Source organism: Taishania pollutisoli, assembly GCF_014518315.1.
GTDB classification, from domain to species: domain Bacteria; phylum Bacteroidota; class Bacteroidia; order Flavobacteriales_D; family Crocinitomicaceae; genus Taishania; species Taishania pollutisoli.
On record NZ_JACVEL010000011.1, the window covers coordinates 1 to 114,111 of the forward strand.

The following is a 114,111-nucleotide window of genomic DNA, read 5'->3' on the forward strand; positions in this document are numbered from 1 at the left end:
CAGCTGGAATGGAGTGATTACTATCCGTATGGATCGTACCTACCAGGCAGACATGTGGAGAATGGTGAAGGGTATAGATATGGGTTTAATGGTTACGAAAGAGATAATGAAATCAAAGGTAGAGGGAATTCTTATACTACTGAGTTTAGACAGTATGACCCGCGTGTAGGAAGATGGCTAACATTTGATCCTGTTTTTAAGACACATGAGTCTCCTTATGCATCGAATGGAAATAATCCTATTTGGTTCATGGATCCAAATGGGGCTGATTCTGTCGAAGTTGGAGGAGCATGGTTTTGGGAAGTCAAACAAGGAGATACATATTGGAGTATTGGTAAAAGGACGGGAGTTGGTCACGAAGAACTACAGATGCTTAATTCCCAGGAGGCAACAAATTTACAAATTGGTTCTTTACTCCAATTACAAGTTCCTAAAGCCAATATAACTATTGATCAATTGCCTAAAGGCGAGAATATTACCGAATATTCACCTTTATTACCTGTATTTATGTTTCACTTAAGTGGAGGAGCCCGAACTGTAATGACTGGTATTAATGCTTTGATATCAAACGTGTCAGGTAACTATTTAAACACTGACCCAACAACACTGATGTATATGTCTGAATCTGAAAAGCAGATGTTTATGAAAAAAGGAGGGTGGGCTACTTTTAGTATCCTAATGATGGAATTAGTTACTGGAACAGGAGCTCAAAAAAGAAGATTTGATGAAAGTAATTCATTTACACAATATTTGATGAATGGTAATCAATTCAAAAGAGCTTATGCCCAATTTAAGAAAGATTATGAAGCTGGAACTCCACAAGAATCCTATTACGTTGGGTATAGTCCTGATATGAAAGGGGGAGGGTTAACAGCAATGATGAATGCAAATGGGGTTGAGCATATACTAGGAGGAATTACTCTATATTTTCATGTCAGAGGGGGAGTCGTTGATGTTACAGTTTATAATAAATTTAATATAGGGTCTGCAGATTTATTTATGAGAGCATTAAATATGATTAAAGGGCCTATTCCTAATTATGGGGCTTGGGCTGATCATCAAAGAGCATCTAATGGAATAACACCAATGGGTAGGACTGAGCAAATTTTTTATTGGACACAACCGTTTAAATAGAAAGAAAATGTGGAGAATTCTTGTATTATTATTGTTGATGAGTTGCTCAAACTCAAAATCATCTGACTTAATCTTGCATAAAGGTGTGTATATATCCAAATCGATCAATGAAAGTATTGTAATATTATCGGATACTTTAGCAATTCATTTGTATACCTATGATTCAATTCATTATAATGATACACTTCATATTAAATATTTTCCAGATAGTGGATTAGGAACTACTTCAATTACCATCTTTTCAGTATCAGATAAAAGTAAATTATCAAACCTAAATTATGGATTATTAACACCGTCATTAGATAAGCAATTGTTTTATACTTATTTAAATGGAGTTCCTTGTATAATGATTGATCCAGAAACGCATGAACCTTTATTTTTACATAAATAAAAATAGTATTAAAATAACTAATAATGAGAGAAAAAATTGAACTATAAATTTTATTTACTATCACACAAAACATGAGAAACACAACATACATCACAGCACTCCTAATCACAACAACATTCTCCTCCTTCTCCCAAAAAGAAACAACGAAAAAGTATTCAAAGCAGAGCGAGCCAACTGTTATTGAAGCACCAAAAGAAGAAGGATACCAAATGGGGGATCACGATCCTGTCCCACCTTCACCTCCAGTAGAATCAACTTCAAAACAGGAAGATACGTATATGATTGTTGATGAATCACCTTCGTTTGTGGGAGGAATGGTGCAAATGAACCAGTATTTTGCGAAAAACATGAAGTATCCGGAACGTGCAATCAAAGAAGAAATTCAAGGGAAGGTGTACATCAAATTTGTGGTCGAAGAAGACGGGACACCTACACAAGTAAAATTGATGAAGGGAATAACGGATTGCCCGGAATGCGATGTGGAAGCCGTGCGATTGATCAAACAAATGCCGAAATGGGAGCCGGGGAAGATAAATGGAAAAGCCGTTAAATGTTATTATACGATTCCCGTCACATTTAAACTGATGTAAATCAAATCGATGTAAATTTATCGCCTGCCATGAAACTACTCCTACCGACATTTCTGCTTTCAACAATGCAGTTGTCTGCACAGTTAAGCGGGTGTACGGATCCGTTAGCGACGAATTACAATTCTACAGCATTGGTGAATAATGGTAGTTGCACCTATACGAATGTAACACTTGTCCCCGATCCCGGAATCGTGTTGCCGGCAGTCATGAGTGAAACCTCCGGATTAGTGTTGTTCAATGATCAACTCCTGACACACAACGATGATTCCGATACGAACCTGTATTTAATTGATTATTCCGATCCGGTTGATTTTGTGACCTTGCCAATTACCGGTGCCAGTAACATTGATTGGGAAGACGTTGCAGAAGATGAACAGTACATTTACATTGGGGATTTTGGTAACAATGTCAGTGGAAACCGGACCAACCTACGGATTTTTCGCATCCTGAAATCTGAATTGATGAACAATCCTGTCGCTGATACCATTTCATTCAGCTATGAAGCGCAAACCGATTTTACACCTCAGTCATCCAACAGCACCGATTTTGATTGCGAAGCATTCATCGTTACCGCCGGAAAAATACACCTGTTCACCAAAGAATGGGGGACTAAGAAAACATCAGTATACGAACTGGAAAAAACGCCCGGAACGCACGTCGCACTTTATAAAGGGACCTTGAATGTGCAGGGATTGATTACAGGGGCAACACACCTGGAAGAGGAACAGTTGGTCGTTTTGTCCGGCTATTCAGTTATCCTGCAACCGTTTGTGTACCTGTTGTACGACTTTGAAAACGACGATTTTTTCAGTGGAAACAAACGAAAAATCATGCTCAATTTACCCTATCACCAGGTAGAAGGAATCACTTCGGAAGATGGATTGATGTATTACCTTTCCAACGAGGCATTTCCAACGGGAAATATTCAGGTGGATCCGAAAATTATGAAACTGGATTTGTCTTCCTACCTGTCCAATTACCTGGAAGGGAACCCACTGGCGATAAAAGAACCGGTTGCGAATACCTTTGTGCAGGTATTTCCAAATCCGGCAAAAGAAGCAATGGTGATTCAATTGAGCGAGGAACAGATAGGAATCATCACATCTGTTGAATTGATTGACGGGACAGGAAGAACTGTTTTACAACAAGAAATCAATGAACAGCAGACAATTATTTCCCTCAACGATGCTGGAACTGAAAATGAGGTAGTAATTGTTGTGTTCCGAAATGAACAATACGAAGTTGTTTCCACCACAAAATTAAGGTTGAAATAAGTTCATGCATACAAAATCTGAGAAATGGTATGAGATCAACGTTTTTTCTTCTTTATTCCTTTTTAATCGGTGCATCCGTGGTAAAAAGGATCATCCAACTTCTGAACATAACCTGGACCAATTAGGAACAAATTTATAAATCCGCTCTGATGGTTTTTAGGAACCATGGTGAAAACGATTCTTTACTTTTTAGAACAACATCACAAGTAATTTTTACCTCTTGATCCAGTGATTTTTGACTGGATTATTTACCAATAAATATTTTGCGGCAAAACCGTTTTTGCACTCGGAAAAAATAGCTACTTTTGCGCTTTCTTTTTCAGATACAATTCATGAGCGCAACAGTAAAGATCAAATCAGCATTGATTTCAGTTTTTGATAAATCCGGTTTAGAACCGATTGTCAAGCAATTACACAAAGACGGAGTGGTAATTTACTCCACGGGAGGAACACAGGAATTTGTAGAAAGTTTTGGTATTCCGGTAGAGCGGGTAGAAGACCTGACTTCTTATCCTTCTATTTTGGGGGGACGTGTGAAAACACTACATCCGAAAGTTTTTGGTGGAATTCTGAACCGTCGTTCATTGGCGGATGATCAAACACAGATTGCAGAGTATGAAATTCCTGAAATTGACCTGGTGATCGTGGATTTGTACCCGTTTGAGCAGACAGTTGCCTCAGGGGCGTCACACGAAGCGATCATTGAAAAAATTGACATCGGTGGTATCTCATTGATCCGTGCCGCTGCAAAAAATTACCAGGATGTAGTCATTATTCCTTCACAAGCACAATACGCTTCATTTCTGGAAATCATTACAGCATCGGGAAGTACTACAACGGTGAAAGAACGTAAGTCATTCGCTCGAGATGCATTCAACGTTTCTTCGAATTACGATACACACATTTTCAATTACTTCAACAACGGAGAATTGGATGTGTTCAAACAAAGCATTCAAACCTCACAAGTGTTGCGTTACGGAGAAAACCCGCATCAAAAAGGGGTGTTCTACGGAGACATGGATGCAATCTTTGACAAACTGCACGGAAAAGAATTGTCGTACAATAACTTACTGGATGTTGATGCAGCTGTCGCATTGATGGCAGAATTTAAAAACGATGATCCGACATTTGCGATCTTGAAGCACAACAACGCATGTGGTGTTGCTACACGTCCGACAATCAAAGAAGCATACGAAGCAGCATTGGCAGGAGATCCGGTGAGTGCGTTCGGCGGGATTCTGATTTCCAATAAAGTAATTGATCTTCCGACTGCTGAATTGGTCAATGAATTGTTCTGTGAAGTGATCATTGCGCCGGGATACGACGTGGAAGCATTGACGTTGTTGCAAAGCAAGAAAAACAGAATTATCCTGGTTCAGAAAGAGATTGAACTTCCGAAAAAACAATTCCGTACGATTCTTAACGGAGTACTGGAGCAAGACAAAGACCTGTTGACGGAAACAGCAGACGGGTTGGAACCGAAAACAACAGCTCAACCGACAACGGAAGAAATCACGGATCTATTGTTTGCCAACAAATTGGTTAAACATACGAAATCCAACACGATTGTGCTGGCAAAAAACAAAACATTACTGGCGAGCGGAACCGGGCAGACATCACGTGTTGATGCGCTTCAACAAGCCATTCACAAAGCGAAGACATTTAACTTTGATCTGACAGGTGCAGTGATGGCTTCTGATGCATTCTTCCCGTTTCCGGACTGTGTGGAAATTGCACACAATGCAGGGATTACGGCAGTGATCCAGCCGGGAGGATCGATCAAAGATGAGTTGTCAATCGATTACTGTAATGCAAACGGTTTGGCAATGGTTTTCACAGGAAACCGGCACTTTAAACATTAAAAAGTAGGTTTTTATCGAAAAAATGTAACTTTTTGTTCAATTTTTCGAAGAAACTGAGTAACATTATACCTTAAAAACAAAAGGGCGCCAAAAAAATGGGATTATTTAGCTTCTTAACGCAGGAAATTGCAATTGACCTCGGTACAGCCAATACACTGATCATTATGAATGACAAAGTGGTAGTGGATGAACCTTCGATCGTTGCCAAAGATATACAAACAGGAAAAATCGTTGCGATTGGTAAAAAAGCGCAACAGATGCACGGAAAAACACACAAACTCATTGAAACGGTACGCCCGTTACAGGATGGTGTAATTGCTGATTTCCAAAGTGCTGAGCAGATGATTCGCGGGATGATCAAAATGATTAACCCGGGAAAAAGTTTGTTTAATCCTTCCTTGAGAATGGTGATTTGTATCCCTTCGGGAATTACGGAAGTGGAAAAAAGAGCCGTTCGTGACTCCGCAGAACACGCCGGAGCAAAAGAAGTATACCTGATTCACGAACCGATGGCAGCCGCAATTGGTATTGGTATCGACGTGGAAGAACCAATGGGGAACATGATCATTGACATCGGTGGTGGTACTTCTGAAATTGCCGTGATTGCATTGGGAGGGATTGTGTGTGATAAATCAATTCGCGTAGCCGGAGACGACTTCACAGCAGACATTGAAGAATACATGCGCCGTCAACACAACATATTGGTGGGTGAACGTACGGCAGAACAAATTAAAATTGAAGTAGGGGCTGCATTGCCGGAATTAGACAATCCACCGGCAGACTTTGCTGTTCGCGGACGTGACCTGATGACGGGAATTCCGAAGGAAATCATTGTTACTTATTCTGAGATTGCTCACGCATTGGATAAAACAATTTCCAAGGTTGAAGAAGCGATTCTGAGTGCATTGGAAATGACACCGCCGGAACTTTCCGCTGATATCTACAAAACGGGAATTTACCTGGCAGGAGGAGGTTCCATGCTGCGAGGTTTGGACAAACGTATTTCAGCGCGGACAAAACTTCCTGTACACATTGCAGAAGACCCGTTGAGAGCAGTAGCAAGAGGTACGGCAATCGCATTGAAAAACATTGATCGTTACCAATTCCTGATCAGAGACTAATTTTTCCGGAAGTATGAAACAATTAATTCTCCCGGCACTCGTTGTTTTGCTGGCCGCTTGTTCTTCTGACAAGGATGAGCAGTTCTGTGACTGCCTCTCTGTGAGTGAAGAACTCAACGAGGAGGCCGCTAAATACGGTTCCATTGCCCTGGATAAGATTACAGATGAAGATGTTGCTAATTTGAAGCAGTTAACTGCTAAAAAAGACAGCATTTGCGCCCCGTATGAATTGCTCGGTGGTGAAGAATTGAAAAAAAAGAGAGAAGCCTGTAAATAAATTTTACAAAACGACACAACCTTCGATTTAGACATGCGTCTATAGAATAGGTTTTATATTCTTGCAGAGATTACCTGAGAAAGGATTGAAAGTGTAACAGCGGAAAATCGGTTCTCAGGTTTTTTTATGCACCATTTTTGAATTATCAATGGTTTAGTGATTAATTATCAAATGGTGTGATCGAATAATCGTGCATCTTTTGATGATTCAGTAATTTATAATTACTAATTCAATATTCAGAATTCAATACTTACTTAATAATCACACCCTTCGTTCCCAGCTGTGGGATTTCAATCATATTGTCTTCCGAAATAGAACCCGGAACGAACACAAATTTTTTGTCGTACATCACATCTTCTACCCAAAAACTGACCCAGTATTCATTGGCGATGTGAAACACTTCTTCCATGATCGGCTCAATCTTAGCCGCTTCATTTGGCAGCATCACTTCAAGGCAGTGACGCAGTGTCGATGTTTTTATTTTTTCTCCTGTATCCGGGTGTTCACCATATCCTTTGCTGGTGATAATAATCCCTTCCATGATGTCGTCACGTAAATTCAGCAGGTAGACATTGTAAATTGCTTCCTTGTCCTCTCCATCCTCTTTTGCTACTACAATTGCAACGTTTTCTACCTTTGGGCCTAATAAATCTTCTCTCATTTCTTTTCCGCTTCCTTTCTGATTTGTTCGGCAAAATTAATATACTTCAGGAAATCGGATGAATGTCCCACTTTTTTTAATTGCTCGTCAGACTCATCTTTCCCATCCAGTTGGATGCTTTTTGTCCGTTTTTCACCCAGTCGCACAATCACCAGGTCTTCTTCCGGAATGGAAATAATGTATTGTCCCAGGATACCGCGGCAGTAATAAACAGGAGAAGAATAACCCTGGTAGGTCCAGATGTGCAGACCGTATTGATAATTTTTAATCGATTCTTCCGTCGTCATGTAGTCAGGAATGCTCACCATTTCTTCAAAGTACCAGGCAGGAATCAACTGTTCATTACCCCACTTTCCTTTATGGGCAATCAACTTCCCTAATTTTCCGAAATCACGGGCAGTTGCATACAAACAGCAAAATGCTTTTTCATCTCCGTTTTCTTTATCCAGGCTCCAGTAAGCATCCGACTCCATTCCCATTTTCGACCACAATTTGAGCGAGCAGTACTCCGATACATTGTATCCCGTAGCCTTTTTGATGATAAAGCCGAGTAACTGACTGTTTCCGCTTTGGTAGATAAATGTTTTTCCCGGTTCACTGATCCGTTTTTGATGAGTAACCAATCCATACAGATCCGTTCCATAATACGATTCGGCATTGTCTGACAACGGATTTTTACCGCTTTCCGTCCAATCGAGCCCCGAAGCCATCAGTAACAAATCCCGGATGGTAATTACCGAAAGATCCGTCTGCTTAAATTCCGGGATGTAATTTCCGACAGACTCATCCAGGCTTTTAATTTTTCCTTCTTCTACCGCAATCCCGATGAGCAGTGCAACGACTGTTTTCGCCGCTGAAAATGAATTGGACACCGTTGTTGCGTTATGGTGTCCCCAATATTGTTCATACAGGATGGAATCCCCCTGAAAAATCAGGAACGCCGTGGTTTTTAAATTTTTATTGTAAGCTGCAAACCCGTCGACGGAAGTACGGGATAAAAAGTGTGCAGAACGTTCCCATTTAATAGGGGTATTTCCTTTTGCAACCGTTCTTTTCGGGAACTTGTCCAGATCATAAATGGTAGGACCCGATTCCCCGGAAAGATACGTAAGCATAATCCCTCGGTACAGGTATGTTCTCCCCGAGAGCAGAATAAATGCATTGGCAATAATGAATAAAGCCAGTATCGTATACAGGAGGCCGCGAAAGAGTTTTCCGATTTTCGAAACAACGCCGTTTTTTTTCGTATTCATGGGAAGTTCATTAATGCATTTGAGAGGTAAATTACTGTTTTTTGATGAATTATTCAATACATCATGGGAAATATATTTTAAAGGAAGCTACAAAAATTAACGAATGAGTCAGAATCCTTGGAGCGTAGGATGTGGTAGTCTTCTTTTCAACCACACAGGAATACCGGAAACGGAATGTTGATTGATAAACACAACAATCACATTTTTAAACAAAAGATAGTCATCAATCCAGCTAACGCAGTTGGCTGCTATGTGTCCCTATGTCTACTTTACACATAATTCTATGCCCCTATGTTGCCTATGTGGTTAATCCTTTATTGAACCATATAGGAACATAGAAAAAGATACTAATTGATAGATACAACCATCACATTTTAAATAAAATAAAGTAATTCCCAGGCTAACGCAGTTGGCTGCTATGTGTCCCTATGTTTACTTTACATATAACTCTATGTTCTTATGTTGCCTATGTGGTTAATCCTTTTTGAACAATATTGGAAAGAATCTGAACTTCAGAAATAAATGTATCTTTGCTCAGATTGATGCGATGAGAAAAAACACAACCATATTCTTCTATTTTCTGAGTATCTACGTGATTGCGCAGTTCGTTTGGTGGGGCTTTCACATCCTGGATCTTACGGAAGAACTGGTAGGAGACACCCCAAGAGGAAACCGGAGAATGATTATGATCATCGGGGAAGGTATCGTATTCCTGGCGATTCTGATTTTCGGGATTATCCGCATCCGTAAAAGCATCAAACGGGAACTGGAATTTTCACGCAACCAAAACAATTTCCTGTTGTCGGTAACCCATGAATTGAAGACACCTATTGCCAGTACAAAACTGTACCTGCAGACACTCCAGCGAAGAAACATTGATGAAGACAAACGACAAGATATCCTGACCAAAACACTGCAGCAAAATGAGCAACTGGAGCGCCTGATCGACAATATTCTTAACGCAACACGACTGGAAAACAAGAAACTCATTTTACACAAAGAGGAAACCAATGTTTCAGCCTTCCTGAATAGCATTTACGACCGGTATTCCCGGCAATATCCCGGAATTGTATTTCGCAACGAGATTCAACCCGATCTGATGGAGCAAATCGACCCGTTTATTTTTGAGACAATCGTCAATAACCTGCTTGAGAATGCGATTAAATATGCAGGAAACGAAGGGAAAATCACAGTCGTGCTCAGTAAAACCGATCGGATGACCGTACAGGTAAAAGACAACGGACCCGGGATTCCGCTGGCAGATCAGAAAGAAGTATTCAAAAAATTTTACCGTGTAGGAAATGAAGAAACCCGCACGCAAAAAGGTTCCGGGTTGGGATTGTTCATTGCCCGTGAATTAACTCGTCTGCACAAGGGGCAAATCAGATATTACGATAATCAGCCGAAAGGAGCTGTTTTTGAATTCGTTTTGAATGGCTGAGAAGTGTCGGAAAGAAACCGGATCAGGGAAAAAATAATCCTGCAGATCGTTAACAATTCATTCCATACAAACTAAATTCCTATTAAATTTGCACCATGAAAAGTCACTTCGGATTAATTATTTTGGACGGCTGGGGAATCGGTGATCACTCTCAGTCTGACGCCGTTTTCAATGCGAAAACACCCTATATGGACTACCTGACAAAGATGTATCCGAATGCAACGCTGCTGACAAGTGGTGAAAATGTGGGGTTACCTGACGGACAGATGGGAAATTCCGAAGTGGGACATTTGAACATTGGCGCGGGAAGAATTGTGTACCAGGAATTGACACGAATTAACAAATCCATTCGCGAAGGAGAATTGTTTCAAAATCAAACCTTGCTGGATGCATTCAATTATGCAAAACAGCACAATAAAAAAGTACATTTCATCGGTCTGGTATCAAAAGGAGGTGTACACAGTTCACAGGAACACCTGTACGCCTTGTGTGCGATGGCATCTTCCAATGGGTTGAAGGATGTATTCATCCACGCGTTTACAGATGGTCGTGACTGTGATCCGAAAAGCGGACTTCAGTTCGTGATGGAACTGGAAAATAACCTGAAAGATACCGTCGGGCAGGTTGCTTCTGTCATCGGGCGCTATTATGCGATGGACAGAGACAAACGTTGGGAACGTGTCAAAAAAGCATACGATTTACTGGTAAAAGGAGCAGGGACACCGTATGCGCATGTACAGGATGCGATTGCTCAATCCTATGAAAATGGTGTAACGGATGAATTTATCGAACCATCTGTCATGGTTACCAAAGAAGGAAAACCGGTAGCAGTGATCGAAGATGGAGATGTTGTCATCAATTTTAATTTTCGTACAGACCGGCCACGCGAAATATCAATGGTGCTGACCCAGCAGGATTTTCCGGAGCTGGATATGCATCAACTGAAGTTGTACTATGTTACAATGACCAATTACGACGCAACATTTAAAGATGTACACGTCGTATTCGAAAAAGACAACCTGAAAAATACATTGGGCGAGGTACTTTCAAAAATGGACAAGACACAGGTGCGCATCGCCGAAACGGAAAAATACCCGCACGTAACTTTCTTCTTTAACGGTGGAAGAGAAGAGGTGTTTCCCCTGGAAAGCAGAATTCTTGTCAACTCTCCGAAAGTAGCAACCTACGATTTACAGCCGGAGATGAGTGCGATTGAAGTAAAAAATAAAATTTGCAATGCGATTGAACACGATCAGCCGAATTTTATTTGTTTGAATTTTGCGAACCCTGACATGGTCGGACACACCGGAGTATACAGTGCCATTGTTAAAGCAGTGGAAACTGTTGATGCCTGTCTGAAAGAAGTGGTTGAAACAGGATTGAAATACGGGTATGAATTTCTGATCATTGCCGATCATGGAAATGCGGACTATGCACTCAACCCGGACGGATCTCCGAATACGGCACATTCACTGAACCCTGTTCCCGTTGTTTTGGTAACGACTGATGAAGAAGTTGAAATCCGTAATGGAATCCTGGCAGATGTCGCACCTACAATTCTACGGCGAATGAACATTGCTGCCCCGATTGAAATGACCGGTGAGTCGTTGGTGTGATTGGAGTTTTGAAGGATAAATTCCCTTTTCATCGCCGATTCAGCCATCCCCTCTTCCTGAAATAAAAGAGCAAAGCGATTGTAATGGCGATCATCACGCCCCAGGTAATAAAATAACCGTATTTCATCCGCAACTCCGGCATATTGTCGAAATTCATTCCGTAGATTCCGGCCAGAAATGTCAAGGGAATGAAGATGGTACTTACAATCGTAAGGACTTTCATGATTTCATTCATCCGTTGCCCCTGTACGGCATAGTATAAGTTCGTCAAACCTTCCAACGCGTTTTTATTGGACTCAATTTCTTCAATGATACTGATGCAATTCTGTTTCAGATCGGTAAAATAATGCTTGGTACTGCGTTTAAAAAGGGGACTTTCAGAATTTTCCAGGGCAATGGTAATTTCTTTTAACGGCATCACAATTCTTCGCAATTCCATTAGCTTTCGTTTTTGAAACTCGATGCTGGTCAACATCTTGGGATCGGTTGTTTTAGTGATTTTTGCATCGAGTTCTTCAATCGTAGAAGAATTGGCATCCATTACTTCAAAATAGTTATCGATCACAGCATCCAGTAACCTGTAGAGCAGGAAATCCGCTCCTTTGTCCCGGATAATCCCTTTTTTATTCTCCAGCCGGTCGCGTACGGAACTGAAGTAATCAGAAGGTTTGGATTGAAAAGAAATCAGGAAATTTTTTCCCAGGATAAAACTCAATTGTTCCTGATGAATGCGCAGGATACTTCCCCCTGAAGAAGGCATGGCAGTGCGAACGCTGAAAAACAAATAATGCTCATAGTCTTCAAATTGCGGACGGTTGTCCTTTTCACGAATGTTATGAAATACCAATGCATCGTAATTTTCCTTTTTACAAAAGGTTTCAACAGAAGCCAGATCGTCGAGAACATAAAAATTGACCCAGGTTGTCTGATCCTGTGGAAGATTTTGAAATGAAAACTCATTAATGAATGTTTCGGTGTTGAACTTTTCTTTTGTCAGTTCGGTGCCGTTGTATTGATATATTTGTCCGTGCGATGGAATCATACTGTCTCTCACTAAATAACAGTAAAGTTATTGATTTTTTGATAATTTTATCGTGCGAATGAGAATTGCCGAAAAATACCCGAAGGTCATACTGACAGGACTTATCCTGTTTTTTACCTTCTTTTTCTATGGTACCGTCCTGTGGTCTCCTGATTCTTACCTCTTCAGTGTGAGTGGAGACGGGATGAAAAATTACTTTACATACGCAGATCAGATAAAAGCATCTTCCTATACGGTGTCAACAGCGATGAATTATCCGTACGGGGAAAGTTTTTTATACCTGGATTGCCAGCCGGCATTAACCGTTGTATTAAAGTGGTTGCCCTTTTTACAAAATTATAGTGTCGGGATTGTGAATTTACTGTTGATCGCTTCCTTTGGGATAACAGCCTGGTTACTTTACCTGATTCTCGTGCGGTTTTCTGTTCGTCCGTTTCTTGCCGTTATCGCAGCATTTTCTATTGCCGTTCTTTCCCCGCAAATTTTTCGGATGACAGGTCACCTGGCACTTGGTTACAGCTTTTTTATCCCGCTTTCCTGGTACATCTACCTTCGTTTTTGTGACAGTGAGAAAAAATGGAAATGGTCACTTGGGATGTGTTGTAATACCTTGTTTTGGTTTTTTGTTCATGCATATCTCGGGATGATAATTGTGACATTCATTGCTACCATGTTTGCGGTGGATACAATAATTCGCTTTTTCAAAAAACAACTCAATTGGCAGTTTATTGGTCAGGCCTGTGTTCAGACACTTATACCTTTAGTGCTTTTTTGGGGATATGCTACTTTATCTGATACACATACAGGACGAACAAAAAATCCGTATGGTTACATGGAAAGTACATCCAACTTTGATTCTGTTTTTCTTCCCAATACTCAACCATTGAAACCATTGTTGGAGTCATTGATGAAAATAGAGCAGACATGGGAAGGATTGGCATACATCGGAGCAGGTTCAGTTGTCGGTATACTGCTATTGCTTGGTTTCTGGCTATATCGTCTTGTCAGATATCGCCGATTTTCCTTAACAGAAAACGGACATTCGAACGAACTTATAGTCGCTGTGCTTGCATCCGTTCTTATTTTGTTACTCGCTTTCGGATACCCGTTCGAATGGAAGCCAGACCTTCTGGATCGATTTTCCATTATCAAGAATTTCAGAGGTATCGGCCGGTTTGCATGGGTGTTTTATTTTGTGGCGACTACAGGAGTTATTGTTGTCGTATCAAAACGTTTTTCTAAACCGGGAAAACCATTCTTTTCACTCGTTATCACCACACTCATTGCCTGCTCATTTGTGTTGGAAGGAGTAACGTATCACAAAATGATCGCGGAGCAAGTCGATAAAACACCGAATTATTTTGATCGTGAACAATTAGACAATGATTGGAAAAAAATGCTGAGCACAGTCGATTTTTCAAACTACCAGGCCATTATTCCATTACCTTTTTATCACATCGGATCGGAGAATTTCGGGAAAGAGGGAACGGATAAAATCTACCGTATCTCCATGTTGTTGGGGTATCATTCAAACCTTCCGCTGGTATCGAACTATTCTACCCGTACAAGTATTTGGGAATCAAAGAATGTCATGCAGGTGATTTCTCCGGTCTTTTACAAGAAAGCAATTGAAAAAGACATCAAAGACACCCGTCCTTTTATCATTGTCTTTAGTAATGAAGAATTGCTGGAATGTGAGGGAGATGTATTATCCCGTGGAAAGGAAATCTACAAAAACAAGGATTTTACATTGTTGGAAATTTCAAAAAATGAATTGTTTTCCACCAATACAACCCGCTGGTTTGAAGCATTCAGTGAGAAAGAAGTACAGATGACAGCTAAAGGAGATTTCCTGCTCAGCACAATGGATACTTCAAGCTATCTTTATTTTACAAGTTATGACAGCATCCCGAATCCAATTGCATTTAGTGGAAAAGGGGCGCTTTCCACACGGAAAAAAGACTTCACACCTCTGAAAAAGTTCGGAGAGGGAGAACTTAAAAACAATACGGACTACATTGCTTCATTCTGGCTTTACAACAACGGACCAAATTACGGGCAGGATATTCCCAACGGACTGTTTGTTTACCAGGTAAACTACGAAGACGGGAGCCTGGAATGGGTAAAAGTAGAAAACATTTCTGCAGGATTGAATGTCAACGGTGACTGGTCATTGATTGAGCTCCGGTTTACGGTGACCGATGCCGCAAAGACCTCGGAGCTGTTCCTGAAGGGAGACGACAAATCAAAAATTACCTGGAACATAGACGATTTCTTTATTCGGGAAGCAACAGTTGATGTGTACCGTGTCTTATCTCAGCAGAACGGTCAACCGACGAAGCTGTTTATGAACAATCACCGGATCATTAAAAATTAATCCGGACCGGCATTTCCCGTATAAGCTCCTCTAAAATGTGTAACTTTGCGGCATGAAAATATTAATGGTTTGTCTGGGAAATATCTGCCGCTCTCCGATGGCAGACGGCCTGCTTCGGAAAAAAGTAAAGGTGGAAGGACTTGCAGTGGAGGTTGATTCAGCCGGAACATCGGATTATCACATCGGAGAAGCTCCCGATCACCGGATGAGGGCGACAGCACGTCAGTTAGGTTGTCCCATTGATGAATTGCGTGCACGCCAGTTTTCCGTGCAGGATTTTGATCAGTTTGACCTCATTTATGCAATGGATGTCAGTAATTACAACAATATTCTTGCATTGAGCAGAAATGAAAATGATACAGCAAAAGTACACCTGATACTGAACGAATTATACCCGGGAGAAAACCGGGCCGTTCCGGATCCGTATTTCGGAGGCGAACAAGGGTTTATTGACGTATTTAATATGTTGGATGAGGTAACGGATGTGGTGATAAATAAATTGAAAAATGGCAGGTAAAGTATATATGATTCCCACAACACTGGGAGGTGAGCAAATAAATGATGTAATTCCGGAAAGCGTACAGCGATTGATTGTCGGATTGCGCCACTTTATTGTCGAAGATATTAAAAGCGCGCGCAGGTACCTGCGTCGCATCGACCGGGATTTCCCGATTGACGATTCCACATTTTTTGAGTTGAATAAACGAACCGATGTGAAAGACCTGAGCCGATTCCTGAAACCGGCAACAGAAGGATTTTCAATTGGTGTTATTTCGGAAGCTGGTTGCCCCGGTGTAGCCGATCCGGGAGCGGAAATTGTCGCAATTGCCCACGAAAAAGGAATCCGTGTCGCTCCGTTGGTAGGGCCGTCTTCTATTTTACTCGCGTTGATGGGAAGCGGATTCTCCGGCCAGGAGTTTACCTTTCACGGGTACTTGCCGAAGGATAGAAAAGAACGGGTAAAACGATTGAAAGATTTTGAAGCCGATACACGCCGTTCAGGACACACACACCTATTTATGGATACACCCTTCAGAAACATGAACGTACTGGATGATTTGCTGAATGAACTGGCAGATACGACTCAATTGTGCATCGCTTCCAATATCACTTTGCCGGATGAATCAGTCTGGACAATGAGTGTTGAAAAGTGGAGGGAAAAAGCGTATGACCTCAGTAAAAAACCAGCAATGTTTTTAATCGGAAAGTAGAAACGGAACGGGTTTTCAATACCTGCGACAACATACAATGAGCAGTTCTCCTTTCAAAACAGAAATTCACCGGCAATTTGGTTTCGACTTCACGAAAGATCAATCCCGGTGTGTAGACCGGTTGGAATTGTTTTTGAAAGACAAAACACCGTATGCAACATTCCTGCTGAGCGGATATGCAGGAACGGGAAAAACGAGCTTGCTCGGGGCGTTCATCCGGACATTGGCTCATTACAAAATTCCGGCAACATTACTTGCACCGACAGGAAAGGCGGCCAAAGTATTGAGTTCCAAAAGCGGAAAAAGGGCATTTACCATTCACAAAATGATCTACCGCAGGAAAAGTAAAACCGACGATTTCAACACGTTGCAACTGGCACCGAATTTACAGAAAAATACTGTTTTCATTGTCGATGAAGCATCCATGATCGGGGATTATACCATGACAGATGGAAATGTCAATCAACGCAACCTGCTCGAAGATTTGCTGGAATATGTCTTCGGCGGCGTCAATTGTAAATTGATCCTGTTGGGAGATGTAGGACAGTTGCCCCCCGTTGGAGCCACCTTTTCTCCTGCACTGAACCAGGAGTACCTGGAAAATTATTTTCCCCGGTTAACTATTTATGCGGCAAAACTCAGCGAGGTACTGCGTCAGCAGGAAGATTCCGATATCCTGGTCAATGCGACGGGGTTGCGCAAGAAAAAAAATAAACTGCCCCGCTTGAAACTGCAAAAAGGCGGAGATGTGGAAATCGTAAACGGCAGCGAACTGCAGGATGTACTGGAATCTTCTTTTTCCAATTACGGCACAGAAGAAACCATTGTTATCACCCGTTCCAACAAACGTTGTAACGAATATAACAGGCAGATTCGCGCACGGGTGTTTTGGTACGAAGAACAACTGTGCAACGGAGATCTGTTGATGGTTGTGAAAAACAATTATCACTGGCTGAAAGATGAGCCGGAGATGGGATTTATTGCCAACGGAGAAACAATGATTGTAAAACGGGTGATGAAGTACGAACACGTCTACGGATTCGAATTTGCCCGTTTGTCAGTTCTTTTCCCGGATTATGAACAACTGGGTGAACAGGAAGTGCTGGTGCATGTGGAATCCCTGACAACAGAAGGTCCTTCGTTGTCACGTGAACGAATGAAAGCGCTGTTTTTTGAAGTGGAAAAAGATTATTCATACGAACTGAACAAAAAGAAACGGTACGAACTGATTCTGGCCAATCCCTATTTTAACGCATTGCAAATCAAATACGGATATGCTGTTACGTGCCACAAATCCCAGGGAGGACAGTGGGAACACATTTTCATTGATGTCGGTTACCTTCCCGAAGACCTCGATCCTGAAGAATACAATCGCTGGCTGTATACTGCTCTTACACGGGCCAAATCGAAAGTATACCTGATCAATTTTCCGGAGGAACAACTGGCAAAATAACGGGCTGCACAGCTGCTTAATTACGCGAATTAACAGTATTTTAAGTGTTCCGTTCCTCAAAAAAACGTAATTTTGTCCGGTAATCCATAAAAATCAACAACGTGAAAAAATTACTATTTCCCCTTTTAGCAGGTATCGTTTTGGTTTCCTGTTCACAACAACAACCGGAAGCAACAGAAGAAAAAATAGCGTTAGGAGAATCGTATGGTCCTGCGAAAGTAGACGTAGAGAAAGCAATTAGTGTACAAGAGTTTTTTACTGATTTTGAGAAAAAAGACGGGCCGGAAGAGTATACCATTGAAGGAAAAATCGTTGAGGTTTGCCAGAAAGCAGGATGCTGGGTAGGAATCGACGACGGAAATAACGATTATTTCATGGTGCGTTTCAAAGATCACTTTACAATTCCATTGGATACAAAGACCGATACGTACGCATACATGCACGGAGTGGCTACCTGGGATTCAATTCCTGTAGCACAATTGAAAGAGGATGCCGCTGCGGAAGGAAAAACAAAAGAAGAAATCGACCGGATCACACAGCCGAAATATACGTTTGCATACGTGGCTGACGGGATTGTCATGAAAAAATAACATTCAACGTGGGACAGAGAACCATACGGGTAACAATCATTCTGGGGGTTTTCTCCCTGTTGAGTATCATGATTACGCAGTTCGTCTGGGTGAAAAAATCCATTTCTGTCCAGGAACGTAACATCGCCATCCAGGAAAAGAAAGACAGCTTAAATCTCATTCAATTTTCCGAACAGGTGCACATCGCGTTGCGCAATACCCTGGAGCAGATTGCCACCGATATTTCAGATAGTTCGGACTTGTACGGTGCGGTCAAACAGATCAGTACCAATTACTATTCCGTAGACATCAATGAGGATCTACATCCGTATTACCTGGAAACACTGCTGAAACGGGAGTTTTATACGCAAAACCTCAAACGCAATTTTCAATACGGAATTTACGATTGTTTTACAGATTCCATTGTCTTCGGAAACCTCATAACCTTCTCAGAAGATTCTTTGTACAATCCGGCAGATGAACAAATGATCGGACGAACATCCGAAACCCTGAAATGGAAGAAAAATGACGGACATTACTTTACCGTCTATTTTCCTACCGTGGGAGCCGATTATTACAAGATTGAAAGTGAAGGGCTTTCGTCGTGGTGGTACCTGCTGTTCGTTGGAATTTTCCCGTTGCTGTTTTTTGCCTATTCCATCAATACCATTCTCAAACAAAAACGGTTGTCGGATATCAAAAATGATTTCATCAACAACATGACACACGAGCTGAAAACACCGATTTCCACGATCGGACTTTCGAGTGAAATGCTCATGAAAGGAACAGTCTCGGATAAAGACGATATTCAGCGGTATGCAGGTGTTATTTTTAAAGAAAATAAACGGTTGCAGAACCAGGTCGAACGGGTACTCAATATTGCCAAACTGGATAAAGAAAAAGTAGAACTGAAGCGTGAACAGGTCAACCTGCACGAATTGCTGGAAGAAGCAAAAGACATGTTTGAATTTAACCAGATGACGCACGGAGGGACAATCAGCCTACAGCTAAATGCGGAGAATGATCAAATCCAGGCGGATTCCGTCCACGTTGAAAACGTTGTCTACAATTTATTGGACAATGCAGTGAAGTACTGCAAAGACCAACCTTCCATTTCCCTGGTGACCTGGAACGATAAAAAGGGAATCTATCTGGAAGTGACCGACAACGGAATTGGAATCAAACGGGAAGATCTGAAAATGATCTTTGATAAGTTTTACCGCGTTTCAACAGGGAATGTACACGATGTAAAAGGATTCGGATTGGGACTTTACTACGTAAAGCTTGTCGTAGAAGCACATCATGGAACCATTGATGTGAAAAGTAACTTCGGAAAAGGAACCTGCTTTAAAATCTGGTTTCCGTTTAACCAGTGATTAGTTGGTTTTACAGTCTTCAGTCGCGCCAGCAGAGGAGGTGCAGCACACCATTTCCACGTGTGATTTTTGAGCCGTTCCTGCTGCTTCAATCACATTTATTTCAGGACTAATATACGGAATGCCCAGGTTCAGCCCGCGCAAAATGACCAGTAAACCTACAACGGTCATGATGTAGGGAACAGCTTTGGAGAATTGAAACCGCCGATGTCCCGATAATTTGGAGGTAAAAAAGACAACGGATAACATCACAGGGAGTGTTCCCAATCCAAAAAATGCCATTGCGAGTGCACCTGCGCCGGGAGATCCCTGAATCAATGCATTGGTCAGACCGATAAACACCATTCCGCATGGAAGCAGACCGTTTAAAGCACCCAAACCAATCAATTTAAACGGATTGTGTGAGCGAATTACACGCCCGATTCCCCGGCTTATTTGTTGGGTTAATTTTCCTTCCAGTTTTGATCGTCCCGAAGAAAAGAGTTTATGCCATGCGAGGAAAATCATCAGCAAGCCGGCAGCAATACTCAGCCACTGCAGCCATTGCAGGAGAGAAAAACTCAAACCAATGCTTCCGATCACAAACCCCAGTATGGAATAAGCTGCGATGCGACCGAAGTTGTATTGTAAGGCACCCGCAAGAATACTGAAATTAGATGACCGGTTGACAGGAACGGCCATCGCGATCGGACCACACATTCCAAGGCAATGAAATGCAGAACTAAGGCCGATGATGAATCCGATTAACATGACATGAATACCATTTAATAACACAACAAAAGTAGATGAACAATTCACCGTAAACTATGACGTAGGTCATGAATCCGGAAAAGTGATCCGATTGATCTAAAAAAACTGTTAAATGATGGTTTCTAACATAAATCTATGTAATTTTGCAACTTCGGTCATGATTCAATACAAAAAAGTAGCTTTTTATACATTGGGATGTAAACTGAATTTTTCAGAAACATCTACCATTTCCCGTCTGTTTGAAGATGCGGGATTTGCAAAGGTGAACTTTGAAGAAACACCGGATATTTATGTCATCAATACCTGTTCCGTTACCGAAAATGCAGATAAAAAATGCAAGCAGCTGGTCAAACGTGCTTTGAAAATTAACCCGGATGCTTTCGTTGCAATCATTGGGTGTTTCGCACAGTTGAAACCACAGGAAATCAGTGAAATTCCCGGAGTTGACCTGGTATTGGGAGCCAATGAGAAATTCAACCTGCTGGATTACATCGATGGAACACTGGCAAAGAAAGAAACGGCAGCAGTGGCTTTTGATAACATTAAACAGGCAAAAGAATTTGTTCCCGCATTTTCATTTGGTGACAGAACGCGTTCGTTCCTGAAAGTACAGGACGGATGTGATTACTTTTGTACATTTTGTACCATTCCGCTGGCGCGCGGAAAAAGCCGGAATGCAACGATTGCAAAAACAGTAAAAGAAGCTTATAAAATTGCTGAAACAGCTATTAAGGAAGTTGTACTGACAGGGGTCAATATCGGTGATTTCGGACAAGGAGGTGAAGAAAATTTCTTTGGATTGATCAAAGAACTGGATAAAATTCAGGGGATTGACCGGTACCGCATCTCATCGATCGAACCCAATCTGCTGACCAATGAAATCATTCATTTCAGTTTGGAGGAATCACAGCACTTTGTTCCCCATTTTCATATTCCGCTCCAATCAGGTTCCAATAAATTGCTACAGAAAATGCGCCGCAAATACCTGCGTGAACTGTATGCCGAACGCGTTGCTTACATCAAAGAGTTGCGCCCTGATTGCTGCATCGGAGTAGATGTCATTGTCGGATTTCCGGGAGAAACGGATGAAGATTTTATGGATACCGTGAATTTCCTGAAAGACCTGGATATCTCTTACCTGCACGTATTCACTTATTCCGAGCGGGCAAACACAACTGCTGTTAAATTGGGAGAGCCTGTTCCGATGAATGTCAGAAGAGAGCGTAGCAACCAGTTACACATCCTTTCCGATAAGAAAAAACGTAAATTCTACGAAGAAAACATAGGAACAGTGAGAACTGTTTTATTTGAACAGGAAGAAGACATGGGAGTCATGTTCGGATTTACGGAAAACTACGTAAAAGTAAAATTTCCATACGATGCGTCCATGACCAATACGTTTCAAACCATTCGTCTGACTGAAATCGACCGGGATGGAATTTTTAAGTGTGAACTCCTTTATGAAGTAGTGAATGAATAAATCCGTTCAGACCAGTTACTACTTCATTTTCCTTTTTGTATTTACTTATGTGATCATCCGGGCAGCCGTACTGGGAATTACTCACGATGAAGCGCTTACATACCAAATTATCAATGGCGATGAAGCTTATCGTGCGACCGCCAATAATCATTGGTTAAATACGCAATTGAGTACTGTTGTAACCTCGCTGTTCGGAGCGAAAGAATTCTTTTTAAGATTGCCGAACGTATTGTTCTTTGTTGTATTCTGGTGGTTTTTATACCGGATTGCAAAGCAATTTGTGAGTTCTTCCTACATGCAACTGACACTGCTCTTCTTCCTGTGCTGTAACCCCTTTTTGTTGGATTTCTTCTCCTTGTGCAGAGGATATGGAATTTCGGTCGCATGTAGTGTAGCATCGGTATACTACCTTTTGAAAATCGTCAACTTGCAGGAGCGCGCAACAGGTCGTGATTACTTGCTGACTTCCTTGTTCTCTGTTTTTGCGTTAAGTGCAAACCTGAATACACTCAACTATTTTCTGATTGCGCAAGGTGTATTGTTGGTGTTTTTTATCCGGTGGCAACTTCAAAACCGGCTGAAGTGGATCCTGATTCTGAGTGTTATCTGTGTCGCATCACTTTACATTTCGTTGGAACAACTCTTTTTCCTGAAAAATAAAAATGAATTGTATTTCGGAACAAATCGATTCATCTCGACAATTGATAATGTGCTGTATTCCGGATTTTATACATTGAATCCTTTTCGCGGAATAGAATTCATGAGGTATGCCTTGTTTTCAGTACTGTTGATTGCTTGTTTTGCAGCGATCAGAAACAGGAAATTATACAGCGTTGGAACGGTTTTGCTGATTGTTGTTTTTCTTATTGTTTCCGGACTGATATTGGAGCATTACCTCTTTGATGCGCTGTATCCTACCAACCGGACCTCTCTGTACATGTATCCGATTCTCGTCCTTGCAATTGTACTGAATCTGGATGCCATCAGAAGTAAAATAACGAACCTGTTGCTATTGACTTGTTCCGTTGCTTATGTGTTTATAAACCTTTCTGCGATCAATTTTTCTAAAACGGTTACCTGGGCAGAGGATCAACATGTGAAACAGGCGGTTCTCCGGGTAAAGAAAGACATACAAGACAGGGAGCAGCATACGCTGAGCGCATCATGGATTTATAAGCCGATCATTAACTATTACAGGAGAGAATACGGGATTCCGGTAACTCCCGTCGTTGCAGATGGTGTGACCAATGAATCGGAATACATAATTACACAACAATTTGTTCCTCTTGGAGAAGGAATCACGATAGATGGCACCCACATTCTACTTGATCACCGTCAGGAATGTGGATTGGCATTGAGAAAAAGAAAAAATAAATAAACAGAAACCGATTGCATCAACATCCAACCATCCCTTTGCGCCTTCGCATCTTTGCGAGCCATCAAGTAACATTCTCAAAACGTTCTCCTCACAATCTTTTCCCAACCAATACTTCTTACCGTTACACCCTCTACTTCTAATTTTGTACTCATCCCTTTGCGTCTTCGCGTCTTTGCGAGCCATCAAGTAACATTCCCAAAACGTTCTCCTCACAATCTTTTCCCAACCAATACTTCTTACCGGTATACCTTTTACTTCTATTTTGTACTCATCTCCATGCGCCTTTGCGAGCTAATTTCCCATGCACCTTAGTGAGAAATACAATAATACTCCCAAATTTTACACCCAAAATGCATCCTTCCCGATCTGATACCCCTTCAACTCAATAAACGTACGTATTTCATCCAGTTTTTCAGGATAGCGCGCAATCAACACAATCGAATCATTGATTGTGTCAGGAGACAAGACCGTTTGCCCAAACAGAGGAGTCGTATACTTTTCAAAATGTAAATCATATAGATTAAACGGACGACCAGTATCCATCAACAATTCCGCACACAACTTTCCCTTGATTCCCATCCCTACGATCCCGATCGAAGAAACGTCCGGATACGTTCGGATCAGCCAATGTATCTTCAGATGAAAAAAAGCACGTTGCTGATAATTCTCTGAATTTCGGGATGTACGTAACGGATGCTCACGCCACAAAAGTGTCACTTCATCCAACCCGGAAATTTGAAACCCGTGTTGCATCCATTTAAAACATAAATCGTAATCTTCTGGATAAGATAAATTTTCGAGTAACCCGTATTCTCTGAATTCCTCCGTTCTTCCCATCCAGTTCGGAGAAGCAACAATACATTCCCGGTAAATATGATCATAAAAATCAGTACGAACCACCCGTTCATTCAGCCAGTTCTCATATTTTTGATACCCTTCTGAAACAAATTCTGCTGAAAAATAACGGACTTTTCCGGTTACAATTGCTTTCTCAGGAAGTAAGTCAAGAGCAGCCACCATCCGCTGTAACCGGTATTCGGGCATGATATCATCTGCATCCATTCGCGTGAGATACATTCCCCTTACCTCGCTAAAAGCCAGTTGCAATGCAGGAATAATTCCCTGCCCGTGATTGCGAAAAAGACGAATCCTTGCGTCTGATAAAGCGATGTGCGCAACAAGCGAATGAGAATCATCTTCTGAATGATCATCTACAATGACTAATTCCCATTCTTCCAGCGTTTGTTTTTGAACACTCTCAATCGTTTCAGCAACCCATTCCGAAGCATTTTTCATCGGGAGAATAATCGAAACAACCGGATTCATATTGAATGAGATAAAGAATAAAAACAGTGTGACCGATTAATCAACGACCGTCAGATTGGCGAAACGCAGTAAAATATTTTTAGCCCCGTGATGCGGGAAGAAAATAGTTGCTTTCTTATCTGGCCCTTGTCCTTCTATTTTCGTTACCTTTCCTTTTCCGAAACGGTCGTGTAGCACATTGTAACCGACTTTCAGATCGGAGGTGTCTGCTTTTCCTCCCGTTGCCTGAGAAACAGGTTTCATGTTTTGTACTTCAGCAGCCGGACGTTGAGAAACGCTTCCCAATGAACGGTTTAAACCGCCTCCCGTCGTTCCGAATCCACCCCCCAGAGGGCGACCTGTATTCAGCGAACGTCCCGGACCGCGCTGAGGTGTTTCGAAGTGAAGAAATTTCGGGTTGATCTCATCAATGAACCGGCTCGGTTCGGAAGTTGTCAGCGAACCCCATTGAAAGCGGGAAGCAGCATACGTAAGTGTACAACTTTTCATGGCACGTGTTACCGCAACGTAAAACAAACGCCGTTCTTCTTCCGTTTCTGTCCGTGATTGTAGTGCCATCTGAGAAGGGAACAGGTTCTCCTCCAGGCCGACCAGGAATACATGCGTAAATTCCAATCCTTTACTGGAGTGAATGGTCATCATCGTCACATGATTGCGATCATCTCCTTTGTCTTCGTCTGCGTCGGTGAGCAATGCCACGTCGATCATAAATTCCGCGAGACTTGCGGATTCTCCTTCTTCCTTGGAAACCGTAAATTCTTTTAACCCGGCCAGTAATTCTTCAATGTTCTGGTAGCGTTCCACTTCTTCCGGTCCTTTCTCTTTTTCAGCATACAGGTCCTTTAGAATACCACTCGATTTGGCAATGTGCTGTCCCAGATCGTATGCATTTAATTTTTCCAATTGTGCGGAAAAACTACGAATCATTGTAGCAAATTCTTCAATTTTATGACGGGTCGAACCGTTCATCTGCACAGGATACTGATCCATATTTGTAATCACATCCCAGATCGGTAATCCGTAGGTAGTGGATGCGATCACAATGTTTTCAATCGTTGTTTTCCCGATTCCGCGCTTCGGATAATTGATCACCCGTTTGAATGCCTCTTCATCCCGGTGATTGGTTGTCAGTCGAAAATAGGCGAGTAAATCCTTGATTTCTTTCCGCTGGTAAAAGGACAAACCACCATAAATCTTATAGGGAATATTCAATTTGCGCAAGGCTTCCTCAAAAGAACGCGACTGGCGATTGGTGCGGTACAAAATGGCAAAATCATTGAAGGAACAACCCTCCTGTGATTTGATGTCAAACAAGCGATTGGCTACCAGTTTCCCTTCCTCATTATCCGTTAGTGTGCGAACAACATTCAGCAATTGTCCTTCGTCGTTATCCGTCCACACATCTTTTTTGATTTGATCAATGTTGCGGGAAATCACACTGTTGGCAGCATCTACAATATTTTTAGTGCTACGGTAATTTTGTTCCAGTTTGAACAGTTTAAAATCCGGATAATCTTTTTTGAAATTCAGGATGTTTTGAATATTTGCACCGCGGAAAGAATAGATACTTTGGGCATCGTCACCAACTACACAAAGATTTTCATACGCTGCAGCCAGCATTTTTACAATCATGTATTGTGCATAATTCGTATCCTGGTACTCATCTACCAGAATGTATTTGAATTTTTGCTGATAGTAACCCAGAACGTCCGGAAAATCGCGTAGCAAAACATAGGTTTGGTATAACAAATCATCAAAATCCATTGCCCCGGATTTAAAACAACGGGTGGAATAGGCTTTGTAAATACGTCCCAGTTCCGGTCGGCGTGCCATCCTGTCTTCGGTCATGATTTCTTCGTTTTGCAGGTATTCATCTGCTGAAACCAAGTTGTTTTTTGCCGTTGAAATCCGTCCCAGAACCGTACTTGGTTTGTATGTTTTATCATCCAGCTTCAACTCCTTGATCACATCTTTAATCAGACTTTTAGAATCTTGTGTATCGTAGATGGTGAAATTGACAGGATACCCGATACGATCTGCATTGAACCGCAATATACGTGAAAAAACAGAGTGAAACGTTCCCATTGTCAGGTGTTTCGCTTCACTGGCACCATAATGCCCCATCGCTCCGGACGAACTGATCTTTGCAATCCGTTCCTGCATTTCTTTGGCTGCTTTATTGGTAAAGGTCAGGGCAAGGATATTGAACGGGTCAACACCTTGTTCCATCATGTAGGCAATCCGAAAGGTAAGAACACGGGTTTTCCCGGAACCGGCTCCGGCAATAACCATGGTAGGTCCGTAAATATTTTCTACAGCTGCACGCTGACTGGGGTTCAATCCGTCTAAATAACTCATTTGTTGTTGAAAATTTGACTGTAACGATGTGCAAATCGAAGTTGTACAAAGATACGTAAAAAATAGAATCGTCTTACGGTTGAAAATCAAGGTGGTTGGGACAGGATAATTACACGTGTGAAAAATGTAAAAAAAATACGTGTAAAATTAATTTTGCATCTTTACAGGTAAAATAATTAGGAGTATGAATACGAAATTGACATTAACGATCGAGCAATCTGTTATTGAAAAGGCAAAAAAATACGCCCGCGAAAAAGAAAGAAGCCTGTCTGACTTAATTGAAAATTACATGAAGGCATTGATTGAGGAAGAACCTAAAGGGGCAAATAAGAAAGAAACACCAATTGTCAAATTGTTGAGAGGTTCTTTTAAAATGCCGAAAAATTTTGATGCTAAAAAGGAATTAACAGATCGTTTGTCTGAAAAATATTTGTGATGGATAAGGTATTACTTGATACGGATGTAATGCTCGATTTCTTTTTTGACCGAAAACCTTTTTCGGAAGAAACGTCACGCATTCTGAGTTTATGTGAAAAGGAGGAACTGAAAGGTTTTGTCACTTCTGTTGCATTGAGTAACATGTATTATTTGCTCAGAAAAACAGCCAAACATGAGAAAGTGATGGCAAGTTTAAAAATGCTCTTGGAAATTGTTGATGTTGTAACTACAGACAAGGCAACCATTTTAGAAGCGTTAAATTCCGGCTTTAAAGATTTTGAAGACGCACTGCAAAATTTTTCTACTCAAAACAATCAGGGTATTCATATCGTTATAACACGAAATATCAAAGATTATAAAACAAGTAAACTGTCAGTAATGACGCCGGAAATGTATTTGAAATCAATTAAATATCAGTAGAAAATGGATCATCAAACTAGTATCAAAAATTTTCTCGACACAAAAATAAAAACCAATAAAATGGTTTAAATAAATAGTTAAAAATAAATATGTTTTTGTGAGATAATTGTTCTGCCGAGCAACAAATTGTTTTACTGGATTTGCTCCAATCAAACTATCCGTTCTAATCCTTATATTTGCATTCAAATTAGAATTATGACATACGATATTGCGATCATCGGAGGAGGAATAGTAGGAGCAGCAACATTTTACAAATTGCAGCAACGCCACCCGGATTTATCCATTGTTTTACTCGAAAAAGAAAATAAACTGGCCGATCATCAAACGGGTCATAATTCGGGAGTGATCCACTCGGGATTGTACTACAAACCGGGATCACTCAAAGCAAAAAACTGTATTCAGGGGCGTCACGAACTGGTGGCATTTGCCAAAGAACATGGTATCAAACACGATGTATGTGGTAAGGTGGTCGTGGCAACCGATGCGAAAGAATTGCCCTACATGGATAAAATCTTCAATACCGGACTGGAAAATAAAATTGAAGGAATTGAAAAAATTACGGCGGAACAAGTCAAGGAAATTGAGCCGTATGTAGAATCCATTGGTGGAATTTGGGTGCCCTGCACCGGGATCATTGATTTTCGCGGAGCAACTGAAAAAATGGTAGAACTCGCACTGGCTAAAAATTCCAACAGCGCACTGAAAATGGGACACGAAGTTCAGGCAATTGTGCGCAATGGAGAAACGTCAGTTGTGAAAACAAATAAAGGTGATTTTACAGCAAAACACCTGATTTTCTGTGCCGGTTTGCAAGCAGATCGACTCGCAAGAAAAGACGGTGTGAAACTGAAAGAACAAGTTGTCGGATTTCGTGGAGACTATTACGAATTGACAGAAGAAGCAAAGCACAAGGTGAAAAATTTGATTTATCCGGTGCCGAATCCTGATTTCCCGTTCCTGGGGGTGCATTTTACCCGCATGACCGACGGAGAAACAGAATGCGGACCAAATGCCGTGTTTACATTCAAGCGGGAAGGATACGGAAAAACTGATTTCTCTTTCAGAGACACAACGGATGCACTGGGATATGGAGGGACATGGAAATTATTCTTCAACAACATGAGCTTTGGAATCAACGAATACCGCAGAGCATTCTCGAAAAAATTGTTCCTGAAAACATTGCAACGCATGATTCCTTCTCTTACAATGGAAGACCTCAAACCCGGTCGTTCAGGTGTGCGCGCCTTACTGTTGAGCAAAGACGGAGATACCCGCGATGATTTCCGAATCGAATACCACGGAAATTCCATCCACGTACTGAATGCGCCGTCTCCGGCAGCAACCGCATCTCTTTCAATCGGAGGGTACATTGCGGACGAGGCAGAAAAACACTTTGGAATAAAGTAAGAGGGGATACTGAATTTTAAATATTGAATGATTATTCAAAATTCAAAATTTTACACCCTAAACGGTTTAGTAAAAATAAAGTTCATTCTTTGGCACAAGTTTTGTATTTCTCCCCGAAGAAATAAACTAAAACCCCGTCCTATGAAAAAAACAATACTTATTAGCTTTTTACTGGGATCAGTCATTTCCTTTGCGCAGGATAACAATTATCAGCGAGTAAAGGCAGAATTGGTCGAGTGGGATGCCGTTCGTGGAGAATGGCTCGCCGAAAGTTTTAATGCAATGGCTAATGATCAGCCGATCCCGGACAGAACATTCCCGGAAGATTTAACCCCTGCTGAAATGTATGCCTTGGTTCCGACTGATCGCCAGGAACGTATCCGAACCATTGTTCAACAGCCATCCACCACTCAAAACCGGACTCCGGAAACCACTCAATCCGGAACAACCCGCGTTCCCGTCGGAACAACTCCATCAACAGGAAGAACACCGGATAATGGAAACAGGTACATAACCTATGTTTCCCGCCCGGGATGCCCGTTGACAATGGGACGCACTTACGGAGATCCGCACATCCGTACATTTGACGGAAAATCGTATTCGTTTCAAACGGCCGGAGAGTACGTCTTGTCAAGCTCTCCTGACAGAATGTTTGAAGTACAGGCGCGTCAGCGGCCACAAACCAATGAAGTGTCTCTCAACACGGCGGTGGCAATGAATGTCTATGGAGACAGAGTGGGAATTTATGCCAGTGAAGGACCGGACGGACAGGCCGGAACACCGGTGCGTGTCAATGGAAGAGCAGTCTATGTAAACAATGAAACGTTTTACCTGCCACGTGGCGGAACAATCCAGAATACAGGAAATGAATACGTGGTAACCTGGCCGACCGGAGAAAAAGTACAGGCAAAATTATCAAGTACGTCAGGTATGCGATTCATGAATATCTCCGTTTATGTCTACGAATGCAATGGCAATTACTTTGGATTGATGGGAAATGCCAATGGAAGAAGCGACGATGATTTTTCAGGTGCAGGAAGCCGGGCGAACCTGGCTAGTTCAACTATTTTCGATCCATTCGGATCACGTGATTTCGGACGTTCAACATCCGCAATGGAACGCGAACACCTGGCATTTTTAGCACGTGATTTTGGAAACCAGTTTCTGGTGAACGATCAAACTTCTTTGTTTGACTATGGTTTCGGACAAAGTAGCTGGACGTTCTACGACCCCTCTTTTCCGAGAACACACCTTACGTTGGGAGACCTTACGCAGGCAGACCGCGATAGAGCAAGAAGGGAATGCGAGCGTCAGGGAATTTTGGCGGATGATATGTCAGGTTGTGTGATGGACCTGGCGCATGCGAATATTCAACCGAATCCGAGACCGTCAACACCGAACAGAACTACGGGCCGGGATCTGAACCCGGTGTCAGACAGAAAGCCGAATGTGAACAGAACAGATGTGTATGAACGAGCACCTTCTTCAGGTATAACGGGAGAAAGAACACCTTCAACAACTGGCTCGGGAGGACGTGTAACAGGTGGTGAGCAAGGATCAACACTGGATCATGAGGCGAAACCTGTTGAAGGAAAGAAGCCGGTAACAACAGACGAAGAACGTACATTTGAACATGTGCCTTCCGGGGAAAGAACAGGATCAGAACCAGTGAATCCTGTAAGAGGCGAAAGTACTTCTTCAGAAAGAGAAAAACCAATAGTTACGGATAGAGAAACAGTGCGTAAGCCTGTAGGAGGAAGCACTGTGACGGCAGAAGAAAAACAACCGGTTATTTCTACACCTACACCTGTAAACAGACCAACACCTGTAACTCCGGCGACAGCTAAACCTGAAAGAAGCAGCGGGACAACTACCACGCGCCCTTCGGGTAGCAGTACAGGATCGACAACAACGCGTCCGACTACGACAACTCCTGTGGAAAGAAAGCCGACTCCTGCACCTGCAACAACAACTCCCTCAAAAACCACAACGGTAACACCCGGTAGCATCAAAACAACCGGTACAACGAAGTCGGGTGGTGGGGGAACAGTGACAACTCCCAGTCCGGGAAGACGATAGAATTTGAATAACACAACAATAATGGAAAAGTCTGCCCGAAAGAGCAGACTTTTTTTATGTGCTTTACAAGGATACGGGTTATCCTTTTTTAATCAACAGGTTTTTTAATTCACTGACTTCTTGTTGTAATTCCATAATGGAGCGGGAAACACCTTCTTTATCCATTTGCACATCCGGCAATTCAGGAGAAATGTAGTTGACGAATTTCCAGATCTCAATAATATCATTGACATGAACCAGGTATGGTTGATAGAAGGTATTGGTGGAACACAATTGAAACGATTGATCAGTATCTAACCGGTTGTTCAAGACTTTAAATACAATTCCTTCGTCTTTTGTTACAACGATGCAGGGAGTTCCGTTTCTGACAGACAGCCAGTTCTGTACAAATTCAGCAACAACGTATGAACCTTCCACAACAGGAGGCATGGAATCCCCTTTGATGGGAAACGACCTGTATTTTTTGTCTTTGGAAAGAAACGGAAGAGTGAATGTCGGAAGCACTTTTAAATAGTCGGGATCTGCATACCCGGAAGTATAACCTGCAGAAGCTTTCAGCGGAACCAACTCAATCAACTCTTCATTGTCTTCATTGACAAGAGCCGTCAGCACCCGGAGTTTCATTCCTTTTACATCCGTATACATCCCCTGGTCAATTCGTTGCCAGTCTGCTTCCGAAAAGTGCTCAAAATCCTTTTTGACCAATTCATCGATCGGGATGGAATGGTATTCTGATAGCGAAATCAGGTTGTCAATATTTGGTTGGGCAACTCCGTTTTCATAACCACTGTATGTAGAGCGTGTCAAACCCAGTGTCGCGGAGATTTCTTCCTGTGACAACTTTTTGCGCTTCCTCAACAGCTTTAAATTATTTCCGACACTCATCATGTATTTTTTATGAATACGTAAAAGTAATAAATAAAATTAAATAATAATCAAAAAATGATTATTTTGTAATCATTTTATATTGTTTAATGAAGTGTTAATACCGGCTTATACTATTCTTATTTTGAAATAAATTGATTAATTTAGTCAGGTGAAATTGAACATGAAACGTTTCCTTATTTTTTCTCTCCTGCTGTTGACCTCCTGCCAACAGCAACTTATCGGCCTTTTTCAGAAAGGAGAATACATGCGGCATAACGAAGTGATTGAAGTCCCTTTTACGGTTGAAAACGGGCTGATGATTATTCCTGTTGATATAGAAGGTGAAATGTATCGTTTTTTATTTGATACCGGTGCTCCGAATGTTGTTTCAACAGAATTATCCGAGCGGCTGAAGCTCAAAAAAAGCAGAAGTATTAAAACGGTGGATTCACAAGGAAATGAATCCTTACTGGATTATGTGAGAGTTCAAAAGATCAATATCAGCGGTGCTGCTTTCGTCAATACAACAGCTGCTGTTGCGGATTTAAAACAGGCAGAAGCAATTGCGTGTTTGAACATCGACGGACTGATCGGGGCCAACCTGATGAGGAAAGCGTTCTGGCAAATCGACAGCCAGAAAAATGTAATTCGGATTGCTTCCGATTTTGACCAGTTGACACGGCCTGTGAACGGGTATGTTGTTCCGTTTACTACAGAAGTGACGGGAACACCACTCATTCATCTGAGAATGGGGCATGTGGATGTGAAAAAGTTGAAAATGGATACGGGATCGGTTGGATTTCTATCAACAGATAGTGAATCATATAACGGATTGAAGTCTGAAAACCAGATTTTGGCAGAACGTTCTTCTTATGGTGCCAGCTCAGTTGGATTGTTCGGAACATCTGAAAATGATACCATTCGTCAGGTGTTGGTTAAAGAGTTATCAATGGGAAATCTATCTGTTACCGGCCAGGTAATTGACATGAAGCGCTCCAAATCTTCCTTGCTGGGAATGTCCTTTTTGAGAAATTACCTGGTTACAATTGATTGGAAAAATAACCTGGTATACTTGTATCCTCAGGGAGAATTTCAAAATGCATACGCGGAATCGTTTGGAATCTCTTTGTTTAAAGAAGGTGACAAAATGGTTGTTTCATTGATCGCTGATGGAAGTTCTGCTCAACAACAGGGTATTAAAGTCGGGGACGTTGTGCTACGCGTAAATGATGTGGATGTAGCACATACAACCTTAGAAGAATATTGTAAGATCATTAAGTTGGTTCGTGTAAAGGAAGTAGAAACACTGCAAATTGTATTGGATCGGAACGGAGGGAAAGACGAATACTTTTTAACAAAAATGCCCCCTTTATCAGGATCAAAATGAAAATCTATTGTTTCAGCGGATTAGGTGCGGATGAACGGGCGTTCAAATACCTGGACTTGCATCCATATGAATTGGTACATGTAAAATGGCTGGACCCGTTAGAACGCGAAACGTTGGAAAGTTATGCAAAGCGGATGGGAGCAACCATCAATCAAAATGAACCGTTTATCTTAATGGGATTGTCGTTCGGCGGAATGCTGGTGCAGGAACTCTCCATGTACATGCACCCCCGTAAAACAATTTTGATTTCTACCATTTCGGGAAAACACGAACAACCCTTCCGGATGAAAATTTCAAAGTTGTTCAACTTGTATAACCTCATTCCTTCTAAGTATTTCAACCGCCCTTCTTCCATTGCCTTCCGGTTGTTTGGAGCCAAATCAGAAGGGGAGCGAGAGTTGCTTTCCGAAATACTGCAAGACAGTGATCCGAAGTACATCCGGTGGGCACTCAATGCAATTGCCGGATGGAACAATACACAAACGGTTGAAGCGTTTAGAATCCACGGAAGTGACGACCAATTGTTTCCGTTGAGTAGCGTTAAACCGGATTATGTAGTTGCAGGCGGAGGACACCTGATGGTAGTTAGTCATGCAAAGGAAATTGAACAACAACTATTAAACGTAATTGATCCGGTAAACTGAAATGTTCATTTGGCTCAATATTTGACTATTTTTAAAACATGAAAAAAATTGTATTTTCTTTATTTTTATTCACTGCCACACTTTCTTACTCACAGGCAGTGATTCCGTTTGTTGACTTTAACCGGTGGTTCCGTACAGTAGAGGACGGGACGTTCAAATTCATCGAGATGCAGGAAATCAAAGGATACAAGGCAGGGGACAATGTAGTTGCTTACCTGGATATTCGTGGAAATCTTCGTGTATATGACGGAAAGGAGCGGCAGGATATTTCCAATATGAACCTTGAATACCAGATTTCCGATAACATGGTCGGATGGAACATCGGAACAACACTTGGTATGTGGCGGGGAGGAAAGACGAAAACGTTGTCTTTCTTCGGCGGTCAGTACATTGTCAAAGATGACATCATTGTGTTCATGGATACCCGTTACAACTCGATGTTGGTTCATTGGAATGGAATAGAATATCCCTTGCAGACAAGTACAACAGATTTGTCTTTAACGAACTCCGGTAAGATTGGCGAAAACATCATGGCATTTGCCGATAACGGAGGATTGTACAAGATTTTCTACAAGGGAAACATTACCGAAGTAGGTGTGTGGAACGGCGATATTAATTTTAAAAGCGGAACCGACATTGTTGCATTTAACGATCCGACCACCAGAACGTTCGCTGTGTTTGATAAAGGGAATTTTGTAGATGTGGAAGATCAATGGGTGAAAAATTACAAAGCAGGAAGAGGATTTGTTGTGTATGAAGATGTCGGAGGGAACCTGATGGTGTACCGCAATGGTCAAAAATCGCAATTGTCTTCCTTTCCCGGAAAATGGGACGTGGTAGATGATATTGTTGTGTATGAAGACAACGGATTTACATACTGCGATGTGAACGGAACGAGGGTGCAGGCTGCGAATTTTAAGTTGACAGAATACAAAATCAAAAATGCTACATTGGTATACCGTAACATGATTGGTGGTGTATCCGCAGTGATTGACGGGCAAGTCATCGAACTGACAAACCTCCAGAATGCGGAATTTGAAATCTATGGAAACTCTGTTTTGGTAAAATTGCCAAATAATGCATTCCTGATATATCAGAAAGGGAAAATTCTGAGGGTCTGATCACACAACAGAAGAAAACAGTTGCGTTTCGGGGCATCGTTCAAGCATACGCTTGTCAAATGCCATGGCTATATTGCGAATGAAAGCTCTTCCGTTTTCAGTAACTGTCAGCCCGTCTTCTGACAATTCAATCAACCCGTCTTGTTGTAATTCATGTAATTGATCCCGTATTGTCTCAAATAAACGGGCGTCTTCCCGGTTCCAGGAAGTTTCCAGTCGGCACATGATGTTGAGAATTTGCTGCCGGACAATCAGGTCTTCCCCGGTCAGTAGATGTCCTCTGAATACGGGTAATTCACCTTGTTCAACTCGGAATTGATAATCTTCAACACTTTTTTCGTTTTGAGCAAAAGCATACCAGCTATCAGAAATAGCCGACATCCCCAACCCAATCATCAGCTGTGTTTTTCCGGAGGTATATCCCATGAAATTCCGGTGCAACCTGTTTTCCTGCATGGACAGGTAAAGATCGTCGTGCTTCAGGGCGAAGTGGTCCATCCCGATTTCAAAATATCCCAATTCTTCCAGCAATAATTTCCCGTTTTCATACAACGTTCGTTTTTCTGCACCTTTTGGTAAGTCTGATTCCGAAAAGCCACGTTGCCCGACGCCTTTAATCCATGGAACGTGTGCGTACGAATAGAATGCGAGTCGGTCGGGTTGCAATGCCAACGTTTTCCGGATGGTTTGCTCCATCTTTTCCCAGGTATGAAACGGAAGTCCGAATACCAGATCGTGACTGACGCTTTTGTAACCGATCTCCCGCGCCTGGTTTGTTACACGTTCTACCTGCTCAAACGGTTGAATCCGGTTGATGGCTTGCTGAATCACCGGATCGTAGTCCTGTACACCAAAACTGACGCGTGTGAATCCCAGGTCGAATAATGTTTGAAGGTGTTCGTAAGTTGTATTGTTCGGATGTCCTTCAAAACTGAACTCAGGATGTTCAGAAATGGTGACGGTTGAAAACAACTCTTCCAATAAAAAGCGGAGGTTATCAGGAGAAAAAAAGGTGGGAGTTCCTCCCCCGAGATGCAGCTCTTTGAGTAATGGTTTTTGGTTGTTTTCCCGGAATAATTCCAGGTATAATTGCCATTCTTTTAAAACCGTTTCAATGTATGGACGCTCAAAGCGGTGTTGCTTTGTAATGCGTTTGTGGCAGGCACAGAAGGTGCACAATTGTTCACAAAAGGGGAGGTGAATGTACAGGCTGATCCCCTCTTTTTCATTGCTTTCACCAATTGACCGGGCAACGGTTTCTTGCCATTGCCTGTCTGAAAATAATGATTCTTCCCAGTAAGGAACAGTCGGGTAAGAGGTGTATCTTGGACCCTGAACATTGTATTTAGAGATGAGTAACCGGTTCATATTGCAAAATTACAACGATTGACCCGGGATAAAAATGACATGCGTCATAGTTTGAGAAAGGCAAAACAAAAAAAGCATCCCGTAAAGAATGCTTTAATGAGCGGGAGACGAGATTCGAACTCGCGACCCTCAGCTTGGAAGGCTGACGCTCTACCAACTGAGCTACTCCCGCTTAAAAATGGAGCCGATAGAGGGACTCGAACCCACGACCTGCTGATTACAAATCAGCTGCTCTAGCCAGCTGAGCTACATCGGCGTATTATTGTTGGTATTATTTCTTATCTGAAAGAACGTTCAAAATGAATGAATCACTTTGGGAGTGCAAATATATACAAGAATTTTATTCTTGCCACATTCAGATGAAAAAAAATGTAATTTTTTGTTGCAATTATGTGCGGCAATTCAGATTGTTTACCAGTTAGCTTTTGGAAAACAGATAGTTTTGGTATAAAGTACTTACTGCTCGTCGGCTGAAGCATCTGAAGCAGGGACAGTCTTCTTTTCTGTTTGCGACGCTTGTTGTTTGTTCCAATAGTAATAAAAAGGCAATCCGGATAAAATGAGACACAGGCCAATGAACGATTTTAAAGGAGATTCATAGAATGAAATAACCATCAGCACAATGCAAAAAAGAACAAAGACAACAGGAACAAAAGGATAAAGCGGTACTTTATACGGGCGTGGAGTATCTTTCAGTTTGATGCGCAACCGTATGACTCCAAAGACAATCAGTCCGTTGAAAATGAATGCTGAAATGATGACCAGATCAGTCAACGTTTCAAACGATCCTGAAAACACCAATAAACACGCCCAGATACACTGGTAGATCAACGCGTAATGCGGTGTGCGGTTCACTGTATGTGTTTGTGCGGCTTTTTTGAAAAACAGTCCCTTTTTTGCCATTGCATAATAAATGCGGGAAGATACAAGAATGGTCGCATTGGTACACCCGAACGTAGATACAAGAATCATGGCGCTGATAATGTAAGCACCTCCTGTTCCCAGTAATTTATCAACAACCAGTACCGCTGCAATTGTGTTTTCATCCTGCCGGATGTCGGCAAGCATCTCATCGACGGGGAGTACATACAAATAAGCCGTGTTAATCAGCAGATAAACCAAAATGACAATGGATATCCCGATCACCAGTGCACGCGGCAGATTCTTGTGCGGATGTTGGATCTCCTCCCCGATAAACCCCAGTGCAAGCCAACCTTCATATCCCCAGAATGCGGAGCGGATGGCCAGTACCATGGCGCTGATAAAAGCAAAAAAAGTAAATCCTCCGGCAGGATAACCGGAAGCGTAATTCTCAAAAGTTGCGATGCTTCCGGTATCGCTCCCAAATGCACCCACAATAACGATGAGAATGGAAATAAGAATCAGAAAAGTAAACAACAGGCTGAGGTGTCCTCCCTTTTTTGTGCCTTTGATATTGACAAGCGTCAAGGTGATGATCGACAGGCATGCGACCATTTTTGCCCCGAAATTGGCAAACGGATACAGCCCGAAAACAGATAGAGTTTCATACTGTTCCGGAAGCCGCGGGAGGGGGATAAACGTGTTTAATGCGCCTGCAAATACAAAGGCGATGGATGAAATCGCTGCTGTCTGAACGACGGTAAAGCAAGCCCAGCCATAGAGGAAAGAGATTAGTTTGCCGTATATTTTTTCCAACCAGTTGAAGGGACCTCCCGAATGCGGGAACAAAGCGCTTAATTCCGCAATGCAAAAGACTCCGAATAAAATGAAGATTCCTGCTACCAGCCATGCGAGGATAACCAACCAGGGGGCGTGCAGTAATTCTGCCATTGGTGCTACTTTCTTGAACACTCCCGAACCGATAATGGCACTGATGACAATCACAATGGCCATCTTTAATCCGAATGTCCGGGATAATTCGTTGTGGGAAGTGTCTTTACTCATAAGTATGTGAAAAAGACACTAAATATAAGCATTTTTCAGGAGACGGACAGCATTAAAAACGTCACAATCAACCTGATTTCACCTCAGAAAGGATAAATATACAATGGGATAAATAGATCAGACAAGTGCTGAAAATCTGTTAGTGTTAATCCTTTTTGCTGTTTTCGGTCCCTTCGGAAGCAGGAGGATTGATCTCTGTTGCATCGTCAGCTCCCTTCAGATATGTCGGGAGATTTAATCCGGCCATGTTAAACAAATCATTCAACGGTGGTACAGTTTTCATCATTCCCGATACGAAGTTGGCAGTTGAATTGGCGCCGTTTTCCGAATTATTACCGGAATCCCACACCGTAATTTTATCAATTTTAATGTTTTTAACCGCCTCTACCTGTGTTTTTACCAATTCAGGAAGTTTTTCAATCAATAACAACTGGAATGCTTTTGTCGGATCTCCACCTGCGGCAGCAACAACATCGCGGTATCCTTCCGCCTGTTTGGTCAGAATTTCATACAATCCTTTTGCTTCAGCTTCCATTTTTGCATAAATCGCATCTGCCTCTCCTTTTGCCTGCTCTCTCAATCGCTCTGCTTCTGCTTGTGCTTCAATGATTGCCCGTTGCTTGGCAATTTCCGCCGGTACGACGATATTCGCAATCTGTGTTGAGCGTTCTCGCTCTGAACGGGCAGTTTCTGCTTTTTGTTCCGCTAAGTAAGCTTCTTCAAGGGCTTTCGCCTGTTGTACTTTTTCAGCAGAAATCGCAATACGCAATGCCTCTGCTTCCTTCTCTCTACGAGCAGCTTCTGAATTAGCAATGTCAATTTTTGCTTCGTTTTCTCCTTTCACGGCAATGGCATTTGCCTCGGAAGTTGCCACACGTGTGTCCCGCTCTGCTTCCGCTTTACCAATGGATTCATCTCTGTATGCCGATGCAATACTAACTTCTCTGTCTTTATTGGTAATGGCAATTTTTACATCCCGGTCTCTGTGTGTTTCTGCAATTTGCACATCGCGTTCTCTATCGGCAATTGCCTTTCCTGTTTCCCCGATTTTTTCCTGCTCGGCAACGGAAATTTTTGCTTCGTTGATCGCTTTTGCAGCAGCTTCTTTCCCCAATGCTTCAATGTAACCGGATTCATCTTTGATGTCCGTCACGTTGACGTTGATCAGTTTCAAACCGATTTTTTTCAATTCGGTATCCACGTTTTTTGAAATATTGTCAAGGAATTTATCTCTGTCAGAGTTGATTTCTTCAATGGTCATTGTTGCAATCACCAGACGCAACTGACCGAAGAGAATGTCTTTTGCCAATTCCTGAATATCTCCGGGAGCCAATCCCAATAAACGTTCCGCAGCATTATTCATACTGTCTGTTTCTGTTGAAATGGCAATTGTAAAGCGGCATGGTACATCCACACGAATGTTTTGTCGTGACAGTGCGTTTGTCAGATTTGCTTCAATGGAAATCGGTTTCAGATCGAGGTAGGCATAATCCTGAATTACCGGCCAGATGAAAGCCCCTCCTCCATGAATACATTTTGCTGAACTTCCACCGGTTTTCCCGTATACAACCAAAATTTTATCAGAGGGACAACGTTTGTACCGGGATATAAGAGCTAAAAAGATAACAAATCCAACGACAACCGCTATTACGATCAATAATAATCCTTCCATACTGTTTCTGTGTTTATAGTTTTTCTACAATTAATAATTTTCCTGATTCAATCCCGGTGATTTTCACCATATTTCCCGAAGGAATGCGCTCTCCGGATGTGATGGCGTCCAATTCATGTGTTGTACCATTGACCGATACCTGTACTTTCCCGCTTCCTGAACGTTCCTCCGGAATAGAAAGGTAAACCGATCCGACTTTGCCGACGGTATTTGCTAATTTGAATGTATTGTCTTCACTCAATTTCATGATTTGACGGATCAACAGAAAAAAGAGAAATAAAAATGCGGCACCAACCGCAGTCGCCAGTAAGACCAGGATGGTTTTGTTTTCCAGCTTAGTGTAAAACAGGACACCCGTCCAGCTAAACCCGATCAAAAAATTGATGAGGTTACGCAGGGAAAATAATTGAAACGGTGCGTCTCCTCCGTCCAGGTCTCCGTCAAAATCAGCTTCGATCCCGTCTGCTCCGTCAGCACCGATAAATGTCAGTATGGTTTGGATGATAAAAATAACACTGACAGGAATAGCGATGTACCAGAATGTCTGGTGTAGTGAGTCAAGGTTTTGTAAGAATCCGAACATAGTATAAATAAGGTTATCAACGGTTTCCAAAAATAATCAAATATTCGGAATAATTGACAGGGGAGAGTGAAGAATGAGCGTATTTGTGCAGATAACAGGTACTACTTATTCTTTTCATTCATTAATTCTTCGTATTCCCTGTAAATGGCATCATTCGGTTCTTGTTTGAAGAACTCTTTCAGTTGCTCGTAATTGTATCTGTAAATCCATGAAATGCCCCATTTTTTATAATAATGATCCGCTGATTGATACACAGGATCTGCTAATGCTTTATCGAACGAGATGGTTTCATACCCTTCTTTTCGCAATGCCCGGATAATTTGCGGAAGATAATGTTCATTGATCAGGTTGTCGTGACACAAATAAATCTGTCTGACATCCCTGTTGTATTGAAATTGACATATTTTTTCCAGGTAATGAAACATTGCCAGTGTCTGCGTTACATACCGATGTCCGGTGGCGGATGCATTGATCGTATCACCTTTTGACAAGTAGTGCTCATAAACAGTATTGTACGCCCAATCTTCACTTTCAACACTAAACGGTGCAATGGTCATTCCCTTCTTCGCAAAATAATCCCGCATTTGATGGTGTTGCAAGCTATCTTTTCCCAGGCAATTAAACGGAAACCGGAAGCTGCGAATCGTTTTCCCGTATTTATGCGCGATTGGTGCGGAAACGGCCAGCCCCCGTTCAATGTCCCGCGTATAAAAGCTGAATGTTGTATCACTGTAATACAAGTGACTATATGTGTGACTTCCTACATGGATCAACGGATTGGAAACCCAACGTTCAATGTTGTAGAATCGTTTGACACTGTCATCTGCAAATAGACGTCCTTCGGAAATAAAAATCATAACAGGCAGATCCAATGCAATAATGGTGTCGAGCATCGTTGCTTTGAAATCTTCAGGAAGGTATGCATTGCGTTGTTCAATGTCATCCATTGTGATGGCAACCTGTTTTTGTGAGAAACCGGGAAGGCTGCTGAAAAAAAGAAGGAGTACTGATAGTATGCGCGTTCTGAAAGAATGGATGACGACAATTGTCATAGTACGTTAATTTATAAGGGGACAGGTTCAAAAATAGTGAATTTATATGTAGGACGACAGACTCCATCTGTGCTATTTTTATACCTTTATGCCAAATCGAAGTTTACAGAAGCATGTCATTAAAAAATAAAACTGCAGTCGTGTGTGGAAGCACACAGGGAATCGGATGGGAAACCGCAAAATTATTAGCAGATAAAGGAGCCACACTTGTTCTGGTTGCCAGAAACGAAGGAGCCTTAAAAGAGAGAGTGAATGAGCTTTCTGCTTCCGAAGGGCAAAAACATAGCTATTTAGCAGCTGATTTCAGTAAACCTGAAGAGTTGAAAACAATCGTGGAAAATTGGGTTGCTGCGGGCAATCATGCAAATATCCTGGTCAATAACACTGGAGGACCAAAAGGCGGACCGATTATCGATGCGGCAATTGAAGAATTCACTTCGACATTTAATCAACACCTGATTTGTAATCACATCCTTGTTCAGGCTTTGTACAAAGGAATGGTCGAATCTGGTTACGGACGAATTATCAATGTGATTTCAACAAGTGTGAAGCAGCCATTGAGCAATCTGGGAGTTTCCAATACCATTCGCGGAGCGGTTGCCAACTGGAGCAAAACCTTGGCAAATGAACTCGGACAATACGGAATTACGGTAAATAATGTACTTCCGGGAGCAACCAATACCGGACGTTTGCAAAGCATTGCCGAAGCAAAATCATCCAAGACAGGAGAAACAACCACCGAAATCTTTGACGAAATGGCAAAAGAATCACCAATGAAACGAATAGCCGAACCGATCGAAGTTGCGAATGCAATTGTATTCCTGGCATCCCCGGAAGCTTCTTATATTAATGGAATCAATGTTCCGGTTGACGGCGGAAGGACGAAATCACTATAAGATTCAACAGTTAGTGTTGATGGAGATCCCCGGGCATGTGTCCGGGGATTTTTTATGTTGCTTCCTCCTCCCTCCAAAGGGGAAATGTACCGACGCTTAACGGAATTTTCATGAATAACACCAAATTTCTTCTCTTTGATTTTGAGTATCTTTTTAAGAATAGAATAGATTTTGTCTCCCGTTTTGGAGGGGGATAAAGGGGGAGGATAAAATGAAGGGATAAAAAAATAATCGCAACCTTGTTGCGTTAATTAAATCTTTCTATTTATTATTGCAACAAAATTGCATTAATAATTTAATTATATGATACCTCAGACATTCGAACAGTGGAAGCAATGTATTGTCAATGATTGCCGCATTGATCTGACAACAGAATTTGCAGAGCGACGATTAACCGTTTACCAGGATGAAACAAATCCGGAAACACGCCGATTTGCAGAACTGTACGGTGAACAACATTTGCAGAACATCATTCGTTGGTTGAAACAGGTATGAAAGCGATGAGAAAACTTCCGGTGACCGTTTTGAGCGGATTTCTCGGAGCAGGAAAAACAACCTTGCTCAACCACATTTTGCACAATAAAGAAGGGTTAAAAGTAGCTGTGATCGTCAATGACATGAGTGAAGTCAATGTAGATGCGCGATTGGTTGAAAACGAACATACATTGTCACGGACGGAAGAAAAACTGGTTGAAATGAGCAATGGCTGTATTTGTTGCACTCTGCGGGAAGACCTGATGATTGAAGTGGAGCGTTTGGCAGGTGAAGGACGATTTGATTACCTGTTAATTGAGAGCACGGGGATCAGTGAACCTGTTCCGGTGGCGCAAACATTCTCATTTGTAGATGAACAAAATGGGATTGATCTGTCTAAATTCAGCTATGTTGATACAATGGTAACGGTGGTGGATTGCTTTAACTTCTTTCGTGATTTTAGTACCAATGAATTATTGAAAGACCGTGAATTGACGGACATGAAAGAAGATGATCGTACCATTGTGAACTTACTGACCGATCAGATCGAATTTGCAAATGTAATTGTGCTGAATAAGACAGATTTGGTCGATATTGAAACGGTTGGAGTGTTAAAAGCGGCCATTAAAAAACTGAATCCGGGTGCAAAAATCATTGCAGCTACGTTTGGAGGTGTCAACCCGAAAGAGCTACTCCATACCGGGTTGTTCGATTTTGAAGAAGCCCGGAATGCACCTGGTTGGCAAAAGGAATTAGAGGTAGAACAGCACGTGCCCGAAACAGAAGAATATGGCATTAGTTCGTTTGTGTTCCGAAACAATAAACCATTTCATCCGGAGCGTTTATGGAAGTATCTGAACGAAGAATACCCGGCGGGTGTCATCCGTGCAAAAGGATTGTTCTGGCTGTTATCCCGACCGGATGATGCGCTGAATTTTTCACAGGCGGGTGGCTCTTCCCGACTGGAACAGGCAGGGGTGTGGTGGTGCAGTATGCCATTTGAAGAGCGAATGCGTTACCCTTCGTTTGCCCATAACCGGGAGATCATTGAAAACCGCTGGGATAAACAATGGGGAGACCGGATAAATGAACTGGTGTTTATCGGGCAAAATATGAACAAACAACAAATGATTGCAGATTTGGAAAATTGCCTGATTACAAAAAGTGAAGAGGAATTGTTTGGAAAAAATACCAACTTTAAGGACCCGTTCCCTGTAAATCTGTAATTACTTTAATACAAACAACGATCATGGAATTTTGGGAAGCCAGCTTTATTGACAAACAGGAGATGTGGGGATTTGAACCTGCGATATCTGCTGTATTGACCAATAACTTTTTTATAGAAAAAGGAATTCAAAACGTACTGATTCCGGGAATCGGGTATGGTAGAAATGCACAGATTTTCCGGGAAAACGGGATGAAGGTTACCGGAATTGAAATCTCAAAAACAGCCATCGAATTGGCGCGAAAGCATTACGGAACAGAACTGACCATCCACCATGGTTCTGTCAATGAGATGCCATTTGATGCAACAAAATACGAAGGCATTTTTTGCCACGCGCTGATCCATTTGCTGGATCAGGAAGAACGGGCACAACTGATCAGGAATTGTTATGAACAATTGTCTGAAGACGGATACATGGTGTTTTCAGTCATTTCAAAAGAAGCAGCTACCTATGGACAGGGGAAATCTATTGGTAAAGATCGGTTTGAATTGTTTGGTGGTGCAACATTGTTTTTCTATGACCGTGAAACGATCCGGGAAGAATTTGAAAAATCAGGATTGATAGAAGTCACAGAAGTCAATGATAATTATCCTTTTTATCTGATTAAATGTAAAAAATGACAGAAGGGATTATATGAATAAAATAATACGAAGAACGTTGATCAAAACAGGAGGTTTAGCTGCGTTGACAGTCGTAGTGCCTGTTCCTTTGACAACGTTCGTTAAACGGAATAAAATGGAAGAGAGTAAACACGTTGAAGTAATCATTATCGGTGGGAGTTATGCAGGTTTATCTGCTGCAATGGCGTTGGGGCGTTCAATGCGAACAACGTTGATCATCGATGGGGGAGATCCGTGTAACAAGCAGACACCGAATTCACACAATTTTATTACCCAGGACGGAGAAACACCAGCTGCAATCGCTAAAAAAGCAAAGGATCAGGTCTTGCATTACCCGACAGTCACATTTCTTCAGGATATTGCAGTGCATGGGTATAAAAAACAAGACGGATTTGAAATTGTCACACAATCAGGCGTTCGTGTGACCGCTAAAAAGCTCATTTTTGCTACCGGAATCAAAGACAAACTACCGGAAATAAAGGGATTTTCCGAATGTTGGGGTATTTCAGTCATTCATTGTCCGTATTGTCACGGGTATGAATACCGTGGAAAACGCACGGCAATCATGGCAAACGGAGAGCGGGCGTTTCATGTGGCTTCATTGGTCAATAACCTTACGGAACATCTTACGGTTCTTACAGCAGGGAAAGCCGATTTTGATGCTGAACAGCGTTCAAAATTCCAGCGCCACCACATCGGGATAATAGAAATGCCTGTTGCCGAAATACAGCATGAAAACGGAATGGTACAAAATGTTGTGTTCAGTGATGGGAAGCAATTGGGATTCAACGCTGTTTATGCAGCAGTGTCTTTTGAGCAGCACTCAACAATTCCGGAAGAATTGGGATGCGAACTTACCGAGCAGGGCTATCTGAAAACGGATGCGTTTTACAAAACAACAGTGCCGGGGATTTATGCTTGTGGAGATAATACATCCATGATGCGATCCGTTGCAGGTGCTGTCGCCTCAGGGAACATGGCAGGTGCAATGGTCAATATGGAATTAACGAGAGAAGTGTTTTAAAAGAAATTAACGACAATTCGGACAAATTCCGGATAAGGTGAAGTTCATTTCGTGAACCTGGTAATTTTTCGGAACCTTAAAACTTGGTTCAATGTCTTCCATACACGTCACTTCTTTGCATTTTTCACAGCTAAAATGGGCATGATTGTGTGTGTGAATATGCTTTTCCTCTGAAGAGCAGGAATGGCAGGAAGCATATTTTACGACACCTTCCAGGTTGACAACCTTGTGTACTTCATCTTCCGTAATCAGACGTTCCAGAACACGGTAAATCGTTACACGGTCGCACAGACCATTCAGTGCCGATTGAATTTCAGCATGAGATAACGCCACAGGAGAATGGTTGATCAATTTTAAGATCTCTGTCTTAGCAGCTGTGTTCCGGGTTTGTTTCATCTTTTTTCAAAAAAATAACGCAACATTGTTGCAAATACAAAAATAGTAATTATTTTCGCAACAGAATTGCATGAATAGTCCCACAGGATTATTTTTTAGTGTTTATGATAAAACAATTGCTGACATACACATTGCTTTTTGCTTTTGCGGTCATTTTTTCTCCGCGAAGTAGCTGGCATAGTCACGATGAGGTTAAAAAATCATGTGCGCACGATAATGATCACGATCATTCTGATACAGATGAAGATTGTTATGTCTGCGATTTTACCCTGCAACCGGCACTCACTCCTGTTGCATTCCAATTTCAATTTCCTGTTCCGGACAATTACATTGCCGCAGCAATCACGCTGGCATTAGTTGATGTTTCGGATATTTCAGTTCACACCCTCAGAGGTCCTCCTGTTGGTACAATCGTGTGTTAATACACCGCAGCCTGAGCGCTGCAATACGTTTGTATTCGTTTTATAACCAACAGGTATCATGATTAAATATATAGTGTGCACTGTACTCCTGTTGTTGGGAGGTCAGACACTTGCTCAGTCCATTCAGGGAGAAGTAGTGGACGAAGAAACAAAGGATGGGATTCCGTTTGCCCAGGTCACATTGGTGGATTTCCATATGACCGTTCAATGTAATGAAAACGGAAAATTTGTTATTCGGGGGAAATTTCCGGAAACAGTACAGATAAGAATTAATGCGACAGGATATGAGACGCAGACACTCACTGCCGTATTCGACAATGAAGAACGTTTTGTATCCATTAAAATGGAAGTACTTCACCTGGAAATTGATGAGGTGACAGTAACGGCATCCGGAAATGAGCTGAAGAGTAACAGTGTCAGTTATGTAGAACTGAAATCAATAAAAGAACTCAACGAGTTGCCAAAAGCCTCATTGGGGCAGATGTTGGAAAGCATCCCCGGAGTATATAATTTATCTACTGGTCCGGGAATCTCAAAACCGGTGATCCGCGGATTGCAGGGAACCCGTGTATTGACATTGCTAAACGGTGTCCGTATGGAAGGCCAACAGTGGGGAGGAGATCACGGAATGGGGATCAGCGAATTGGGAATCGGAACAATAGAAGTCCTAAAAGGACCTGCTTCGTTACAATACGGAGCGGATGCGTTGGGAGGCGTATTCTATTTATCCAACGAACAATATGAGAATCAGGGTAGTCATTCTATTACAGCTTCCTCTTTGTTTGAAAGTAACACCATGGGATCCGCCAGTTCATTGTTGTACAAAGGCACGACAAAAAACCTGAAAATTCTTGCCGGAGGACGTTTTGCGTCACATGCAGATTATCAGATTCCGGACGGGCGTTATGTGAAAAATTCCCGTTTTCAGGATGTCAATGCAAAATTGGGAGTGGGATGGCACAAAGGAAAATGGGTTGGAAATATTCGCTATGATTGGTCCACATCTACATTAGGAATTCCCGGACATACCCATGATTCTATTCCCGAAACAGCCGATTTTCTTTCCGCAGCACAGCAACGTAAAAAAACATTGCCTGTACAGTACCTGAGCAATCACATTGCTTCCTGGGAGAATAAATTTATCTTATCAAAGCACACCATTCAGTTGCTGACAGCTTTTACCATGAATCAGTTGATTGAACACGATGAAAAGGTAACCATTCCTGAATTGTTGATCAATACCTACAACATACCGTATAAGCTCAATGTTGAATCAAAATTGAAGAATAACATTGTACTCACATATGGTTTACAGGGAATGTACCTGATTCAGGAGAACAGTTCAAAGGCGGAAGATCGTCTTGTCCCGGATGCCCGGCAAAATGATAACGGGCTGTATTTTCTGACAGCCTGGACAAAGAATAAGTGGAAATTGAAAGGAGGGGTTCGTGCTGATTTGCGTTCCATTGCCGCCACCGCCGATAATAAATTTACGGAATCGTTTTCCAAAACATATGCAGGATATAACTTCTCACTTGGAGCAAACTACTCCGTTTCTAAAAAGCATATTTTACGACTAAATGCCACAACGGGTTTCCGGATTCCTCATTTGTCCGAATTGCTTTCCGAAGGAGTACATCACGGAACATTCCGCTACGAAATCGGAGATGTGAACCTGACAACGGAAAAAGCATTGCAACTCGATTTATCGTACGAGTATGCAGGAGAACACCTTTCGGTTGTCGTCAATCCGTTTGTCAATGGTATCCGTGATTATATTTTTGTACAACCTCAGGATTCGTTTATCAGTGGTGTTCAGGTATTCAATTACCGACAGACAAATTCCATTGTTTTGCAGACTGGTGCAGACCTTGGATTGCATTGGCATCCGCATTTTGCCCACTTTTTACATGTTGAAAGTACCTTTTCTTACCTGACAATGCTGTCGCCGGATACGGATGCATATTCGCTCATTCCGCAACCGCGCTGGACCAATTCCATCAGCGCCCGTTTTGAAATGAAAAGCAAGTTCCGAATTGATAATGTGGTGCTGCAACATGCCTATTATCTCCCGCAACAAACCGTTTCTCCGTTTGAAACAGCATCTGTTGACTATAGTTTACTTGATTTTGGCGTGCAATGTTCCTTTGATAGCAATGTGCCGGTACAGTTACAGTTTGGTGTCCGCAACCTGACCAATACCAGTTACATTAATCACCTTTCCCGTTTGAAGACCCTCGGGTTGGAAAACATGGGAAGATCCTACTATGTCAAATTAGTAATCAATTTAAATTTTAAATAATATGAAAATCAATTCAGTTGGAGCGTTGGTTGCCGTAGCGGTAATCACGTTAGCACTTGCGTCATGCAAAAAAGAAGAATGCCACGAATGTCATTACGAGTACAACGGACAAGAAGTTGAGCTGGGTGAACGGTGCGGAGACGACCTGAAGAACCTGGAAGCAAGTGGTTATGCGGTAGACGGAACCGTTTACGAGGTACATTGCCACGAACATTAAATAGTTACATTCATCAATCGTTTGTTGGGCGGAGTGGATTTGAACTTTGCTCAACAAAGATTGATCAGTAGTGGTCGTTTCAACACCAATCAACTGCTCCCGAAAAGGGGAATTATTCTTCTGCTATATGTTCTTCGATGACTATTTTCCTGTTGCCGATTACAAAATGATGAATCAATACCAGTAGGAAAAGAACCAGGAGAGAAAGTTTGTCAAACAATGTCGTGTCTTCCACAAAATAGGTAGCTCCCAGCAGAAACGTCATGATGGAGCTGTACAGAAGAATGCCGCCAATAATAATGTAGGCGGACCACTTTTGCTTCCTCCAGAGAAAAATGAATCCAATCAACACGCAGAGCCAAAGCACGATTCCCATCAGGTGAAATCGTTCCAGATAATTGTAAAAATCAGTTCCTTCAAATCCTAATTCACGACCCCGCAGTGAAATGATGGCTTCGACATCTACCTGCTTGTGACGTTTTAAGAACAGCGGTTGCTTTAGGATGATATAGGAAATAGTATTCCAGATACCGAAGATAGAAGTAATCAATAACCCTGTAAAAAAAACAATTTGCGTATACAGCCCCGGGCGTTCGTCTCCCAAAACGAAATTTCTGGCCCGCTTGAGGTGCGGACGAAAGAGTTGTTCGTCATTCTTTTCTATATTTGTCACTTCCTGATCGGACATCGGATTACACGTTTTGTCACAAAAATAGGTGAAAGCACACCACAATGGAAAACTTTTTAAGAGAAACAGCATATTTAAATTATTCACATCCTGCGTTTGATGAATTTCTGAAGGAGACATCATTGCACGGAAACGGAACCGAACAAGCACTACAGCTCTATTACCTGGTGCGGGATTCTTTTTTGTATGATCCGTTTCACCTGGATTTACGACCGCAGTCATTAATTGCATCCGGGATTCTCACAAGAAAACGAGCATGGTGCGTTGAAAAAGCGATTGTATTGGCTGCTTGTGCACGAAAACAAGGAATTCCGTCCAGTCTGGGATATGCGATTGTTGTCAATCACATAGGAACGGATAAGCTGGAAAAATACCTGCGGAAGAAAGAAATCGTATTTCACGGGTATGTATCACTGTTTCTGGATGGAAAATGGGTAAAGTGTACACCTGCATTTGATCAGAAAGTATGCCGGATCAACAAAGTGTCTACTTTGAACTGGGATGGAAAAACAGACTCCATGTTCCAGGAATTTGAAGGTAATCAGCAATTCATGGAATACGTTCATTTTTATGGTGAATTTGATGATGTTCCCGTTGAATTGATGAACAGTGAGATGAAGAAACACTATCCCCATCTGTTCGAAGAAGTGTACGACTCAAAAGAATTTTCCTTTTTCCACATGTGAATGCAGTATGGTTACGTATTTTTCTCGCAAAGTTGCGGTTAGCTAATGCATTGAATCTCCCCATGGAATTATGATACAATAATACAAGTCCGATCATTCCATCCGATTTTCCTTTTTGAATACTCCCTTTGCGTCTTCGTGCCTTTGCGAGCCATTGATTCATCCAACATTGCTCTGCAACTACGATAGAACAATTGTATTTTTCTCGCAAAGTCGCAAAGTCGCCAAGCTGTGGTTAGCAAATCCCGCAACATCATTCTGAGATTATGACCCAACGCCATCTATTTAATCATCCTATTCATGTTGCCTGTTCTTCAACAATTCCTTTGCGTCTTCGCGCCTTATCGAGCCATTAATTCATCCAACATTGCTCTGCAACTGCGATAGAACAATTGTATTTTTCTCGCAAAGTCGCAAAGTCGCCAAGCTGTGGTTAGCAAATCCCGCAACATCATTCTGAGATTATGACCCAACGCCATCTATTTAATCATCCTATTCATGTTACCTGTTCTTCAACAATTCCTTTGCATCTTCGCGCCTTCGCGAGCTATTAATTCATCCAACATTGCTCTGCAACTACGATAGAACAATTGTATTTTTCTCGCAAAGTCGCAAAGTCGCCAAGCTGTGGTTAGCAAATCCCGCAACATCATTCTGAGATTATGACCCAACGCCATCTATTTAATCATCCTATTCATGTTACCTGTTCTTCAACAATTCCTTTGCGTCTTCGCGCCTTCGCGAGCTATTAATTCATCCAACATTGCTCTGCAACTGCGATAGAACGATTGTATTTTTCTTGCGAAGTCGCCAAGCTGTGGTTAGTTCCTGTGTCTGATATCTCCATGAAATTATGATACAACGATACATGTTCGATCATTCCATCATGTTACCTGTTCTTCAACAGCTCCTTTGCGTCTTCGCGCCTTCGCGAGCGATTACTTCACTCAATATCACTTTGCAACTGCGATAGAGCGATTGTATTTTTCTCGCAAAGCCGCAAAGTCGCCAAGCTGTGGTTAGTTCATGTGTCTGATATCTCCATGAAATTATGATACAACGATACATGTTCGATCATTCCATCATGTTACCTGTTCTTCAACAATTCCTCTGCGTCTTCGCGCCTTAGCGAGCCATTAATTCATCCAACATTGCTCTGCAACTACGATAGAACGATTATATTTTTTTCTCGCCAAGTCGCCAAGTTGCGATTAGCAAATCCTGCAACATCATTCTGAGATTATGACCCAACGCCATCTATTTAATCATCCTATTCATGTTACCTGTTCTTCAACAATGCCTTTGCGTCTTCGCGCCTTAGCGAGCAAGTACTACCACATTTCTTCCGAAACGATTAATTTCTTCACATCCTCAATAGCTTAATCATTTCCTTCTTGCCCTAAACACAACACCTCCTTTGCGTCTTCGCGAGAAATTAGTACCATATCATATACCCCCCTCATTCCAAAGTAACACTGTAAATTCCCGATGTAAAACCAGACGTTTTTTACCAGTTCCCTCTTTTCATTCACATCCGAAGAATAATGTTTATTTAACCAAAAAATAATGGAAAGTCGTTAAAATACACTATTTTTGCCCTCTAATTTTAAAATTTATCGAAAAGAAAAATGAGTAACGTAGCACTTGGTAATCATATTCTCGTAGAGTTTATGAACTGTGATCCACACATTATGAATGATGTGGCAACAATTGAGCGTGACATGGTTGATGCAGCAAGAAAAGCTGGAGCAACGGTTATTAACTCAACATTTCACCATTTTTCTCCCTATGGAGTTTCTGGTGTAGTGGTTATCCAAGAAAGCCATTTAGCCATACATACATGGCCGGAATACGGATATGCTGCTGTTGACTTGTTTACATGCGGAGAAATGGATGCATGGATTTCATTTGACTACCTCAAAGAGTGTTTCAAATCAAAATCCTATTCAGCACTGGAAATGAAGAGAGGTTCTGTAAACTTGTTGACACGCAATGATTTTGACATGACAACAATGCGTGAAAAAGCTGCGGAATGGAGAAACCCGGATTTTTACACACGAAATGTATGGTTCACGGATAAAGACGAGGACCAGGCACTTTCATTGCGTTTTACAGGTGAAGTATTCTTCGATGTTCAGTCACCTTTTCAGCGCGTTCGTATTCTTGAATCGACAAAATACGGGAAAATGCTGGCATTGGACGACATGGTCATGACAACAATCAATGATGAATTCCATTACCACGAAATGATTTCACATCCTGCTATGTTTACACATGGAAATGCAAAAAACATCCTGGTAATCGGTGGGGGAGACGGAGGAACTGTAAGGGAAATCCTGCGCCATGAAGGTGTCGAAAAAGTAACAATGGTAGAAATTGACGGAGAGGTAATCAAAGCGTGTAAAGAACACCTGCCACAGATTGCTGCTGCGTTTGACAATCCAAAGCTGGACCTGAAAGTAGACGATGGAATTGCATACATTAAAAATGCAGCCCCTCAATCTTTTGATATCATCATTGTAGACGGTTCCGATCCTGTCGGACCGGCGGAAGGTCTGTTCTCAGTAGAGTTCTATACCAACTGTTTCAATGCACTGAAAGAAGGAGGAATTCTTGTTGCTCAGGGAGAATCTCCTAAGTTCAATGAGAAGGCATTTGCAGAATTGAATCATACCTTGCAGGACATCTTCGGGAAAGAAAATGCTCCGGTTTCCTTGTTCTACGTCCCGACTTATCCGACAGGAATGTGGAGCTTCCAATATGGAATCAAAGGAGGAATCGCACCGAAAGCAATTACAAACGAAACTGCAATTGATGCGTTTGTTGATGCAAAAGGATTGCGATACTACAACGCGGATATTCACAAAGCGAGTTTCGCAACACCAAATTTCGTTAAAGCACTGATTAAAAAGTAATTTCAGTCAGTTTTATAGTTGTTGAAAAAGCTACGTTACCAAACGTGGCTTTTTCTCTTTTTTAAGATATATTTATCCCTGAATCAGCTTTTTAACATTTTGTTTCAAATAAAATAAATACCTTTGTTACTCGCCACTTAAACATCAAAAACACAAAAAACTACTGCATTCACTGCTGATTTGTATTAAGGAAAAAGACGTGAAAGAAAAACAAGATTTGGTGAAAATTTTTGAGTTTGAAGACTTGATAATGGGGCTTCGCGGAGATGGCATTATCCACGCGTATGTGAAGAATGAGGCGGTTGTCAATAATCAAATGCAGCGAAACATTATTAACTCCATCATTGAGTTGAAAAGCGGAGATCAACGAAAATACCCGACGATTGTTGAATTTGGGGAATTTATTTCTATTTCGGATGACGTGGTTCAACATACGGAAATGCCTTTTAAAGAACATGTATTGAGCATTTCCATGTATGCCAAGAACATGGCAGACAGAATCCTGGCAAAATATTATACAAACCGCTTTAAAACATCTTCTAAATTTGTAATTTTCGGTGTATTCGAAGAGGCTGTTCAGTATTCCTACGACAAAATGAAAGAAGCGGGAATGCGGTTTACCCCGATTTATCCCGCTTCACATAAAGAATATTAAGTGCAAACGTTCCATCACGAAAGCACATCCCTGATTTCTTCTGTTTTATCAAATACACTTTTCGCGAACGGGCACAGTGGAATGATCTTCAGTTCATTTTTACGAGCGTATTCAACTGCTGCCAACACCATTTTTTTTCCGACACCTCTTCCGTTAAACGCGGCATCTACTTCTGTATGATCAATGATGAACTTCTTCTCACCCGCCCATGAGTAGGTCATTCTGCCGGCCTCTTTACCATCTTCAACAACTCTGAAGAACCCTTTTGTTTCATTGTTAATGTGTTCTATTTCCATATTTTCCTATTATTTTTAGTGATTCAAAATTTCATCTCCGTACGAATTTCTATCCCCCTGCTCAGCAATTTATGGACCGGACACGCATTCGCAATTGCCAGTAAACGCGTTTGTTGTTGTTCATCTACGTCCTCCCCGCTGATTTCGATTGTCCGGTGTATTAGGGGATGTGTTTTGTCTTCATCATTCAGGACAACCGTAACATTGATTTCATGAATCTTCCATTCCTTTCGGTCTGCATACATGCGAAGTGTAATGGAGGTGCAGGAAGCCAGTGAACTGCATAGTAATTCTCCGGGGTTCATCCCCCGGTTTTGTCCGCCCAATTCAACCGGTTCGTCACCCGTAATTGTATGGTCGGATGAGCGAATTACCGTTTTGTAACGTTCTGTTCCCGTCGTTGCAGTTACGCGTTGCATGTATTATTTTTTTAGTGAGTAATCCGGTAAGGGAACAAATTCCGTTTCATTCGGTACTTTCGGAAACTTCTGCTCCAACCAGTCGTGTTTTGCCTGTTCGATCAGTTCCCGTTCTGAACTAACAAAATTCCAGTGAATGTAGCGGATTTCGGGAAATGCATCCCCGCCGAAAATATAGATGGTGGTATGTTCCGTTAGTTCCATTTGACACAATTTAGTGTCTTTTGCGATTAAAATTTGTTTCGGACCGTATTCATGACCGTCACTCTTAATAGAACCTTCCAGGATGTAAAGGGCACTTTCACCAAACAGATGTTCACCGATATTGATTGAAACGGCAGCAGTGCTTTTGATCTCTATGAAATACAGCGCACTATGGACAGGTACAGGCGATGTTTTCCCGAATGCTTCACCCGCCACTAATTTGATTTGTACACCGTCCTGTTCCCATTGAGGAATATCTTTTGCTTCGATGTGGTGAAAGCTGGGTTCGCTTTGCTCCAGGTGTTTCGGCAATGCAACCCAAATTTGAAGTCCGTGCAGTCGTTTTTCGGAAGTCCGCAGGTACTCCGGCGTTCGTTCGGAATGTACCACTCCTTTTCCTGCTGTCATCCAGTTGACCGCTCCCGGTTGAATTTCCATCTCTGTTCCCAGGCTGTCGCGGTGGAAGATCGCACCTTCAAAAAGGTATGTCAACGTTGATAGTCCGATGTGCGGATGAGGCGGTACGTCCAGGTTTTGGTAGTCTTTTAACTGAGCCGGTCCCATGTGATCGATGAACACAAACGGCCCCACGGATCGTTTTTCCCGAAAAGGGAGTAGGCGGCCGACCAGGAAGTTTCCGATGTCGGCAGCCCGTTCTTCTATAATTAATTGAATATTGGACATTGTTTTGACTATAATGTTGTTTTCAAAGATACCAAAGATTCACCTCAATATCTCGTCTTTAGGGCAATATTTCCTAAATCACTTAAATGTTCTTGTTCCGTATAAACCACTCTTCCTTTTTTGGATACGACCTCCCATGAAATAGTGCTTGCAACATCGTCAATAACGTCTTTTCCTTCCCCGCTTTCTACAACTTTCAGTGTACGGTTTTCAAGAACTACAGGTTGTGAAAAGTGCTGATTGACAATTAACAATTCCCCGCGACCATCAAGCGCAGCCTGATAAATTTCTTGTAAATCTGTCACAACAATTCCATCCGAGACAGCGTTTTTCATTTCAGCGATTGCCTCTTTTTGACGCTCTTGTTGAAGTGACTGAATGAATTTCCATCCCTGGTCAACTAACTGATGCGGTGCTGAATTATTGAAGTCGAGCGTGATATTTCCTAAATAAACAGAAGGAAAATCAGCTACTTGCTGTAACAGACTGTAGTTGTTTTCTGTGGTTACCACAACCGTTTTTATTGTTGAATCGCGATACAATTTAACCAACGCTTTGTCTACATTATTGAAATATTCCCTTGCTTTATTGTCTACCCGTTTTGCATCACTCGCCTGTACCGGGTCTGTGAGCATAATCGGATTCTCTGTAAACGGAAAATCCGTATTGATGATTTCTTTAACAATTGAATCATTCATTGCATGGTACAGGTGAACTCCCCCCTGAGAAAGCAGAAGAATGTAGTATTCTTCGGTTCGGGAATAGCTTTTTATTAATGGACGGATTACAAATGCATCAGACACATGAACGATATTTTCATTGGTTGGCCAGATGGAGCGGACAATTTCCAGCGTATCGTTTGAAAGAAACAGATGTAAGCTATCCAGGTTATAGCTCACATCTATTTGTTCAGTAACGGAAGATAACTTATCCAGTAACGCCTGAACAGGCCTTTTTCCAAATTTTTCAATGACTCTCGTTTCTGCTTCCTTCACCAGATTTTTTAATACAATCTTGTCTTTTTCATTGTCCGGGCGCGTACGATGTGTGTTGAATGAAATTGTGACACATGGTGCATTTCTTTCAGTAGCTAACGTTTCTAATTTTTGCTTAATTGACATATATTTTATTTTACTGATTACAGTTTTTATAAAATTGCCGTTTCCTGCAATAAGCCGTGGAAATAGGTTGGGATTGTGTTGAAAAAGCAATTTAGCTAAATATAGTCAGCAAAAAATTAACAGTCAACAAATTAACTTTTTTTAAGCTTCTGGTTTGCCTCGCAGAAGATACTTGTTCATCTCATTTCTGATCTGACAAGACACCATTGTTTAAAGGTGTTAATCTTCCAGGTATCCGAATTTACCCTGGTTAAAATCATTGAACGCTTCAATTAATTCTTCCCGTGTGTTCATCACAAAAGGTCCGTGTGCTGCAATTGGTTCATCAATCGGTTCACCACTCAGTACCAGAACAATCGCGTCTTCGTCTGCTGTTATGGAGAATATTTCCCCTTCGTTTTCAAATAAAGCCAGGTGATCCGTCGGTACTTTTTCGTTGTTGTTAACGGTAATACTTCCTTCAATGACCAATAAAACAGTGTTGTAATTCGCCGGGAAATCAAACGAAGCAGTTGCTCCTGTTTTTAATTTGGCATTCAGCATGTGTACAGGTGTAAATGTTGATGCAGCTCCTGCTACACCGTTGTATTCTCCAGCAATTACTTCCACTTCACCTGTGTTGTTTCCCAATTGGAAACGCGGAATGGATTCATTCTTAATTGCCTGGTACTTCGGAGGGCTCATTTTGTCCTTTGCAGGCAGATTGACCCACAATTGAACCATCTGGAAAATACCTCCTTCTTTGCTGAATGTTTCTTCGTGATACTCTTTGTGCAGTACCCCGGAGGCAGCAGTCATCCATTGAACGTCTCCTTCTCCGATGATTCCCCCTCCGCCACTGCTGTCGTGATGCGCTACCCGCCCTTTATAAGCGATCGTAACCGTTTCAAAACCTCTGTGCGGGTGAACACCGACACCCTTCGGATGTGTACTGGGTGCAAACCGGAATTTTGAATTGTAATCCAGCATGATAAAAGGAGTCATGCGTTGCATATCCAGGCGATAAGCACTTGGAATGAAATTGTGAACTCTGAACCCGTCGCCTACGAAATGTGGTTCTCTTGGAGAAACAACGATTTCTATATTTTTTGTTGCCATAACAGAATGATTTATTGATTAATAACAGTACAAAGTTACGGGGGAATAAGCGATTGAGCATTGATATATGTTAAGAATGGTAGCAGTCTGTGTGAAAAGTGTTTAATTAATGAATGTTGAGAAAAATGTAAACTACTGTCAACCTTTTGCAGTTCACGTTCGTTAAGGTAATATCAACCTGAAATTGTGTTTTGCGCAATTAGTTGTAATTAAAAATAATTAATTAGTTTTGACTATCTAAAAAGAAAATTATGAAAAAAAGATTTTTACTTGCATCTCTTATTTTAACTTCTCAGGCGTCTTTTGGTCAGTTGACACAGTCAAATGAACCTGCAATCGGTGCTTCTTCTTTAATGTATGTTGTTGATACAGGTGCTGTGACAATGGCTTCTGTTTCATCTGTTACAGGAACAGGGGTGACATGGGATTATTCAACGGTGAATATGAACATGGCGACTACACAGGCGATTGCTGTGAGCGATGCGGCATCTACTCCGAATGCTTCAGAATTCCCTACTTCCGTTAAGGCAATTACGCAGGGGACTATTCTGCAGTACTTTAATTCTACGGCAACGGAAAGAGTTGCTCAGGGATTTGTTTTCACTGATCCGACGTTCGGAGAAGTTGTTGTCGTTTTTGACACGGATGAGGCAATCCAGATGACATATCCGTTCAACTACGGAAGTACATCAACAGATGCCTATGTGGGAAGTACAGAAATAAATGTTGGGGTGCCGACAACGGCAACAGTAACAGGACAAGTGTACTCGATTATTGATGGTACAGGGACATTGAAACTGCCGGATGTGGATTTGACAAACTTATTCCGATTGACAACCATGGACACAACATTGGTTAATGCAGGATTTACGTCTGTTGAAGTAATCAGAACGCAACACGAATATTACGACCTGGCAGATCAGGATCTTCCGATCTTTGTAGATGCATATATTTCCATCTCGGGATTAGGTGAGCAACGACAAGTGTTGTCTAAAAACTTCTCTACAGTAGGATTGAAAAACAATACAATTAATGACGTGGTGTTGTATCCAAACCCTTCGAATGGTGAATTCACTATTTCCGGAGACTTTGCAAAAGGAACTGTAGAAGTGATTGACCTTTCAGGAAGAACAGTATATTCATCTGAAGTAACTGCAGGTGCTTCTGTCAAACTCAAGGAGGTAAAAAGCGGAATGTATACAGTGAAATTGGCTGCTGATGGTAAAACTTCAGTACAAAAAATTACGATTAAATAATCGGATGATTAATAGTTACCGGAAGGGGGTCGAAAGATCCCCTTTTTATTTTCATCATTTGTCAGCTGATAAAGCGTTTTTTGTTTTCTTGAGAAGGAATTACACAAAATGTTCCTCCGATTTGTTTTCTGCGACGGGCAATGAAATCGTAGACCCGATTTGTAATGCATCGGGGAAACACTGAAAACACTCGTAGTGGTTGCCAGTACCATTTCAGGTGCGGGATGATTTTAAATGCAGCTTCCGATTTTTGATAGAGGTGATTTTTTTCAAAAAAATAGACGGTTGTTAAATCCGGTGAAGGAAGGTGATGTGATTGAAAGAAACTCTCGGCAAACGTAGATTGCAATGCGCAAAAGTAAAGAGCGGAATGGCGTTCGTGTTTCAATACAAACTGAACACTTCGGTTGCATAAACCACAGTCCCCGTCATAGAAAATAATTGTATCTGAAATTGTATTGTCCATCGCTTTCGGATCCTGCTTAAAACTGGTAACAATGATACGAAAAAATGTTATTCGGTTTCCAATGGATTGTTTATAATTGATTCGTTTAAAAGAACTCCTATCTCAATTCTATTTGTTACCTTTGCCCTCTTAAAATAAAAATTATGGGAAAGCTGAAGAAACAGGATGCATTGGATTATCACTCATCAGGAAGACCTGGTAAAATAGAGGTTATTCCAACGAAACCGTACACTTCTCAACGTGATTTGTCATTAGCGTATTCTCCGGGTGTCGCAGAACCGTGCTTAAAAATAGCCGATAACCGTGAGGATGCATATAAATATACTTCGAAAGGCAACCTGGTTGCTGTAATATCAAACGGAACAGCCGTTTTAGGACTTGGAGACATCGGGCCGGAAGCATCAAAACCGGTGATGGAAGGAAAGGGACTCTTATTTAAAATTTTTGCAGATATAGACGTGTTCGACATTGAGGTCGATGCAAAAGATACAGAGTTATTCATTCAGACCGTAAAAGCAATTGCTCCGACATTCGGAGGAATCAACCTGGAAGACATCAAAGCACCGGAAGCTTTTGAAATTGAACGGAGACTAAAAGAAGAACTGGACATCCCCGTCATGCATGATGACCAGCACGGAACAGCAATTATCTCTTCTGCTGCCTTGCTGAATGCATTGGAATTGGCCAGAAAGAAAATTGAAAAAGTAAAAATCGTTGTTTCCGGAGCAGGAGCTTCGGCCTTGTCATGTGCACGGTTGTATCATGCGCTCGGGGCAAAGCTGGAGAATATCTACATGTATGACTCCAAAGGGTTGATTCATGCCGGAAGAACGGACCTGGATAGTAACAAGCAGGAATTTGCCGTGCATAAAAAAGATGTTGAATTCGGAGATGCATTTAAAAAAGCGGATGTATTTCTTGGTCTTTCCCGGGCAGGGTTGGTAAATAAAGAGATGATCAAAAGCATGGCTAAAGATCCGATCGTTTTTGCACTTGCAAACCCGGAACCGGAAATTTCGTACAAAGAAGCGACAAGCGCGCGTATGGATATCATTATGGCAACTGGTCGTTCTGATCATCCGAACCAGGTGAACAATGTACTGGGATTCCCGTTCATTTTCAGAGGAGCGCTGGATGTAAGAGCAACAACAATCAACGAAGCAATGAAGCTGGCAGCTGTTCATGCGATTGCGTCCCTGGCGAAAGAAACAATTCCTGAAGAAGTGATTGAAGCATACAATGAAAAATCAATCTCATTCGGACGCGAGTCCATTATTCCGAAACCCCTGGATCCCCGTTTGATCTATTACGTAGCACCTGCAGTAGCAAAAGCAGCAATGGAATCAGGAGTGGCAAAGCAGCCCATTACAGATTGGGATGCGTATGAAATGGAACTGAAAAACCGGTTGGGACTGGATAACAAATTGATCAGAAACCTGACGGATAAAGCACAGCAAAACCCGAAACGTGTTGTTTTTGCCGAAGCGGACAATATCAAAATCCTGAAAGCGGCTCAAACATCAAGTGAGGAAGGAACTGCATACCCGATTTTATTGGGGAATAAAGAAGTCATTAAAAAACTCATCGATGAATACAGCCTGGATTTTAATGATGTAACGATCATTGATCCGAAATCAAAAGAAGAGTTGGAAAGAAGAACTTGTTACGGGAAAAAATTCTTTGAAAAGCGCAAGCGAAAAGGGGTGACAGAATTTGAAGCCATCCAGCTCATGCGCGAACGAAACCATTTCGGAGCAATGATGGTTGATAACGGAGATGCTGATGCAATGGTTTCCGGCTTGACCCGAAATTACCGTTCTGTTGTTCGTCCTGTTATTCAGGCAATCGGATTGGAAAAAGAGGTAAATACCGTGGCGGGAATGTACATCCTGAATACAAAACGAGGACCGCTGTTTCTGGCAGATACAACAATGAATCTGAACCCGACAGCCGAAGAAATAGCTGAGATTACTGCCAATGTAGCTAAAACAATGCGCAAGTTCAAAATCACTCCGCGGATTGCCTTACTGGCGTATTCTAATTTTGGTTCTTCACCGGGAGAAGATCCCGAAAAAATGTCAAAAGCGACAGAGATTTTACACCAGAAATACCCGAATTTGGTGGTGGACGGAGAGTTGCAGGCAAACTTTGCACTGAACAGCGACCTGATGAATGAAAAATTCAGTTTCTCATTACTGGCCAACAAGCAAGTGAATACACTGATCTTTCCAAACCTTTCTTCAGGAAACATTGCATACAAATTATTGCAGGAAATTACGGAAGCAGACGCAATCGGTCCTATTTTGATCGGGTTGAAAAAATCGGTACACGTGCTCCAAATGGGAGCTTCTGTGCGGGAAATTATCAACATGGTAAAAGTCGCAGTCGTTGACGCCGGAAATAAATAGGACATGATCACGCATCTCAATGGAAAACTAGCTGAAAAAAATCCCACCAATATTGTTGTTGAATGCAATGGGGTTGGCTACTTTGTTAACATATCTCTTAATACATTCTCCGGACTCGGGAGCAATGAAGCAGTGCGGATTTATACCAAACTCATTGTGCGCGAAGATGCACATTTGCTGTATGGTTTTGCTACACTGGAAGAACGCACGATGTTCGAACACCTGATTTCTGTTTCAGGAATCGGTCCGAATACGGCTATGATTATGCTTTCGTCGCTTGTCCCGGAAGAAATCGCACATGCCATCCAGGTAGAGGACGTTCGAACGATACAAAGCATCAAAGGTATTGGAGCGAAGACAGCGCAGCGTGTCATCATTGATTTGAAGGACAAAATGTTAAAAATGAATTTTTCAACTGAAAATATAGTTGTCCAGAACAATACAAACCGATTTGATGCGTTAACTGCATTGGTTTCGCTCGGCTTTGACAAGAAATCTGCTGAGAAAGCGATTGATAAAGTGACACAGGACGATGATACCGTTGAAAAAATAATTAAAGAAGCGTTGAAAATATTATAAGTGTTGGAAAAGAAGGCACATTATCTACTTATGGGAAAAGCTGTAAGAATCATTTTCTTGATTCAGTTTGTACTTGTATTATCAAATTTGAATGCTCAGGATACATTGCGCTATCCGATTCCTCCTACATTTGACCCTACTCAGACGCAGCAAAACAGCTTTGACCTGGGAGATCCGTCTTCTGTTCAACAGACGATCGTCTATGACCCTGCCACAGGATCATACATCTTCAAAGAAACAATCGGTGCTTCAGGAATGGACTACCGTCCGCCTTCTATGATGACACTGGAAGAATACCTGGAATATGAACGGAAAAAATCAATCCAGGACAACTGGAAAGACCGCATTGATCAGCAGACGGCAGACAGTCAGCCATTTGCCCTTCCGATAAAAATCGATAATAAATTATTTAAAAGTTTCTTTGGTTCAGACCAGATTACAATCAAACCGCAGGGAACGGTAGAAATAGGACTCGGAGTCAATTCATCCCGTTATGACAATCCGCTTCTTCCCGTTAAACAGAGACGAATTACACGTTTTGACTTCAACCAGAATATCAACTTTAGTGTGGTCGGACAGATCGGTACCCGGATGAAACTGGGAATGAGCTACAACACACAGGCCAACTTCGAATTTGATAACGTTACAAAATTAGAATACAACGGAGATGAAGACCAGATTGTCCAGAGTATCGCGTTGGGAAATGTCTCGCTCGATCTTCCCACAACATTGATTCCAAGTTCCAAAACACTATTTGGTGCAAGTACCAAACTGAAATTCGGACGGACAACAGTTGATTTGATTGCAGCTTCATCAAAAGGACAACGAAAAGAAATCAAAGTGCAGGGAGGAGCCCAAAAACAAACTTTTGAAGTTTCGGCAGACCAGTATGAAGCGAACCGTCACTATTTCCTGAACTTTTATCACCGGAATAACTACGATGAAGCAATGAAAGCATTGCCGATCGTTAATTCAGGAATCAATATCTCACGGATTGAAGTTTGGATAACCAACCGGACCAATACGACGGAGAATACGAGAAACATTATCGCATTTACAGACTTGGGTGAAGGACTTGTTGAAAACGTCGAAGGGACACCGGGCGGGTATCCGACAATCCCCGGACCTAATCCGCTGCCTGATAACAGCATGAACGGCTTGTATAAATGGGCTTCGGAACAGCCGGGGATCCGTAGTTTTTCGGGCGCGGTAGCAACATTGGCAACACAGGTAGTTGCTCCGGGTCCGTTTACACAATCCATCCATTATGAAAAGGTAGAAAGTGCGAAGAAATTAAATGACGCAGAATTTACCTACAATGCCCAGCTCGGATTTATCTCATTGAATATTCCGCTCAACAACGATGAAGTGTTGGCCGTGGGATATGAATATACATACAAGGGACAGACTTACCGTGTGGGGGAATTGTCAACAGATGGAGTTGAAGGTACGGACGCCTTGATTTTGAAATTGTTGAAGCCGACGATGACCAACCCCACTAACAAATTGTGGGATCTGATGATGAAAAACGTTTACTCGTTAGGTGCCTACCAGGTAGACCAGGTCGGGTTTCGTCTGGATATCTTGTACAACAATCCTGAAAACTCATTGTACATTCCTTTCTTCCCTCAGGACGGACTGGACGACCGGCAAATTGTGACCTTGCTGGAAATGGATAAGCTCAACCAGATGGGGCAACCTTTTTCTGATGGGGTATTCGACTATGTTCCGATGACGCAAAGCGGAAGTCGTTTTGAAAACGGGGGAACCATTAACCCCAGAAACGGACGCGTATATTTTTCAACGATTGAACCATTTGGAAAGCTATTGGCGCAGAAATTAGCAGACGCGAATATTCCCCAGACAACCATCGACCGGCTTGCATATACAGAATTATACGATTCAACAAAAACCGCTGCGCAGCAGATTCCTTCAAAAAACCGCTTCCTGTTCCGCGGAGAATATCAATCTTCTGTGACGGGGGATATTCCACTGAACTCACTCAACGTTCCGGAAGGAGCCGTTTCTGTTACCGCAGGAGGTGTTAAATTGACCGAAGGAACGGATTATACTGTTGATTACAACTTGGGACGCGTGCGCATCTTGAACGAAGGTCTTCTTGCTTCCAATCAGGAAATCAAAGTTTCAGTTGAGAGTAATTCCGCATTCGGATTCCAGTCAAAATCATTATTCGGAGCACGTGTCGCCCACCGGTTCAGCCAGGATTTTAACGTCGGTGCCACATGGATGCGGATGATGGAACGCCCGGTAACCCAAAAGATAGATATTGGTAATGAACCGTATAAAAACAATATTATCGGGTTTGATGTTCAATACCGGACAGAACTTCCTTTCCTTACGAAGCTGATTGATAAACTACCGGTTATTTCAACCAAAGAAAAATCAATCCTTACGTTTTCAGGGGAATTTGCTCACTTAATCCCCGGGCAACCGAGGGCGATCAGTAGTTCCGGGATTTCTTATGTCGATGATTTTGAAGGTTCGCAAAGTACAATCGACCTGACCAGCTTGAATGCCTGGTACATGGCTTCTGTTCCACTGGGACAACCGAGTTTATTCCCGGAAGCAGCAGGTTTGGGACTCACAAAAACCTTCAATCGTTCAAAAATTGCCTGGTACCGGATTGACAACATTTTCTATAATCAAAATTCGAACACACCTCAGCACATTGCAAATGATCCGACGGTCAATTCTGATAGTCGAACGAGAAATGTAATCTATAAGGACGTATTTCCGTTGCAACAACAACAATATGGAGCGATACCGAACTTACAGTTGCTGGAAGTCGCTTATTACCCGAAAGAAAGGGGAATGTATAACTACGATACAACGGGATTTGTAGACGCAGACGGGTTGTTTACCAATCCACAGGATCGATGGGGAGGAATCATGCGTGCCATGACGACTACCGATTTTGAGCTGGCAAACATTGAATACATCCAATTCTGGGTATTGGATCCGTTTAATCAGGATGCAGAAGATGCAAATCCGAATACATTGATGACTGGAGGGGATTTGTATTTCAACCTGGGAAATATTTCAGAAGATATTTTGCCCGATTCGCGCAAAAGTTACGAAAATGGATTGTCTCCAAGCAATAGTCCGGGAAAGAATGATATGGACACTACGGACTGGGCACAAATTCCGAATGCGCAGGTAACGGTCAATGCATTTGATAACAACCCACAGGCACGGATCAACCAGGATGTCGGTTTAGATGGATTCAGCAATGCCAGTGAGCAGGTTCAATTCGCGAATTACCTGGCCTGGGTAAATGGAAACTCAACGTTGTCCCCGGCTGCAAAAGCACGAATGATTGCCGATCCTTCGTCAGATGACTACAATTACTACCTGGATGACAAGTATGATGAGCAACAATTAGGAGTGTTGCAACGATACAAAAAGTACAACGGAATGGAAGGAAACTCCCCGACTCCGGAAATGTACGACACGATGAATGTTAACGGTTACAGTACTGTTGGCCCGCGTCTGGACCCGGATCGGGAAGATATCAACCAGGACAACAACCTACAAGAAACAGAAAATTATTTCCAATATAAGATCAGTCTGCGTCCTCAGAACATGGTGGTAGGAACGAATTACATTACCAATAAACAAGAATTTAAAAAGGGAAATGGTGTTACAGAATATTGGTATCAGTTTAAAATTCCGATTCGTGACTTTTCTTCACGTATAAACGGGATCGTAGATTTTCGTTCAATACGGTTTATGCGGATGTTCCTGAAAGACTTTGACGAGGAGGTATTGTTGCGTTTTGCAAAACTGGAGTTGATCCGAGGAGAATGGAGAAGGTATTTACAGGATTTGAGTCAGCCGGGTGAAGGAGTCGTTACCGACCCGAACCTGACCAGTTTTGATATCGGTGCTGTCAACATCCAGGAGAATTCAGACAGATCACCGATCAAATACATTATCCCTCCGGGTATCCAACGGGAAATAGATCCTTCACAGCAGGTACAACGTCAGATGAATGAGCAATCATTGACATTGGAAGTGTGTGGTTTACAAGACGGAGACGCAAGAGCTGCATACAAGAATGTAACGTTTGATGTGCGTGGGTACAAGAAGATGAAATTATTTGTTCATGCTGAATCAATGGTTGGTCAGGTTCCGCTGGATAATGAAGACTTAACTGTATTTGTTCGGTTGGGAACAGATTTTACAGAGAATTATTACGAATACGAGGTTCCGTTAACGGTTACAGCAGCTCAGGCTTCTTTGGATACAGACGTGTGGCCGGAAGCAAACAACATTGAAATCGTATTCGAAGATTTTACCAAACTCAAACAAAAGAGAAACAACCTGATTACAGGGGGAAGTTCTACACTTTCTTATAACCTCGAATACAGTGAACCGGATCCGAATTACGGAAACAAGCGTATTCGCGTGAAAGGAAATCCGAACTTACAGGGAATCAAGAGCATTATGATCGGGGTTCGAAATCCGAAAAATAATCCCGCTAATCCATGGCAGGATGACGGAATGGCACATTGCGGTATCATTTGGGTAAATGAATTGCGATTGACGGATTTCGTGTCAGAAGGTGGTTCTGCTGCCATTGCCCAAATGCAGATTCAGGGTGCTGATTTCTTTAATATCTCTGCATCCGGAAGTTATTCTGGCTATAACTGGGGGGCTGTTGACAGTCGTGTTCAGGAGCGTCAGCGGGATCAGCGGATCAATGCGAATTTTAACTCCAATTGGCAATTGGGACAATTTTTCGGTAAAAAATTCGGATTATCACTTCCATTCTTCTTTGGTTATTCCATTGGTGTGATTAACCCGGAATTCGATCCGTATAACCCGGATATTAAATTGTCGGAGTACAGTGGAGAGGAACGAAGAAGAAGAGCGAGAGAAGGGCAGGATTTTACAGAACGCATCTCATACAACTTTACGAATGTCAGAAAACAACTGGCACCGGGAGCGAAACCGGCATTCTGGAGAATTGCCAACTGGTCGGCTTCTTATTCATATTCCGAAGACTTAAAGCGCGATTTCAATATCAAGTACGACCGTACGCGGATATGGTCCGGAAACCTGAATTACAACTATACATTCCAGGCAAAACCATGGGAGCCGTTTAAAAATATTTTCAAAAAGGATAAGCTCAAAAAGTCAAAGTGGCTGGCCCTGGTGCGCGATGTGAATTTATATTACCTGCCGAAGAATTTCAGCTTCTCGAACGATGTACTGAGAAGCTACAACGAGCGTCAGGTGAAAAACAATATTGTTCCGGATTATGAGTTTCAGCCGGTTTACATCAAGCGATTTACCTGGAACAGAGGATATAATCTGGGGTACGATATTACCAAGAATTTAAAACTGACATTTACAGCCAACAACCGTGCTATATTTGAAGAAGCAGACGGTCAGGTTGACAGAAAAGAAAATCCTGATTTATATAGACAGTTTAAGGATTCAATCCGTACACAAATGTCAACATTCGGAAAAACGGTTGATTACACCCATAACTACAACATCAATTATACATTGCCTTTGAATAAAATTCCGGCATTGGACTGGACAACGGCAACCATCATGTATGGAGGAACCTATAACTGGCAGCGGGCTCCTTTGGCTCAAGACACGTTTGGACATACCATTCAAAATAACAGGACAATCAACGCAAACACACAGTTGAATTTTACAAACCTGTACAACAAACTTCCGTTTTTCAAGAAAGTTCTTGCAGATGGGAGCGTGTTGAGGAATACAGCAACAGTCAGGGGAAAAGCGACTACAGATGGCGGGAAGCCGGAAAATTCATCGACGAAACAACCTAAAAAAGAACCTTCAATCGAAGAGAAATACCCGAAACCTGTTCCACCGAAACCGGAAGAGGACATGACTGAAAAAGAAAAGAAAAAATGGGATAAGGTCATCAAACGATGGGAGCGAAAAGTGGAGCGTGCAAAGAAACGAAAAGGTAAAGTACACCCCGTTGTCGGATTCTTTGCCCGTTTGGTAATGTCTGTGAGAAATGTAGGTGGTACGTATACGCAAAACAATGGGACACTATTGCCGGGATATGCACAGGAAACACGAATTTTAGGATTTGATTCGAAATTTGAAGCTCCGATGAGCGGATTTGTGTTCGGAAAACAACGATACAGTGTTACCGGGAAAGATACCGGATTCGATTTTGCACGTACAGCTGCAGAAAACGGATGGCTGGTCAAGAATGAAAATATCAACAGACAGTATACGAACACACATGTTCAAAACATTACTGTTCGTGCAGGTTTGGAACCATTAAAGGATTTATCAATTGAACTGACAGCTAACAGAACATATAAAAATAGCTCAACAGAGTTCTTCCGCTGGAACCAGGCGACTAATTCATACGAAGGACAGAGCCGGATTGATGTTTCCGATGTGATATATACAAATGTTTCGATCGGTTCTGCATTTGCAGCACTTGGTGATAACTACAGTTCCAATGTGTTCCAAAAATTACTGGACAACAGAAAAGAAGTATCTCGATTAGTCGGAGCACAAAATCCGAATGCGACTCAGCTTGGTTCGGGGTATTATTCCGGATATAACGGAAGTCAGCAGGACGTATTGATCGGGGCATTTTTAACGTCTTACACAAACAGGAAAGTAAACGATAAGAACATCAACCCGGTTAAAAACATTCCGCTGCCAAACTGGGCAATCAATTACAACGGATTATCCAAAATGGAATTTATGAAGAAATACGTGCGTACGTTTGTAATTAAGCATGCATACACATCAACCGTTTCTATTTCTGGAATGCAGACCAACCTGAATGCAATTTTTGACGGAAACGGTAACCCGACAGCCCTGGATATCAATAACAATTACATCACGAGAATGCAGGTGCAGAATGTAACGATGTCGGAACGCTTTAATCCGTTAATCGGTTTTGACGCGACGTGGCTGATCAAAAAACAAGGATTGATTACGAAGTTTGAAATCTCGAAAGACAGAAGTTCCACCTTGTCACTGAATAATAACCAAGTTACAGAAGTATTGGGAACAACGTATGTAATTGGTACGGGATATAAATTCTCACAGGTACGGTTACCGATCAAAAACCTGAAGCCAAGTGACATGAACCTGCGCATCGATTTCTCATTGCGCGACAACCTGACAGTAATCAGAAAAGTGGTTGAGAATACAAACCAGGCAACAGCCGGTCAGAAAGTAATGTCGATTAAAGGTTCCATCGATTACAATGTCGGAAGATTCTTAATCCTCCAGTTGTACTACGACCAGGTAATCAACACACCGAAGATCGCAACATCTTATCCGACAGGAAACATGAGTACGGGAATCAAATTGCGGTACAACCTTGCGGGAGTTCAGTAATCTTTAAAAGATGTGATTATTCGTAATAAAAGAGAGATTTTATTTCGCAATTTGTTAAAAAAAAAATCACATTGCAAAAGTGTTGGAAAAAGATTAAATTTGTAGGAAACAAAAATAAATAGATAAAGAATGAAAAATAAATTACTTTTAGGTGTAGTCTTGTTTGCAGGAACAAGTATCTCACTTGCTCAACAGCAGGCGAAAAACTTAAGCAAAGATATTACCACAAAACCTTCAAAACCAACTTTGGTAAGTGAAGCAAAAGCATTAGGTGAAGTTGTATGGCATGACAACTTTAACACAGTGGTGTACGGACCTGGACTTTCCAGTACAGGAGCGTCAACATGGACAATGGACAATTCCGGGCAAACAAACCCAGGATTCGGTTGGTCAACAGACGCAGCTTATAATGGTTGGTGGTTGACAGGAGCAGGAGCAGGAGTATTTGCTTCAACTTCCGGAGGAAATTTCGCTGAATTGTCAAACGGAACACAAACACCAACACAGTCAAGCGCAGGAAATCCGGCATTGGGGGTAACTTATACATTGACTTCCGGTGTAATTGATGTGCAGACATTGGCGGGAAGCGGAAACGCGATCTTGTCATTCGAACAAGACGGGGCGACTTTCAACGACGTACACGAAGTACAAATAAGCACAAATGGTAATACATGGACAACCATTTATGATAACGGAGATAAAGAAGGACAAACACGATTTGGATCACAATCTGCTGCAGATTATATCGAGGTAGATATTACTGATTATATCGCTGCATCTCCTACAACAGTTCAAATTCGTTTCAGATGGACGACAGGATTTCCGAATGAAGGAACAAATCCATGGGCGTGGGTAACATACGGTTGGTTAATTGATGATGTGAAAATCTCTACAAAACCAGATTATGACCTGGTTTCAACATATAGTTTTCACCACACTGAATCATACCAGTATTCTCAAATTCCACTTACACAGGTAGCACCTATCGTATTCAGAGCCGGAGTTAAAAACCAAGGTTCTCAATCATTGACAAATGTAATGTTGAATTTGGATGTGAATTCAGGAGCTGCTACAGCTCAGTCAGCAGCAATTACATTGGGTGCAAACCAGGTAGATACGTTGGAAGCTACATATACACCTGCTGCTTTGGGTGCATATACAGTTGCTCAATCATTGACAATGACTGAAACAGATGACAAACCAGGAAATAACGCGATTCCAAATGCACAGTTTACAGTTACAGATTTTATCTACGCTGTTGATAAAGGTGCTCCTTTTGCACAATTCCCGTTAACAAGTTTATCTGTAGGTGGTACACCGGTTATCGTTCAGGGTATTGGTAACTCTTTTGACATCGTTGCTGATCAGGAAATTTATGGAATTGATTTCCGTTTCTATACAGGTACTGCAATCAACGGAGAAGTGTACGGACAATTGTATGAATACGATACACAAGCATCTTCAATTGACCAGGTGTGGTTAGGGCCTTTGGCTGAAACAGATATGTTTACAGTAACAAGCTTGGCACAGGTTAACGCGATTCAAACTCTTCCATTCATCGGAGGGTACACGCTTGAAGCAGGAAAAACATACTTGATGTTGATCCAAATTTCAGGAGGTACTGTAGAATTGGCAACAGGTGGTACAACAACAACTTCTCAGGCTTGGATCCGAACAAACCATTCAAATGTTTGGGGTACATTTACTCAAATTCCGGTTGTTCGTGCGAACTTCAACCTGTCTTTGGGTGTAGACAACAACGAAGTATTGAACGGTGTTTCAGTATTCCCTAACCCTGCAACAGATAAAGCTACAGTTGAGTTTAACCTGGCAAATGCTTCTAACGTTTCTGTTGAAGTAATGGACATTACAGGTAAAGTAGTTGAAACTGTTTCTCTGTCAAATGTTGCAGCAGGAGCAAATACAGCTGATTTGAATACTGCAGGATATGCTTCCGGAATGTATTCAGTTGTAATCAAGTCTAACGATGCTTCAGTTACAAGAAAATTAGTTGTTCGATAAGATTCGTACAAATAAATAAATTGAAAAACCGCTGAGCAATCAGCGGTTTTTTTGTTTAGGTTAAATGCCTATTTTTGTGATATGGATGTTAAGATAGAAGAGAGTTGGAAGCTGCTTTTACAACATGAGTTTGAGAAGGACTATTTTCAACAACTGGCAGGATTTGTAAAAGAAGAATACAAAAATTATAAAGGATCTGTTTTCCCTCCGGCACCGTATATTTTTAAAGCATTTGATGCGTGTCCGGTTGACCGGTTGAAAGTGGTAATCCTGGGACAGGATCCGTATCCTACCAGGGGCCATGCCAACGGACTTTGTTTTTCCATTAACCCTGATGTACGGCCATTTGCAAAAAGCCTGATCAACATTTTTAAGGAAATTGAAACAGATTTAGGGCAGCCAATACCTGCAAACGGAGATCTCTCCCGTTGGGCGGAGCAGGGAGTGCTCCTGTTAAATTCAATTCTGACAGTGCGTGAAGGAACACCACAAAGTCACCAGGGGAAAGGATGGGAACGGTTCACAGACGCCGTTATTCAGAAAATATCAGATGAGAATGAAGGGATTGTTTTCATGTTATGGGGAGGTTATGCGAGAAACAAAGGCAAAAATATTGACCGCACCAAGCATGTTGTATTGGAATCCGGGCACCCTTCTCCGATGAGCGCCAATCAAGGATTGTGGTTCGGAAACAAACATTTTAGTCAGGCAAATGATTACTTGCTGAAAACAGGGAAAAAACCAATTGTGTGGTAACTAAATCGATGCAATTACCTCGTCGATCATTTTGTAGCCACCTTTCAGCGCAAGCAATTTCTGAATTACGTTATCGACAACCGCATCCGGGCAGGATGCACCCGAAGTAATGGCAACGACAGGAATGTTCGTAGACATGTAGTCGAATGATGTTTCTACGTTTTTGGTATGTATGTTGAACGCGTGAATTTCATTCTCCGAAATAAGTTCGGCTGCATCTTTGATAAAATACGTTGGAAATTTTTGCTCCAGCAACTCTACCAGGTGTGTCGTGTTGGAACTGTTATATCCTCCTACAACAATTGCCAGATCGGCCTCTGTATTCATCAAGCCGTAGACAGCCGATTGATTGTCATTGGTTGCATAACAGAGTGTGTCGCGTGTATCTGCGATGTGTTCTCTGATTGCAGAATCCCCGTATTTTTGACGCATTACAGAGCGAAAATAATCCGCAATTTCCTGGGTTTCGGTTGCCAGCATCGTTGTTTGATTCACCACACCGATTTTCTCCAGATCTTTTTCCGGATTAAATCCTTCTGAATACCGGCTTCCAAACAGGTGCTCAAACGCATCCCAGTCAATTTTCCCCAGGATATAATCGCCCAACATCTTTGCTTCTTCCATATTTTTGACAACCAAGGACGGGGCAGATGAACTGCTGTGCGAGAATGTAGCACGCGTTTCTTCATGGTTGAATTTTCCATGAATGATGACGGTATGACCATCTTCTCCTAATTTTTCAGATCGATTCCAAACCTTCTCCACAAACGGACAGGTGGTGTCGTATTGTTCAACGTTTACACCGATGACTGCCAGCCGTTCCATGATTGCGATGGTCGTTCCGAAAGCAGGAATAATGACAACATCATCGGGCGTGAGTTCCTCCCACGCAATTAATTGATTGCCTTTCGTATCCTGTATGAATTGCAATCCATGACTTAACAGATCTTTATTGACTCCGGGGTTGTGAATCATCTGGCTGAGTAAAAAAATGCGTTTACCGGGATTTTCATAGATAGCCCTGTAAGCGATTTCGATGGCGTTTTCTACACCGTAGCAAAAACCGAAATGACGGGCAATGTAAAATTTGATGGAGCCAAAATCCAGCAGTGTAGGGGCGAAATCCTTTTTTCGGGGATCCCGTTCCTTCCGTATTGCCTTTACCTTGCTGATGATGGGTGAACGATAGTATTCCGGAATGTCAAAACGTTTCATTGCATACCAAAGGTAGTTAATTTCACTGAAAAAATCCCTATAGAGAAGTGAAGTACCAGGGCAAATACATGCAAATTTTTCACTCTTTATATCCTCCATCACGCTGATTTCTTTAATGATTCGTATAAAAATAGCTCGCTAAGGCGCGAAGTATGAGGTGATTCTGATTGCGTCTTGGCGAGAACAAATTAAACGCATTTAAAGTTATACCTTATAAGTCAATTTGTTACAAATTGAATCATTTGTATTAGAAATGATAATTAATTTTAAATATCTGATTATTAATACGATAAAATTTAATTGAATGTAAATACGTTTGCCATGAAAACGGAGTAGCCTGTTACCTGGGAAATTGCTTAAAGGACAGATATTCCAATCGATTGTGTATCTTCGGAGCATGGAATTAACTCGAAAACAGAAATTAAACTATTTATTTAGTTTGCCGGTCATTGTTGCAGCATTAGGCTATTTTGTCGATATCTACGATTTATTGTTGTTTTCCATTGTTCGTATTCCAAGTCTCCACAGCATGGGATTGGACGTCGATGCCTATGGAACGATGATTCTGAATTGGGAAAAGACAGGTTTGCTACTCGGAGGAATTCTCTGGGGCATTTTCGGAGATAAAAAAGGGCGTTTATCCGTTTTATTCGGTTCTATTTTAGTGTATTCACTGGCAAATATTGCTTGTGGATTGTTACCTCACGTTGATTTTATGGAAAAGCAGAATGCGTATGCATTGTTTCGCTTTGTCGCAGGATTGGGGTTGGCAGGTGAATTGGGAGCTGGGATTACCCTGGTTTCGGAATCTTTGCCAAAAGAGTTACGGGCGATCGGAACGTCACTTGTTGCAGGTTTTGGATTGATGGGAGCAGTTGTAGCGAGTTTAACAGCCGATCTGGCCAGTGATTGGACCGTTTCTTATTTTATCGGAGGTGCCTTGGGACTCATGTTGCTGATTCTGAGAATCGGAGTTGTAGAATCGGGCATTTACAAAGGCATTGAAAAAAACAAATCGGTAGCTAAGGGGAATTTCTTTTCCTTTTTTACCAATTACGACCGTTTTGTTCGGTACATGAAATGTATATCCATAGGTTTTCCTACCTGGTTCTGCATTGGAATCCTGGCTGTTTTTGCCAACCAGTTTGGTCCCGCGTTGGGAATTGTAGGAGAGATTGACCCGGGCAAGGCAATCATGTGGGCGTACGTCGGGATTTCTGTCGGCGACTTTGCCAGTGGTTTTATCAGCAATTGGCTGCAATCCAGGAAAAAAGCTATTTTTTATATGATGTTATTTACGGTCGTTGGAATTATTCTAATGCTCTTTGGCGCGGCTAAAACAGTCAATATGTATTATTTCTTCTGTATCTGGCTGGGTCTGGGAACCGGTTACTGGGCGTTGTTTGTGACAATGGGAGCAGAGCAGTTCGGAACCAATATCCGGGCTACGGCAGCTACGACCATTCCCAATATGGTGCGTGGTGCGCTGATCCTGATGATCTTCCTGTTCAATTCATTCAAACCGTCAGTGGGGGTGATTTGGGCGGCAGTCGTTGTTGGTGTGCTGTCGTTCGGATTCGGAATCTATTCTACGCTGACCGTTTCAGAAACACACAACAAGGATCTTGACTATACAGAATAAAACAAGGTAGTGTGAAAGGTTGTTAACGGTATTTATTTAGTAACTTTAACAAGGAGATGACAACCGTTTCGATCGGTTTTAGCATTTTTGTAGTATGGAATTATTGAACTTTATTTTTCGTTTGGGGGTGGTTTTTGCCATCTTTGGTTTCATTTGGGGCCTGATCCACGTCGGGATTCGGTTATTGACAATTGGAAGACAGCGTCAAACGGCAGAAATTTATATTCTGAAAGCAGTGCAGTATCTGCTACTGGTCAATGTGACCTTTCTGATTTGTTATGACCAGAATATAAAAGGATTGGATGTCACCAGTCAACTGGTCTTCGGGAGCATCATCTTACTAATGTATTTCGTAGGGAAATTTCAAAACCGCAGAAATAAGCAGCAACTTTTTAAGCTGTATACAAACGGAATGCTTCAAACCGATTTTGGTTTCAATGTACGGGCTGAAATTGCTGTTATTGTTTTGTCCCTTGCCGTATTCGTGCTGTTTTGGTTCTACCCGCAATGGGCTGAAAACCCGGTATCACTTTGGTTTCAATCCAGTATCCTGAACATTGAAGACACACCTATTTTTGGTTTTATCTTTAAAGTCATCGGATTCTTTTTCCTGTTAAATATTCTGGTGAAAGTAATCAACTCCATTATGATGTTGCTGTCCGGAAGAGCATTTCAGAATAATCAACAAACCAATAACAGACAAGACGATAACCACTTTGATGATTTCGAAGAAATCAATTAATCAAATATGAATTTCATTGATATCCTGCTTCTGATCCCGATCGGGTATGCTGTCTACAAAGGGTTTAAAAACGGCTTCATTATCGAAGTATGTACTTTGCTTGCATTGCTCGTGGGAATCTATGCCGGAATACATTTTTCAGACGGAACAGCCAACCTGTTAAAAACCAGTTGGAACATCCATTCAGAATATTTACCTGTCATCGCGTTTACGATTACCTTTTTGGGAGTAGGTGCATTGGTCTTCTTCGGGGGAAAAATGCTGGAGAAAGTGGTGGATGTGGCCAACCTGACGCCATTGAATAAATTTCTGGGAATTTTATTTGCATTGATAAAAATCTTCTATCTGCTCAGTGTGTTTATTGTATTGCTGGAATCGTATGACGAAAAGGGTGATTTTATCAAAGAAGAAACAAAACAGGATTCGTTGCTGTACGAACCGGTCAAAAACCTGTCATTAACAACCATTCCGCGCATCAAAGAAAGCACGATTTTTCTTACCAATTCATTAAAGGCTGAACAAGATTCCACCGGTTTATCCGTGCAGGACATTTTACGTGCCAAAGAAATTGCCGACAGTCTTGGAATTGATGCCAATGATGCAATGGAATTGAAACGGATTCACGACGAATACAGTCAGAAAGAAACGACCAACTAATTCATATTTCGTTAATGAATATAATTACGGTTGTATCAGCTCCAATACATCATTCAGATCAGAGACCGGTGGGAGACATCCATCGGTTTCCGAGCAAATATAAAACAGGTTTTGTTCCGGATTTTTATATTTCCCTAACGGAATAACCTCTGAATGATAAGCTGTAAGGGTGTGAGGAATGTATAACTGATGCCATTCCGACAGCCGTTCACCGGAAGTATCTCCTGAGATAACCACTTCATAAAAACGATTCGTGTTATTGAGCAACAGGATCGCCCAGTTACTGTATCCCGAACCGTATTGTTCCATTCCGTCATACACATTCATCAACTGCTGACGAGCATCTTCCAGCCATGTGTGTTGTTCAAATAAAAGCCCCAGATTCCACAAATTAGTAGCCATGATGGAGTTACTTGCAGGAATAACGTTGTCATTGATGTCCATTTTTCGGGCAATGAGTGTTGTGCTGTCAGGCGTGAAATAAAACATTTTACTTTCCGGATGCTGAAAATGATTGATGGTGTATGTTGTCAATTCTTTCGCAATCAGAAGATACGCTTCATCCGCAGTGATTTCGTAAAAACGGGTAAATGCCTGAATGACGGTTGCATAGTCTTCCAGAAAACCGTCAATTGTACTCCTTCCGTTTTTTCGGGTTCTGTAAAGCGAAAAATCAATTTTCAATTGATGCGTTTTAATCCACCGGACAATTTTGTGTGCCAGGTGTTTGTACTCTTCTTCTCCGAAAGCAGCGTATGCATCACACAAACCTGTTGCCAGCAAAGCATTCCACGAAGTCAGTGATTTGTCATCGATCCCGGGGAAGACACGTTTTTTGCGTTCATTCCGCAGCAACTCGTTGACAGTAGTGATCCGTTCTTCCAGACGGGCTTCGTCCAATCCGTATTTTAACATCAGTTCTTTGTCGGAAAGCACGCGCAAAGGAATGTATTTTCCTTCTTCCCAATGTCCCCTGGAGTTGAAACTGTATAAATCGGAAGCAAACGCATAGTTGTCCGACAGTACATCCTGGTATTCTTTGAGCGTCCAGCAATAGTATTTGCCTTCTTCGCCTTCACTATCGGCATCGATGGCAGCATAATAGCAGCCTTCGGAATGATGCATCTCCCGTTGCAACCATTCGATTGTTTGCACTACAGTTCGTTTGTAGAGTGGTTTCTTGAACACTTTGTAGGCTTGTGAATAGAGGGAGATCAATTGTGCATTGTCGTAGAGCATTTTTTCGAAATGCGGAACTTTCCACAACATGTCTACCGAATAACGGGCAAAACCTCCCCCGACATGGTCATAGATTCCTCCCATAGCGATTTTGTCCAGGGTTAGTTCCACATGCTTCAGTACCGGTTCATCTGAAAACCGGATACCGTATTGCAACAAAAACAAGTAATTATTGGGGAGCGGGAATTTCGGAGCACGCGTATTTCCTCCTTCGATCGCATCGAATTGTCGTTTCCAACGGGTTACCAGTTCGTGGAGTTTTTCCTGTTGAAATGGTGCCGGTTCCTGAGGAATGTCAATCAACTCACTGCTGACAATCCCCTCGTGTAACCGGGAGGCGTATTCCTCCGCTTTTTCAGTGTCATTGACAAATAAATGCTGCAACGATCCCAAGATGTTTTTCCATTGCTCTTTCGGAAAATAAGTACCTCCGTATAGCGGGCGTCCATCCGGGAGCGTAAAGCAATTCAAGGGCCAGCCTCCGCGTTGTGTCATCAGTTGCACAGCGGTCATGTACACCTGGTCCACATCCGGACGTTCTTCACGGTCTACTTTTACATTGATAAAGTACTCGTTCATAATCGCAGCCACTTCTTCATCTTCAAAACTTTCATGTTCCATGACATGGCACCAGTGACAGGCAGAATACCCGATACTGATCAGTACCAGTTTGTTCTCTTGTTTTGCTTTTGTAAACACGTCTTCACTCCAGGGAATCCAATTCACAGGATTGTATGCATGTTGTTGTAAATACGGAGAACTTTCGTGGATGAGTGAATTTGCTTGTTTCATAAGGTAAAAATAGGATTTAATGCTATTTCTCACATAAATAATTTAATTTTGCCACATGATTTATTCCGTTATAGACGTAGAAACAACAGGTGGTAACCCGAAATCTTCCAAGATTACGGAAATTGCGATCTATCGTCATGACGGAAACCAGGTAACAGACGAATTTGTAACATTGGTGAATCCTGAAATGTCGATTCCCGAGTTTGTTTCCAACCTGACGGGAATTACTGATGCAATGGTGGAAAACGCACCTAAATTTTATGAAATTGCCCGGAAAATTATTGAATTTACGGAGGGAACCGTTTTTGTTGCACACAATGTCGGGTTTGACTACGGAATGATTCGCAGTGAGTTTCGCAGACTCGGATACGACTTTCGCCTACCGCATTTATGTACTGTTCGTTGTTCCAGGCAAATTATCCCGGGAAAAGATTCGTACAGTCTGGGAAAGTTGACCCGGTCACTGGGAATTGAATTGGTCGGGCGTCACAGAGCGGGTGGAGATGCATTGGCAACAGCAAAATTGTTAAGTCTGCTGCTTGAAAAAAACAGCAGCGGGTTGACAGGGCTGATTCAACACGAACTCAATCCGAATTTTTTGCATCCTGCACTGAACCTGGAAGAAGTGGAGGAAATTCCAAACCGTGCGGGAATCTATAAGTTCTTTGATGAGAACAATCAATTGATTTACCTTGGTAAAAGCAAGGCCATTCGTTCACATGTGGAGCAGCACCTCAAAGACACATCCATTAAAAAGAGCGCGCAGTGGTGTCGTGAGATTGCCCGTGTGGAATTTGAATTGACGGGAACAGATTTGATTGCTGCAATTTTGGAGTACCAGGCCAAAAAAAGTAAAAAGCCCAAGTATAACAGGACCGTTCGTACAAAGGCAGCGCCCGGTGAAGATTTGTTTAACGGTCAGTTGAAAGCGTTGGATTTTAACGGAGAATCGTTTTATTTGTTGGGCAAGGGAAGAAACAAACAGGAAAAAAGTTTGATTCTGGTTGAAAACGGAAGCTTTTCAGGATATGGATTCGCCCCGTTTCACATGAACAGGCTAAATCCATTGTTCTGGAAGCGGTTTATTTCCTATTCTTCTGAAGATGAAGTTATTCAACGGATGATCGCGAACCATATCAAAAAGAATAAATCGGAAAAAATAATGGTGTAGTTCATTGAGCGGAAACAATGGATCATTGATTAATGAACGTGTACCTTCTCATCGGGAACGCTTATATTTGTCAACAGGTACTAACTTAACAGAAGAATGAAAATAACATATATTCAGCTTATATTGACAGCAGTTTCAGTTGTGTTACTGGGAGCGTGTACAGATGGTGAGCAAGCGGGAAGTGAAAAAGAAAAGACCGGCATTAAACAGGCAAAACAGGATCAGTACGACGATCCGACATTACCTTTTGACCAGCGGTTGAAAAAATACATTGAAGGAAAATTAAGTACTCGTCCAAACGAGGATTACCGGTTAAAAATATACGAGGAGCACCTCAATGATGATGGTAAGACAGATATGATTATTACCGTAAATCGCCTTGAAAACGCAATCAAAACAGCCGAAGAAAAAAATCTGGTAACAAAATCGGCAACGGTCGGATTTTTCGGAAACCACAATCACATGTTTTATTACAGCAGTATTACCAATAAGTTTCTCGGACCTTATACAATGTCATCCACACCGCAACGTCAGCTGACCATTACTTTTGAAAACATTTCTTCCGAAAATCACAAAGACATCATTGTTGATTTCCCGATTCGCAACTCTCAATTCCGTCGCATTTACCTGATGATCGATGATACGCCTAATTATGCGTTTCAATGGAAGCAGTATGATGGATGGGGTACGGATAAACTGGAGGCTTATTGTTTCGAGTACGGAAAGGGGACATATTCAGAAACAAAGGACATTATTATCAAAAAAGCAACCATGAAAAACATTGGAAAAGAAGATAACTATGATACGGCGGAGCAGGAAATTACCTGCACGGATCAATTGGTTAAACGCTTTTTCTTCAATGCCCCGGACCGAAAATATTACACGCCCAACTAAAATGGAGCAATTCATTCGCATTCAAAAAACCGCACGTTATTTTTCCGAAGGAAATCCCGATTCAGGTAAATTACTGATTGCATTACACGGTTACGGACAGTTGCCGCAATTTTTTATCCGCAAGTTTTCTACCTTGTATCGTGATTGGCATGTCGTTGCTCCTGAAGGTTTACACCGCTTTTACATCAATGGAAATTCCGGCAGAGTAGGGGCGTCCTGGATGACGAAAGAATCCCGGGAAAGTGACATCGAAGACAACCTGGGATGGATCGGTCAATTGGTAGAGCATTTAACGGAAGAACAGGCATACAACGAAATTGTATTGTTGGGCTTTTCTCAGGGTGCTGCAACGGCTGCGCGCTATTTTTATACAGGAAACCATGTCATCAACCGCCTGATCATCTGGGCGTCTGTTTTTCCTCCGGATATTGATAAATCTCATTTGTTTTCCCGGCATTCAGACAGTACAGAGCATACATTTGTACTCGGTACACACGACCAGTTTTTTACCGAAACACAACAACAGGAAGCACATTCCTTTTTTCGCAACCTGGGCTTTAAAACAGTATCTTTTGAAGGAAATCACGATATTGATGAAAAAACTTTGGAAGATATCCTATAAAAACTATAATTTTGGCACGCTTTATGGATTAAGCCCACTCAAAAAATGATTATGAAACATTTATTAGTATTGATAACGTTGGTTGCCGTGTCATTCTCTTTTTCACAGGATGAGAAGGCAGACAAAATTCTGAATACATTTTCAAACAAAGTAAAAGGAAGCTCTTCATTCTACCTGGAGTTTTCGGCAAATATTAAAAACGCAAGTTCAGGAACAAACGAAAACAATACCGGAAAGGGATGGGTCAAGGGAGACAAGTATTATGCTTCTTATGGTGAGTTGACACGAATTTCCAACGGAAAGAAAACCTGGACAATCTTAAAAGAAGAAAAATCGGTTTATATCTCAGATGAGGATGGGGACGAAGAGTCTGTTAATCCTAAGAAATTAATGACATTGTGGGATACAGGTTTTAAAAGTAAATACGAAAAAGAAACAAAAAACGGAGCGGATTTGGTTCACATGATCAATCTCTATCCGAAGAACCCGAAAACAGCAGATTATCATACCATCACGCTGTACATCGGAAAGAATGATAACGAACTGAAAAAGGCTACATTGAAAGGAAAGGATGGTACTGTTATGACCTATACAGTGACCAAATTGCAATTCAATGTAGATGCGCCTGATTCCAAATTCGTCTTTGATAAATCCAAGTATCCCGGATACCAGGTTATTGAGGATTAATAACAGGAACTTTTACTTAAAAACAGCCCGGTTGACCATTTGCAACCGGGCTGTTTTTTTTGAAGAAATCACTTTTATATTACCAGTTCAAAAAGACGGAAAAATTTTCTAATACATCACTGTTATAGATGGCCAGCTGGTGAAAATTGATCCAGGTAAGAACTACGAGTAGAATAATTAAAGGTATTCGTAATTGTTTTTTATACAGCCAGGCAATGGAACATGCCAACCCAAATGCGAAAACGGGATAACTGTGCACCAATGCTCTTGTGGAATAACTTGCTCCATACTTCCAATCTGCCCAGGCAATAATGATCCATATATTCAGGATGCAAAACGTAAGAATACTTCTTTTTAAAGATTGACCCTTCATCCAAAATAAACCTGCAATCATCAGAATGGCAACAGGGGTGTATAGAAACCATCCTTTTTCCGGCCCGAATAAGACTCTGAACCAGGGGGTCAGAAAATACCATTTAGAGCCCACATCGTAAATAACAGATCCCGTTGTGTGATACCAGTAGATGAATTGAGGGAGCATGGCAATGAAGCCACCTGCCAGGCAATACATGATATGAAGTTTATTGTCCCGCACCAGCTTCCATTTCCTTTTTCGGGCCGTTTGTTCCGTCGTATTCCAAAGCAGTGGAATAAAGATCATAATGAGTTCCGTGGGTCTTGAAATAGTGGCTAAACCAATGGCTGCACCGATTAATGCGGTGCTTTTCCAGGAAGGATGTTCATGCCATTTTGATGGTTTGTAATATGAGCAATGCATACAAAGGAAAGATATAGGCATGACTCATTCCGCCATCCACGGAAGTGTATTGAATGAGGTTGGAAGTAAGTCCTAAAAAAAGAAGTGTCATCGCAATGATTTCTTCTTCGAAATAATACCGGAGTACTTTTCTGAGCAGAAACAACCCGATCAATACCCATACAATTCCACCAAACATAATCGCATATTGATATGGAGCGGAAAAACCATCCTGGGGATAACCCAGCATGCCTGCCATTATATGCCCCAACCCGAAAAACGGAAGTTGTAAAATAGCAACTCCACACAGGTATTTGTTCGTAAATGTGCCACTTTCCAATTGCATGGCCTGGTACAAATGTCCACCGGTGACGTGGTATGTGGAATCAATTTGTGGAAGCCATTCGAGTGTCCTGACATCATCGTAGATCAATACAGAAGGAAGGTACATATAGTAGCCGAATGCGTCCCAGGAAGTTGCATTGTAGCCATTTACTTCGTTGTTTTTCAAGTGAACAAACCGGAAGGTAATAAAGACACATGCAACAATAATCAGTGCGATACCTGACGATTTTTGTTGAAGAGCTGTTTTCATGAAGGTCGAAGATAGTAATAAAATAAATGCAACTACTGTCGGCCAGCTTGAAAAGCATGGTTTCCAAACAGGTGTTGGGTGAGATCAGAACATGAATTGCGCCTGAAGTCGCAACACATTCCCCCGCTGGAAATTGTCCCGCAATGTAAAATCTTCGTATCGGCGTTCGGACATTGTATACATAACAACCAGCTCAAAGTGTTTCCAGGGCTGCCATTCGATTCCGAATTCCATTTCATTGAGGTGGTAGCTGCGCGCATCCTGCTCAAATTTCTTTCCGCCATCGTAATATTTATACTTGACAAATGGAATTAGGAGTTGTTCTTTCAGACGCAATTGGTAATTTAGCAAGACATATCCTCCGGATAAATTTTGTGTTTCAATTGAGTCCGTCAACTTGTTGAATTCAGGTCCCCGCCCAATGTTATATTCCGCTTGGATTCCAAATGGTTTGGGGTACCAGACCGCTGTAATACCTACGCGTTCGTCTTTGTAATTCAGGCTCCCGTTGTGTTTTACTCCCGCGCTGATATCATCGTCCATCATCCGGTAGATGCCGGTGTATCCCTGAATCCCTGCTTCAAATGTCTGGTTTTTGATATTGAACGGATAAGCTGCCCGGAATACAACATGTTTGTTGTCGTTCATCTCCCGTGTGTTGAGGGGTTGCCCGTTGACAATTCCCAATGCAATAACACCATAATCCCCGCTTCCTTTTAACCCGTCTGCCACCAGTGATTTAAACAATTCCCGTCTTTTTGTCGGAGCCCACATAAAGTGAATACCCAAATCACGTTCGTTACTAAATGAACTGTTTGTTCCGTCATTTCTGTCCAGGCTCAACCGGTTGCGACTCGACTGCAGGTTTTCGAAACTGTATGGAACTTTTGACTGACCGATCCGGAAGCGAAATTCATTCTTTTTGTCTACACCGATATCAAAGTAAGCATCTCTCAGTTGCGCAAAGTTTTTCGTTCCGTTGACTGCACTTGCAAAATCCGGTTGGATGTAAAAATAAATCTGTGGGTGAATTTGTCCGGAAAGTACAATTCGCGCCCGTCTGATCGAAAAATTGCTTCCTTCTCCCCATGCTTTGTCACATTGATCACAATCCAGGTTGCGATTTGTTTCAAGCAAGCCATTGTAACGCACCTGTAAATACCCTCCTATCGAAATGGACTGAAACCATTTCCGTTCTTTTTTGGGTGTATTTTGAAGTGTATCCTGCTGTCCGGTTAATTGATTGGGAATGCAATAAAGACCAATTGAAAATAGTACAAATATTAAATGTTTATTATTCACAGCTTGTAATTTTTACAGGGGCAAAAATGGGCACACATTTCTAAAATGAACGTATTGTAAATCGAATTTAACCTTTTGTTAAAATTATATTTCAAGTGTAAAATCAGGGTGTTCCAATGCGGATGCTACATCCAGGTAATACAACCTTAATAAATAGAACATATTTGGGTAATCAGTAGTTAATCTTTACATAACATTGAGGCAATATTCCATTAACCTTACTATAAAAACAATCCGATTCATTTAACCTAACATTAAACTTTCCTTAATTGAATGGCTATTTGTTCGATATAATTTTGTTACGTAAATAAAACATAAAGATATGGCATCAAAAAATCATACAATTCTTCTGGTAGATGATGAACAGGATATTTTAAAGATGTTGTCATATAATATCGAAAAAGAAGGGTACAAAGTGTATTGTGCAGAAGATGGGGAAAAGGCAGTAGAGTTGACAAAATTGCATACACCATCATTGATCTTAATGGATTTGATGATGCCGAAAATGGATGGGATCGAAGCCTGCCAGATTATTCGGGAATTACCCGGAATCAAACAACCGTTGATTACCTTCCTCACTTCCCGCTCGGAAGACTATTCTCAGATTGCAGGCTTTTCCGCAGGCGGAGACGATTACATCACCAAACCGATTCGTCCGCGATTGTTGATGAGTAAGATTGAATCGTTGTTGCGCAGGTATGATCTGAACGGAGAACAGAACATTGCGGCAGCCGCAGGAGCGTTGGTGGTGAACCGGGAAAAGTTTTTTATTGAATTCAAAGGAGAAAAGATCACCCTTCCTAAAAAAGAGTTTGAATTATTGGAAATGCTGGCAAATAATCCCGGGAAAGTCTACACACGTGACCAGATTCTGGCGCAGGTATGGGGAGATGAAACCATTGTCGGCGAACGAACCATTGATGTTCACATCCGAAAATTAAGAGAGAAACTTGGAAATGATTATATTCGCACTATTAAAGGTGTTGGTTATACATTCAAAGAAAGTTGAGAAATTTAAGTCCGTCTCAAATATTGTTTATTGGTAGCATTGGGGTTGCAATCTCGTGCTTTTTGTGTTTGCTGTTCATTGATCTGGCAGTTATTCCCGTTTCATTTGTCGTATACCTGTTAGTGCCGCTAATTGCCGGACTGATCAGCTACCTGATTTTCTTCCTGATTGTGCGCAAATTTATCAATGAACGATTAAAGGTGCTGTACCGTTCCATCAGAAAAGGAAAAATCACATCTGAAAACGACTTTAAATTTAAACTTTCCGAAGATTCAATCGCAAGAGCAGAAAAGGATACGGAAGAATGGTCTTCCGAAAAACAATCGGAAATCGTGCGATTACAAGAGCAGGCCAAATTCAGACGGGAATTTTTGGGCAACCTTGCGCATGAGTTGAAAACACCTATTTTTTCGATTCAGGGATATTTACTTACATTACTGGAAGGAGGACTGGAAGATAACAATGTCAATGTCATGTTCCTGGAACGGGCATCAAAAGCGACCGACAGGATGGTGAATCTCATTGAAGACCTGGATTCAATCATGAAAATGGAAGTCAACGAGCTCCCGATGGATATTCGCACCTTCAACTTGAAGGAATTGGTGAAAGAAATCTTTGAATCGTTGGAAGCTGAGTCTGCGGAGAAGTCCATTACGCTCAAATTCGCCAAGCAATATGAGCCGATCTATGTAAAAGCGGACCGGGCAAAAATTTCCCAGGTATTTGTGAACCTCATTAAAAACTCCATTGCGTATGGAAATGAAGGAGGCACGACAACGGTTCGTTTCTACCCGGTAGACGACAGTGTTACCATTGAAGTATCAGATAACGGCCCCGGTATTGACGACGTTTCCATGAAGCGGATTTTTGAACGGTTTTACCGCGTTGAGAAAAGCCGGAATAGAAATGACGGCGGATCTGGTCTGGGATTGTCGATTGTTAAACACATCATTGAAGCTCATCAGCAGACCATTCATGTCAGAAGTACTGAAGGTATGGGTACAACATTTGTATTTACCTTAGATGCAGCGGAGTAATAATTATAAATGTTTTAATTATGAATTATCAAGTCTTCGCGATGTACAATTGAATTTCCTCATTTGATAATTGAACATTGATAATTGAACATTGATAATTAACCCTCACCCTTAACTCTTCCCCTTCAACTTTCCATTCTCAACTTTCCCACTCCTCACGTTACAATTCATCCGTAATATTTCCTAACTTTACAAGATGGATTTTCAACTCGTTTCCGAATTCAAACCGACCGGTGACCAACCCGAAGCAATCGCAGAAATTGTTGCAGGAATAGAACTGGGCAGGCCCCACCAAACCTTACTTGGTGTAACAGGTAGTGGAAAAACATTTACCGTTGCCAATGTCATTGAACAAATCAACCGGCCGACATTGATCTTGTCGCATAACAAAACACTTGCAGCACAGTTGTATGGTGAATTTAAGCAGTTTTTCCCTGAAAATGCGGTAGAATATTTTGTTTCCTATTATGACTACTATCAGCCGGAAGCCTATCTGCCTGTGACAGATACGTATATTGAAAAGGATTTGCAGATCAACGATGAAATTGAAAAACTACGCCTTTCCGCAACATCTGCATTGCTGTCCGGGAGAAAAGATGTGGTGGTCGTCGCTTCGGTTTCATGTATTTACGGGATCGGAAACCCGAATGAATTTGCCAACAGTATTATTTACCTGAGAAAAGGGGAGACAGTTGCACGCAACAAGTTCCTGTTTAAACTGGTTGAAAACCTGTATTCCAGGGCCCATGACGAATTTAAACGCGGAACATTTCGTGTGAAAGGAGACACCGTTGATATTTTCCTGGCCTATGCGGATTATGCGTTGCGGATTGAATTTTGGGGAGATGAAATTGAAGGAATTACAGCGATTGACCCGGAGTCGAATTCAAAGTTGGAAACATTTGAAGAGATTAACATTTACCCGGCGAATATTTTCGTTTCCAGTCCTGAAAATACGAAACAGGCACTGGATCAGATCGGAGAAGACATGGTGATTCAGGTGGCCAATTTCAGAAAAGAAGGAAAAATAGACGAGGCGAAACGTTTGGAAGAGCGGGTTTCTTATGACATGGAGATGATCCGTGAACTCGGTTACTGTTCCGGAATTGAAAATTATTCCCGTTACTTTGACAGGAGAAAACCGGGAGAACGCCCCTTCTGCTTGCTGGATTATTTTCCGGATGATTTTCTGTTAGTTGTAGATGAAAGCCACGTTACAATGCCACAGATTCGCGCTATGTACGGGGGAGACCGGGCACGGAAAATCAACCTGGTGGACTATGGGTTTCGTCTCCAGGCTGCGATTGATAACCGCCCGCTTAAATTTGAAGAATTTGAAGGAATGGTGCACCAGGCACTCTACATTTCGGCAACCCCTGCAGATTATGAGTTGGAAAAATCGGAAGGGATTGTTGTCGAACAGGTCATTCGACCAACAGGATTGCTGGATCCGGAAATTGATGTTCGTCCGAGCCTTAACCAGATTGATAACCTGATTGAAGAAATCCAGGTGCGGCGTGAACGGGATGAACGGGTACTGGTGACAACACTGACAAAACGAATGGCGGAAGAGCTCCAGAAATACTTTGATAAACTGGGAATTCCCTGCCGGTATATTCACAGTGAAGTGGATACCCTGGAGCGCATCGAAATTCTGCACCAATTGCGGATGGGTGTCTTCGATGTATTGATCGGAGTAAACCTGCTGCGGGAAGGACTGGACCTGCCTGAAGTCAGCCTCGTTGCTATTTTAGACGCAGACAAAGAGGGATTTTTGAGAAACGAGCGCTCACTGGTACAGACGGTCGGAAGAGCTGCGCGAAATGTAAACGGATTTGTGATTATGTACGCGGATACCATGACAAAATCAATGCAGAAAACCATTGACGAGACAGCGAGAAGGCGCCGGATTCAGATGGAATACAACGAAAAGCATGGAAAAGTTCCGCAACCGTTGATGAAATCCAAAGAAAAAATGATCAGTATCCAATCGGATAAATCGAAACGAGATGAATACGGAAGTCCTACCCGTGTGACAACAGCAGCGGAATCATCAATGGAATACACGGTATCTCTCGAAAAACAAATTGCTTCGACCAAAAAAGCCATGGAGAAAGCCGCCAAAGAGCTTGATTTTATCGAAGCAGCACGTCTGCGGGATATTTTGTTTGAATTACAGGCAAAATAAATGCCTACGAATTAATCCTACTAAGGAATGACGTCAGGTCGTTTTCTTCATTCAACCCGAACTTTTTCTTTAAACGGTACTTCGTCATACGCACACTTTTAGGCTCTACATTCAATTGTTTGGCAATCTGTTTTGTATCCATCCCAAGGTACAGGTATGCACAGTATTTTAAATCGAGAGAAGTCAGTTTTTGTACCGCGTGTTCGTTCAGACGGTTGAAGAAATTGGGGTGAATTTCCTGTATGCGGAACCTGGCATCCTCAAAATCACCATCTGCGTGTAATTCTTCTTTGATTACCCGTTGGATGTTGATGTTGTTTTCATCTGTTAATTTACTTTCCAGGTTTTTCAATACCTGATTTTTTCGTTGAATATGAAGCTGGTTGGCCATTACCTCGTCCTGGAGTCGCTGTTGTCGCATGGTGAGTAATTCCTGCTCCGCCATTAGTCGTGCTTGTTCTTCCTGTTCAAATTTCACCTGTAATTCCGCTTCGGTTTTTTCTGCTTTTAATTGTTTTTCCCGTTCAAGAGAATACTTTAACTTGTAATGATACAGCCTGAAGATGAAGAATGCTACAATTGAGGCTGCAATTCCCAATCCGATGTAAATAGATTGCTGCAATTTTTGATTTTCAGCCCTTTCGGATAAAATCTGGAGTTCCCGTTCCTTCTTTTCGGATTGGTATTGTGCTTCCAGTTTACTGACCGTTTCGGCCTGGTGCTGATTGAATAATTCAGCGCTGTAATCAGAAGCTGCTCTTTGGTATTCAAGTGCTTTTTTGAAGTTCCCCTGTTTTTCATACATCATAGCCAGTTCATTCGTGACATTAATCATCAACGGATAATATACTGGTTTTTGTGTGAGAAGAACTTCCTTTGCCTTTAACAAGTACTCTTCTGTTTTTTTCGGATCATTGTCCAGCGATGCCAGTTGTGATAAAACACCATAATTTCCGGCTTGTAACTGTTGACCACCTTCCTTGATGAATTTAGCGGCCTTGAGGGATTCATTCAGGTTGTATTCAATTTTTTCACGGAGTTCAGGTGTTAAATCAGAAGCATATTCCAATAGGTAGCCGGCGTAATTATTACGGGCAATGGCATATGCATAATGTGAAACCTGTCCCGGGAAGTCATAATAGAGCTTACAGGCTTTTTCTGAACAATCGTACGCCAATTGTACGTATTGCTGTTGTTGTTGAAAATCAACTTTATTGGTATAAGCGACAGCTAACGCGGTATAGGCATAGCATAAACTATTTTTATTTCCTGATTTTTTCGCTATTTCCACACATTTATTGGCATATTTAAGTGAGTTTTCGACGTCATCCCAATCTGAATAAATGCTGTATATGAGGTAGTTGGATTTGTATTCCAGGTAGTAGTCTTTTTGGGAACGATCTAAAACAGAAAGAATCTTTACCAGGTAAGGCATCGCTTTTTCGCGCTCGTCAAAATAAAAGTATTGGTAAGCCTTGATGTATTTCGCATACAGTCCTGCAAGGGGATTAGATGTCTTGGAAGCACTTGCAACGGTCGAATCCACATATTTATTGGCCGTATCAAAATCTTTCAGGTTGTTGTGGATTAATCCCATAAAGCTATACGCTTTGGCTTGTTGGAAAAAATCGTTATTTTGCCGGGCAAGTTGCAGCAGGTCGGAGGAATACGCCAATGCAGTGGAAAATTCCTGGTCGCTTCTGTATTTTTCAATTAATGTGGCATATAACCGAAACTTTTCCTCAGAAGAGATGTTTTTTGTTTCGAGTCGATTGAGTAAGCTGTCAATATAGGGATTGTGTGCGGATAATGATGTAGATAAAATAAATGACAGAGCGAAGGTAATTGTGTGTGTAATTTTCATACGGCAAAAATAGGGAAATATTGATTTTAAATCACAGAAACACCTCGATTTCTTGCAGTTATTTGAAAATGTCTCGTTTTTGACTCGCCGATTTTACTGGAGTTGTAGTCATTTAGTAGTTATTTTTTAGTTGTGAAGTAGTCAATGTGTAGAGGTGATTTTCTTGTGTGTAAAGAATAAACACACCACCTTTGCAAACATAAAGATCAATCTGCGGAGGGATTAGTTACCCAGGTAAAAAGGTTGAAATAAAAGTAGTTTTAGTTGCCAATTGTTTTGGATTCTAACCATTGCTGTTCACTAAAAAGAGTTAGGATTGATAAAAAACACCGTTTTTCTCACCGTTCCATGCGGTTGGCTTGTTAGTTAGTTATCCTCGCCTAATAGTTTCATCGCTTTTATGGCAGGTTTTAGTTTGATACCTTTATGTTCCCTTGCGTATTTTACAATGTGCGCTACAACTTCATCTACATCATCGGTAAATAAGAACAGTTCAAGGTCTTTTTTACTGATGGTTTTTTCGCGCTCCATCCGCTCGATATGATCTTTGATATCCTGGTGGAAATGGACCCCCATTATAACGATTGGAAACTGTTCAATTTTTCCTGTCTGTATGAGTGTGACGGTTTCAAAAAATTCGTCCAGGGTTCCAAATCCCCCGGGAAGTACCACGAAAGCGAACGAGTATTTCCGGAGCAATTCCTTGCGGACAAAGAAGTAATCGATGGTGATGAACTTATCCAGGTAGGGATTTTCTTTTTGTTCGTGTGGCAAAACAATATTACACCCGACAGAAACACCTCCGACATCCCTGGCTCCGCGGTTACCTGCTTCCATAATTCCGGGTCCTCCGCCGGTCATAATGGCAAATCCTTGTTTTGCTAATTCCGCTGAAACTTCGCGGGCAAGTAAGTAATACTGGTGATTCTCATCAAAACGTGCAGAACCGAACACCGTAACAGTAGGACCTAAAAAGTGCAGTGCTCTGAAACCCTTTATAAATTGCACAACGATTCCCAGTGTGTATTTTAATTCTTGCCAACGTGTTCGCGGACCACTTAAAAACTTCTTTTCCTCCCGCGTGAAAGGATTGTTTTGTTCACTCATTGATAGGTGTTTGGAAGGTGCAAAGATACGTATTATTTAGCAAACTAACGGTTGTCCTGTTCCAGTCCGCAATCCTTGTTGCAACATAGTGTAAGAACTGCTTGAGCCGGCAGGAAAGAAAAAATCCCTCTTTTCGGGAGGGATTTCGTTGTGTTATTTTTCGCCGCTTTTTCTCGCGGTACTGAAATCTTTCATCTGGTTTCCGATAAACGTACCCTGGATTACCTGGTCCTGGAAATCTTTCATTCCACCTGGTGAGTGTGGCATCAGAATTGCCGAATTCTTAGAGTTGGAACCAATGTCCTTGATCGTATCAAAATACTGTGTCATCAATACGAACTGCATAATTTCTTCGTGCGTAACATTGTCCATGGAGCGTTTGAAATCTTCGACAGATTCCTTAAATCCGCGCACGATTTCCAGGCGTTGCTGTGCAATTCCTTCTCCGGCCAATCGCTTGGATTCCGCTTCTGCTTCTGCTTCTTTGATGATCTTGATCTTTTTTGCTTCTCCTTCTTCCAGTGCCGCTTCTTTTTCACGTTTTGCGGCATTGATCCGGTTCATGGACTCTTTTACCTTTGCATCCGGATTGATATCTGTAATCAACGCTTTGATGATTACATATCCGTATTCCTGCATACTTTCAGCGATGTTTTGCTGAACAGCGATTGCAATGTCTTCTTTTTTCGCAAATACGTCATCCAATTCCAGTTTCGGAACCTCTGCACGTACGTCATCAAATACGTAAGAAGCAATCTGATTGCGGGGGTTATCCAATGAATAATAAGCTTCCTTGATTTTATCCCGGGAAATTTTGTATTGAACGGACACCTGTAAATGAACGAATACGTCGTCTTTTGTTTTGGTTTCGATTTCTACATCCAACTGCTGAACACGCAGGTTTACAGTTGCGGTTTTACGGTCGATGAATGGAATAATCAATCCAAACCCTGAGTTTGCGACCCGGTTGAATTTTCCCAATCGTTCAACGATAACAGCTGTCTGCTCGCGAACGATGATAATTGCTTTGACGATCAGAACGATCCCGAGAACGATCCAGAAAATGTTACTGAAAAGTCCCAAAGGTAGTGTTACTTGGTCTCCCATAGGTTTTGTTTTTTAGTACTTGATTATTGTATGGTCAATTTTTTCTCCAGATCCTCCAGGTAACTGCGGAATTGCTTGTCTGTTTCGGATAAGTTGACAACTGTTCTGCATGCGTGAAGTACCGTTGCGTGATCTTTTCCTCCACAGTGTGCACCGATATTTGCCAGTGAAGATTTGGTCATTTTCTTAGAGAAATACATAGAAATCTGACGTGCCTGAACGACTTCCCGCTTGCGTGTTTTTGATTTCAGCATTTCAATAGGAAGATCGAAATAATCACAAACAATTTTTTGAATGTATTCAATGGAAACCTCACGTGCTGTATTCTTCACAAACTTGTCGACCATCTGTTTGGCAAGCTCCAGCGTAATAGCTTTCTTATTCAACGACGCCTGCGCCAGTAAGGTGTTCAGAGCGCCTTCCATTTCTCTCACATTGGTGTTAATGGAGTAAGCAAGGTATTCCACAACATCTTTCGGAAGTTCAATACCGTTTCCGTACATCTTCTTCTCAAGAATGGCAATGCGTGTCTCCAGATCAGGTGTTCCCAGATCAGCGGAAAGTCCCCATTTGAAACGGGACAAGAGTCGCTGCTCCATTCCCTGCATTTCCACAGGTGGTTTGTCGGATGTCAGGATAATTTGCTTTCCGTTTTGGTGCAGGTGATTGAAAATGTGGAAGAACACGTCCTGTGTTTTTTCCTTTCCTGCGAAGAATTGAACATCATCAATAATCAATACATCAATCATTTGGTAGAAATGAATGAAGTCATTGGATGTCTGATTTTTCAATGCGTCAATGAATTGATGCGCAAACTTTTCAGAGCCGACGTACAAAACTGTTTTATTGGGAAATTGATTCTTGATTTCAATACCGATGGCATGTGCCAGGTGTGTTTTTCCCAGCCCGACACCTCCGTAGATCAATAATGGGTTGAATGCTGTTCCCCCTGGCTTATTAGCGACAGCATAGCCGGATGCTCTGGCCAGGCGGTTGCAATCTCCTTCGACAAAATTCTCAAATGAATAGGAAGGATTCAGGTTGGATTCAACATTTACTTTTTTCAATCCGGGAATAATGAACGGGTTGCGAATTTGTTTCTCGTCCACATTCAATGGCATCGATACCGGTACGTTTTTAAGTGATTTTTTATTGAGTGCCGGAAGTTTTACCGTGTACGGAGTTGTATTCGTGGAATTGTTTTCCATGATAATACTGTACTCTAACCGGCCTTCCGCTCCCAACTCTTTACGAATAACTTTTTTGAGCAACGTAATGTAGTTTTCCTCTAACCACTCGTAAAAAAAGTGAGACGGTACCTGAATGGTCAGGACATTATCCTCCAGTCGGACAGGAATGATTGGCTCAAACCATGTTTTAAAAGCCTGTAACGAGACATTATCTTTAATGACTTTTAAACAAGAATCCCATATGACTGCGTGTGTATTGCTCATTTAGTCTTTTTAGTTAGTTATGGTTAAACAAAAGTATTTTAGTTCTTTGCCCGATTTAGTTGTACGGACTGCAATTGTTTTTCGACAGGACAAATATTTACATAAAAAAGTTAAAAAAAAAGTCGAAATGCTATTGACTTTTTCGATTTTTTTACTTCACGTTTAAAATAGATTTAATCAAATAGTCATAAGTCTTTAAAATAGGGGAATGTACGTTGTTTTGGTGGAAATCGAATTTATTTGCGGGGAAAAAATAGTTTGACATTATTAACAATTTCCTTTTCAAATATAACGTTTTTCCCTGTTAGTAATTGCTTTTTGTTTGTTAAACTTGAAAATAATTAAAAACAGATGGAGTTATTATTTGAGAATCAAACAAAACTCAGGGTTCGTTATGGAGAAACGGATCAAATGGGGTACTGTTACTATGGAAATTACGCGCAATACTTTGAAGTGGGCAGAGTGGAGGCGATGAGAAGTGTAGGGATGAGTTACCGGGAGATGGAAGCGCGTGGAATTATGTTGCCCGTTTCTGATTTTTCGGTGAAATACCATGCTCCCGCACGCTATGACGATGAACTTACAATTACAACATCTATTGTAGCGGTGAAAGGTGCGCGACTGTTGTTTGATTATGTTATTCACAACGAACAGGGGGAACTGGTTGCAAAAGCGCATACGACCCTTGTGTTTGTAACTGTCAGTACGATGCGCCCGACAAAAGCACCGGAAGATTTTTTAGAAATGCTCAAACCATATAGTAAATGAAAACGGAACATTTTGAATTCATCGCTTTCACGCAACATGACGTACTGAAATTAACCAATACCCGGGAGGGTGAGGTGAAACTCGGGGAACAGGTGCAGGCCGGCTTATCTGCAAATGCAAAATACGTGCTGATAGGTGTGGAGGAAGACATTGGCCCGCAGGCAAACCTGGGAAATCCGGGGGCTAAAAATGCATTCCGTGCGGCCATCTCCCGACTGCTCAATATGCAATCCAACAGGCGCTATTCCGGTGAAAACCTTTCCTGTGCCGGAGTGGTGCGGCAATTAACTGAATTTACAACCGTTGAACAGGGGAGAAAGCAGGTCGAAGAACTGGATGAATTGTTGATTGAGCTATTGGTGCCGATTTATAAAAACGGACAGATTCCGATTCTTGTCGGAGGCGGACACAATAACGCCTATCCGTTGATCGCAGCATTTCACAAAGCACATGGGCAACCATTGGAAGTCGTGAATTGCGATCCGCATGCGGATTGCAGGAGGCTGGAAGGGCGGCATAGCGGGAATCCGTTTTCGTATGCCAGAGAAAGAGGTTTTTTGTCGTTTTATACAGTCCTGGGATTGCATGGAGAGTATAACAGTGAAAACATGTTGAACTATCTGAATGAACAGGGATTCTACTATTCCTATTTTGAGGAATACATGAAATTGCCAGCCAAAATGCCGGCAGACCTGCAAACGATTATCATCCGGAGTGATGATTACCTGGGGGTGGAACTGGACATGGATTCCATTAAAGGAATGCCTTCTTCGGCTTATACGCCAAGTGGAATTGATGTAGAACACGCGCGGCTGTATATTATGAAACTGGCAAGTTCCAAGCGAAAAATAGCTTACTTACATTTGCCGGAGGCGGCACCTGTGACAGAGCAAGATGAGAAAATTGTCGGAAAAACAATTGCTTACCTCATTCATGACTTTTTAGGAAGTTGCAGGTAGGTTGGATATTGCATACGGAATTATAAATGATCAATTATCAAAACTACAGATAGGGAATCCTGCTTACAACATTTGATAATTGATCATTTATAATTAATCACTTTCAACTCTCCACTCAATTTCAACCGTTATTCAAATGTTTTTCTAAGCACCTGATAAATTTCGTATGTCGTCTTGTCGTAGACATAAATCAGCAGGTGCATGTTTCCCGGATCATGAGAAGTGCTTCCATCCAATGTTAACACATCCGGAACGACAAAACTGTAATCAAGGTAGTATTTACCGTTTTCCTTTTTAAGGTCATCTGTTAATGTGCGTCCCCATAAGTTGTTGGTAATGTGCTTGCGATGAATATCTCGGTGTACATAATTCGGGGTGTACGTCCCGTTGACATTCTGAGGGGCAATGAGGCTGTCTTGTTGTAGAACGACAATTGTTCCCAGATTTGTTAGCGATGCATCCAATAATTCAATTTCCGTATGTAAGAATGCTCCTTTTGTCTGTGCATAGTAATTTACATCTGCCTTCATTGCAACCTTTAATGTGGTGTTTAGTGCGTTGTTGACCTGTGATGACAGAATTCCCGAAGGGTAAAACAATTCCGTTCCTCCTTCTACCTGGATGCGGTTGCTTCCGACACTTGGATTTCCGAAAAAACCGCTGCTTGGCATTGCACCGAAAAATTGACCGAGCTCCAATCCCTGTGCATTTGTGAAGTCAACGGGGTATTGCGCGTTTACTGCCTGAAATCCTGTGATTCCGGTTGGAGATGAATGCACGGAACTCACAAAAACACGCTGTGGATATTGTGAATGAATGTTGTGAGCAGCTGTTGCTGCTGCCGGACAATACTGGCAGTTGTGTCCCGTGAAATCATCAATCAGGACATTGCGCTGGGTGCTGGCCGTTATCGTATCAAAATCAGGCCACTCCGTGTCCAGGTATGTTTGCCAGTTCCCGGGATATAAACTAACGTCCAGTTCCGTATTGTAACTACTTGGAGGGTAAATTTTCTCTACTTTGTCACAACTCACTGCGATCAATATGATCAACAATGATCCGATTAAAAAAATGGGCGATAAACGATTCATAATTAATTGTTTTATCAAATTCTGTTATTAGAAACTATGCGTTACGGAGAGTGTCAGACCATTGGATGCCGGTACAAAGCGACAAACACCACCGACGCAGAACATTCCAGCCCGCTGGCGACCGTAAGATGCCATGATCCGGGTTGCCCCTTTTACATAGCCAACTGTGAAATAAGGATGGTGCGCCCGTTTTTTCTTGTCGTAATTTCCGAAATTATACTGGTCCATTACACTGATCATCCAGTTGGAATTAATCGTGTATTCCAGTAAAACGGTTCCCCAGTCGCCATTGTCGGTTGCTCTGGACCCCGCTGTATTAAACGGAACCCGGTTGTTCAGGGAGTCGATACGATTGACAAACATCACCTGAAATTCTGCCCGTAAGGAAGAGCGGTTTTTGAATTTATAACCTAATTCCAGTACGACCGTATTGGAGGTAATGTCACCCGGTTGTTTGGTTACGGCTGCAATATTATTGTTCAATACAATGTGATAGTAACTCAGGATTGCATTGAAATTTTTGGTGAATTTTTTAGAAATACTGGCATTGATGTCCAACCAGTACAATGAATCGCTCATGGCAAATGGTTTGGTTGAATAAAGAATACCTGTTGAATCGGTGTCGTAAGTCGCGTTGGGTGTACGTTTCGGTCTGAAAGCGGTGGAAGCGTTTACGTTGATAGTTGTTCCGTATTTACCTCCTAATGCTGTCCCTTTCGGAATGGTGTAAACCACTTCTCCCTGGAAAGCGACTTCCCCTGTTGGCTGCGTAGCATACGGATACAGTGATGAAACCAAATTGTATGTATGTGTTCTGTTCATTGCCGGAAGGTAATTAATAAGGACATCCTGCATCACTTTTGTTCTGTCGGAGCGAAAACTCATGTTGTCAACAGATTTGGCTGAAAAAAGTACTCCCAATCCCTTTGTTGAATATCCGGCATTAATGACTGTTGCAAACCCTTTGTTATAGATGTAAGCATTATCCTGTGAGGGGTCTTGTCCTTTCTCAACGTATTCCCCGTCGAGCGTGAATCCTTTGTAGCGGAGTCCCAGTCTTCCTCCGTATGTTGCTACGTTCTGGGGAAGAATCAATGTCTCATCGTTGTCTTCCTGGAATTTACTTACAAATGATCCGCCGACAACAACTTCCAATGGTTTGTCTTGTAGTTTCTGAAACAGTTGATTAATATTCAGTTCCATATCTCCCCCTCTGACGGTGCCGCTGCTGTGTGCAATCCCACTCCGGAAAGCAAGACGTTGTAATCCATATACTCCTTTTAGTGTAACGCCCCGGTACGGAGTAAGTTTGACGCGGATTCCATCCAGCATATTGTCATATCCCAGTGCCCGGTCTTCGTATGCGCGAAGCGCGAGACCGCTTCCGAATTGTTCATAAAAATTACCTGCGGTTACATCGATGAAGCTATTCCCATAGCCAACGTACCGCATTCCCAGTCCGGTGCCTTCAAAAGCAGTAGGGTATCCCTGAATTCGGGGAAGGTATGATTCAAACCGTAGTCCGCCCCTGAAGTTCCCATGGGTATAGTAAACATTCATATAGGAATTGAGTAACCCTTTCGATGCCGGTTGAGTGGCACCAATCAGGGAGTCTTCATTCAGGTATTGGAAAATACTTTCAATGTTTCCTGTGAAATTTCCCCTGTCTAATTGTCCGTTAGCAGTAAGAGCCAACACAATAAAGCCGGAAGCCAGTAATTTTTTCATAAGGTAATAAGGAGTGACGGAAATTATTGTTTTTTACTGAGATTCATCAATTCCTGGTACAATAATTCTTCATCTCCCGGAGCATAATTGTTATGTGAATATACAATTGTTCCGTCTTTGTTGACCAGGAATGTGTGTGGTACATTGTTGACCCCCATTGCTCTTCTGAAGTCGCTGTTCGGATCCATTAATACAACGTATTCCCACGCACGTCCGTTAACATAGACCGGAACGGAGTTTTTTGTTTTTTCATCATCGATGGAAACGGCTACCAGTGTAACCCCGAATTCTTCCTGCCAGTCCGGGTATACTTCATGGATGGTATTTAACTCTCTTTTACACGGAGAGCACCAGGTAGCCCAGAAACTGATAATTACCGGTCCTTTTGCTGCCAGTTCAGCCGTGTTAACTACTTTACCGTTCATGTCTTTTAATTGAACACCCGGTAATTTTTTATCTTTTCCCGATTCCTGTGCGAAAGAAGCAGAAAGCAATGTAAATGCAATAAATGTAGCGATTAATCTTTTCATTATCATTTTTTTATAGTTTGTGCATGGAGAGGCAATCAGTTTGCCGTTTCACCCAAAGGTAACATAGATTTTTTATATAATTCATAAATGCCAGGGGTTAAACTATCTTCCTTTCTTGGAATCCCAACTTGAAGTAACGGGAGGAATAAAAATGAAAATCCTGTTGGCAATGCTATTTTTTTATTAAATTTACAACATGAAAGCACTTGGACTTAAATTTCTGGAATAATTTGTGATTGAGTTCAGTGAAAACAAACGAATGATTGATAATTGAAGCGTATGAAAAAATTAGTACTTTTTCTTTTTGGTTTTACAGTATTGACAGCTTATTCTCAGATTGAGATCAGAAAGCCGGGAGATACACAAGATATTTCAGGAACAACAATTACCGAAAACGTAACATTGAACGATGTGCCTGCCGATGACGAATGGGCGTATTGGGGAGGAAGTAAGTTTCACGTGTTTAATCTTTCAGGTTCAGATCAACAGTTCAGGCTGAAAAGAGTGCGGGTTTCCGTTCCTTCTGATTGGGACGATCAGATTTGCTGGCCTCCGACATGTTACCCGACAAGTGGTGCAATGTATTTAACACCAAACAGTGTTTCAAATCCCGCTCCTGTAATTTTTAACGGAGGGTCTACAACGGATTTGGATGGTGCTGTAGCTGAAATCAAACCACAAATTTATCCGGGGCAACCAGGTTCATCTGCAACATACAGATACATCGTAACAGATGCTACCGGAGATACACATTATGATTCAATTACGTTGGTGATTAACTATGTCAATAACCTGAGTGTCTCAACGGCACAGAAAAGTGTAGAGCTGACCATGTCTCCTAACCCTGCAACGGATTATGTAGTGATCAATGCGGAAGGAATGGCAGACGCAAAAATCCGCGTCGTTGATGTGTTGGGCAATGTTGTTTATACAGGTGAATTTAGTAATACGAGAAAATTAAGTGTCGCTGACTTTAAAAGCGGTGTTTATTTTGTGACTGTTCAGGGAGAATCCAACAAAGGATTTACAAAGAAATTAGTCGTGCGGCATTAATCGCTTTATGTGATATAACATATTTTTGAAGAGATCGTTTCGGCGGTCTCTTTTTTTGTAAATTATAATTACATTTGAACTCCTGAAATGAAAACATTGGAAGATCACTATTTTAAAGCATTAGAGTCATCCGTTCTGGCATCGGGTGTCATTATGCGTATTTACCAGACTTCCTTTCTCAAAAATTTTAAATCAGACGGTTCACCTGTAACAGAAGCTGACACTGCATCAGCGGAAGTAATTGTCAAAAACCTCGAAACTATTGGAATTCCAATTATTTGTGAAGAAGACCCGAAACATTCCTATGATGAGCGAAAAAACTGGCGGGATGTATGGCTGGTTGATCCGTTGGACGGAACAAAGGAATTCATTCGCAGAAATGGAGAATTTGCAGTCAATATCGCATTGGTGCGGGACGGGAAACCGCTATTCGGGCTTATTGCAAGTCCGGTAAACCAAACCATTTTATTCGGTGGAGCAGGGCATGGAGCCTTCATCACTGATTTTAGCGACCTCAATAATCCGGATAAATGGAAAAAATTGTCTGCTTCGGAAATCAATTCGCCGGTTGTACTGGCAAGTTCCAGAACACCATACAGAGGTCGTGAGGTGGAACTGATTGAAGCAATTAAAGCAAAAGATGCAATTGATTATGTGAAAAAAGGTTCTGCCCTCAAATTTTTCGATCTGGCAGAAGGAACCGCGGATGTATATCCCCGTTTTGCTCCGACAATGGAGTGGGATATTGCTGCCGGACAAGCCATCCTTGAGTCACTGGAAGGTGTTGTTTTAAATGTAGAAACGGGGCAGCCCCTGACCTATAACAAAGAATCACTGCTGAATCCTCATTTTATTGCCAAAACAAAAGGTTTTATCAATTTCTTTGATGAATGAACAAAAGGGTAAATAAGATACTGCTACTTATCTGGATAGCTGGTTGGACTTCTGTTTCCGTGTCACAGCAGAATAATTTGCCGTTGAATCACTTCTACAAAGACAGGCTGTACCATGCCACGAGTAAGATGCCCGGGTACACCGGCAACAGTTTTTTCCCGGCGACAGAAAGTGATTATGATTTGCATTTTAAAATACGTGATACTTCCAGGCAATACTATACGGTTACCGAACATTTATTCAAAAAGCATTTCCTGGAATTCAAAGGAAAAAATTATTACCTGACCATTTCCCCTGTCTTCGATTTTTCATTGGGAAAGGATCTGGCAGATACGGCATCAAGGAGATTGTTTCAGAACACACGGGGATTTCACATCGAAGGAGATTTATTCCATAATTTTTCATTTTCAACCAGCTTCTACGAAAATCAATCGCGCAATCCGGTCTACCAGTCCATGTACTTCAATGCAATAGGCGAGTCGTATGTGAACCAGGGAGATTCAAGTTACTATACCCAAAATGCGGTTGTTCCGGGATTGGGAAGAACAAAGCCGTTTAAAATGGATGGTTATGACTACGCTTTTGCAATGGGAGACATTATATACCGGCCATTCAAAGTACTGACTCTTTCAGCAGGAAATACACGTAAATTCATTGGTGATGGTTACCGTTCCTTATTGCTGTCGGATAACAGTTTCAGTGCACCGTTTTTTCAGGCAAACTACCGGTTTTTGCCCCGTTGGGAATTTGTATACCTGCGCAGCAGACTGATGAACTTGTTGCGCCGTCCTGCAAGTACAACCGTAGAGTCGTACTATGATCCTAAAGTCATGGCGGTGAATTACATTTCATTTAAAGCGACGAAAAACCTGACACTTTCCCTGTTTGAAGGAACAATCTATTCAAAAGGAGACTCCATTGTTTCCAAACGCGCATCACCGTGGATGTACAACCCCATTCCGCTTGTCGGTGCATTTGTGACGGATGCTTCAGAAGCCAATTCCGTTGTCGGGCTGAATATCGGATATACGGTTATTCCTGCCATTCGTTTGTATGCGCAAGGTGCCTGGAATTCCCGTCATCATGGATGGGGAGCACAATTGGGAATGCGGGTAATGGAACCGTGGAAAGTGAAAAATCTGTTTGTGCAAGTGGAAGGAAACTATGCGTCCGAAAATTTATACCGTTCGACAAATCCGCGATTGAACTATAGCCATTTCAACCTCCCGTTGGCAGCTATTAAAGGAGAAGGGTTTACAGAAATAGTCGTGCGCGCCAATTATGAAATAAAACGCGCGTACGTTGATTTGAAAACGGTTTTTTACAGGTTGAACAATTATTCTCCGACATCTCTTCTGTCTTTATACGATGCAGGGACACGAACAAACGGAACAATTTTGCACACAGCAGTTGAAGCAGGATACCGCTTTAATAAAAAGATGAATTTCTCCGTGTTTGTCAATTACCTGTTCAGAACGGAGAATACCGGAGGAGGAAGTCAGTTGACACATGTTGTGGGAATAGGAATGAAAACGGGATTGATTAACAGCTATACGGATTTCTGATGACTAAATTAATACACATAGCAATCATCTGGATCATCGGTACCGTTTCGTTGTACGGGCAGTATGGTATTAGTCATTTGTACGAAGAATTACCACAAGATAGTATTCCAAAATCAGCCGTTGATTTACATACGGCACTCAAACCTGCTATCCGGCAGCCCAATTTCCTGTCGCTGAAACGTGAGGTGCAACCAAAGAACAATTACTTTTTTATTGCTCCGGCTGTTGACGTAAACGGAGGATATACCTCGCAGATGAATTACCGTACCGGATTGGGAGTAAACTTGCAGGCGCAGGCGGGAAAATGGTTTTTCAAAGTCGGTGCAATGGGTGGTGCGGGTTCGGTTGATTCACTGTTCAATACCCGCTCTTATTATTACGAAGCAAAAGGCAACGAATATTATTATGCAGATGTACGAGGCCGTATCAGCTATACACCCAATGAGATTTTCAATTTCCAGGTCGGATTGGACAATCAATTCATCGGGGAGGGAAGCCGCTCTTTGTTTTTAAGTGATTATGGTGTTCCACATCCGTTTGCTCAGATTCGTACCGCATTCTGGCGATTGGAATACACTGTCTTGTACCAGTTCATGCGGGAATATGTGCCGGGGGCATGGAAGTCAAAATACGCAACCTCTCATCACATTAGTCTCAACGCAACAAAATGGCTGAACATCGGAATTTTTGAAACAGTGCTTTTTCAACCGAAAGATACCTTGTTGAACCGCGGATATGACGTAGAGTACCTGAACCCGGTTATTTTCTTTCGTCCCCAGGAGTATTCACTCGGATCATCCGACAATGTACTGATTGGTGTGTCCCTGGATATCAAATTAGGGAATCATATGTTTTATTCCCAGGGGATTTTAGATGAATTTAACCTGAGGGAAATAAAAAACAACCCAAGTTGGTGGGCCAATAAGTACGGAGCACAGTTGGGAGTGAAGGGGCGTTTTCATCCTGTGTTTGGTTCTTTGTTTTATCGTGTGGAGTATAATATGATGCGTCCCTACATGTATTCGCATGTGAATGAAATGCAAACTTACGGAAACCAGGGGCATGTGCTGGCGCATCCGTTGGGAGGGAATTTTCATGAAATCCTGGCAGAATTAAAATGGCAGAAAAGGAAATACCTGGTCAAATTCTTCACGACTTACCGTCTGAAAGGAGAAGATAAGGACGGATTCAGTTACGGAGGAGATATTTATCAGCCCTATACATTGCGACCGGCAGATTACGGAAATCGCATCGGGCAAGGGTTGGGGAGAAATACAAGCAGAACCATTCTAACGTTTGACTATGAAGTGTGGAAACCTGCAAAAATTCATGTTTTTATAGAAAACCATCTGATTATTCAGGCAAATACAAAGCAGATAAGCTACATTCCGGTTATCGGCGTCAGAAGTCAGTTGTGGAATGATTATCGGAATTATTAATGGGAATTAGCAATGGTTTAAGTATCAATTATCAAGTCTTCGCGATGTAAAATTGAGTTTCCCTCATTTGATAATTAATCATTCATAATTCAATAGCCGTTGAAAAGAAATCTAAAAGTCTAACATCTAATAATCACTTGTCCAATACCTTTGGAATTCTGAAATAATCTGAATCTTTCTTCGGAGCATTTTTAAGAACTTCAGCCTGCGTTAACGTTACTTCAGCAACATCATCGCGCAAGCGGTTAATCTCCTCGCTCATGAATATCAACGGTTCTACATTTTCAGTATCGACCTGTTGCAATACTTCCATGAATGAAATAATAGTTTCCATCTCCTGTTTGATAGCTGTTTTAGCTTCTCCTTCAAACTCCAAGCGCGCCAGGTGCGCAATGTGATCTACTGTTTCGTCTGTTATTTTCATGGTTTCCCTGAGATTATTCCTGCAAATGTATACTTTTTTACTATCTTTCAGTTAGATTATCACCTAAAAACAATTCCTATGTTACGTGTTTTGTTGATGCTGCTCTTCGCTTTTGCCGGTTTTTCCTGTAGTTCTCAAACAACGGATGAAGACGATTTGTCGTATGTTGATGAAAACGGAGTACTTAGAAATAAACCGTTAAACGGAACGATTATTTTACCCTATACACATAATTACTTGTCCGTTTTGAATGCCGGTTACAGAGCTGCGAACGTTCAAAAAGCAGATTGTTCCGATCATGGAGAAGAAGTGTACAAAGAACGGGATAAAATTGATCAGGTTATTGTTACGGATAGTACAATTGAAGTTCACGTGAGAATCTATGACAATTGCTGTTACGATTATTTGTGGGATCCGAAACTGACTGATGAAGGGGTGTTGGATTTGCTGTATACCGGTTATGGGATGTTTTGCGGCTGTAATTGCTGTTTCGGGCACGTACTTACCTTCAGGAAAGAATACGATCCGGATGATGCAGTTGAAATAAAAGAAATCCGGATCAACGGAGCGGGAACATACCGGTTGAAATAAAGCAACGGATTGACTGTTTTGATCGTTTTATACCGTAGTATAATTGTTTTAAGAATGTTACATTTGCACCATGAGTAAATTCGCGTTATTGACTGATTTTATTGACTTTCTTGAAAGTGAATTGCTGCTTTCCAAAGGAGAAGTCCATGCCACTGCTGAAATTCGTTCGTTACGAACTTGGGGATCACTGAACGCATTGATTGTTATTTCAAGAATCAATGATGAAACGAGTATTCTTCTCACGGCTGGCGATCTGGCTGCTTGTAAAACCGTTGCAGATCTCCATCAACTGATTGTTTCCCGCTCAAATGGCACTTACTAAATACAAAGGAATAGATATTACAGGGATTGTAAATGTTGTACCCGAAACAACAGAAGACAACCTCGATCTGGAACTGCTTACTCCGGAAGAACGTGCAGCACTGGTAAATCATACCGGCATTCGTTTCCGGAAAGTGGCACCGGAATCCCTTACCATCCGCGACTTATTTGAAAAAGCAATTGTAAAGTTGCTGGACAAGACAGGATGGAAAAAAGAGGAAGTAGATGTGTTGGTTTGTGTCACGCAATCTCCTGAAATGATTATCCCTTCCGTTTCCTGCCGTTTGCATGGCGATTTGAAGTTTCCGGGATCAACGATGTGCTTCGATATCAATTCGGGGTGTTCAGGATTTGTTTACGGACTCCATACAGTCGGTGCCTTGCTCGCTGGAATGGAAACCAAAAATGCGAAGGCGATTTTGTGCTGTGGTGACTTGTCAACTCACCTGATTAATGCAACAGATAAAAGTGTTCGGCCGATCTTCTCGGATGGAGTTGCGGCAATTGCTGTTGAACGGAATGCGGACAACAGTGAAATCACAGGGTATTTTAACCTGGAAACAGCCGGAAAGGGACAACATGCCATTGAGATGCAGAAAGAAAATGGGGGGCAGGCAATGAAACTGAATGGAATTGATGTTTTTGGATATTCGGTGAAACTGGTGCCGGAAAACATTCAAAAACTGATGGAATTTTCTCAACAGGAAATGACGTTTCCGGATGTGTTTGTATTTCACCAGGCAAATAAACTCATCAATGAATCCATTCGAAGAAAGCTGGGAATACCGGAGGAAAAAGTACCATATTCGATTACTGATTATGGAAATACGGCGTCGGCAAGTATCCCGATGACATTGGGGACAGGGTGGAAAGACGCAGAACAACATTCCGGGTGGATTGTTGTTTCCGGCTTTGGAGTCGGGTTTTCCGTTGCCTCTGCACTGATTCGTTTCAGTCCGTTGTTTTGTGAACCACCCGAAGAATACTAACAGTACTTACTATTCACCTATGAAAACACTTGATATTGTTATTCCCATCTACAGATCCAAATTAACATTGGAAGCACTGATCAACCGACTCAACGAATGGGTTGAATCAGGAGGAAACGGGCACAATGTTCGTGTCATCTTCGTGGAAGACGGAAGCGGGGACGGAACCTTCGACTTTTTGATGAGCCTGAAACCACACATACATTTTTCATTTGAAGCCATTCGTCTCAACCGGAATTATGGACAGCACACAGCAATTGCTGTCGGATTGGCAGCTACAACAGCAGATAATGTGGCTGTGATGGATGACGATTTACAACACGATCCCTTTGAGATAGATCATTTGATGAATAAACTGAATGAAAGTGGTGCAGACCTGGTGTATGGAACCTATAAAGAAAAACAGCACAATGTAGTCCGAAACCTTGCCAGTCGGATACTGAAACGAATTACCAAAAGTAAAACGGTGGATTTTAGCAGTGTTACTTCATTCAAAGTCATGCGTTCTTCCGTCCTGACCACACTTAAATACCAGTCTTCGCCGGTTATTTTTGTAGATGTTTACCTGTTGGAAAGTGCAGGAAAAGTAGAAACCTGTACCGTAAATCATGCAAAACGGGCTGCGGGCGTGTCGACCTATTCCAATCGCAAACTGATCCGGTTGACCCTGGGGATTTTCCTGTTTCATTCCTCGTTGCCTTTAAAAATGATTGTACGGATCGGGCTGTTGATGTCGATCGTTTTCTTTGGACTGAGTTGTTACTACGTGTACCAAAAACTGTTTAACGACGTGGAAATGGGATTTACGACCATCATCGTTTCCATCTTCCTGTCGACAGGGTTGATCTTGGTTTCCCTGGGAATTATCGGAGAATACATCCGGCGAATCTGGGTGCACCAAAATCACCTGGAGCGGGTCATTATTGCTGAAAAACAAACTTCATGAAAGGATTCGGAATTGAACTAAAACCACTGTCGGAAGAAACGCTGGAACTGGTGAGGAAGTGGCGAAACGACGAACAAACGTCCCGCTTTATGCAGTTTCGCGAGCCAATCACTCCGGAAGGTCAGTTGGCATGGTTCAAATCCATTGAAAAGGCGCATTACTTCGTCATGTATGTGGGCACCGTTCCGGTGGGACTGATTGATGTAAAAAAAATAGATGAAAAAAAGAAAACGGCAGAAGCTGGATTGCTGATCGGAAATGCCGATTTTGTCGGAACAGGAATTGCATTAGGTGCATCTGTTTTGCTGCTTGATTTTGCCTTCGGAGAACTTCAGTTGCACACCATAACGGCTACAATAAGTCGCCTGAACAGCGAAGCGGAACAGTACAATCAATTGCTTGGATTTGTCAGAAAACAATCAATGACTGAGTCGTTTGATACATGGGAGCTGCAACAACAGGATTATATGCGGCAACGAAAGAAATTGGTCACGCTGCTTTCATCGGTGTTGTAACGCATCCTTTTTTACCGGCAGTTGGAAGAACGGACACCACACTTTACTCAACCAACACACGAATGTAAATAGTTTGTTACCCCATCCATGGTTGAGTTTCAAAACTAAATCTTATTTTTGAAGTTTGAAATTACCAATTGGTTAATGAGAGCACTTTATTTTAAAGAAATACGCAGTTTCCTGAATTCCATTATCGGGTTCATCTTTATCTTCATTTTCCTTGTTGCAACAGGAATTTTTCACTGGATTGTACCTGGTGGAACTAACTTGCTGGAGGGGGCAGAAGCGGATTTGATTCCCTTTTTTAACCTCGCGCCGATCATGTTTTTCATCCTGATTCCCGCATTGACAATGAGGAGTATTGCTGAGGAGCGTAGAACGGGAACAATCGAACTATTGTTTACCCGTCCGATCAGCGATCTGAAAATCATTCTGGCGAAATACTTCGCGGGGATTACATTGCTTATCCTTGCTATCATTCCGACGGTGGTGTATTATATTTCAATGTATTACCTGTCACTTGAACCGGAAAAGTTTGACCACGGGGCAACGATTACATCCTACATCGGGCTGATTCTGTTGGGATCAGTTTTTGTAGCCATCGGGATTTTCTCCTCCTCGTTGACGAGCAGCCAGATTGTGGCATTTATCATTTCGATGTTCCTGTGCTGGTTATTCTTTGACGGATTAAACAGACTGGGAGCATTTAACGTTATGGGAAGTTTTGATAACGTATTGCAATATTTCGGAATGGTAAAACACTATGACGCCATCCGGAAAGGCGTTATTGATACAAGTGATATTGTTTACTTTTTATCACTCATCCTGTTCTTTATTCTGTCTGCATTGACGGTGATCAAAACATTAAAAAAATAATACACCTTATTTCGAGCCATGAGCGCAACTAATAAATACAAAGGGTTATTCAACTGGACATTGTTGCTGGTTATCCTGGTGGGAATCATTGCAGTGAATGTCATCAGTGCATTTGTCTACAAGCGGATTGACATGACGGCAGACCAGCGTTATTCCCTTTCCGAGGGGACAATTAAATTACTGTCGGATGAAAAGAAAATCTCCAACAGATTGACGATCCGTATTTACCTGGAAGGAACAATGCCTGCTGAAATCAAACATTTTCGCAATGCCATTGAAGACAAACTGAACGAATTCAAACAATACGCAGGTTCCAGAATCGAGTATAAATTCATTGATCCGAATAACGGAACGGAAGAAGAACAACAAGAATTGAAAGATCAGTTGTACAACAAAGGGAAAGGGATTTTGCCATTGAACCTGGTGTATCAGAAAGACGGCGGACAAAACCAGATTCTCCTGTGGCCGGGTGCGGTGATTAATTACGGAGGAACGGATGTAAATGTGATCCAGTTTTTACCGGGAACTCCTGCCGGCAAGCCGAATCGCTTGGAGGGGATTTCCAAATCCATTGAAAACTCGATCAACAACCTGGAATACATTCTGACAAGTTCCATCCGCCGCGCTGTTCAGACAGAAAAACAAAAAATAGGATTCCTGCAGGGACATGGCGAGTTAACTTACGCACAGACGCAGCGGGCCAGGGCATTGATCACTCCGTATTTTAATGTGGAAGATGTGACCATCGACGGACAATTGAACGCATTGGATGCATACCAGGGATTGATTATTGCAAATCCGCGAAAAACGTTTGATCCAAAAGACTTGTTTGTCATTGACCAGTTTTTGATGAAAGGCGGCCGACTGATGTGTTTTATGGATGCACTTTCTATCAACGAGGACACGCTGAACGCAAAAGGAATGGTAAATACTACCCGGATCAAAACAGGTTTGGAGAGTATGTTGTTTGATTACGGATTGAAACTGAATGAAAACTATGTAATGGACGCGCGCTGTGCCCCGAAAGGAGTTCCGTTCGCCAACCAGCCGATAATTCCATGGTTTTTCCATGTACTGGCAACACCTACGTCACACCCGATTTCACGTAACCTGGAACCGGTATCGTTGAAATATACCAGCGAAATTCAGTTTGTAAGTTCTGTACAGGCGGCATTGACTCCCATTCTTACATCGTCAACCAATTCTACTGTAACAGGACTGGCCCCGTTGGTGAGTTTAGGAATTCCATTGAATTATGGTAGTAATCCGCAGTTGGCTCAAAATCCGAACGCGGAAGAAAATAAGAAATGCCTGGCCGGATTGTCCGAAGGGATGTACCAGTCGTATTTCAAAACACGTATTGTGGATGAATACACAAGTAATCCCGATGCCAGATTTGTGACGGATAGTGAGAAAGAAGGAAAGGTTGTGTTGGTAGGAAACGGACGCTTCATTGCCAACAGGTATGATTCAATGGTGAACAATATGACGGGAAAAATGATGTACCGTCCCCTGGAATTTCCGGATCTGAGAATGGACGAGGAACTGTACCAGTTAAACATCCCGCTTTTGTTCGGAAACCAGGAATTTTTCCAGAATATGGTTGATTACGTGATGGGGGACAATTCGGTGCTGGATATTCGTAGCCGTCAGATTGATATCCGGGAAATTGACAATGCAAAAGTGCAAAGCAGTGCCGGTTTTTACAAAGTAATTAATTTGTTGATTCCTTCTTCACTCCTAATCATCTTTGCCATTGGTTTTGGCTATTTTAGAAAACGAAAATATTCGGTTAAAGCATAAGTTGACCGGAGTATTCAAACAGAAAATACGTGTATGAAAAAAGTTATTATCCTGATTGTTGTAGCTGTAGTTGTAGGATTACTGGCCTATTTCGGTTGGAAAATAGTGAAAGGATCCGGCTCGTCCGTTGAATCTGAACTAATCGAATTCGCAATTCCCGATACAGATAAAATCGACCGGGTTGTCATTACGGATAATTTCGGAAGGATAATGGACCTTCGCCGCCAAAAGGGAAGTGACAAATGGACGGATAAGGACGGAGGTTGTATTTCGCAGGAAGGAGTATTCTACATCCTGGATGCGTGTAAAAAAATTGAATTTAAAGGATACCTGACGGATAATTCAGTTGAAACGCATCGGAAAATGATGCTCTCTCAACATACCAAAGTAGAATATTTCATGAATGGGAAATGGCATAAAACATGGTATGTCGGGCCGGCATCTCCGGATCATTTAGGGCAGGTGATGTTACTTGAGTCAGCAGAGCAGGGACTTTCCGACAAACCGGTGATCATGAGTATCAAAGGAATGTACGGAATTATTGAGCCACGTTTTTATGCAGACCCGTTGAAGTGGAGATGTACACAAATCTTTGAGCTCAACCCGAAAGATATAAAAAAGGTGGATGTGAATTTTCCGCTGCAACCGGCAAGGAGTTTTTCAGTCGAGCGACTGGGGGCAGGAGATCAGTTCAGTGTGCGCCAGCAAAATATTCCGCTTCCTGCGGTGGATACACAATACGTGATGTTGTATTTGAATAAGTTTAAGAAGATTCACTATGAAATGCCGAACTATCTTCTCAATGCCACACAGATTGACAGTTTGAAAAAATCGTCCCCTTTCTGTGTGTTGAAAATTGATCTGCAGAATGGTAAATCTGAACGGATCCGCATGTTCCGTATTGCTTCGGAAACACCACAGGTAAACGAATTGGGACAACCTGTTACCTACGAAGTGGATCGATTCTGGGCGGAACTGACGAATGGAGAAATCGTAAAATGCCAGTACTTTGTCTTTGATCCGCTGACCTTGGGACACATGTATTTCCCATTGGATTTAAAGTCGCTGGATCTGAATAATTACGAAGTAAAATCTCCGGATCAGTATAAAAAATAGAAGCAACTATTGTTAATAAGTATCGGATAAAAAATAGTTGTTTTTCGCTGTTTTTATGCCGATCCTTTATAGTTTTGAATAACATTAGACAAAAAATATGAATTTTATTACATCGAGTACGGCACTTTTGAGACATCTGCAAAGCATTTCAGGTGTGTTGAGTACCAGCAATACGTTGCCGATATTGGATAACTTTTTATTTGAGATCGCTGACAATCAACTAACAATTTCTGCTTCTGATCTGGAAACCACCATGCGTACAACCATGGAAGTAGAGGCAAACGGAGAAGGTAAAATCGCCATTCCTGCCAAATTGTTACTGGATGTTTTGAAAAATTTACCGGATCAGCCGTGTACGTTCTCCATTGATTATCCGACATTCGCCATTGAAATTGCATACGATAACGGAAAATCAAAAATGGTTGGATTTAACGGAGATGAGTTTCCGAAAATCCCGGTGATTGAAAACAGTTCCTCCGTTCGTGTTTCAGGTGAGATTATCAGTTCCGCAATCAATAAGACATTGTTTGCAACAGGAAATGATGACCTGCGCCCGGTAATGAGTGGTGTTTTCTGCCAGTTTTCCCCGCAAGACATTATTTTCGTAGCAACGGATGCGCACAAGTTGGTGCGTTACCGCAGAACGGATTCATCTGCTGAAACAACATCTTCATTTATTTTGCCTAAAAAGCCGTTGAACCTGTTGCGTTCAAATGTTACATCGGATATTGAAGTGTTGATTGAATACAATGAATCAAATGCCGTGTTCTCCTTTGGAGACATCGTATTGGTGTGTCGTTTAATCGACGGGAAATACCCAAATTATGAAGCTGTAATTCCGAAGGAAAATCCAAACGTATTGATCATTGACAGAACACAGTTTTTGGGTTCCATCAAACGAGTATCGATCTTTGCCAATAAGACAACACACCAGATTAAATTAAAACTGGCGGGATCTGAGCTGGCATTGTCTGCTGAAGACCTGGATTTTTCAAACGAAGCGAATGAACGTCTGACGTGTAACTATGACGGAGAAGACATGGAAATTGCATTTAACTCTCGTTTCCTGTTGGAAATGTTGAACAACATTGACACGAAAGAAGTGAAGTTGGAAATGTCTGTTCCAAGCCGTGCAGGTTTGTTAATGCCGGCCGAAAGCACCAACCAGGACGAAGATATCCTGATGCTGGTGATGCCGGTAATGCTGAATAAGTAAAAGTTAAGTTTTTGTTGACCAGTCCTAAAAATAGTTGACAGGTTAATAAAGCAAAACTACATTAAAGTCTCGAGTTTCTGAAACTCGAGACT

99 protein-coding genes and 2 tRNA genes are annotated in these 114,111 nt (G+C 41.8%); 66 read left to right on the forward strand and 35 right to left on the reverse strand.

All coding sequences use genetic code 11. The features are described 5' to 3' along the window. The 7 genes from H9Y05_RS13470 to H9Y05_RS13500 all read left to right on the forward strand — a co-directional run. Positions 1-1,134: RHS repeat-associated core domain-containing protein (locus H9Y05_RS13470; protein WP_216714582.1), on the forward strand; the 1,134-nt coding region annotated here is incomplete at its 5' end. 7 nt (positions 1,135-1,141) lie between these two features. Then, a complete protein-coding gene (locus H9Y05_RS13475) occupies positions 1,142-1,525 on the forward strand; it encodes a hypothetical protein (protein ID WP_216714583.1) in 384 nt (127 codons plus the stop codon). Between the two features lie 71 nt (positions 1,526-1,596). Further along, positions 1,597-2,115: an energy transducer TonB gene (locus H9Y05_RS13480; RefSeq protein WP_216714584.1), complete on the forward strand. Its 519-nt coding sequence runs from the start codon at positions 1,597-1,599 to the stop codon at positions 2,113-2,115. A 29-nt stretch (positions 2,116-2,144) separates the two neighbouring features. After that, the gene (locus H9Y05_RS13485; RefSeq protein WP_216714585.1) at positions 2,145-3,389 is read left to right on the forward strand and encodes a T9SS type A sorting domain-containing protein; all 1,245 of its coding nucleotides are present in this window, start codon (positions 2,145-2,147) and stop codon (positions 3,387-3,389) included. A 332-nt stretch (positions 3,390-3,721) separates the two neighbouring features. Beyond that, entirely contained in the window at positions 3,722-5,251 is a 1,530-nt protein-coding gene (purH, locus tag H9Y05_RS13490; protein ID WP_163491624.1) for a bifunctional phosphoribosylaminoimidazolecarboxamide formyltransferase/IMP cyclohydrolase, read from the forward strand. Between the two features lie 95 nt (positions 5,252-5,346). After that, the gene (locus H9Y05_RS13495; RefSeq protein WP_163491623.1) at positions 5,347-6,372 is read left to right on the forward strand and encodes a rod shape-determining protein; all 1,026 of its coding nucleotides are present in this window, start codon (positions 5,347-5,349) and stop codon (positions 6,370-6,372) included. A 13-nt stretch (positions 6,373-6,385) separates the two neighbouring features. Continuing rightward, a complete protein-coding gene (locus H9Y05_RS13500) occupies positions 6,386-6,649 on the forward strand; it encodes a hypothetical protein (RefSeq protein WP_163491622.1) in 264 nt (87 codons plus the stop codon). 250 nt (positions 6,650-6,899) lie between these two features. Here H9Y05_RS13500 and H9Y05_RS13505 read toward each other — a convergent pair whose 3' ends face one another. Continuing rightward, positions 6,900-7,310, reverse strand: a complete 411-nt coding sequence (locus tag H9Y05_RS13505; protein WP_163491621.1) for a hypothetical protein — start codon at positions 7,308-7,310, stop codon at positions 6,900-6,902. After that, the gene (locus H9Y05_RS13510) at positions 7,307-8,563 is read right to left on the reverse strand and encodes a serine hydrolase domain-containing protein (RefSeq protein WP_216714586.1); all 1,257 of its coding nucleotides are present in this window, start codon (positions 8,561-8,563) and stop codon (positions 7,307-7,309) included. Before H9Y05_RS13510 ends, H9Y05_RS13505 begins: the two co-directional genes overlap by 4 nt. A gap of 484 nt (positions 8,564-9,047) precedes the next feature. Between H9Y05_RS13510 and H9Y05_RS13515 the strand changes: the two genes are divergently transcribed. Beyond that, complete coding sequence (locus tag H9Y05_RS13515) at positions 9,048-10,004, forward strand: sensor histidine kinase (protein WP_216714587.1); 957 nt, start codon at positions 9,048-9,050, stop codon at positions 10,002-10,004. Between the two features lie 95 nt (positions 10,005-10,099). Continuing rightward, complete coding sequence (gene gpmI, locus H9Y05_RS13520; RefSeq protein ID WP_216714588.1) at positions 10,100-11,620, forward strand: 2,3-bisphosphoglycerate-independent phosphoglycerate mutase; 1,521 nt, start codon at positions 10,100-10,102, stop codon at positions 11,618-11,620. A 28-nt stretch (positions 11,621-11,648) separates the two neighbouring features. On the opposite strand, the gene corA is transcribed toward gpmI, so the two are convergent. Continuing rightward, positions 11,649-12,662, reverse strand: a complete 1,014-nt coding sequence (corA, locus tag H9Y05_RS13525; RefSeq protein ID WP_216714589.1) for a magnesium/cobalt transporter CorA — start codon at positions 12,660-12,662, stop codon at positions 11,649-11,651. A gap of 58 nt (positions 12,663-12,720) precedes the next feature. Here corA and H9Y05_RS13530 point away from each other — a divergent pair, with 58 nt between their 5' ends. The 6 genes from H9Y05_RS13530 (at position 12,721) to H9Y05_RS16420 (ending at position 19,648) form a co-directional block, all read left to right on the forward strand. Next, on the forward strand, positions 12,721-15,039 hold the full coding sequence (locus H9Y05_RS13530) for a hypothetical protein (protein ID WP_216714590.1): 2,319 nt from the start codon (positions 12,721-12,723) through the stop codon (positions 15,037-15,039). A 52-nt stretch (positions 15,040-15,091) separates the two neighbouring features. Beyond that, entirely contained in the window at positions 15,092-15,556 is a 465-nt protein-coding gene (locus H9Y05_RS13535) for a low molecular weight protein-tyrosine-phosphatase (protein WP_216714591.1), read from the forward strand. Continuing rightward, a complete protein-coding gene (locus H9Y05_RS13540; RefSeq protein ID WP_163491614.1) occupies positions 15,546-16,250 on the forward strand; it encodes an SAM-dependent methyltransferase in 705 nt (234 codons plus the stop codon). The genes H9Y05_RS13535 and H9Y05_RS13540 overlap by 11 nt, the downstream gene beginning before the upstream one ends. Positions 16,251-16,287: 37 nt before the next feature. Beyond that, positions 16,288-17,703, forward strand: coding sequence for an ATP-dependent DNA helicase (locus tag H9Y05_RS13545; RefSeq protein WP_216714592.1), 1,416 nt, complete (start codon positions 16,288-16,290; stop codon positions 17,701-17,703). A gap of 101 nt (positions 17,704-17,804) precedes the next feature. Beyond that, positions 17,805-18,293 carry a DUF4920 domain-containing protein gene (locus H9Y05_RS13550; protein ID WP_163491612.1) on the forward strand — a complete coding sequence of 163 codons (489 nt, stop codon included), beginning with the start codon at positions 17,805-17,807 and terminating at the stop codon, positions 18,291-18,293. An 8-nt stretch (positions 18,294-18,301) separates the two neighbouring features. Next, a complete protein-coding gene (locus H9Y05_RS16420) occupies positions 18,302-19,648 on the forward strand; it encodes a sensor histidine kinase (RefSeq protein ID WP_163491611.1) in 1,347 nt (448 codons plus the stop codon). Here H9Y05_RS16420 and H9Y05_RS13560 read toward each other — a convergent pair whose 3' ends face one another. Further along, positions 19,649-20,398, reverse strand: a complete 750-nt coding sequence (locus tag H9Y05_RS13560) for a sulfite exporter TauE/SafE family protein (protein WP_216714593.1) — start codon at positions 20,396-20,398, stop codon at positions 19,649-19,651. It abuts the gene before it with no gap. A 157-nt stretch (positions 20,399-20,555) separates the two neighbouring features. Between H9Y05_RS13560 and mtaB the strand changes: the two genes are divergently transcribed. Together mtaB and H9Y05_RS13570 are read left to right on the forward strand one after the other, a co-directional pair. After that, positions 20,556-21,878: a tRNA (N(6)-L-threonylcarbamoyladenosine(37)-C(2))-methylthiotransferase MtaB gene (mtaB, locus tag H9Y05_RS13565; RefSeq protein ID WP_163491609.1), complete on the forward strand. Its 1,323-nt coding sequence runs from the start codon at positions 20,556-20,558 to the stop codon at positions 21,876-21,878. Beyond that, on the forward strand, positions 21,871-23,256 hold the full coding sequence (locus tag H9Y05_RS13570) for a hypothetical protein (protein ID WP_216714594.1): 1,386 nt from the start codon (positions 21,871-21,873) through the stop codon (positions 23,254-23,256). The genes mtaB and H9Y05_RS13570 overlap by 8 nt, the downstream gene beginning before the upstream one ends. Before the next feature lie 339 nt (positions 23,257-23,595). Here the strand turns inward: H9Y05_RS13570 and H9Y05_RS13575 are convergent, their stop codons facing one another. Both H9Y05_RS13575 and H9Y05_RS13580 read right to left on the reverse strand, forming a co-directional pair. Continuing rightward, positions 23,596-24,582: a glycosyltransferase family 2 protein gene (locus H9Y05_RS13575; protein WP_216714595.1), complete on the reverse strand. Its 987-nt coding sequence runs from the start codon at positions 24,580-24,582 to the stop codon at positions 23,596-23,598. A 36-nt stretch (positions 24,583-24,618) separates the two neighbouring features. Beyond that, positions 24,619-26,940 (reverse strand): ATP-dependent helicase, encoded by a 2,322-nt coding sequence (locus tag H9Y05_RS13580; RefSeq protein ID WP_163491605.1) that lies wholly within the window; start codon positions 26,938-26,940, stop codon positions 24,619-24,621. Between the two features lie 184 nt (positions 26,941-27,124). Here H9Y05_RS13580 and H9Y05_RS13585 point away from each other — a divergent pair, with 184 nt between their 5' ends. The 4 genes from H9Y05_RS13585 (at position 27,125) to H9Y05_RS13600 (ending at position 31,284) form a co-directional block, all read left to right on the forward strand. Beyond that, positions 27,125-27,376 carry a DUF6364 family protein gene (locus H9Y05_RS13585; RefSeq protein WP_216714596.1) on the forward strand — a complete coding sequence of 84 codons (252 nt, stop codon included), beginning with the start codon at positions 27,125-27,127 and terminating at the stop codon, positions 27,374-27,376. Further along, positions 27,376-27,798: a PIN domain-containing protein gene (locus H9Y05_RS13590; protein ID WP_216714597.1), complete on the forward strand. Its 423-nt coding sequence runs from the start codon at positions 27,376-27,378 to the stop codon at positions 27,796-27,798. Before H9Y05_RS13585 ends, H9Y05_RS13590 begins: the two co-directional genes overlap by 1 nt. A 195-nt stretch (positions 27,799-27,993) precedes the next feature. Further along, entirely contained in the window at positions 27,994-29,205 is a 1,212-nt protein-coding gene (gene lhgO, locus H9Y05_RS13595; RefSeq protein ID WP_216714598.1) for an L-2-hydroxyglutarate oxidase, read from the forward strand. Positions 29,206-29,346: 141 nt separating this feature from the next. Beyond that, positions 29,347-31,284 carry a VWD domain-containing protein gene (locus H9Y05_RS13600; RefSeq protein ID WP_216714599.1) on the forward strand — a complete coding sequence of 646 codons (1,938 nt, stop codon included), beginning with the start codon at positions 29,347-29,349 and terminating at the stop codon, positions 31,282-31,284. A gap of 78 nt (positions 31,285-31,362) precedes the next feature. Here H9Y05_RS13600 and H9Y05_RS13605 read toward each other — a convergent pair whose 3' ends face one another. Further along, positions 31,363-32,172, reverse strand: coding sequence for a helix-turn-helix domain-containing protein (locus H9Y05_RS13605; protein WP_216714600.1), 810 nt, complete (start codon positions 32,170-32,172; stop codon positions 31,363-31,365). Positions 32,173-32,332: 160 nt separating this feature from the next. Between H9Y05_RS13605 and H9Y05_RS13610 the strand changes: the two genes are divergently transcribed. The 3 genes from H9Y05_RS13610 to H9Y05_RS13620 are packed head-to-tail and all read left to right on the forward strand — an operon-like array spanning position 32,333 to position 35,303. After that, positions 32,333-33,538, forward strand: a complete 1,206-nt coding sequence (locus H9Y05_RS13610; protein WP_216714601.1) for an aspartyl protease family protein — start codon at positions 32,333-32,335, stop codon at positions 33,536-33,538. Next, the gene (locus H9Y05_RS13615) at positions 33,535-34,182 is read left to right on the forward strand and encodes an alpha/beta fold hydrolase (RefSeq protein WP_163491598.1); all 648 of its coding nucleotides are present in this window, start codon (positions 33,535-33,537) and stop codon (positions 34,180-34,182) included. The genes H9Y05_RS13610 and H9Y05_RS13615 overlap by 4 nt, the downstream gene beginning before the upstream one ends. Before the next feature lie 38 nt (positions 34,183-34,220). Further along, on the forward strand, positions 34,221-35,303 hold the full coding sequence (locus H9Y05_RS13620; protein ID WP_163491597.1) for a hypothetical protein: 1,083 nt from the start codon (positions 34,221-34,223) through the stop codon (positions 35,301-35,303). Here the strand turns inward: H9Y05_RS13620 and hemN are convergent, their stop codons facing one another. The 7 genes from hemN to H9Y05_RS13655 all read right to left on the reverse strand — a co-directional run bounded on the left by hemN (position 35,304) and on the right by H9Y05_RS13655 (position 41,904). Next, entirely contained in the window at positions 35,304-36,671 is a 1,368-nt protein-coding gene (hemN, locus tag H9Y05_RS13625; RefSeq protein WP_163491596.1) for an oxygen-independent coproporphyrinogen III oxidase, read from the reverse strand. Between the two features lie 99 nt (positions 36,672-36,770). Continuing rightward, positions 36,771-36,843, reverse strand: a tRNA-Gly gene (locus tag H9Y05_RS13630). Between the two features lie 7 nt (positions 36,844-36,850). Then, positions 36,851-36,927 (reverse strand) — tRNA-Thr (locus tag H9Y05_RS13635). 200 nt (positions 36,928-37,127) lie between these two features. Beyond that, a complete protein-coding gene (locus tag H9Y05_RS13640; protein ID WP_216714602.1) occupies positions 37,128-38,597 on the reverse strand; it encodes an APC family permease in 1,470 nt (489 codons plus the stop codon). Positions 38,598-38,742: 145 nt separating this feature from the next. Further along, positions 38,743-40,269, reverse strand: coding sequence for a flotillin family protein (locus tag H9Y05_RS13645; RefSeq protein WP_216714603.1), 1,527 nt, complete (start codon positions 40,267-40,269; stop codon positions 38,743-38,745). A gap of 13 nt (positions 40,270-40,282) precedes the next feature. Next, positions 40,283-40,852 (reverse strand): NfeD family protein, encoded by a 570-nt coding sequence (locus H9Y05_RS13650; RefSeq protein WP_163491593.1) that lies wholly within the window; start codon positions 40,850-40,852, stop codon positions 40,283-40,285. Between the two features lie 101 nt (positions 40,853-40,953). After that, a complete protein-coding gene (locus H9Y05_RS13655) occupies positions 40,954-41,904 on the reverse strand; it encodes a polysaccharide deacetylase family protein (RefSeq protein WP_216714604.1) in 951 nt (316 codons plus the stop codon). A 113-nt stretch (positions 41,905-42,017) separates the two neighbouring features. Between H9Y05_RS13655 and H9Y05_RS13660 the strand changes: the two genes are divergently transcribed. The 5 genes from H9Y05_RS13660 to H9Y05_RS13680 all read left to right on the forward strand — a co-directional run bounded on the left by H9Y05_RS13660 (position 42,018) and on the right by H9Y05_RS13680 (position 46,144). Then, on the forward strand, positions 42,018-42,800 hold the full coding sequence (locus tag H9Y05_RS13660) for an SDR family oxidoreductase (RefSeq protein ID WP_163491591.1): 783 nt from the start codon (positions 42,018-42,020) through the stop codon (positions 42,798-42,800). 303 nt (positions 42,801-43,103) lie between these two features. Further along, positions 43,104-43,295 (forward strand): hypothetical protein, encoded by a 192-nt coding sequence (locus tag H9Y05_RS13665; protein WP_216714605.1) that lies wholly within the window; start codon positions 43,104-43,106, stop codon positions 43,293-43,295. 5 nt (positions 43,296-43,300) lie between these two features. After that, positions 43,301-44,500, forward strand: coding sequence for a GTP-binding protein (locus H9Y05_RS13670; RefSeq protein ID WP_216714634.1), 1,200 nt, complete (start codon positions 43,301-43,303; stop codon positions 44,498-44,500). A 23-nt stretch (positions 44,501-44,523) separates the two neighbouring features. Then, positions 44,524-45,120, forward strand: a complete 597-nt coding sequence (locus H9Y05_RS13675) for a class I SAM-dependent methyltransferase (RefSeq protein WP_235992214.1) — start codon at positions 44,524-44,526, stop codon at positions 45,118-45,120. Between the two features lie 115 nt (positions 45,121-45,235). Continuing rightward, positions 45,236-46,144 carry an NAD(P)/FAD-dependent oxidoreductase gene (locus tag H9Y05_RS13680; protein ID WP_235992217.1) on the forward strand — a complete coding sequence of 303 codons (909 nt, stop codon included), beginning with the start codon at positions 45,236-45,238 and terminating at the stop codon, positions 46,142-46,144. A 6-nt stretch (positions 46,145-46,150) separates the two neighbouring features. On the opposite strand, the gene H9Y05_RS13685 is transcribed toward H9Y05_RS13680, so the two are convergent. Continuing rightward, positions 46,151-46,540 carry a Fur family transcriptional regulator gene (locus tag H9Y05_RS13685; protein WP_163491586.1) on the reverse strand — a complete coding sequence of 130 codons (390 nt, stop codon included), beginning with the start codon at positions 46,538-46,540 and terminating at the stop codon, positions 46,151-46,153. 104 nt (positions 46,541-46,644) lie between these two features. On the opposite strand from H9Y05_RS13685, the gene H9Y05_RS13690 reads away from it, so the two are divergent. Genes H9Y05_RS13690 through H9Y05_RS13700 form a run of 3 tightly spaced genes read left to right on the forward strand, consistent with a single transcriptional unit; the run spans position 46,645 to position 49,481 of the window. Then, positions 46,645-46,962, forward strand: a complete 318-nt coding sequence (locus H9Y05_RS13690) for a hypothetical protein (protein WP_216714607.1) — start codon at positions 46,645-46,647, stop codon at positions 46,960-46,962. Positions 46,963-47,020: 58 nt separating this feature from the next. Next, a complete protein-coding gene (locus tag H9Y05_RS13695; RefSeq protein WP_216714608.1) occupies positions 47,021-49,264 on the forward strand; it encodes a TonB-dependent receptor in 2,244 nt (747 codons plus the stop codon). A gap of 1 nt (position 49,265) precedes the next feature. Beyond that, positions 49,266-49,481, forward strand: coding sequence for a hypothetical protein (locus tag H9Y05_RS13700; RefSeq protein WP_163491583.1), 216 nt, complete (start codon positions 49,266-49,268; stop codon positions 49,479-49,481). Positions 49,482-49,593: 112 nt separating this feature from the next. On the opposite strand, the gene H9Y05_RS13705 is transcribed toward H9Y05_RS13700, so the two are convergent. Next, positions 49,594-50,169 (reverse strand): hypothetical protein, encoded by a 576-nt coding sequence (locus H9Y05_RS13705; RefSeq protein WP_216714609.1) that lies wholly within the window; start codon positions 50,167-50,169, stop codon positions 49,594-49,596. Between the two features lie 44 nt (positions 50,170-50,213). On the opposite strand from H9Y05_RS13705, the gene H9Y05_RS13710 reads away from it, so the two are divergent. The 3 genes from H9Y05_RS13710 to H9Y05_RS13720 all read left to right on the forward strand — a co-directional run bounded on the left by H9Y05_RS13710 (position 50,214) and on the right by H9Y05_RS13720 (position 54,425). Next, positions 50,214-50,855 carry a transglutaminase-like domain-containing protein gene (locus H9Y05_RS13710; RefSeq protein WP_216714610.1) on the forward strand — a complete coding sequence of 214 codons (642 nt, stop codon included), beginning with the start codon at positions 50,214-50,216 and terminating at the stop codon, positions 50,853-50,855. Between the two features lie 1,628 nt (positions 50,856-52,483). Then, positions 52,484-53,770, forward strand: a complete 1,287-nt coding sequence (gene speE / locus H9Y05_RS13715) for a polyamine aminopropyltransferase (RefSeq protein ID WP_163491579.1) — start codon at positions 52,484-52,486, stop codon at positions 53,768-53,770. Between the two features lie 220 nt (positions 53,771-53,990). Further along, the gene (locus H9Y05_RS13720) at positions 53,991-54,425 is read left to right on the forward strand and encodes a DUF7793 family protein (protein WP_163491578.1); all 435 of its coding nucleotides are present in this window, start codon (positions 53,991-53,993) and stop codon (positions 54,423-54,425) included. A gap of 14 nt (positions 54,426-54,439) precedes the next feature. Here the strand turns inward: H9Y05_RS13720 and H9Y05_RS13725 are convergent, their stop codons facing one another. The 5 genes from H9Y05_RS13725 to H9Y05_RS13745 form a co-directional block, all read right to left on the reverse strand. After that, positions 54,440-54,721 carry a GNAT family N-acetyltransferase gene (locus tag H9Y05_RS13725; protein WP_163491577.1) on the reverse strand — a complete coding sequence of 94 codons (282 nt, stop codon included), beginning with the start codon at positions 54,719-54,721 and terminating at the stop codon, positions 54,440-54,442. 23 nt (positions 54,722-54,744) lie between these two features. Then, positions 54,745-55,140 carry an OsmC family protein gene (locus H9Y05_RS13730; protein ID WP_216714611.1) on the reverse strand — a complete coding sequence of 132 codons (396 nt, stop codon included), beginning with the start codon at positions 55,138-55,140 and terminating at the stop codon, positions 54,745-54,747. Between the two features lie 3 nt (positions 55,141-55,143). Further along, on the reverse strand, positions 55,144-56,028 hold the full coding sequence (locus H9Y05_RS13735) for a pirin family protein (protein ID WP_216714612.1): 885 nt from the start codon (positions 56,026-56,028) through the stop codon (positions 55,144-55,146). A 44-nt stretch (positions 56,029-56,072) separates the two neighbouring features. After that, complete coding sequence (locus H9Y05_RS13740; protein WP_216714613.1) at positions 56,073-57,149, reverse strand: baeRF3 domain-containing protein; 1,077 nt, start codon at positions 57,147-57,149, stop codon at positions 56,073-56,075. A 219-nt stretch (positions 57,150-57,368) separates the two neighbouring features. Beyond that, positions 57,369-58,247 (reverse strand): pirin family protein, encoded by an 879-nt coding sequence (locus H9Y05_RS13745; protein WP_216714614.1) that lies wholly within the window; start codon positions 58,245-58,247, stop codon positions 57,369-57,371. A gap of 251 nt (positions 58,248-58,498) precedes the next feature. On the opposite strand from H9Y05_RS13745, the gene H9Y05_RS13750 reads away from it, so the two are divergent. Beyond that, positions 58,499-59,503, forward strand: coding sequence for a T9SS type A sorting domain-containing protein (locus H9Y05_RS13750; protein WP_163491572.1), 1,005 nt, complete (start codon positions 58,499-58,501; stop codon positions 59,501-59,503). Between the two features lie 61 nt (positions 59,504-59,564). Here the strand turns inward: H9Y05_RS13750 and H9Y05_RS13755 are convergent, their stop codons facing one another. Then, positions 59,565-59,969, reverse strand: coding sequence for a thiol-disulfide oxidoreductase DCC family protein (locus H9Y05_RS13755; protein WP_216714615.1), 405 nt, complete (start codon positions 59,967-59,969; stop codon positions 59,565-59,567). A 143-nt stretch (positions 59,970-60,112) separates the two neighbouring features. On the opposite strand from H9Y05_RS13755, the gene H9Y05_RS13760 reads away from it, so the two are divergent. From H9Y05_RS13760 to ung, 5 genes are all read left to right on the forward strand, one after another. Further along, on the forward strand, positions 60,113-62,377 hold the full coding sequence (locus tag H9Y05_RS13760; RefSeq protein ID WP_163491570.1) for an NADP-dependent malic enzyme: 2,265 nt from the start codon (positions 60,113-60,115) through the stop codon (positions 62,375-62,377). A gap of 3 nt (positions 62,378-62,380) precedes the next feature. Then, positions 62,381-62,956 carry a Holliday junction branch migration protein RuvA gene (gene ruvA, locus H9Y05_RS13765; RefSeq protein WP_163491569.1) on the forward strand — a complete coding sequence of 192 codons (576 nt, stop codon included), beginning with the start codon at positions 62,381-62,383 and terminating at the stop codon, positions 62,954-62,956. A 30-nt stretch (positions 62,957-62,986) separates the two neighbouring features. Beyond that, positions 62,987-70,336 carry a T9SS outer membrane translocon Sov/SprA gene (gene sov, locus H9Y05_RS13770; protein WP_216714616.1) on the forward strand — a complete coding sequence of 2,450 codons (7,350 nt, stop codon included), beginning with the start codon at positions 62,987-62,989 and terminating at the stop codon, positions 70,334-70,336. A 129-nt stretch (positions 70,337-70,465) separates the two neighbouring features. Then, the gene (locus H9Y05_RS13775) at positions 70,466-72,358 is read left to right on the forward strand and encodes a T9SS type A sorting domain-containing protein (RefSeq protein WP_216714617.1); all 1,893 of its coding nucleotides are present in this window, start codon (positions 70,466-70,468) and stop codon (positions 72,356-72,358) included. A gap of 81 nt (positions 72,359-72,439) precedes the next feature. Further along, on the forward strand, positions 72,440-73,114 hold the full coding sequence (gene ung, locus H9Y05_RS13780; protein WP_163491566.1) for a uracil-DNA glycosylase: 675 nt from the start codon (positions 72,440-72,442) through the stop codon (positions 73,112-73,114). Here ung and H9Y05_RS13785 read toward each other — a convergent pair whose 3' ends face one another. Then, on the reverse strand, positions 73,115-74,329 hold the full coding sequence (locus tag H9Y05_RS13785; protein WP_216714618.1) for a 4-hydroxy-3-methylbut-2-enyl diphosphate reductase: 1,215 nt from the start codon (positions 74,327-74,329) through the stop codon (positions 73,115-73,117). Positions 74,330-74,726: 397 nt separating this feature from the next. Here H9Y05_RS13785 and H9Y05_RS13790 point away from each other — a divergent pair, with 397 nt between their 5' ends. The 3 genes from H9Y05_RS13790 (at position 74,727) to H9Y05_RS13800 (ending at position 77,370) form a co-directional block, all read left to right on the forward strand. Next, complete coding sequence (locus tag H9Y05_RS13790) at positions 74,727-75,971, forward strand: MFS transporter (protein WP_216714619.1); 1,245 nt, start codon at positions 74,727-74,729, stop codon at positions 75,969-75,971. A gap of 94 nt (positions 75,972-76,065) precedes the next feature. Next, a complete protein-coding gene (locus H9Y05_RS13795; protein WP_163491563.1) occupies positions 76,066-76,713 on the forward strand; it encodes a hypothetical protein in 648 nt (215 codons plus the stop codon). A gap of 6 nt (positions 76,714-76,719) precedes the next feature. Further along, positions 76,720-77,370, forward strand: coding sequence for a CvpA family protein (locus H9Y05_RS13800; protein WP_163491562.1), 651 nt, complete (start codon positions 76,720-76,722; stop codon positions 77,368-77,370). 24 nt (positions 77,371-77,394) lie between these two features. Here the strand turns inward: H9Y05_RS13800 and H9Y05_RS13805 are convergent, their stop codons facing one another. Then, positions 77,395-79,401: a thioredoxin domain-containing protein gene (locus H9Y05_RS13805; protein ID WP_216714620.1), complete on the reverse strand. Its 2,007-nt coding sequence runs from the start codon at positions 79,399-79,401 to the stop codon at positions 77,395-77,397. 55 nt (positions 79,402-79,456) lie between these two features. Between H9Y05_RS13805 and H9Y05_RS13810 the strand changes: the two genes are divergently transcribed. From H9Y05_RS13810 to H9Y05_RS13825, 4 genes are all read left to right on the forward strand, one after another. Then, positions 79,457-80,572: an exonuclease domain-containing protein gene (locus H9Y05_RS13810; protein WP_216714621.1), complete on the forward strand. Its 1,116-nt coding sequence runs from the start codon at positions 79,457-79,459 to the stop codon at positions 80,570-80,572. 96 nt (positions 80,573-80,668) lie between these two features. Further along, positions 80,669-81,466, forward strand: a complete 798-nt coding sequence (locus H9Y05_RS13815) for a hypothetical protein (protein WP_216714622.1) — start codon at positions 80,669-80,671, stop codon at positions 81,464-81,466. Position 81,467: 1 nt separating this feature from the next. Next, the gene (locus H9Y05_RS13820; RefSeq protein WP_163491558.1) at positions 81,468-82,088 is read left to right on the forward strand and encodes an alpha/beta hydrolase; all 621 of its coding nucleotides are present in this window, start codon (positions 81,468-81,470) and stop codon (positions 82,086-82,088) included. A 51-nt stretch (positions 82,089-82,139) separates the two neighbouring features. Further along, a complete protein-coding gene (locus tag H9Y05_RS13825; RefSeq protein ID WP_163491557.1) occupies positions 82,140-82,775 on the forward strand; it encodes a LolA family protein in 636 nt (211 codons plus the stop codon). A 79-nt stretch (positions 82,776-82,854) separates the two neighbouring features. Here H9Y05_RS13825 and H9Y05_RS13830 read toward each other — a convergent pair whose 3' ends face one another. The 3 genes from H9Y05_RS13830 to H9Y05_RS13840 all read right to left on the reverse strand — a co-directional run bounded on the left by H9Y05_RS13830 (position 82,855) and on the right by H9Y05_RS13840 (position 85,429). After that, complete coding sequence (locus tag H9Y05_RS13830) at positions 82,855-83,553, reverse strand: hypothetical protein (RefSeq protein ID WP_216714623.1); 699 nt, start codon at positions 83,551-83,553, stop codon at positions 82,855-82,857. Continuing rightward, positions 83,516-84,127: a hypothetical protein gene (locus tag H9Y05_RS13835; protein WP_216714624.1), complete on the reverse strand. Its 612-nt coding sequence runs from the start codon at positions 84,125-84,127 to the stop codon at positions 83,516-83,518. The genes H9Y05_RS13830 and H9Y05_RS13835 overlap by 38 nt, the downstream gene beginning before the upstream one ends. An 84-nt stretch (positions 84,128-84,211) precedes the next feature. After that, on the reverse strand, positions 84,212-85,429 hold the full coding sequence (locus tag H9Y05_RS13840; protein ID WP_216714625.1) for a porin: 1,218 nt from the start codon (positions 85,427-85,429) through the stop codon (positions 84,212-84,214). A 322-nt stretch (positions 85,430-85,751) separates the two neighbouring features. Here H9Y05_RS13840 and H9Y05_RS13845 point away from each other — a divergent pair, with 322 nt between their 5' ends. The 3 genes from H9Y05_RS13845 to uvrB all read left to right on the forward strand — a co-directional run bounded on the left by H9Y05_RS13845 (position 85,752) and on the right by uvrB (position 89,663). Then, on the forward strand, positions 85,752-86,438 hold the full coding sequence (locus H9Y05_RS13845; protein WP_163491553.1) for a response regulator transcription factor: 687 nt from the start codon (positions 85,752-85,754) through the stop codon (positions 86,436-86,438). Further along, positions 86,435-87,475, forward strand: a complete 1,041-nt coding sequence (locus H9Y05_RS13850) for a sensor histidine kinase (RefSeq protein ID WP_163491552.1) — start codon at positions 86,435-86,437, stop codon at positions 87,473-87,475. Before H9Y05_RS13845 ends, H9Y05_RS13850 begins: the two co-directional genes overlap by 4 nt. A 196-nt stretch (positions 87,476-87,671) precedes the next feature. After that, positions 87,672-89,663, forward strand: a complete 1,992-nt coding sequence (gene uvrB / locus H9Y05_RS13855) for an excinuclease ABC subunit UvrB (protein WP_216714626.1) — start codon at positions 87,672-87,674, stop codon at positions 89,661-89,663. A gap of 4 nt (positions 89,664-89,667) precedes the next feature. Here uvrB and H9Y05_RS13860 read toward each other — a convergent pair whose 3' ends face one another. The 4 genes from H9Y05_RS13860 to dnaA form a co-directional block, all read right to left on the reverse strand. After that, the gene (locus H9Y05_RS13860) at positions 89,668-91,527 is read right to left on the reverse strand and encodes a LuxR C-terminal-related transcriptional regulator (protein WP_216714627.1); all 1,860 of its coding nucleotides are present in this window, start codon (positions 91,525-91,527) and stop codon (positions 89,668-89,670) included. Positions 91,528-91,893: 366 nt separating this feature from the next. Beyond that, on the reverse strand, positions 91,894-92,634 hold the full coding sequence (locus H9Y05_RS13865) for an LOG family protein (RefSeq protein WP_163491549.1): 741 nt from the start codon (positions 92,632-92,634) through the stop codon (positions 91,894-91,896). A 153-nt stretch (positions 92,635-92,787) separates the two neighbouring features. Continuing rightward, positions 92,788-93,741, reverse strand: a complete 954-nt coding sequence (locus H9Y05_RS13870) for an SPFH domain-containing protein (protein WP_163491548.1) — start codon at positions 93,739-93,741, stop codon at positions 92,788-92,790. 23 nt (positions 93,742-93,764) lie between these two features. Beyond that, positions 93,765-95,195, reverse strand: coding sequence for a chromosomal replication initiator protein DnaA (gene dnaA, locus H9Y05_RS13875; RefSeq protein WP_163491547.1), 1,431 nt, complete (start codon positions 95,193-95,195; stop codon positions 93,765-93,767). 351 nt (positions 95,196-95,546) lie between these two features. Here dnaA and H9Y05_RS13880 point away from each other — a divergent pair, with 351 nt between their 5' ends. Both H9Y05_RS13880 and H9Y05_RS13885 read left to right on the forward strand, forming a co-directional pair. After that, positions 95,547-95,963, forward strand: a complete 417-nt coding sequence (locus tag H9Y05_RS13880) for an acyl-CoA thioesterase (protein WP_163491546.1) — start codon at positions 95,547-95,549, stop codon at positions 95,961-95,963. Further along, complete coding sequence (locus H9Y05_RS13885) at positions 95,960-96,922, forward strand: formimidoylglutamase (protein ID WP_216714628.1); 963 nt, start codon at positions 95,960-95,962, stop codon at positions 96,920-96,922. The genes H9Y05_RS13880 and H9Y05_RS13885 overlap by 4 nt, the downstream gene beginning before the upstream one ends. A 128-nt stretch (positions 96,923-97,050) precedes the next feature. Here the strand turns inward: H9Y05_RS13885 and H9Y05_RS13890 are convergent, their stop codons facing one another. The 3 genes from H9Y05_RS13890 to H9Y05_RS13900 are packed head-to-tail and all read right to left on the reverse strand — an operon-like array spanning position 97,051 to position 100,271. Continuing rightward, positions 97,051-98,013, reverse strand: coding sequence for an Omp28-related outer membrane protein (locus H9Y05_RS13890; RefSeq protein ID WP_216714629.1), 963 nt, complete (start codon positions 98,011-98,013; stop codon positions 97,051-97,053). Between the two features lie 27 nt (positions 98,014-98,040). Continuing rightward, a complete protein-coding gene (locus H9Y05_RS13895; RefSeq protein WP_163491543.1) occupies positions 98,041-99,741 on the reverse strand; it encodes a DUF6029 family protein in 1,701 nt (566 codons plus the stop codon). 23 nt (positions 99,742-99,764) lie between these two features. Next, positions 99,765-100,271, reverse strand: coding sequence for a TlpA family protein disulfide reductase (locus tag H9Y05_RS13900; protein WP_163491542.1), 507 nt, complete (start codon positions 100,269-100,271; stop codon positions 99,765-99,767). 279 nt (positions 100,272-100,550) lie between these two features. On the opposite strand from H9Y05_RS13900, the gene H9Y05_RS13905 reads away from it, so the two are divergent. From H9Y05_RS13905 to H9Y05_RS13920, 4 genes are all read left to right on the forward strand, one after another. Next, the gene (locus tag H9Y05_RS13905; protein ID WP_216714630.1) at positions 100,551-101,324 is read left to right on the forward strand and encodes a T9SS type A sorting domain-containing protein; all 774 of its coding nucleotides are present in this window, start codon (positions 100,551-100,553) and stop codon (positions 101,322-101,324) included. Between the two features lie 87 nt (positions 101,325-101,411). Further along, a complete protein-coding gene (locus tag H9Y05_RS13910) occupies positions 101,412-102,218 on the forward strand; it encodes a 3'(2'),5'-bisphosphate nucleotidase CysQ family protein (protein WP_163491540.1) in 807 nt (268 codons plus the stop codon). Continuing rightward, complete coding sequence (locus tag H9Y05_RS13915; RefSeq protein ID WP_216714631.1) at positions 102,215-103,783, forward strand: hypothetical protein; 1,569 nt, start codon at positions 102,215-102,217, stop codon at positions 103,781-103,783. Before H9Y05_RS13910 ends, H9Y05_RS13915 begins: the two co-directional genes overlap by 4 nt. Further along, entirely contained in the window at positions 103,783-105,222 is a 1,440-nt protein-coding gene (locus H9Y05_RS13920) for a hypothetical protein (protein ID WP_163491538.1), read from the forward strand. The genes H9Y05_RS13915 and H9Y05_RS13920 overlap by 1 nt, the downstream gene beginning before the upstream one ends. Positions 105,223-105,355: 133 nt before the next feature. On the opposite strand, the gene gatC is transcribed toward H9Y05_RS13920, so the two are convergent. Further along, positions 105,356-105,646, reverse strand: coding sequence for an Asp-tRNA(Asn)/Glu-tRNA(Gln) amidotransferase subunit GatC (gene gatC / locus H9Y05_RS13925; RefSeq protein ID WP_163491537.1), 291 nt, complete (start codon positions 105,644-105,646; stop codon positions 105,356-105,358). Between the two features lie 78 nt (positions 105,647-105,724). Here gatC and H9Y05_RS13930 point away from each other — a divergent pair, with 78 nt between their 5' ends. The 9 genes from H9Y05_RS13930 to dnaN all read left to right on the forward strand — a co-directional run bounded on the left by H9Y05_RS13930 (position 105,725) and on the right by dnaN (position 114,019). After that, positions 105,725-106,237: a hypothetical protein gene (locus H9Y05_RS13930; RefSeq protein WP_163491536.1), complete on the forward strand. Its 513-nt coding sequence runs from the start codon at positions 105,725-105,727 to the stop codon at positions 106,235-106,237. 70 nt (positions 106,238-106,307) lie between these two features. Then, complete coding sequence (locus H9Y05_RS13935) at positions 106,308-106,559, forward strand: hypothetical protein (RefSeq protein WP_163491535.1); 252 nt, start codon at positions 106,308-106,310, stop codon at positions 106,557-106,559. Then, positions 106,546-107,547 (forward strand): 3-oxoacyl-ACP synthase III family protein, encoded by a 1,002-nt coding sequence (locus H9Y05_RS13940; protein WP_216714632.1) that lies wholly within the window; start codon positions 106,546-106,548, stop codon positions 107,545-107,547. The genes H9Y05_RS13935 and H9Y05_RS13940 overlap by 14 nt, the downstream gene beginning before the upstream one ends. Before the next feature lie 19 nt (positions 107,548-107,566). Further along, positions 107,567-108,493: a glycosyltransferase gene (locus H9Y05_RS13945; RefSeq protein WP_163491533.1), complete on the forward strand. Its 927-nt coding sequence runs from the start codon at positions 107,567-107,569 to the stop codon at positions 108,491-108,493. Then, complete coding sequence (locus tag H9Y05_RS13950; RefSeq protein WP_163491532.1) at positions 108,490-109,008, forward strand: GNAT family N-acetyltransferase; 519 nt, start codon at positions 108,490-108,492, stop codon at positions 109,006-109,008. The genes H9Y05_RS13945 and H9Y05_RS13950 overlap by 4 nt, the downstream gene beginning before the upstream one ends. A gap of 144 nt (positions 109,009-109,152) precedes the next feature. Next, complete coding sequence (locus H9Y05_RS13955; protein WP_163491531.1) at positions 109,153-109,884, forward strand: ABC transporter permease subunit; 732 nt, start codon at positions 109,153-109,155, stop codon at positions 109,882-109,884. A gap of 18 nt (positions 109,885-109,902) precedes the next feature. Further along, positions 109,903-111,687 (forward strand): GldG family protein, encoded by a 1,785-nt coding sequence (locus H9Y05_RS13960; RefSeq protein ID WP_163491530.1) that lies wholly within the window; start codon positions 109,903-109,905, stop codon positions 111,685-111,687. A 33-nt stretch (positions 111,688-111,720) separates the two neighbouring features. After that, a complete protein-coding gene (locus H9Y05_RS13965; protein ID WP_216714633.1) occupies positions 111,721-112,803 on the forward strand; it encodes a hypothetical protein in 1,083 nt (360 codons plus the stop codon). Between the two features lie 97 nt (positions 112,804-112,900). Then, on the forward strand, positions 112,901-114,019 hold the full coding sequence (gene dnaN / locus H9Y05_RS13970; protein ID WP_163491528.1) for a DNA polymerase III subunit beta: 1,119 nt from the start codon (positions 112,901-112,903) through the stop codon (positions 114,017-114,019). Positions 114,020-114,111: the final 92 nt, after the last annotated feature.

What these genes read in the sequence shown, in the direction of transcription:
- H9Y05_RS13755 (WP_216714615.1), bottom strand. Translation starts at nt 59,969, where the DNA reads ATGGACAATACAATTTCAGATACAATTATTTTCTATGACGGGGACTGT.
- H9Y05_RS13500 (WP_163491622.1), top strand. Translation starts at nt 6,386, where the DNA reads ATGAAACAATTAATTCTCCCGGCACTCGTTGTTTTGCTGGCCGCTTGT.
- H9Y05_RS13475 (WP_216714583.1), top strand. Translation starts at nt 1,142, where the DNA reads ATGTGGAGAATTCTTGTATTATTATTGTTGATGAGTTGCTCAAACTCA.
- H9Y05_RS13740 (WP_216714613.1), bottom strand. Translation starts at nt 57,149, where the DNA reads ATGTCAATTAAGCAAAAATTAGAAACGTTAGCTACTGAAAGAAATGCA.
- H9Y05_RS13825 (WP_163491557.1), top strand. Translation starts at nt 82,140, where the DNA reads ATGAAACATTTATTAGTATTGATAACGTTGGTTGCCGTGTCATTCTCT.
- H9Y05_RS13960 (WP_163491530.1), top strand. Translation starts at nt 109,903, where the DNA reads ATGAGCGCAACTAATAAATACAAAGGGTTATTCAACTGGACATTGTTG.
- H9Y05_RS13905 (WP_216714630.1), top strand. Translation starts at nt 100,551, where the DNA reads ATGAAAAAATTAGTACTTTTTCTTTTTGGTTTTACAGTATTGACAGCT.
- H9Y05_RS13570 (WP_216714594.1), top strand. Translation starts at nt 21,871, where the DNA reads ATGAATAAATCCGTTCAGACCAGTTACTACTTCATTTTCCTTTTTGTA.
- H9Y05_RS13885 (WP_216714628.1), top strand. Translation starts at nt 95,960, where the DNA reads ATGAAAACGGAACATTTTGAATTCATCGCTTTCACGCAACATGACGTA.
- speE (WP_163491579.1), top strand. Translation starts at nt 52,484, where the DNA reads ATGAGTAACGTAGCACTTGGTAATCATATTCTCGTAGAGTTTATGAAC.
- H9Y05_RS13485 (WP_216714585.1), top strand. Translation starts at nt 2,145, where the DNA reads ATGAAACTACTCCTACCGACATTTCTGCTTTCAACAATGCAGTTGTCT.
- H9Y05_RS13790 (WP_216714619.1), top strand. Translation starts at nt 74,727, where the DNA reads ATGGAATTAACTCGAAAACAGAAATTAAACTATTTATTTAGTTTGCCG.
- H9Y05_RS13640 (WP_216714602.1), bottom strand. Translation starts at nt 38,597, where the DNA reads ATGAGTAAAGACACTTCCCACAACGAATTATCCCGGACATTCGGATTA.
- H9Y05_RS13675 (WP_235992214.1), top strand. Translation starts at nt 44,524, where the DNA reads ATGGAATTTTGGGAAGCCAGCTTTATTGACAAACAGGAGATGTGGGGA.
- H9Y05_RS13665 (WP_216714605.1), top strand. Translation starts at nt 43,104, where the DNA reads ATGATACCTCAGACATTCGAACAGTGGAAGCAATGTATTGTCAATGAT.
- H9Y05_RS13965 (WP_216714633.1), top strand. Translation starts at nt 111,721, where the DNA reads ATGAAAAAAGTTATTATCCTGATTGTTGTAGCTGTAGTTGTAGGATTA.
- H9Y05_RS13620 (WP_163491597.1), top strand. Translation starts at nt 34,221, where the DNA reads ATGAAAAAAATTGTATTTTCTTTATTTTTATTCACTGCCACACTTTCT.
- H9Y05_RS13835 (WP_216714624.1), bottom strand. Translation starts at nt 84,127, where the DNA reads ATGAAAACAGCTCTTCAACAAAAATCGTCAGGTATCGCACTGATTATT.
- H9Y05_RS13810 (WP_216714621.1), top strand. Translation starts at nt 79,457, where the DNA reads ATGATTTATTCCGTTATAGACGTAGAAACAACAGGTGGTAACCCGAAA.
- H9Y05_RS13510 (WP_216714586.1), bottom strand. Translation starts at nt 8,563, where the DNA reads ATGAATACGAAAAAAAACGGCGTTGTTTCGAAAATCGGAAAACTCTTT.
- H9Y05_RS13700 (WP_163491583.1), top strand. Translation starts at nt 49,266, where the DNA reads ATGAAAATCAATTCAGTTGGAGCGTTGGTTGCCGTAGCGGTAATCACG.
- H9Y05_RS13945 (WP_163491533.1), top strand. Translation starts at nt 107,567, where the DNA reads ATGAAAACACTTGATATTGTTATTCCCATCTACAGATCCAAATTAACA.
- H9Y05_RS13940 (WP_216714632.1), top strand. Translation starts at nt 106,546, where the DNA reads ATGGCACTTACTAAATACAAAGGAATAGATATTACAGGGATTGTAAAT.
- H9Y05_RS13795 (WP_163491563.1), top strand. Translation starts at nt 76,066, where the DNA reads ATGGAATTATTGAACTTTATTTTTCGTTTGGGGGTGGTTTTTGCCATC.
- H9Y05_RS13775 (WP_216714617.1), top strand. Translation starts at nt 70,466, where the DNA reads ATGAAAAATAAATTACTTTTAGGTGTAGTCTTGTTTGCAGGAACAAGT.
- H9Y05_RS13480 (WP_216714584.1), top strand. Translation starts at nt 1,597, where the DNA reads ATGAGAAACACAACATACATCACAGCACTCCTAATCACAACAACATTC.
- corA (WP_216714589.1), bottom strand. Translation starts at nt 12,662, where the DNA reads ATGATTCCATCGCACGGACAAATATATCAATACAACGGCACCGAACTG.
- H9Y05_RS13580 (WP_163491605.1), bottom strand. Translation starts at nt 26,940, where the DNA reads ATGAGTTATTTAGACGGATTGAACCCCAGTCAGCGTGCAGCTGTAGAA.
- H9Y05_RS13685 (WP_163491586.1), bottom strand. Translation starts at nt 46,540, where the DNA reads ATGAAACAAACCCGGAACACAGCTGCTAAGACAGAGATCTTAAAATTG.
- H9Y05_RS13690 (WP_216714607.1), top strand. Translation starts at nt 46,645, where the DNA reads ATGATAAAACAATTGCTGACATACACATTGCTTTTTGCTTTTGCGGTC.
- dnaA (WP_163491547.1), bottom strand. Translation starts at nt 95,195, where the DNA reads ATGAGCAATACACACGCAGTCATATGGGATTCTTGTTTAAAAGTCATT.
- H9Y05_RS13540 (WP_163491614.1), top strand. Translation starts at nt 15,546, where the DNA reads ATGGCAGGTAAAGTATATATGATTCCCACAACACTGGGAGGTGAGCAA.
- H9Y05_RS13705 (WP_216714609.1), bottom strand. Translation starts at nt 50,169, where the DNA reads ATGTCCGATCAGGAAGTGACAAATATAGAAAAGAATGACGAACAACTC.
- mtaB (WP_163491609.1), top strand. Translation starts at nt 20,556, where the DNA reads ATGATTCAATACAAAAAAGTAGCTTTTTATACATTGGGATGTAAACTG.
- H9Y05_RS13605 (WP_216714600.1), bottom strand. Translation starts at nt 32,172, where the DNA reads ATGATGAGTGTCGGAAATAATTTAAAGCTGTTGAGGAAGCGCAAAAAG.
- H9Y05_RS13890 (WP_216714629.1), bottom strand. Translation starts at nt 98,013, where the DNA reads ATGAATCGTTTATCGCCCATTTTTTTAATCGGATCATTGTTGATCATA.
- H9Y05_RS13950 (WP_163491532.1), top strand. Translation starts at nt 108,490, where the DNA reads ATGAAAGGATTCGGAATTGAACTAAAACCACTGTCGGAAGAAACGCTG.
- H9Y05_RS13910 (WP_163491540.1), top strand. Translation starts at nt 101,412, where the DNA reads ATGAAAACATTGGAAGATCACTATTTTAAAGCATTAGAGTCATCCGTT.
- H9Y05_RS13760 (WP_163491570.1), top strand. Translation starts at nt 60,113, where the DNA reads ATGGGAAAGCTGAAGAAACAGGATGCATTGGATTATCACTCATCAGGA.
- hemN (WP_163491596.1), bottom strand. Translation starts at nt 36,671, where the DNA reads ATGAACCGGTTACTCATCTCTAAATACAATGTTCAGGGTCCAAGATAC.
- H9Y05_RS13730 (WP_216714611.1), bottom strand. Translation starts at nt 55,140, where the DNA reads ATGCAACGCGTAACTGCAACGACGGGAACAGAACGTTACAAAACGGTA.
- H9Y05_RS13750 (WP_163491572.1), top strand. Translation starts at nt 58,499, where the DNA reads ATGAAAAAAAGATTTTTACTTGCATCTCTTATTTTAACTTCTCAGGCG.
- H9Y05_RS13930 (WP_163491536.1), top strand. Translation starts at nt 105,725, where the DNA reads ATGTTACGTGTTTTGTTGATGCTGCTCTTCGCTTTTGCCGGTTTTTCC.
- H9Y05_RS13645 (WP_216714603.1), bottom strand. Translation starts at nt 40,269, where the DNA reads ATGGAAGGATTATTATTGATCGTAATAGCGGTTGTCGTTGGATTTGTT.
- sov (WP_216714616.1), top strand. Translation starts at nt 62,987, where the DNA reads ATGGGAAAAGCTGTAAGAATCATTTTCTTGATTCAGTTTGTACTTGTA.
- H9Y05_RS13870 (WP_163491548.1), bottom strand. Translation starts at nt 93,741, where the DNA reads ATGGGAGACCAAGTAACACTACCTTTGGGACTTTTCAGTAACATTTTC.
- H9Y05_RS13955 (WP_163491531.1), top strand. Translation starts at nt 109,153, where the DNA reads ATGAGAGCACTTTATTTTAAAGAAATACGCAGTTTCCTGAATTCCATT.
- ruvA (WP_163491569.1), top strand. Translation starts at nt 62,381, where the DNA reads ATGATCACGCATCTCAATGGAAAACTAGCTGAAAAAAATCCCACCAAT.
- dnaN (WP_163491528.1), top strand. Translation starts at nt 112,901, where the DNA reads ATGAATTTTATTACATCGAGTACGGCACTTTTGAGACATCTGCAAAGC.
- H9Y05_RS13845 (WP_163491553.1), top strand. Translation starts at nt 85,752, where the DNA reads ATGGCATCAAAAAATCATACAATTCTTCTGGTAGATGATGAACAGGAT.
- H9Y05_RS13710 (WP_216714610.1), top strand. Translation starts at nt 50,214, where the DNA reads ATGGAAAACTTTTTAAGAGAAACAGCATATTTAAATTATTCACATCCT.
- H9Y05_RS13815 (WP_216714622.1), top strand. Translation starts at nt 80,669, where the DNA reads ATGAAAATAACATATATTCAGCTTATATTGACAGCAGTTTCAGTTGTG.
- purH (WP_163491624.1), top strand. Translation starts at nt 3,722, where the DNA reads ATGAGCGCAACAGTAAAGATCAAATCAGCATTGATTTCAGTTTTTGAT.
- H9Y05_RS13615 (WP_163491598.1), top strand. Translation starts at nt 33,535, where the DNA reads ATGAAAATCTATTGTTTCAGCGGATTAGGTGCGGATGAACGGGCGTTC.
- H9Y05_RS13670 (WP_216714634.1), top strand. Translation starts at nt 43,301, where the DNA reads ATGAGAAAACTTCCGGTGACCGTTTTGAGCGGATTTCTCGGAGCAGGA.
- H9Y05_RS13865 (WP_163491549.1), bottom strand. Translation starts at nt 92,634, where the DNA reads ATGAGTGAACAAAACAATCCTTTCACGCGGGAGGAAAAGAAGTTTTTA.
- H9Y05_RS13655 (WP_216714604.1), bottom strand. Translation starts at nt 41,904, where the DNA reads ATGACAATTGTCGTCATCCATTCTTTCAGAACGCGCATACTATCAGTA.
- H9Y05_RS13535 (WP_216714591.1), top strand. Translation starts at nt 15,092, where the DNA reads ATGAAAATATTAATGGTTTGTCTGGGAAATATCTGCCGCTCTCCGATG.
- H9Y05_RS13695 (WP_216714608.1), top strand. Translation starts at nt 47,021, where the DNA reads ATGATTAAATATATAGTGTGCACTGTACTCCTGTTGTTGGGAGGTCAG.
- H9Y05_RS13830 (WP_216714623.1), bottom strand. Translation starts at nt 83,553, where the DNA reads ATGCATTGCTCATATTACAAACCATCAAAATGGCATGAACATCCTTCC.
- H9Y05_RS13585 (WP_216714596.1), top strand. Translation starts at nt 27,125, where the DNA reads ATGAATACGAAATTGACATTAACGATCGAGCAATCTGTTATTGAAAAG.
- gatC (WP_163491537.1), bottom strand. Translation starts at nt 105,646, where the DNA reads ATGAAAATAACAGACGAAACAGTAGATCACATTGCGCACCTGGCGCGC.
- H9Y05_RS13935 (WP_163491535.1), top strand. Translation starts at nt 106,308, where the DNA reads ATGAGTAAATTCGCGTTATTGACTGATTTTATTGACTTTCTTGAAAGT.
- H9Y05_RS13860 (WP_216714627.1), bottom strand. Translation starts at nt 91,527, where the DNA reads ATGAAAATTACACACACAATTACCTTCGCTCTGTCATTTATTTTATCT.
- ung (WP_163491566.1), top strand. Translation starts at nt 72,440, where the DNA reads ATGGATGTTAAGATAGAAGAGAGTTGGAAGCTGCTTTTACAACATGAG.
- H9Y05_RS13920 (WP_163491538.1), top strand. Translation starts at nt 103,783, where the DNA reads ATGACTAAATTAATACACATAGCAATCATCTGGATCATCGGTACCGTT.
- H9Y05_RS13900 (WP_163491542.1), bottom strand. Translation starts at nt 100,271, where the DNA reads ATGAAAAGATTAATCGCTACATTTATTGCATTTACATTGCTTTCTGCT.
- H9Y05_RS13820 (WP_163491558.1), top strand. Translation starts at nt 81,468, where the DNA reads ATGGAGCAATTCATTCGCATTCAAAAAACCGCACGTTATTTTTCCGAA.
- H9Y05_RS13610 (WP_216714601.1), top strand. Translation starts at nt 32,333, where the DNA reads ATGAAACGTTTCCTTATTTTTTCTCTCCTGCTGTTGACCTCCTGCCAA.
- H9Y05_RS13505 (WP_163491621.1), bottom strand. Translation starts at nt 7,310, where the DNA reads ATGAGAGAAGATTTATTAGGCCCAAAGGTAGAAAACGTTGCAATTGTA.
- H9Y05_RS13735 (WP_216714612.1), bottom strand. Translation starts at nt 56,028, where the DNA reads ATGTCCAATATTCAATTAATTATAGAAGAACGGGCTGCCGACATCGGA.
- lhgO (WP_216714598.1), top strand. Translation starts at nt 27,994, where the DNA reads ATGACATACGATATTGCGATCATCGGAGGAGGAATAGTAGGAGCAGCA.
- H9Y05_RS13915 (WP_216714631.1), top strand. Translation starts at nt 102,215, where the DNA reads ATGAACAAAAGGGTAAATAAGATACTGCTACTTATCTGGATAGCTGGT.
- gpmI (WP_216714588.1), top strand. Translation starts at nt 10,100, where the DNA reads ATGAAAAGTCACTTCGGATTAATTATTTTGGACGGCTGGGGAATCGGT.
- H9Y05_RS13650 (WP_163491593.1), bottom strand. Translation starts at nt 40,852, where the DNA reads ATGTTCGGATTCTTACAAAACCTTGACTCACTACACCAGACATTCTGG.
- H9Y05_RS13600 (WP_216714599.1), top strand. Translation starts at nt 29,347, where the DNA reads ATGAAAAAAACAATACTTATTAGCTTTTTACTGGGATCAGTCATTTCC.
- H9Y05_RS13805 (WP_216714620.1), bottom strand. Translation starts at nt 79,401, where the DNA reads ATGAAACAAGCAAATTCACTCATCCACGAAAGTTCTCCGTATTTACAA.
- H9Y05_RS13575 (WP_216714595.1), bottom strand. Translation starts at nt 24,582, where the DNA reads ATGAATCCGGTTGTTTCGATTATTCTCCCGATGAAAAATGCTTCGGAA.
- uvrB (WP_216714626.1), top strand. Translation starts at nt 87,672, where the DNA reads ATGGATTTTCAACTCGTTTCCGAATTCAAACCGACCGGTGACCAACCC.
- H9Y05_RS13560 (WP_216714593.1), bottom strand. Translation starts at nt 20,398, where the DNA reads ATGTTAATCGGATTCATCATCGGCCTTAGTTCTGCATTTCATTGCCTT.
- H9Y05_RS13545 (WP_216714592.1), top strand. Translation starts at nt 16,288, where the DNA reads ATGAGCAGTTCTCCTTTCAAAACAGAAATTCACCGGCAATTTGGTTTC.
- H9Y05_RS13895 (WP_163491543.1), bottom strand. Translation starts at nt 99,741, where the DNA reads ATGAAAAAATTACTGGCTTCCGGCTTTATTGTGTTGGCTCTTACTGCT.
- H9Y05_RS13530 (WP_216714590.1), top strand. Translation starts at nt 12,721, where the DNA reads ATGAGAATTGCCGAAAAATACCCGAAGGTCATACTGACAGGACTTATC.
- H9Y05_RS13880 (WP_163491546.1), top strand. Translation starts at nt 95,547, where the DNA reads ATGGAGTTATTATTTGAGAATCAAACAAAACTCAGGGTTCGTTATGGA.
- H9Y05_RS13590 (WP_216714597.1), top strand. Translation starts at nt 27,376, where the DNA reads ATGGATAAGGTATTACTTGATACGGATGTAATGCTCGATTTCTTTTTT.
- H9Y05_RS13495 (WP_163491623.1), top strand. Translation starts at nt 5,347, where the DNA reads ATGGGATTATTTAGCTTCTTAACGCAGGAAATTGCAATTGACCTCGGT.
- H9Y05_RS13785 (WP_216714618.1), bottom strand. Translation starts at nt 74,329, where the DNA reads ATGAAACGTTTTGACATTCCGGAATACTATCGTTCACCCATCATCAGC.
- H9Y05_RS13800 (WP_163491562.1), top strand. Translation starts at nt 76,720, where the DNA reads ATGAATTTCATTGATATCCTGCTTCTGATCCCGATCGGGTATGCTGTC.
- H9Y05_RS13725 (WP_163491577.1), bottom strand. Translation starts at nt 54,721, where the DNA reads ATGGAAATAGAACACATTAACAATGAAACAAAAGGGTTCTTCAGAGTT.
- H9Y05_RS13660 (WP_163491591.1), top strand. Translation starts at nt 42,018, where the DNA reads ATGTCATTAAAAAATAAAACTGCAGTCGTGTGTGGAAGCACACAGGGA.
- H9Y05_RS13745 (WP_216714614.1), bottom strand. Translation starts at nt 58,247, where the DNA reads ATGGCAACAAAAAATATAGAAATCGTTGTTTCTCCAAGAGAACCACAT.
- H9Y05_RS13680 (WP_235992217.1), top strand. Translation starts at nt 45,236, where the DNA reads ATGGAAGAGAGTAAACACGTTGAAGTAATCATTATCGGTGGGAGTTAT.